The organism is Pseudomonas ficuserectae (assembly GCF_024584585.1).
GTDB lineage: Bacteria > Pseudomonadota > Gammaproteobacteria > Pseudomonadales > Pseudomonadaceae > Aquipseudomonas > Aquipseudomonas amygdali.
The window spans coordinates 2,358,382-2,473,724 of sequence record NZ_CP085684.1 but is presented as its reverse complement, the minus strand read 5'-3'; the positions used below and the strand labels follow the sequence as shown (position 1 = coordinate 2,473,724).

The 115,343-nt window shown below is 58.8% G+C and carries 90 protein-coding genes and 4 tRNA genes (2 of these 94 only partly in view); 39 read left to right on the top strand and 55 right to left on the bottom strand.

The genetic code is table 11. The features are described from left to right. Positions 1–954, bottom strand: the 5' end (the start) of a protein-coding gene (locus LJU29_RS10845; RefSeq protein WP_257112303.1) for a hypothetical protein. The gene continues 3,345 nt to the left of window position 1, outside the view; the window shows 954 of its 4,299 coding nt (coding positions 1–954); its start codon is at positions 952–954; the stop codon falls past the left edge of the window. Between the two features lie 281 nt (positions 955–1,235). On the opposite strand from LJU29_RS10845, the gene LJU29_RS10840 reads away from it, so the two are divergent. The 5 genes from LJU29_RS10840 (at position 1,236) to LJU29_RS10820 (ending at position 11,961) form a co-directional block, all read left to right on the top strand. After that, positions 1,236–6,479, top strand: coding sequence for an RHS repeat-associated core domain-containing protein (locus LJU29_RS10840; protein ID WP_257112302.1), 5,244 nt, complete (start codon positions 1,236–1,238; stop codon positions 6,477–6,479). 357 nt (positions 6,480–6,836) lie between these two features. Beyond that, positions 6,837–7,391, top strand: coding sequence for a fimbrial protein (locus tag LJU29_RS10835; protein ID WP_054996919.1), 555 nt, complete (start codon positions 6,837–6,839; stop codon positions 7,389–7,391). Between the two features lie 107 nt (positions 7,392–7,498). Continuing rightward, positions 7,499–8,245 (top strand): fimbrial biogenesis chaperone, encoded by a 747-nt coding sequence (locus LJU29_RS10830; protein WP_054996909.1) that lies wholly within the window; start codon positions 7,499–7,501, stop codon positions 8,243–8,245. A gap of 36 nt (positions 8,246–8,281) precedes the next feature. Beyond that, positions 8,282–10,798: a fimbria/pilus outer membrane usher protein gene (locus tag LJU29_RS10825; protein ID WP_257112297.1), complete on the top strand. Its 2,517-nt coding sequence runs from the start codon at positions 8,282–8,284 to the stop codon at positions 10,796–10,798. A gap of 47 nt (positions 10,799–10,845) precedes the next feature. Next, positions 10,846–11,961 (top strand): fimbrial protein, encoded by a 1,116-nt coding sequence (locus LJU29_RS10820; protein ID WP_016981028.1) that lies wholly within the window; start codon positions 10,846–10,848, stop codon positions 11,959–11,961. Positions 11,962–12,002: 41 nt separating this feature from the next. Here the strand turns inward: LJU29_RS10820 and LJU29_RS10815 are convergent, their stop codons facing one another. From LJU29_RS10815 to LJU29_RS10805, 3 genes are all read right to left on the bottom strand, one after another. Beyond that, positions 12,003–13,535 carry a hypothetical protein gene (locus tag LJU29_RS10815; protein ID WP_257112296.1) on the bottom strand — a complete coding sequence of 511 codons (1,533 nt, stop codon included), beginning with the start codon at positions 13,533–13,535 and terminating at the stop codon, positions 12,003–12,005. An 89-nt stretch (positions 13,536–13,624) separates the two neighbouring features. Then, positions 13,625–15,820 (bottom strand): autotransporter outer membrane beta-barrel domain-containing protein, encoded by a 2,196-nt coding sequence (locus tag LJU29_RS10810; RefSeq protein WP_257112295.1) that lies wholly within the window; start codon positions 15,818–15,820, stop codon positions 13,625–13,627. Positions 15,821–16,141: 321 nt separating this feature from the next. Next, entirely contained in the window at positions 16,142–18,190 is a 2,049-nt protein-coding gene (locus LJU29_RS10805) for a hypothetical protein (protein WP_005753376.1), read from the bottom strand. A 372-nt stretch (positions 18,191–18,562) separates the two neighbouring features. Between LJU29_RS10805 and LJU29_RS10800 the strand changes: the two genes are divergently transcribed. From LJU29_RS10800 to xopAW, 3 genes are all read left to right on the top strand, one after another. Then, a complete protein-coding gene (locus tag LJU29_RS10800) occupies positions 18,563–19,312 on the top strand; it encodes a response regulator (protein WP_004661894.1) in 750 nt (249 codons plus the stop codon). Next, positions 19,309–20,334 carry a sensor histidine kinase gene (locus LJU29_RS10795; protein WP_004664713.1) on the top strand — a complete coding sequence of 342 codons (1,026 nt, stop codon included), beginning with the start codon at positions 19,309–19,311 and terminating at the stop codon, positions 20,332–20,334. The genes LJU29_RS10800 and LJU29_RS10795 overlap by 4 nt, the downstream gene beginning before the upstream one ends. Before the next feature lie 115 nt (positions 20,335–20,449). Next, positions 20,450–21,208: a XopAW family type III secretion system calcium-binding effector gene (gene xopAW / locus LJU29_RS10790; protein ID WP_057424157.1), complete on the top strand. Its 759-nt coding sequence runs from the start codon at positions 20,450–20,452 to the stop codon at positions 21,206–21,208. 45 nt (positions 21,209–21,253) lie between these two features. On the opposite strand, the gene LJU29_RS10785 is transcribed toward xopAW, so the two are convergent. From LJU29_RS10785 to LJU29_RS10750, 8 genes are all read right to left on the bottom strand, one after another. After that, entirely contained in the window at positions 21,254–22,303 is a 1,050-nt protein-coding gene (locus tag LJU29_RS10785) for an AI-2E family transporter (RefSeq protein WP_257112293.1), read from the bottom strand. Positions 22,304–22,394: 91 nt separating this feature from the next. Next, entirely contained in the window at positions 22,395–23,213 is an 819-nt protein-coding gene (locus LJU29_RS10780; protein ID WP_257112292.1) for a DUF4892 domain-containing protein, read from the bottom strand. A 139-nt stretch (positions 23,214–23,352) separates the two neighbouring features. Further along, on the bottom strand, positions 23,353–24,207 hold the full coding sequence (locus LJU29_RS10775; protein ID WP_257112290.1) for an alpha/beta fold hydrolase: 855 nt from the start codon (positions 24,205–24,207) through the stop codon (positions 23,353–23,355). Further along, positions 24,204–25,013 (bottom strand): alpha/beta fold hydrolase, encoded by an 810-nt coding sequence (locus LJU29_RS10770; RefSeq protein ID WP_005753362.1) that lies wholly within the window; start codon positions 25,011–25,013, stop codon positions 24,204–24,206. Before LJU29_RS10770 ends, LJU29_RS10775 begins: the two co-directional genes overlap by 4 nt. A gap of 119 nt (positions 25,014–25,132) precedes the next feature. Further along, complete coding sequence (locus tag LJU29_RS10765; RefSeq protein ID WP_004664705.1) at positions 25,133–25,576, bottom strand: hotdog fold thioesterase; 444 nt, start codon at positions 25,574–25,576, stop codon at positions 25,133–25,135. Positions 25,577–25,636: 60 nt separating this feature from the next. After that, positions 25,637–26,092 (bottom strand): phosphohistidine phosphatase SixA, encoded by a 456-nt coding sequence (sixA, locus tag LJU29_RS10760; protein WP_004658919.1) that lies wholly within the window; start codon positions 26,090–26,092, stop codon positions 25,637–25,639. Beyond that, complete coding sequence (locus LJU29_RS10755) at positions 26,089–26,433, bottom strand: DUF4389 domain-containing protein (RefSeq protein WP_004658921.1); 345 nt, start codon at positions 26,431–26,433, stop codon at positions 26,089–26,091. Before LJU29_RS10755 ends, sixA begins: the two co-directional genes overlap by 4 nt. Before the next feature lie 25 nt (positions 26,434–26,458). Further along, positions 26,459–27,484 carry an NAD(P)H-dependent glycerol-3-phosphate dehydrogenase gene (locus LJU29_RS10750; RefSeq protein ID WP_002552991.1) on the bottom strand — a complete coding sequence of 342 codons (1,026 nt, stop codon included), beginning with the start codon at positions 27,482–27,484 and terminating at the stop codon, positions 26,459–26,461. 285 nt (positions 27,485–27,769) lie between these two features. Here LJU29_RS10750 and LJU29_RS10745 point away from each other — a divergent pair, with 285 nt between their 5' ends. From LJU29_RS10745 to fabB, 3 genes are all read left to right on the top strand, one after another. After that, positions 27,770–29,707: an ATP-binding protein gene (locus LJU29_RS10745; RefSeq protein WP_057452849.1), complete on the top strand. Its 1,938-nt coding sequence runs from the start codon at positions 27,770–27,772 to the stop codon at positions 29,705–29,707. A gap of 204 nt (positions 29,708–29,911) precedes the next feature. Then, a complete protein-coding gene (fabA, locus tag LJU29_RS10740) occupies positions 29,912–30,427 on the top strand; it encodes a 3-hydroxyacyl-[acyl-carrier-protein] dehydratase FabA (protein WP_002552989.1) in 516 nt (171 codons plus the stop codon). Positions 30,428–30,437: 10 nt separating this feature from the next. After that, entirely contained in the window at positions 30,438–31,661 is a 1,224-nt protein-coding gene (fabB, locus tag LJU29_RS10735; RefSeq protein ID WP_002552988.1) for a beta-ketoacyl-ACP synthase I, read from the top strand. Positions 31,662–32,861: 1,200 nt separating this feature from the next. On the opposite strand, the gene LJU29_RS10730 is transcribed toward fabB, so the two are convergent. Further along, entirely contained in the window at positions 32,862–33,590 is a 729-nt protein-coding gene (locus tag LJU29_RS10730) for a dienelactone hydrolase family protein (protein ID WP_004664702.1), read from the bottom strand. Between the two features lie 90 nt (positions 33,591–33,680). Beyond that, positions 33,681–35,588 carry a molecular chaperone HtpG gene (htpG, locus tag LJU29_RS10725; protein WP_054076485.1) on the bottom strand — a complete coding sequence of 636 codons (1,908 nt, stop codon included), beginning with the start codon at positions 35,586–35,588 and terminating at the stop codon, positions 33,681–33,683. A 313-nt stretch (positions 35,589–35,901) separates the two neighbouring features. On the opposite strand from htpG, the gene LJU29_RS10720 reads away from it, so the two are divergent. Continuing rightward, positions 35,902–36,162 (top strand): lipoprotein, encoded by a 261-nt coding sequence (locus LJU29_RS10720; protein ID WP_002552985.1) that lies wholly within the window; start codon positions 35,902–35,904, stop codon positions 36,160–36,162. Positions 36,163–36,269: 107 nt separating this feature from the next. On the opposite strand, the gene brnQ is transcribed toward LJU29_RS10720, so the two are convergent. The 10 genes from brnQ to sdhC all read right to left on the bottom strand — a co-directional run bounded on the left by brnQ (position 36,270) and on the right by sdhC (position 49,454). Beyond that, the gene (gene brnQ, locus LJU29_RS10715) at positions 36,270–37,583 is read right to left on the bottom strand and encodes a branched-chain amino acid transport system II carrier protein (protein ID WP_257112287.1); all 1,314 of its coding nucleotides are present in this window, start codon (positions 37,581–37,583) and stop codon (positions 36,270–36,272) included. A 371-nt stretch (positions 37,584–37,954) separates the two neighbouring features. After that, the gene (sucD, locus tag LJU29_RS10710; protein ID WP_004664700.1) at positions 37,955–38,836 is read right to left on the bottom strand and encodes a succinate--CoA ligase subunit alpha; all 882 of its coding nucleotides are present in this window, start codon (positions 38,834–38,836) and stop codon (positions 37,955–37,957) included. Then, a complete protein-coding gene (gene sucC, locus LJU29_RS10705) occupies positions 38,836–40,002 on the bottom strand; it encodes an ADP-forming succinate--CoA ligase subunit beta (RefSeq protein WP_257112286.1) in 1,167 nt (388 codons plus the stop codon). Before sucC ends, sucD begins: the two co-directional genes overlap by 1 nt. Before the next feature lie 208 nt (positions 40,003–40,210). Further along, positions 40,211–41,647 carry a dihydrolipoyl dehydrogenase gene (gene lpdA / locus LJU29_RS10700; protein ID WP_002552980.1) on the bottom strand — a complete coding sequence of 479 codons (1,437 nt, stop codon included), beginning with the start codon at positions 41,645–41,647 and terminating at the stop codon, positions 40,211–40,213. A gap of 170 nt (positions 41,648–41,817) precedes the next feature. Continuing rightward, positions 41,818–43,092 carry a 2-oxoglutarate dehydrogenase complex dihydrolipoyllysine-residue succinyltransferase gene (gene odhB / locus LJU29_RS10695; RefSeq protein WP_257112285.1) on the bottom strand — a complete coding sequence of 425 codons (1,275 nt, stop codon included), beginning with the start codon at positions 43,090–43,092 and terminating at the stop codon, positions 41,818–41,820. A gap of 41 nt (positions 43,093–43,133) precedes the next feature. After that, entirely contained in the window at positions 43,134–45,965 is a 2,832-nt protein-coding gene (locus LJU29_RS10690; protein WP_004658941.1) for a 2-oxoglutarate dehydrogenase E1 component, read from the bottom strand. Positions 45,966–46,224: 259 nt separating this feature from the next. Then, positions 46,225–46,929, bottom strand: a complete 705-nt coding sequence (locus LJU29_RS10685; RefSeq protein WP_004658943.1) for a succinate dehydrogenase iron-sulfur subunit — start codon at positions 46,927–46,929, stop codon at positions 46,225–46,227. A 12-nt stretch (positions 46,930–46,941) separates the two neighbouring features. Then, positions 46,942–48,714: a succinate dehydrogenase flavoprotein subunit gene (sdhA, locus tag LJU29_RS10680; RefSeq protein WP_002552976.1), complete on the bottom strand. Its 1,773-nt coding sequence runs from the start codon at positions 48,712–48,714 to the stop codon at positions 46,942–46,944. Between the two features lie 3 nt (positions 48,715–48,717). Then, positions 48,718–49,086: a succinate dehydrogenase, hydrophobic membrane anchor protein gene (sdhD, locus tag LJU29_RS10675; protein ID WP_003382006.1), complete on the bottom strand. Its 369-nt coding sequence runs from the start codon at positions 49,084–49,086 to the stop codon at positions 48,718–48,720. Then, positions 49,080–49,454 (bottom strand): succinate dehydrogenase, cytochrome b556 subunit, encoded by a 375-nt coding sequence (gene sdhC, locus LJU29_RS10670; protein WP_002552975.1) that lies wholly within the window; start codon positions 49,452–49,454, stop codon positions 49,080–49,082. Before sdhC ends, sdhD begins: the two co-directional genes overlap by 7 nt. 362 nt (positions 49,455–49,816) lie before the next feature. Between sdhC and gltA the strand changes: the two genes are divergently transcribed. After that, entirely contained in the window at positions 49,817–51,106 is a 1,290-nt protein-coding gene (gene gltA, locus LJU29_RS10665; RefSeq protein ID WP_002552974.1) for a citrate synthase, read from the top strand. 66 nt (positions 51,107–51,172) lie between these two features. Here the strand turns inward: gltA and LJU29_RS10660 are convergent, their stop codons facing one another. The 9 genes from LJU29_RS10660 to LJU29_RS10620 form a co-directional block, all read right to left on the bottom strand. Continuing rightward, complete coding sequence (locus LJU29_RS10660; protein ID WP_257112284.1) at positions 51,173–51,784, bottom strand: START domain-containing protein; 612 nt, start codon at positions 51,782–51,784, stop codon at positions 51,173–51,175. A gap of 57 nt (positions 51,785–51,841) precedes the next feature. After that, positions 51,842–52,099: a YkgJ family cysteine cluster protein gene (locus LJU29_RS10655; protein WP_004664678.1), complete on the bottom strand. Its 258-nt coding sequence runs from the start codon at positions 52,097–52,099 to the stop codon at positions 51,842–51,844. Between the two features lie 94 nt (positions 52,100–52,193). Further along, on the bottom strand, positions 52,194–52,835 hold the full coding sequence (locus tag LJU29_RS10650; RefSeq protein ID WP_306459398.1) for a translation initiation factor 2: 642 nt from the start codon (positions 52,833–52,835) through the stop codon (positions 52,194–52,196). Positions 52,836–52,951: 116 nt separating this feature from the next. Next, on the bottom strand, positions 52,952–54,391 hold the full coding sequence (locus LJU29_RS10645) for an aminotransferase-like domain-containing protein (protein ID WP_257112282.1): 1,440 nt from the start codon (positions 54,389–54,391) through the stop codon (positions 52,952–52,954). 217 nt (positions 54,392–54,608) lie between these two features. After that, a complete protein-coding gene (locus tag LJU29_RS10640) occupies positions 54,609–55,424 on the bottom strand; it encodes an OmpA family protein (protein ID WP_257112280.1) in 816 nt (271 codons plus the stop codon). Further along, positions 55,421–55,774 carry a DUF4398 domain-containing protein gene (locus LJU29_RS10635; protein WP_004658957.1) on the bottom strand — a complete coding sequence of 118 codons (354 nt, stop codon included), beginning with the start codon at positions 55,772–55,774 and terminating at the stop codon, positions 55,421–55,423. Before LJU29_RS10635 ends, LJU29_RS10640 begins: the two co-directional genes overlap by 4 nt. Before the next feature lie 10 nt (positions 55,775–55,784). Beyond that, positions 55,785–56,612, bottom strand: a complete 828-nt coding sequence (locus LJU29_RS10630; protein ID WP_005753329.1) for a substrate-binding periplasmic protein — start codon at positions 56,610–56,612, stop codon at positions 55,785–55,787. Positions 56,613–56,733: 121 nt separating this feature from the next. Beyond that, positions 56,734–57,663 (bottom strand): electron transfer flavoprotein subunit alpha/FixB family protein, encoded by a 930-nt coding sequence (locus LJU29_RS10625; RefSeq protein WP_005779946.1) that lies wholly within the window; start codon positions 57,661–57,663, stop codon positions 56,734–56,736. Then, entirely contained in the window at positions 57,664–58,413 is a 750-nt protein-coding gene (locus LJU29_RS10620; RefSeq protein WP_257112279.1) for an electron transfer flavoprotein subunit beta/FixA family protein, read from the bottom strand. A 519-nt stretch (positions 58,414–58,932) separates the two neighbouring features. On the opposite strand from LJU29_RS10620, the gene LJU29_RS10615 reads away from it, so the two are divergent. Beyond that, the gene (locus LJU29_RS10615) at positions 58,933–60,588 is read left to right on the top strand and encodes an electron transfer flavoprotein-ubiquinone oxidoreductase (RefSeq protein ID WP_257112278.1); all 1,656 of its coding nucleotides are present in this window, start codon (positions 58,933–58,935) and stop codon (positions 60,586–60,588) included. 47 nt (positions 60,589–60,635) lie between these two features. Here the strand turns inward: LJU29_RS10615 and LJU29_RS10610 are convergent, their stop codons facing one another. After that, a complete protein-coding gene (locus LJU29_RS10610; protein WP_054076477.1) occupies positions 60,636–61,529 on the bottom strand; it encodes an AraC family transcriptional regulator in 894 nt (297 codons plus the stop codon). Between the two features lie 179 nt (positions 61,530–61,708). Between LJU29_RS10610 and LJU29_RS10605 the strand changes: the two genes are divergently transcribed. Then, positions 61,709–62,761 (top strand): NAD(P)-dependent alcohol dehydrogenase, encoded by a 1,053-nt coding sequence (locus LJU29_RS10605; RefSeq protein ID WP_004664663.1) that lies wholly within the window; start codon positions 61,709–61,711, stop codon positions 62,759–62,761. Positions 62,762–62,772: 11 nt separating this feature from the next. On the opposite strand, the gene LJU29_RS10600 is transcribed toward LJU29_RS10605, so the two are convergent. The 9 genes from LJU29_RS10600 to leuC form a co-directional block, all read right to left on the bottom strand. Further along, positions 62,773–63,582 carry an IclR family transcriptional regulator gene (locus LJU29_RS10600; protein WP_005753322.1) on the bottom strand — a complete coding sequence of 270 codons (810 nt, stop codon included), beginning with the start codon at positions 63,580–63,582 and terminating at the stop codon, positions 62,773–62,775. Between the two features lie 76 nt (positions 63,583–63,658). Continuing rightward, positions 63,659–64,969 carry an MFS transporter gene (locus tag LJU29_RS10595; protein WP_002552961.1) on the bottom strand — a complete coding sequence of 437 codons (1,311 nt, stop codon included), beginning with the start codon at positions 64,967–64,969 and terminating at the stop codon, positions 63,659–63,661. A 300-nt stretch (positions 64,970–65,269) separates the two neighbouring features. Beyond that, positions 65,270–66,448 carry a galactonate dehydratase gene (dgoD, locus tag LJU29_RS10590; protein ID WP_255872618.1) on the bottom strand — a complete coding sequence of 393 codons (1,179 nt, stop codon included), beginning with the start codon at positions 66,446–66,448 and terminating at the stop codon, positions 65,270–65,272. A 23-nt stretch (positions 66,449–66,471) separates the two neighbouring features. Next, positions 66,472–67,107: a 2-dehydro-3-deoxy-6-phosphogalactonate aldolase gene (locus tag LJU29_RS10585; RefSeq protein ID WP_057453461.1), complete on the bottom strand. Its 636-nt coding sequence runs from the start codon at positions 67,105–67,107 to the stop codon at positions 66,472–66,474. Position 67,108: 1 nt separating this feature from the next. Next, positions 67,109–68,113 (bottom strand): 2-dehydro-3-deoxygalactonokinase, encoded by a 1,005-nt coding sequence (locus LJU29_RS10580; protein WP_257112275.1) that lies wholly within the window; start codon positions 68,111–68,113, stop codon positions 67,109–67,111. A gap of 180 nt (positions 68,114–68,293) precedes the next feature. Beyond that, complete coding sequence (gene asd, locus LJU29_RS10575; protein ID WP_257112274.1) at positions 68,294–69,406, bottom strand: aspartate-semialdehyde dehydrogenase; 1,113 nt, start codon at positions 69,404–69,406, stop codon at positions 68,294–68,296. Positions 69,407–69,476: 70 nt separating this feature from the next. Next, a complete protein-coding gene (leuB, locus tag LJU29_RS10570; RefSeq protein ID WP_005753313.1) occupies positions 69,477–70,559 on the bottom strand; it encodes a 3-isopropylmalate dehydrogenase in 1,083 nt (360 codons plus the stop codon). 147 nt (positions 70,560–70,706) lie between these two features. Continuing rightward, positions 70,707–71,348 (bottom strand): 3-isopropylmalate dehydratase small subunit, encoded by a 642-nt coding sequence (gene leuD / locus LJU29_RS10565; RefSeq protein ID WP_005753311.1) that lies wholly within the window; start codon positions 71,346–71,348, stop codon positions 70,707–70,709. A 10-nt stretch (positions 71,349–71,358) separates the two neighbouring features. Further along, positions 71,359–72,783: a 3-isopropylmalate dehydratase large subunit gene (gene leuC, locus LJU29_RS10560; protein ID WP_002552954.1), complete on the bottom strand. Its 1,425-nt coding sequence runs from the start codon at positions 72,781–72,783 to the stop codon at positions 71,359–71,361. 145 nt (positions 72,784–72,928) lie between these two features. Between leuC and LJU29_RS10555 the strand changes: the two genes are divergently transcribed. Then, complete coding sequence (locus LJU29_RS10555; RefSeq protein WP_002552953.1) at positions 72,929–73,798, top strand: LysR family transcriptional regulator; 870 nt, start codon at positions 72,929–72,931, stop codon at positions 73,796–73,798. 70 nt (positions 73,799–73,868) lie between these two features. Then, positions 73,869–76,058, top strand: coding sequence for a putative bifunctional diguanylate cyclase/phosphodiesterase (locus LJU29_RS10550; protein WP_004667509.1), 2,190 nt, complete (start codon positions 73,869–73,871; stop codon positions 76,056–76,058). Positions 76,059–76,103: 45 nt separating this feature from the next. On the opposite strand, the gene LJU29_RS10545 is transcribed toward LJU29_RS10550, so the two are convergent. From LJU29_RS10545 to LJU29_RS10535, 3 genes are all read right to left on the bottom strand, one after another. Next, entirely contained in the window at positions 76,104–76,547 is a 444-nt protein-coding gene (locus tag LJU29_RS10545; RefSeq protein WP_002552950.1) for an Hsp20 family protein, read from the bottom strand. Between the two features lie 129 nt (positions 76,548–76,676). Beyond that, positions 76,677–77,642, bottom strand: coding sequence for a tRNA dihydrouridine synthase (locus LJU29_RS10540; protein ID WP_257112273.1), 966 nt, complete (start codon positions 77,640–77,642; stop codon positions 76,677–76,679). Between the two features lie 29 nt (positions 77,643–77,671). Next, on the bottom strand, positions 77,672–78,133 hold the full coding sequence (locus tag LJU29_RS10535; RefSeq protein WP_004658990.1) for an acyl-CoA thioesterase: 462 nt from the start codon (positions 78,131–78,133) through the stop codon (positions 77,672–77,674). Between the two features lie 447 nt (positions 78,134–78,580). Between LJU29_RS10535 and LJU29_RS10530 the strand changes: the two genes are divergently transcribed. The 11 genes from LJU29_RS10530 to LJU29_RS10480 all read left to right on the top strand — a co-directional run bounded on the left by LJU29_RS10530 (position 78,581) and on the right by LJU29_RS10480 (position 85,853). Next, positions 78,581–79,993, top strand: coding sequence for a DUF6538 domain-containing protein (locus LJU29_RS10530; RefSeq protein WP_257112272.1), 1,413 nt, complete (start codon positions 78,581–78,583; stop codon positions 79,991–79,993). 277 nt (positions 79,994–80,270) lie between these two features. Further along, positions 80,271–81,071, top strand: a complete 801-nt coding sequence (locus LJU29_RS10525) for a helix-turn-helix domain-containing protein (RefSeq protein ID WP_257112271.1) — start codon at positions 80,271–80,273, stop codon at positions 81,069–81,071. A 105-nt stretch (positions 81,072–81,176) separates the two neighbouring features. Then, positions 81,177–81,422 carry a terminase gpP N-terminus-related DNA-binding protein gene (locus tag LJU29_RS10520; RefSeq protein WP_257112270.1) on the top strand — a complete coding sequence of 82 codons (246 nt, stop codon included), beginning with the start codon at positions 81,177–81,179 and terminating at the stop codon, positions 81,420–81,422. Positions 81,423–81,668: 246 nt separating this feature from the next. Then, positions 81,669–82,088, top strand: a complete 420-nt coding sequence (locus LJU29_RS10515; protein ID WP_005760419.1) for a hypothetical protein — start codon at positions 81,669–81,671, stop codon at positions 82,086–82,088. A 23-nt stretch (positions 82,089–82,111) separates the two neighbouring features. Further along, positions 82,112–82,366, top strand: a complete 255-nt coding sequence (locus LJU29_RS10510; RefSeq protein ID WP_257112268.1) for a hypothetical protein — start codon at positions 82,112–82,114, stop codon at positions 82,364–82,366. A 43-nt stretch (positions 82,367–82,409) separates the two neighbouring features. After that, a complete protein-coding gene (locus LJU29_RS10505; RefSeq protein ID WP_257112267.1) occupies positions 82,410–83,381 on the top strand; it encodes a hypothetical protein in 972 nt (323 codons plus the stop codon). A gap of 110 nt (positions 83,382–83,491) precedes the next feature. Continuing rightward, positions 83,492–84,004 (top strand): hypothetical protein, encoded by a 513-nt coding sequence (locus LJU29_RS10500; RefSeq protein ID WP_257112711.1) that lies wholly within the window; start codon positions 83,492–83,494, stop codon positions 84,002–84,004. A gap of 42 nt (positions 84,005–84,046) precedes the next feature. Beyond that, positions 84,047–84,301, top strand: a complete 255-nt coding sequence (locus LJU29_RS10495; protein ID WP_257112266.1) for a hypothetical protein — start codon at positions 84,047–84,049, stop codon at positions 84,299–84,301. Between the two features lie 182 nt (positions 84,302–84,483). Next, complete coding sequence (locus tag LJU29_RS10490) at positions 84,484–84,693, top strand: hypothetical protein (protein WP_257112265.1); 210 nt, start codon at positions 84,484–84,486, stop codon at positions 84,691–84,693. Between the two features lie 208 nt (positions 84,694–84,901). Then, on the top strand, positions 84,902–85,033 hold the full coding sequence (locus LJU29_RS10485; protein ID WP_257112264.1) for a hypothetical protein: 132 nt from the start codon (positions 84,902–84,904) through the stop codon (positions 85,031–85,033). Between the two features lie 193 nt (positions 85,034–85,226). Further along, positions 85,227–85,853 carry a recombinase family protein gene (locus LJU29_RS10480; protein ID WP_257112263.1) on the top strand — a complete coding sequence of 209 codons (627 nt, stop codon included), beginning with the start codon at positions 85,227–85,229 and terminating at the stop codon, positions 85,851–85,853. Positions 85,854–86,159: 306 nt separating this feature from the next. Here the strand turns inward: LJU29_RS10480 and LJU29_RS10475 are convergent. The 6 genes from LJU29_RS10475 to uvrB all read right to left on the bottom strand — a co-directional run bounded on the left by LJU29_RS10475 (position 86,160) and on the right by uvrB (position 90,849). Then, positions 86,160–86,235: transfer RNA gene (locus LJU29_RS10475), tRNA-Glu, on the bottom strand. Positions 86,236–86,281: 46 nt separating this feature from the next. Further along, positions 86,282–86,357: transfer RNA gene (locus LJU29_RS10470), tRNA-Ala, on the bottom strand. Positions 86,358–86,409: 52 nt separating this feature from the next. Further along, positions 86,410–86,485, bottom strand: a tRNA-Glu gene (locus LJU29_RS10465). 88 nt (positions 86,486–86,573) lie between these two features. Then, a tRNA-Ala gene (locus LJU29_RS10460) sits at positions 86,574–86,649 on the bottom strand. Positions 86,650–86,797: 148 nt separating this feature from the next. Then, positions 86,798–88,279, bottom strand: coding sequence for a glutamate--tRNA ligase (gltX, locus tag LJU29_RS10455; RefSeq protein ID WP_005734390.1), 1,482 nt, complete (start codon positions 88,277–88,279; stop codon positions 86,798–86,800). Between the two features lie 554 nt (positions 88,280–88,833). Next, a complete protein-coding gene (gene uvrB, locus LJU29_RS10450) occupies positions 88,834–90,849 on the bottom strand; it encodes an excinuclease ABC subunit UvrB (protein ID WP_002552947.1) in 2,016 nt (671 codons plus the stop codon). Positions 90,850–91,227: 378 nt separating this feature from the next. Here uvrB and LJU29_RS10445 point away from each other — a divergent pair, with 378 nt between their 5' ends. Together LJU29_RS10445 and LJU29_RS10440 are read left to right on the top strand one after the other, a co-directional pair. After that, positions 91,228–92,424, top strand: coding sequence for an amino acid aminotransferase (locus LJU29_RS10445; protein WP_016982553.1), 1,197 nt, complete (start codon positions 91,228–91,230; stop codon positions 92,422–92,424). Positions 92,425–92,659: 235 nt separating this feature from the next. Further along, positions 92,660–93,007, top strand: a complete 348-nt coding sequence (locus LJU29_RS10440; RefSeq protein WP_257112262.1) for a hypothetical protein — start codon at positions 92,660–92,662, stop codon at positions 93,005–93,007. Positions 93,008–93,062: 55 nt separating this feature from the next. On the opposite strand, the gene pvdQ is transcribed toward LJU29_RS10440, so the two are convergent. Continuing rightward, complete coding sequence (pvdQ, locus tag LJU29_RS10435; RefSeq protein WP_257112261.1) at positions 93,063–95,402, bottom strand: bifunctional acylase PvdQ; 2,340 nt, start codon at positions 95,400–95,402, stop codon at positions 93,063–93,065. 203 nt (positions 95,403–95,605) lie between these two features. On the opposite strand from pvdQ, the gene LJU29_RS10430 reads away from it, so the two are divergent. Genes LJU29_RS10430 through LJU29_RS10420 form a run of 3 tightly spaced genes read left to right on the top strand, consistent with a single transcriptional unit; the run spans position 95,606 to position 100,145 of the window. Continuing rightward, a complete protein-coding gene (locus LJU29_RS10430; RefSeq protein WP_004664641.1) occupies positions 95,606–96,778 on the top strand; it encodes an efflux RND transporter periplasmic adaptor subunit in 1,173 nt (390 codons plus the stop codon). After that, positions 96,779–98,749 carry a MacB family efflux pump subunit gene (locus LJU29_RS10425; protein WP_257112260.1) on the top strand — a complete coding sequence of 657 codons (1,971 nt, stop codon included), beginning with the start codon at positions 96,779–96,781 and terminating at the stop codon, positions 98,747–98,749. 7 nt (positions 98,750–98,756) lie between these two features. Continuing rightward, positions 98,757–100,145: an efflux transporter outer membrane subunit gene (locus LJU29_RS10420; protein WP_005753288.1), complete on the top strand. Its 1,389-nt coding sequence runs from the start codon at positions 98,757–98,759 to the stop codon at positions 100,143–100,145. Between the two features lie 396 nt (positions 100,146–100,541). Here LJU29_RS10420 and pvdP read toward each other — a convergent pair whose 3' ends face one another. Continuing rightward, the gene (pvdP, locus tag LJU29_RS10415; RefSeq protein WP_054994771.1) at positions 100,542–102,176 is read right to left on the bottom strand and encodes a pyoverdine maturation tyrosinase PvdP; all 1,635 of its coding nucleotides are present in this window, start codon (positions 102,174–102,176) and stop codon (positions 100,542–100,544) included. A gap of 183 nt (positions 102,177–102,359) precedes the next feature. On the opposite strand from pvdP, the gene pvdM reads away from it, so the two are divergent. The 6 genes from pvdM to LJU29_RS10385 all read left to right on the top strand — a co-directional run bounded on the left by pvdM (position 102,360) and on the right by LJU29_RS10385 (position 112,822). Next, entirely contained in the window at positions 102,360–103,754 is a 1,395-nt protein-coding gene (pvdM, locus tag LJU29_RS10410) for a pyoverdine-tailoring dipeptidase-like protein PvdM (RefSeq protein ID WP_257112258.1), read from the top strand. After that, entirely contained in the window at positions 103,747–105,027 is a 1,281-nt protein-coding gene (gene pvdN / locus LJU29_RS10405) for a pyoverdine-tailoring periplasmic protein PvdN (protein ID WP_122322303.1), read from the top strand. The genes pvdM and pvdN overlap by 8 nt, the downstream gene beginning before the upstream one ends. Before the next feature lie 48 nt (positions 105,028–105,075). Further along, on the top strand, positions 105,076–105,942 hold the full coding sequence (gene pvdO / locus LJU29_RS10400; RefSeq protein WP_057453282.1) for a dihydropyoverdine dehydrogenase: 867 nt from the start codon (positions 105,076–105,078) through the stop codon (positions 105,940–105,942). Positions 105,943–106,011: 69 nt separating this feature from the next. Then, a complete protein-coding gene (locus LJU29_RS10395; RefSeq protein ID WP_257112256.1) occupies positions 106,012–107,688 on the top strand; it encodes a cyclic peptide export ABC transporter in 1,677 nt (558 codons plus the stop codon). 307 nt (positions 107,689–107,995) lie between these two features. Then, positions 107,996–110,227 (top strand): TonB-dependent siderophore receptor, encoded by a 2,232-nt coding sequence (locus tag LJU29_RS10390; protein ID WP_257112254.1) that lies wholly within the window; start codon positions 107,996–107,998, stop codon positions 110,225–110,227. A gap of 189 nt (positions 110,228–110,416) precedes the next feature. Next, positions 110,417–112,822 (top strand): TonB-dependent siderophore receptor, encoded by a 2,406-nt coding sequence (locus tag LJU29_RS10385; RefSeq protein ID WP_005753272.1) that lies wholly within the window; start codon positions 110,417–110,419, stop codon positions 112,820–112,822. A gap of 145 nt (positions 112,823–112,967) precedes the next feature. On the opposite strand, the gene LJU29_RS10380 is transcribed toward LJU29_RS10385, so the two are convergent. Next, on the bottom strand, positions 112,968–115,343 hold the end of the coding sequence (locus tag LJU29_RS10380; protein ID WP_257112252.1) for a non-ribosomal peptide synthetase. It continues 6,252 nt past the right edge of the window; 2,376 of the gene's 8,628 nt are visible here — the last part of the coding sequence; its start codon lies beyond the right edge, outside the window; the stop codon is at positions 112,968–112,970.

Sequence of the window (115,343 nt, the reverse complement as noted above, 5' to 3'; positions counted from 1 at the left end):
GGCGCAAAGCCAGGCATTCGCCAGCGAGAACTGCAGTACGCCACTGTCGAGATTGGATATGTCGGCCCTCAGGGTCTGCACCAGCATATTGCCGCTGGAAACGTAAACCACGACATCGTCATCGATCTGCATGCCCGAAGGATCGATCAGCAGGGTGATGCCGCCAGGAAAGGCTTCCGGATCCAGTGAGCCACCGTTGAAATCCTTGATCCTCAATGCCGGCAATAACGCCGCTGACGGTGCGACGATGGCCAGTGACTGGGTGACTGAATCCGTTATCAATGTGGAATCGGCATACTCGATGCGGTAGCTCATCAGCGCGACGCCATTTGCAATTGGAAAAAATACGCTAGTGGTTATCGACCACCGCAAAGGCTGGCCCACCTCGTCCCCAGTCAATAACCGGGACTCGACCCAAGGGTCCGAGGGGCAGCCGTCGTCGAAATAAAGATCCAGTGTGAGGATCACTTTGTCGCCCTCGCGCATGGCCAGATACGGCGGCGTCACGATCGACACCTGATTGACGCCCCACAGCAGGTCGGGATCAAGCTTCAGATCGTGAGACTCCTTGCATTGCGGCACCCCCAGCCCGGCAGCCGTTGGTGGACGTTTGCCAACATAGAAAAACAGGCGCTGGGATTCCTCGATGCTGCCTTCGACTATGTACGAGTAAAACACCCAGCCATTGCCAAGCCTCGTCAGCAACGGGTTATTGATCTTCAGCAGCATGCCTTCAGGCTCCAGGTCCCCGACCTCGACAAGTTCGCCGACATAGTCCTCCACTGCGCCCAAGGCGCTGCAACCTCGCCAGTTGGGCATGAACCAATCACCTTTTTCGATACCTGGATAGTTGATCCAGGTGAGCAGGTCGGCGCCGCCCAACTGATCCAGGTCGAGGTAATTCCCGGGCTGCTGCAGGTCGGGCACCTTGGGGGCGGGAAAATCCAGCGCCATGAGTGAGACTCCTTTCTCGTTTCCGCCTGAATGGGTGTATCGCAAGGGTTGACCTTGCAAATGCGGATAGGACTTTTTTACGCCGGTGCCCACCAGTTGCCCACTAGCACTACTGCTAGGTTGTTGCCCGGGTTCGGACTGTTAGGGTTAGGCAAGACCTCCAGCCACACGGACGCCTCAGGGAGTTCAGGCTTGGGGGGCGTCAATGAACAGAGCGCAAGGACTGCACAATCGTCAGACACCGCAGCGCTTGTCCCGCATCAATCAGCGAGGTCCGCTCCATGGCTGCTTCTACTTCCGTGCACTCCAACGCGTTCAATTTCATGAGTTGTCTGAAAAGCGGCGTTGACCCGCGCACCGGGCTGTACAACATATCGATCAGCATGCCCGAACTGCAAAGCAATGACCTGCGCGGACCAGGGTTCCGACTCGACCTGTCCTACAGTCAGCTAAATACGCTGGACAGCGGCTATGGCATGGGCTGGAATCTACAGGTTTCACAATACAACCCTGCCACTCAGATCCTGTCCCTCAGCACAGGCGAGACCTTCCTGGTCGACGGCACCGGCAGCAACGGCCTACGGACGATGACCGAGAAGAAAATTGACACCTTCCACTTCTACAAGCAGGACGATACGTCCTACCGGGTGGTGCACAAATCAGGTCTGGTGGAAATCCTCGAGTTGCACATCAGCGGCAATAAAAGAATGGCCTGGGCGGTGAAAATCATCGCGCCGTCCGGGCACAGCATCACGCTCAAGCACAAGCTGTTCAAAAGCAGCACCTACATGCTTGCTTCGATCACTGACGACCTGGGTCAGACGCTGTTGGAAATTGCACGCAGCGACGATTTCGTCGAGCTGAAACTGCATCCGTATGAGGGCATTGGCGGTGCTCCACTGGCGCGCTTTTTGATGACCCTCGTCGGCACCGACAGACGCGTATCGCGCATCACCCTGCCCACCGAGAATAATGCGTCATGGCGCTTTGAATATACCCTGGAGAACGACCATCAATGGTGCGTGAACCATGTAGAGACACCGTCTGGAAGCAGCGAAGATGTTTACTACGAGGATGAAGGCCATGCGTTTCCATACAGCGCCGATCGCCCGCCCCTACCCAGAGTGACCAAGCACGTCATCGATCCCGGCCTCGGTCAGGCAAAGGTCGATGTGCGATATACCTACAAGGACGGCCAGCAACACTCACGAAATTTTCTCGGTGCAGAGCTGCGCATCGTCTGGGAAGACGACGGCCTGGACAACCTTTACAAAACCTTGCAGGACTACAACTATGTCTGTACCGAAAGCCTGTGGGTCGACAGCAAGGCCGTGCGCAGCATAGAGCGGACCTTCAACCGCTTTCACTTGCAGACCCTTGAAGTCACCACCCAAAACAACAACCAGCAAACGGTCACGACCGCCTATAACATTCGGCCGGGCGAGCGTTACTCCATGCAGCCCAACAATTGTCAGCTACCCAGCGAAGTCACCACCCGTTGGCAACGGCTGGACGAGCCTGAGCGGACGCGCACAGAAACCGTCACCTATACCTATGACCTTTACGGCAATCCGCTGGTGCATACACGCGCCGACGGGATCCAAGAAGTCAGCAGCTGGTACCCGGCCGGCGGTGGCGACGGTTGCCCGGCCGATGCGGAAGGGTTTGTCTCCCGACTGAAAGAAAAAGTGGTCGAACCCGCGCCATCGTCGCAGTCCGGGGCCCCTACCCTGTCCACACGTTATCGCTACAGTACGCTGCCTGCACTGACCGGCAGCGAGTTACCCGACTGGATCGTGCCGGAAACCGAAACACTGCTGCAGCTTGAAAGCGGTGGAACCTCTGTGGAGTTGCAAAAGATCCTGCTGGAGCACATCAACCAGCCGGACGCGCCTTTCCAGCATGGTCGGATCGCGAAAAATATCGAGTCCGTGAACGGAAAGGACACCGTTACCGTCTACGAGTACAGCCACGCCAGCATCAGTCACAGCAACAGCAACAGCAACAGCAACAGCAACAGCACCAATAGCAGCAGCCGCAAGAAAAAGGGTAAGGGCAAGATCAGGATCAAGATCAAAGGCAAGGGCAAAGACCGGATCAAGATCAAGGGCAAGGGCAAGGGCAAGGGCAAGGGCAAGGGCAACAACAAGGGCAACAGCAAACACTTGCAGGTCCCGGTACAGCTGATAGAGATCACCACTATCGGCTTCGACAACACTCGCATAAGCAAGCAGCAACAGCAGTCGTTGTTGACCGGCCAGGTGCTGCTGATCCTGGAAGAAGGCGTGGAGATCCGCTATGTCTATGACGCGCTCAACCGGCTGACCAAAGAAACGATCGCACCGAATTCAAGTGCTGGCTATGAAGCCAGTCGCGAGTACGAGTACACCCTGTGTTCCGATACGGGACAGTGGGCAGAACAAGTGCTGACCGACGCCCGCAAGGTCAAGACCCGCTCTGTCATGGACGGCCTGGGCCGGGCAATACTCGAGGAACGGGACCACATCGACAGCAATGATCTGCAAGCAATGTGCATGATCCATAAAACGCAATACAACGCTTGGAACAATGTGCAATACGAAACGGATTACGACTGGTTCGACAACCAGCAACTGTTCGCTATGCGAAACACCTACACCTACGACGACTGGAACCAGCAATCTGTCATTGCCTCGGATCACGGCATGCAGACTCACCAGTACCACGACCCCATCGGCAGTAAAGAACATAACGGTCCTGTTCAGAAGACCTGGGTGCAAAGCGGTGACGCAGAACCTCTGATCAGTGGTCGTAGCGAGACCTGGCTGAACATGTTCGGCAAACCGGACAAGATCAAGAGCCAGGACGCAGCAGGAAGAGATCTGGGCTCACAAACCTTTCTCTACGACGGAATTGGACGCTGCACGGAACAGACCGATGCGTCAGACCACAAAACGCAGTTCAGTTATGACGCCTGGTCGCGCATGGTCAGCACACGCTTGCCCGATAGCAGCGAGGCACATCGTGAGTATGAACCGTTCAGCACCACCGAGCTGCCGACCAGCCTGAACGTGATTCATCCGGACGGTATTACCAAAACCGCGGCAGGCAAACAGACGTTCGACGGGCTCGGGCGTCTGACACTGGCCCAGGCAGGGCAACGTATCGAGCATTACGAGTATGAGGACGGTCACCGGCAGATCAAAACCCGCAAAACGGCCAAGGGTGATGACATTAGCTACACCTACAACCTGGCACTCACCGATCAGATCGTCTCCAGTGTCTCCAGTACTGCACCGGATGACGCTGCCCGTTTCGAGTATGACAACGTCAGTGCCCGCCTGATCTCTGCCACCAATAAGCAGGGCAAGCGCACTTACGCTTATGACGCGCATAACCAGCTGACCAAAGAGACCTGGGAAGATCTGCAAGGCCGGACCTGGCAAACCCTTCATCGGACATCCTTGCAGGGCCGTGCGATGTATCGCACCGATGTCGAACAAAAAGACGTCAAAAACCCGGTTAAAGGTGTAGTCAAAGGCCGGAGCAAAGGCGGCGTCAAAAACAGTGTCAAAGGCGTTGAAACGATTTACCGGTATGACACGTTCGGCCGACTCGAAAGTGCCGTTCAGGGCAACGTGAAGGTGACCACGCGTTATGACACACTGGGTCAGCCCTGCGAGATGACGACCCATGACACAGTAGCCGGAACCAGCCTGGTAAACCGTATTGAATATGACGACCAGGGACAGGAAGTTCTCAGAACGCAGAATGCCGGCAATCACCCTGTACGTACGCTGACACAGCAATGGCAACCCGACGGGCTCATGCAAAGCCGTCATTTGCAGGAAGCGGGCAACCCGCTGCTGCTGGAAGAGTTCCAGTATGACGCTCGAGGTCGTCTGAGCGGCGTCGCCTATTCAGGCAGTAACCGGCCAGTGCACGCATCCGGCAAAGCGATCATCAACCAGAGGTTCATCTTCGACGAGCTGGACAACATGACCCTGACCACTACCAGATTTGACAACGTCAGCAATGAGGCCTGCTTCAGCACTGAGACGGCCATTTTCCGCTATGGCAAAGAAGGGGACCCCGATTCCAGGGACCGATGCCAGTTACTCGGCATCACCTACCTGCCTCCACGGGACACACCGCCCCCGACGTTCAGCTATGACGCCAACGGCAATCAGTCCGCTGACGAGCATGGCAACCTGTTGTACTACGACAGTGAAAGCCGCCTTGTACGGACGGACAAACCGACAGGTGAGCCGATCAACACATACGCTTACGACAGCAATGATCATCTGGCCACCACCCGCAATGGCAGTGACAGCGAAATACTGCGTTTTTATCAGGGCCAGCAGTTGAGCAGCACGGTGCAGGACGACCGACGAACTCAGTTTCTGCACATTGACGAGCAACCCATAGGCCAGCAGACCATCGGAGAACCTGCCGAAACCCTGCTGTTGCTGACGGATGCGAACCAGAGCGTTATTGGTGAGTTCCAGCAGGACACGTTGCGAACAGCTGTCTACAGCGCCTACGGAGAACGCCACAGCGATGACGCGCTGCTCAGCGTCGCTGGGTTCAACGGCGAGGTATGCGAAAAAGACACGGGCTGGTATCTGCTGGGCAATGGCTACAGAGCCTACAACCCCGGCATGATGCGTTTTCACAGCCCCGATTCCTTGAGCCCCTTTGGCGCAGGTGGGGTCAACCCCTATACCTATTGCCTGGGCAACCCCATTGCCTGGCGCGACCCCACCGGGCATGACGCCAGCTCCCAGAGCGGCAGGCTGCGACGGCCCGATGAGGATGCGATACCGGCAGAGATGCGGGGTGACCTGGGCCTATGGACCTGGGTCTCGCTCGCGGCTGGCGTAGTGTTCACGCTACTCAGTTACTACGCGACAGTTACCACGTTTGGAATAGCCACCCCCGTCACGGGCCCTATAGCATTTCTAGGCTTATCGATGACCTCATACGCGGGCGCCAGCATTACAACCGCAGTGTTGGCGACAGGAACCTTTATCAGTGCTGCATCAACGGCTGCCAGTACTTATGGTGCGGTGACGGGAAACACCAAAGCCATGCAAGCAGGGCAATACCTCGGCTATATCGGGGCCGCTGTAGAGATCAGTGGGGGGATATTGAGACATACGCTTAAAAGAGCGGTCCATGCTGCGGTCCACGTTGGGGACGATGTAACTAAGCCGGTATTGACGGGCAGACTATTCAGGTTTTTGAACAGGTCGAAGTCCACGTCTGAGGATGGGGCTGCTCCAACGAATCCAGCGAATTCAGGCGCAGGTAACTTAGCAGAGAATACGTTGATTCCAAGAGCGGTCGGGAAGTCAAAGCCTGTGCCACCGCGACCCAACCCGCGGCCAATGACAGGCCCTTACGCCAGGCGCGACCAGCAATTGATAACTAATGAAGCATCACCCAGCAGCCCTTCATGGCTGGCACGAAGGACAGCTTTTACAAAACAGCTTGGCAAATTAGGACAGAACGTATACATGCTTATATACGAGATTCGCAGGTGAGAGAACCGAACTTCCCGCCGCCGATAAAAAGCCCATCGCTGTCGGCGGCATTTCAGTCAACGCCTCTATTTCCATACCGTTACATTTGCCCCTTCGGATTCTCTGCCCGAACAGACAAGCACAGACCCATGAAAAACCCGGAACAACGTAAAAACTCAAGATTTTAAATGTATGACACTAATTTAGGAAATATCCTACACCTCCCGCCACTAACCAAAGCCCGCCAGAGACTTCGCAACTAACGCACCTGCTGTAAACTCCCGCCCCGTCATGACGCACAACACAAACCGTCTCTCAAGACACCATAAATAGTTACATTTCCACTCTTGTAACGTTAATACTTATAAGGTTTTTATCTTGAATAAAATGCTATCCGTACTGGGCCTTGCTCTGGCAACCACACTGACCGGCACTGTCGCATCCGCCAACTCCGGCACCATCCGTTTCGAAGGCAAGATAACCTCCACCACCTGCCCTATCGAAGTGGTCAATCCGGGCGATGGCTCTACCGGCAACCTGGTTAACATGGGCTCTATCGAGGCCAGCCGCTTCACCGGCATCGGTGACGAACTGTCTGGCAAGAGCTTTGCCCTGCGCGTCAATGACAACGGCAACTGCGGCCTGGCGAGTGGTAACTTGAATGCGGCCAAAGTCACCTTCACCGGTGACGCGGACAGCAGCGGCGACTACTTCGGCGTCACCCCTACTGCCGACGGGGCAAAGGGCGTTGCGATTGTCATCAAGGACCAGACCGGGGTCTCGATCAAACCAGGCGACACGTCGGCGCCTTACACACTGGTCGAAGGTGGTGTCACCGACATGGTGTTCAACGCCTACTACCGTTCGACAGCAACTAACGTTGAAGCCGGTGCTGCCTCGGCGGATGTCCAGTTTGTTGTCGCGATTAACTGATACATCGACCCACTCGCTCACTGTGTAAGGATCGATAGTCTTTTCACGTGAAGCATCTTCAATACGTTCAGGTCTGTTTCGGATCTGAACGTACAAGGTAACTTTTCATGATGTGCCAACAGTCTTTTAAAAGACCTGCCCTCGCGGGGTGCACGATGTTATTCATGTGCGCAGCCTATATACCTGCCAGCCAGGCAGCACTGACCGTCAACGCAACGCGCATAGTATTCGATGGCGACAAGCGCAGTACGTCGGTGGTCATATCCAATCCAAGTGATCGGCCGTTCGCGGTACAGACCTGGGTAAATACGGAGGCAGACGACACTGTCACCGTCGTTCCATTCGCACCTTCGCCGCCACTTTTTCGCCTTAATCCGGGCAAGGAACAACACGTACAGATCAATGGCCTGCCCCAAGACCTGCCCTCCGATCGTGAATCATTGTTCTACTTCAACGTGCAGGAAATACCTCAGGCCAACTCTTCGCAAGGCAATGTACTGAATATTGCCCTGCGTACCCGTATCAAACTGTTTTATCGCCCGGCTCTGCTGACTGACAACCCCACTGCCCGCCTCAAGGACCTGCAATGGTCGGTCCGGCAGATTGCCGGCAAGGCAGAGCTGACCGCCATGAATCCGACGCCCTTTCATGTGTCGTTCATTCGCCTCGACGTCTCCGGCGGTGGCAGGACTGAAAAGGTCAGTGAAGTCGCCATGCTTGGCCCGTTCAGCTCTCGCCATTACAAGCTCAACGAAACGAAAGCGGTACCGGGCCTTCAGGTGGTATTTGCCGCGATCAACGATTACGGCGGCTACAGCCAGCCGCTGACAGCTACGGCCACGCTGACTGACTGAAACAGCGCAGGCCCGCTTCATCCCAGGACATTGAACATGACCCTATTACCCGATTCCGGGTTCATACCAGTGCGCCTGCGCTTTATGCAGGTGCTGATTGTGTGCGGCAGCGTTACCGTTGTGCTGGAGCCGACCAAAGCGGCAACCGCCGTCAATTTCCAGCCCGGCTTCCTGCGTCAGGGCCAGGACTATGACAGTGCGGCCGCAGCCAGCGTGCTGAACCAGTTGTCAGCTGTCGAGAGCCTCGGGCCAGGCGAGCATTGGGTAGAAATCCACGTCAATATGCGCTATTTCGGCCAACGTCAGATCCGTTTCGATGCCGACCCACAAGGCAACGGCCTGCTACCCTGCCTGTCGCCGGAGTTGCTGGAGCAGATCGGCGTACGTCTCGGCAGTCTGGCCGACCCGGCCTTGTTGCAAGTCGCCTGTGTCGCGCTGGGGCAACTGATTCCGGACGACAGGGTCGTACTGGACGGGGGCAGACTGCAACTGTCGATCTCGATACCGCAGATCGCCATGCGCCGCGATGCCAACGGGCGAGTGGACCCGGCGCTTTGGGATTACGGCATCAACGCCGCCTTCATCAATTACCAGACCTCGGCGCAACAGACGACCCACAGGGAGACAGGCACCAGCAGCAGCGCAGACCTGTACCTCAACACCGGTATCAACCTGGGATCATGGCGATTGCGCAGCAATCAAAGCGTGCGTCAGGATGCACAGGGACATCGCGAGTGGACCAGAGCCTATGCCTATGCACAGCGCGACCTGCCCGGCACGCACGCTAACCTGACCCTGGGTGAAACCTACACCGGCGGCGATGTCTTCCGGAGCGTGCCGATCAAGGGCGGGTTGATCAAAACCGATCAGGAGATGCTCCCCGATTCCCAGCAGGGTTACGCACCGGTGATTCGTGGCGTTGCGCAAAGCAGGGCCAAACTGGAAGTACTGCGCAACGGATACCCGATCTACTCCACATATGTCAGTGCCGGCCCCTATGAAATAAATGACCTGAACACGGCGGGCAGCGGCGAACTGGAGATCGTGCTGACCGAGGCCGATGGTCAGGTACGGCGCTTTACCCAACCTTACTCGACCATGAGTAACCTGTTGCGCGAAGGCTCCTGGAAATACAGCGCCGCCCTGGGCCGCTTCAACGGTGCCTACGCCACCGAGCATCCCTGGCTGTGGCAAGGCACGCTGGCCGTTGGAACAGGCTGGAACTCGACACTTTATGGCGGACTTATAACCAGCGACTTCTACCACGCCGCTGCACTGGGCGTGTCACGGGACATGGGCACGCTGGGGGCGATGGCATTCGATGTGACCCGGTCAAGCGCCAGCATCGACCAACCCGGTCAGTCCAGCGCGCAAGGCATGAGTTACGCCATCAAGTATGGCAAGGCGTTCACTACCCAGACCAATCTGCGCTTCGCAGGTTATCGCTATTCCACCGAAGGCTATCGGGATTTCGACGAAGCCGTCAGTCAGCGCAGCAACGACGCTACGTTCACAGGCAGCCGCCGAAGCCGCCTGGAAGCTTCGGTTCATCAGAGAATCGGCTTACGCAGCAACGTTGGTCTGACGCTGTCGCAACAGGATTACTGGGGCAGCGATATCGAACAGCGACAATTTCAATTCAATTTCAACACCCATCGTGCCGGGATCACCTATAACTTCTACGCCTCACAGTCACTGAGCGCAGCCAGTAGTAGCCGCGGCAACGACCGGCAGTTCGGCCTGAGCATCTCGATGCCCCTCGACACCGGCCATTCGAGCAATGCCACATTCGACCTGCAAAGCAGCGCCAATCGCCACAGTCAACGGGGCAGCCTGAGCGGCAGCCTCTATGAAAACCGCGTCAACTATCACGCCAGTCTGAGCAACGATGACGGCAAGCAGCAAAGTGCAGGCCTTGCGGCCGGCTATCAGGCGCCCTTCGCCAGCCTCGGCGCCGGTGTGACCCAAGGCAATGATTATCGAAGTGCATCAGTCAACGTCAGTGGTGCCTTGTTGCTGCATGCGGACGGCATCGAGTTCGGCCCGAATCTGGGCGACACCATCGCCCTGATCGAAGTACCCGATACACCCGGCGTTGGCATACAGAACGCTACCGGTGTCAGGACCAATAGTCGCGGCTACGCATTGATGCCCTATCTGCGTCCCTACCGCCATAACCCGATCACCTTGCAAACCGACCGACTGGGGCCCGAGGTGGAAATCGATAACGCCAGTACTCAAGTAGTACCTGCCAGGGGTGCCGTGATCAAGACCACTTTCGCTGCGCGCACGGTGACACGCCTGATCATCAATGCAACCACTGACGGTGGCAAACCGTTGCCATTCGGTGCCCAGGTGAGCGATGCGCAGGGCAACATTCTGGGCATCGCAGGTCAGGGCGGGCAGATTTTGCTGTCCACCGGCATGCAGGCACAAACCCTCGATGTCCGTTGGGGTGAGAAAAGCGACCCTCAGTGTCATCTGCACATAGACCCCGCCGGCATGACTCTGGCCAAGGGCTACCGAATGCAAGACATGACGTGTGCCCAGTGACATCAGGTCTGAGCCATCCGCGACATTGTTATTTCAGGAATCCCCCCATGAACTCTGCATTGAACGCCCTGCTCCCCAGTCTGATCCTGTTGGGGACCAGCTATAGTGCTGCGGCTTATTCCGACGTACCGGATGACATACCGAGCAACGATTGCTATTGGATTTCCCCACCGGGAATAAAAGATTACCGGCGCGACATCGGCACGCTCTACGTCCCGAAAGACGCCCCAGTGGGCACCTTTATCGGTAGCATCGATATGCTTCAAGCCACGCCAGACAAGGCAGGTCTGGAGGCGGCCTGCAGAAATGACGGCACGGCTCTTCTGGAATTCAATGCAACGGCTACGGTTCCGATATTTCCTGGCACGCTGGAGCCGATAAACGGGGAAGACCTCACAGGCAAGATACTGCAAACCAATATTCCGGGCGTCGGAGTGCGGATAAGACTGGGGTATCCGTATGACAGGAACTGCAGCAATTGCTTCACGCCTGTAGGAGGAAGCGCCTCCGTTCCGTTCATCGGCCTCAACGACCACCAGAAAATGCTCACGAGCCTGCCTTTGGTTCATTTGCACAACTATGTAACGCTGGTCAAGACCGGACCGATCCCCTCCGGCCCCAATGTGCTCAATGGCAGCGAACTGTTCTCCGGAAGCGTGACAACGCTTGGCAGGATCATGAAGTACGGGCTAACCGGCACGATACTTCAGGCACAGTGCAGCGTTGGTGCAGATCCGGTCAGTGCCGACCCGGTGCAGTTGGGTGAGTGGGACAGCGCGGACTTCACCGGTCCCGGCTTCACCACACCGGCGGTGCCCTTCAGTATTGCGTTGAGTAACTGCGAGACCTACATGGACGCAGGCTTCGTGGCAACGGCGCATATCCAGCTCGATGGTGTCGAAGGCTCTGTTCCCGAGGGCCCTGTCGGCAGCGGGGTTTTTACCCTGACCAGCGACTCGGACGCCAAGGGCATGGGGATTCAGATTCTCAAAGGTGATGGAGTCACGCCCATGGAGCTGCAGACCGAAGTGCCAATGATGGTGATCACACCCGGTAACGTTGTGCTGAACTTTTACGCCCGCTTCTACCAGACACAGGCCAGCAGCGCGATCCGGCCGGGCAAGGCCAAAGGGGCCCTCAGCTTCACGATGACCTACAAGTAGCAATGCGCCGTGGACTGCCAACCTGGCGGTCCATGACCTCCTCAGGGGTACAACATTAGTCTGAGCGAAGGGAAAGACTGCCAGGAGAGCTTCTGGTCGAAACTCACACGCACCCGGACATCCAGCTGAGTGTCGATATTAAATGCCTTCAAATCCGTTTTGCTGATAACACCGGCGTCGATTCTATCGGCCACCAGCGGCACCGGGTATTCATCCAGAACGTTAACGATCAACAACTCATCATTAGCACCGCTGACACCACGCACATCAATGGTGATGAACTGATCAGTGCCCATGAATGACCAACTGTCGAGCTTGAACTGTGCGTAGCCTCCGTCGGGAATGTCCTGCAGGCTCAGAATCGCTCCGGAGACCTTGTCACACTGCACGACTGGAAAGCCTGTCATCCCCAGAATAGTCAGAGTATGCCGGTCCGAAAGATAAGGTGGGTCGGCGCTATTTTCGAACACCTCGTAGTACACCGGGATCGACTTGCCGAAATGCTGGGCAATCTGAGTGGAAGGCACGTTGAACAGCCTCGAGTCTGCTACCTCCGTAAGAAAGGAACCCACACTACCGGGCTCGGCCCACTGAACGCGGACGGTGTCACCGGGAGCAATCACGGCATCCTCAGGTATCGATACCACTGCGCCCCGATAAGCATTTACCGGATCGAGCGTACTGGCGCTTGGCCGGCCTGTGGTCTTCTGAACCTGAGGGGGTGGCAGCACACGGGGTACTGGCCGAGCGCACACCAGCAGCGAAACAGCCAGCGCACGGGGCCCGGCATTCCCCGAGCGATCCTTCAACTTGTAGGACACATAACGAATGCCATCGCCACTCTCTAGAACCATTTGCTTGTCGAAGGCAATACTAATCGTGCTACCGATATCGGACTCTTCAAGCGGCAGGGTTCCGGTGTGCTCCGATCCCGTCGGCGTACTGCTCCAGTACCAGATAACGAGATCCCCGGGGCTCGGCGAAAAATACGCGGGCACTTCGGCCAGCACGGTGTCGTCATGAGTGTTCAGCCAGGCGGCGGTAAGACCGTCGCTGACGATTTCCTGCGGAAAAATCAGCGCCTCTTCGTCTGCGAATACCGGTGCCGTTTTATCAATGACAAAGGCCAGTGTTTCGGATTCAGTCAGCATCTGGTTCGCGGTCTGGACGCTATAACGGAGTCGATGCCGGCCTTCGCCAAGGTGTTGCTGCGCGATCATGATGAACAGATCGTCAGGCTGTACAGGTCCGGTCCAGACCTTCTCGTCCAGCAGCACGTCATTCCAGTACACGCGCAGATACTCAGGGTAGTCCAGGCTGGGCCCGGAGTTTTGCCACATGGGAAAATCGACCCGCAACGGCACGAGCCAGGCACTGCTGGGAAGCAGATTGGGTTCGCCGCCGGGTACGTCAGGGAGGAGTTCGGCGATCAAGGGCGGCGCAAGCAGCACGCTCTTGCGCCATGAAGCCGGCCAGAAAAGGATTCTGATCCGTTCGATCCACTTTGAAATGACAGACATGAGCCGGGCCTCCAGCACGAGAAAGCGGTGGCCGACCCGTTTGCCGACCGCCATGCCTGTCAGTTAACACCCTGTTTTTTTTTGCGGATACTGGCACAAGTGATAGGACCGTTGGCGCATCAGCGCCAGTCGCTTCACTGTCACTACCAGCTGTAACGCAAGCCTGCACTGGCACCCCACGGCTGTTCGATGGCATCGCTGTTGCTGTAATCGAAATCAGCATGCAGCTGCAGGTTGTCAGATAGCGACACCGAAACGCCCGCACCCAATTCGCCACGGGAACCAGAGAGGTCGTTATTGAACATGTTGTCGTTGACCTTGACCTCGTTCCTGTTGACGAATTCGTGAGCCACGGCAACCCGCACGTAAGGTTGTAGCGTACGCCCCTTGCCCACATCAAAACTGCGCCCCGCCGTCGTACCGACCTTGCCGAGCAGCGACCGGCTGCGGTCACCTTCAGCATGCATACCGTTATCCAGTGCATAGTCCTTGCCCTGAACGACCAGGCCCGCCAGTTGGGTATAGGGTTCGAGAAAATAACCGTTGTCCAGTTTGATGTGCCGCCCCAGCTCCAGTGACGCGCCAACCCCCAGATTGTCGTAGTTGCCGCGCGTGCGGGAACCATCGCTGAGATTGACTCTGGCCTTGTTTTTGAACTGATTGAGTTTGATCACGCCATCGACGTAGTAGCCGCTCTCGCTGTCCAGCCAAGTGCTGTAAGCGCCCAGCGAGTAGCTGTCGACCTTGCCACTGGCACCGTGATCCAGGCTGAGGTCGGACGTGCTCTGTCCGATCATGACACCCGCCAGCCATTGCCCCGACCCCACAGGCAGCTTGCCATCTGCGCCAAGAGCAACACCGCTCTGAACCTGCTGATATCCGAAGCCCGAGGCGTCGGCGACATTGAATTTGTTGCCGTAGGTACGCATCCAGCCACCGGAACGGGCCTGGTCCATGCGCAACTCACCCATGCGCGAACGTAACGTGCTCAACTCTCCGTACCAGACAGTCGGTGCGGTATTGAACAACGCCATGACAGTCTGTGCGCCCGGGCTGATGGTTCGGGTGGCGGTGTCCAGATACCAGTCGTTTGCGCCATGCTTGATCAGGTCATAGGACCATGCCCCCAGATCCACGGCGCCGCCTGCCAGGGAAAAACTGGCATCGCCGGCTGCGGCATGTACTACGTGCAGAGAGGTGTCACTGAGAGGATCGGTACCGGTGCTGCCGATAAGCAAGGAATGGCTGCCGGTTGCATTGCCGGTGATATCCAGAAAGTCTGTGGCCGCGCCGCCGAAATCCACGTCCATCATGAACGTGCCGCTCCCTGACAGGCTTGCAAGTGACAAGGTGTAAAACGAGGCCGCGTCACCAAACCTGACCGACCCGCCATTCATGGAAACGTTACCCACCTGGCTGTTTTCGACCATCGTCCACTGCCCCCCGCTGGCAAGCGAAAAACTGGCGACGTTCTGCAGACGTCCGGTCAGGGTTGCATTGTTTTGTAATACCAGGCCAGCAGTACTGCCTGCGTCAGCGAATATGTCGCCCAGCAATTGACTGTTGTCGACGGTCATATTGGCTGTAGAACCGTTGATCAGCTCCAGTATCTTGCCGTTGCCGCCGGTCAGCGTGGAGCCATTTTTGACGAAAATAGTGGCAGTGGCAGGCGCCCCGGTGGGCGTTCCGACAATCAGTGCCGAATCCGTGACACCTTCGACCCGGGTCCCTTCCAGGGTCAATAGATTGCTCGAGGGCACGCCGGGGTCGGCACGCATACGGATCCCATATTGCTGCCCGGTGATGGTGCTGTCGGACGCCTTCACAGTGGAGTCAAACATCTCCACGCCTCTGCCGTTGGTGCCCGTGGCCGTTACTGCGCTGTGCTCCAGTGTCAGATTGGCGAGCGAGCCGGCATTAACGCCACGATTGGTTGCCGTGATCGTGCTGCCGATAACCGTTGCCGTGGAGCCAACCAGTTGCGCAGTGTTATTGCCCATCCCCATACCATCCGCGCCACCCGTGAGCTGGCTTCCGGTAATCAAGGCATTTGCCCCGGTCAACGAGACTGCTGTGCCGGTAGCCGCGCTGACCTGACTGCCATTGAGTGTCAGCTGCGCACCGGTGACTGTAGATATTTGCAGGGTGGTCGCGCCATTGGAGGTCAGCACCCCATTGCTGCCCACCCGATAGCTGTCCAGCGGGGTCGTGGCATCAATGGTCACGGGGCCATTGACAGAGGTTTGCGCAAAGACAGAACTGTTGGACAGGAAGGGGGAGAGAAACGCCATGATCTTTAGTGTTCGTGAGAGCGGAAGCAGCGCGAATGGAGCATTCATTATGGTGTATTACCTGAATGAAACGGCGTTGAACCCCGTGGTCCTTGCCCGAACCTGGCCACGAGAAAGAGGCCGGAAGATTACGGGGATCAAACTGAATGCTCTGTAGGACGTTTCCTATGTAAATGTAGGGAGGTTCTGGTATTGAGGCTCTGACAGTCGTTAATTTACGGGGAGGTACCGGTAAGCGTAGGCAAAATGCCCCCATACGCACAGCTTCATTAAACTGTTTGGGAGCAACCTGGGCCGGCGCAATAACTGAAAACACGGCGCGCAGAGGATCGCAGGCACCTTCTGCCTGTGATCCGTCTTTAAAGCCCCCTACACGATAGGACACGCTCCATTTGCATCGTACATACCCACCTCGGCAGTGGTTTCCAGTGAGGTAATGGTGGAGCCCTTCAGACTGAACGAATACTTGATCTTCCCGCGCGCGTTTATGCCATGACCAGCAAGGTCATAAGTGGGCAGAAGGTGTGTCTCGTATGGCGTGACCAGCCAAGTAAAACCCGTGACTGGATAATCGTCCCCCAACACAATATGTTCGGTCTTTTCGACACCCGAGATAGGCGTATCGTCTTGTGGATCCGACGGAAAAGCGTTCCAGTACAGAGTGACGGTATCGCCTGCCGCCAGATAGTTCGATAGATCAGGAACGACTACCCGCACACCTGGCTCTCCTGAGGATGGATTGGCAGGATCCTTATAGAGCGAGGTGCAATTCAGCCATCCGCCTGGACTGGTACCTTGAAATTCCGGGGCATCGGGAGTGATGACCACAGCACTCACGTTGACCGGCGTATCCGGCGATTGTTGCGTATTCTCTGAGTCGGCGGCACGAATGCTGTAATGAACCGGCAAATCAGGGCGATTACCTTCAAATTCGATATAACGCCAGGGTATTTCGACCTCGCGCTCGTCTCCGGCCTTATCAGTGTCTACCACGGTGTATTGCACCTCAGGCACATGGCTTGCGCCCCAGTAGAAATCTACAACTTCGCCCGGTAGAAGCGGGTCATAAAGTTTGAATATGACACTGGCATTCGTCTTATCGTCCTCCGGCGTCAGGACATTCAGCTCGTTGGAAACTTCGCCGTAAACCTCGACCGGTAACAACTGATCGTTGACCGGATCAGGCCAGTCAGGATCGGGAACGGGATCAGGCCCGATAGTGGAGAAATTGACATTGACACTGATGCTTTTCACTGCGGACGGAACAACGCCACGCAGGACTTGATAACTCACTGTAGTAGGCTGATCACCGCCAGTCACTTGAGCGTACTGATCACGCAACACCGTGTCAGGAACCCTGACCGAAAACGGAAACTGCGGGACCTCTCCCATGTACTCAGGCCACAGTACTGCTGTACCCCAGGTAACCTCGATACGATCGGTAGGCTTCCAGTTATCGAACGACTCGATCAGCACCTCGACGCCCATTCGTGCGTCAGGCAGGTTGATCAGATTATCCGGAGGAAACGCCAGTGGCACCAGCGGGTCCTTCAGATTGTCGGGCAGCAGACCCAACGCTACGTCGATACGCGTATAAGCAGACAGACGGCTGCGGTTAGTGGCCTTGTCAAAGAGGAAATAGGCGACGTAATAGGCCTCGTCCTTTGACCCTTCGATTGCCGAGACGGGAAATGTCACCGTGTTATTCATCGCGTTGTCTACGCCGACAAATCCGATCGGGCTCGGAAGCTCAACCGGATCCACGGGTAAAACTCCGCTAACCCAATAAAAGGCTACCTTGTCGCCGGCCTGCCAGTCGCCATAGTCAGGCAGTGTGCCTACCAGACCGTCCAGGTTGTTGTCGAGGAATTCCTGTGTCAACTGGACAGTTGCCAGAGCCATCGAACCAGGCTCTGACTGCCCGCCGGGCGGCGTGGTATCGACTATCAGCTTGAGCAGCGGGCTGATAGTCTCCTGGTCGTTCGGCTGCCTGATCCGGTAGCGAAGACTGTAGACACCGTCTGCCGGTTTGGGGAATCCAGACGTAAGGGCGGTCAGCGGAATGTTGATCAGCTTCGGAAAGGTGCCAACGGCCACAGGTGCAGTGACCGTATCTGTAAACACTTCCAAGAATCCGTCGTCAGCCGGTACTTCACCCACTGCCCAATCGATGAAAAAGGTATCGGATTGGCCATCGTCAGTGACCAACTGCGCCCACTGGGCGAGAGTAACGTCAAGCGATGTACCGAGCAAAACGTCCTTGTTCAACGTCCCGTCCGTCGGGTCCACGATGTTGGCCACTTGCGCCACTGCGAGCACTGCCTTGAGGTCCATACCCCGCAGACTGCGCGCCAGCCGGTACGCGATGCGCGCCGCCTTGCTTTGTTCAGGTGTCAGTGTTGTTTTCGAATCGACCATAATCAGCACTCCTTTGCTACCGATTGCCGCCCCCCTCCCTTCACAGGAGCCCTGCGGCAGGTTGATGTGTGAAAAGCTCTCTCGATGAGCGCTTCTCTTTCAGCACACAGGTCATCCGGGCCTGTGCTCCATCTGATTAAACGGTAGTTACCTGAGACGGGATACTGTCAGAACTACCAGTAGCCAGTAGCAGGGGCGAGCCGGAAAGCACATTCGACAGTTTTTGTATCAGGCCGGATACATTTCTGAAATGCCCTCGACATTCGATCACGTCACCCTTCCGCCGCAACTCCCGGCGAAGTAGCATGAGGAGCAGCGTTGATCTTCAACAGCGGCCAGACAACGGCGGCACACGCAGGCGACAGACGCACTATGCAAGCACTTCCCGACACCCCCCTGGATGCCACATCGACCGAACAACGCTGGAGCGTTCGCGCGCTGATTGTCGATGACGATGTGGCCATTCGCGAACTGCTCTGCGATTACCTGACGCGCTTCAATATTAACGCTCGTGGCGTCACCGACGGCACGCAGATGCGTCAGGCATTGACCGATGAAACCTTCGACGTGGTGGTGCTCGACCTGATGCTGCCCGGTGAAGACGGCCTGTCGCTGTGCCGCTGGCTGCGCAGTACCTCGGACATACCGATCCTCATGCTGACCGCCCGCTGCGAACCGACTGACCGGATCATCGGCCTGGAACTGGGTGCCGACGATTACATGGCCAAGCCGTTCGAGCCGCGCGAGCTGGTCGCGCGTATTCAGACCATTCTGCGCCGGGTACGCGACGAACGCAGCGATCAGCGCACCACCATTCGCTTTGACGCCTGGCGGCTGAACAGCGTGCTGCGTCAATTGACAGCCGCCGACGGTCTGGTGGTGCCGTTGTCCAACGCCGAGTTCCGTCTGCTGCGCGTATTTCTCGAACGGCCGCACCGGGTGCTTAGCCGTGAACAGTTGCTGGACGCCGCCCGAGGCCGATCGATCGAGGCGTTCGACCGCAGCATCGATTTGCTCGTCTCGCGTTTGCGTCAGAAGCTCGGCGACGATCCGAAGAACCCGCAGTTGATCAAGACTGTGCGCGGTGAAGGCTATTTGTTCGATGCCAGGGAGCTGGGTTGATCCGCCGGTTCGACACGCTGTTTGCGCGCCTTTTCGGGGGCGCACTGCTGGCTATTCTGCTGGCGCATTTACTGGCTTTCATCTGGTTCACCCAATACGGCATGCGCCCTCCACCTGATGACCGCCCAGACGCGCAGCATTCGCAGGATGATCAAGGGCGACGTCATCGACCGCCACCGGGTGGCCCGCTGGTGCTGCTGTTCTTTCAGTTCGTCACGCTCATTGTTGCTGCATGGTATGGCGCCAAGGCACTGAGCCGCCCGGTACAGCGCCTGAGCGAGGCCGCCGAGCGCCTCAGTGAAGACCTGGACAGCCCGCCCCTTGAAATAAGCGGCCCGCAGGAAGCACGCCAGGCTGCGCAGACCTTCAACCTCATGCAGCGCAAGATCCGCGAACAGATGCAGCAGCGCGGGCGCATGCTGGCTGCGGTATCCCATGACCTGCGCACGCCCCTTTCGCGGCTCAAACTGCGTGTTGAACAGATCGAAGAGCCAAGGCTGCATGGCCAGATGACTCAGGACCTCAACGACATGATCAGCATGCTCGACGCCACGCTTGCCTACCTCAATGAACATCGGCGCAGCGAAGCGTTGCAGCAGTTCGACCTGCAGGCGCTGATCGAATCCCAGGCCGAGAATGCGCAGGACAATGGCGATGATGTGCAGTACCAAGGCCAGTGCAAGCCGCTCAGAACACAACCGATGGCACTGCGCTCGTGCCTGCAGAACCTGGTCGACAACGCGCTTCGCTATGCCGGTAGCGTCCATATCGTGATCGAGGACAGCGCCGAACGCGTACGCATATCGGTCGTTGATCACGGACCGGGCATTGCCCCTGAATTTCACGAAGCGGTGTTTGAGCCGTTCTATCGCCTGGAAGGTTCGCGCAACCGCAACTCGGGCGGTATCGGCATGGGCATGAGCATCGCCCGTGAGGCTGCGCGAAGAATCGGCGGCGAGCTGACGCTTGCGCAAACACCGGGTGGCGGCCTGACCGCGATACTGAATCTGCCGCGCCTCTGACACATTCTGTATCACACTGCGTACAAAGCTTAAATCTCCAGGACAACTGACGCCCCGAGCCTCCAAAGGCCGGTACACCGCTACCGGACACATTTATCTCAGGGGAGTGAGACTCATGATCAACGGGATCAGCAGCAGCTTTTCCAGCTACACCAGCTCGACCAGTGCCACCGCCAGCACCAACAGCAAGAAGTTTCAGGAAGAGTTGCTGGCAAAACTGGACACCGATGGCGACGGCAGCATCGGCAAGGATGGGCTGAGCTCGGCCTTGTCGTCGAACAGCAAGGACGGCATTACTGTCAGCCTGAGCAAGGCGTTCAGCGATCTGGACAGCAATGACGATGACAGCCTGGATGCCGATGAGCTGGCCGCCATGACACCGCCACCGCCGCCACCCATGCAGTCGGTCGATGAGCAGGCAGAAGACCTGTTCGGCTCGCTGGACAGCGATGGCGATGGCGCGATCAGCAGCGACGAGCTGACCACCGGCCTGAGCAATGCGGGCAGCACGGCGAACAGCAACCAGGTGTTCGATGCACTGGACACTGACGAAGACGGCACAGTCAGCCTTGAAGAGCTGGTCGCCGGTATGCAACCGCAACAGCCTCCTGCCGGTATGCCGCCTGCGCAAATGAGCACCTCCGGCAGCACTGACGGCGCCAGCCTGTTCAGTACCCTCGACAGCGATAGCAACGACAGTATCAGCGCCTCCGAGTTGTCGGCCGCGTTGAAACAGAGTGACAACACCATTGATCAGGGCAACACCAACCAGATTGCCACTCAGGCCTTGAACAAGATGATCGCCGCACTCAGCGAAAAATATGACACCCAGAGCAGTAAGCCAGTCGGTAAGTACCTGAACACCGCTGCGTAAAGTGACGCTCCGCCGCCCGTCCTGGTGCGGCGGAAACTTTCGCCGTCAGCGGCTGCTGCGGGCACGCTCGCTGCCGACCCAGTCGGTCAGCAGGCTATAGGCTACCGCCAGCAGGGTCGGGCCGATGAACAGGCCGATGAAGCCGAACGCCAGCAATCCGCCGAACACACCCAACAAGACAATCACCAGCGGCAGATTGCCGCCCCTGCTGATCAGGTATGGCTTAAGCACGTTGTCCACGCCACTGATGATGAATATCCCCCAGATGCCCAGAAATATCGCCATGCCGTACTCGCCCTGCCAGACCAGCCAGGCAGTGGCAGGCAGCCAGACCAGGGGCGGGCCCATCGGAATCAGACTGAACAGAAAAGTCAGAATACCCAGCACCAACGCGCCGGGAATGCCCGCGATCAGGAAGCCGATCAGCGCCAGTACCGCCTGGGCCGCTGCCGTGCCGATCACCCCGTTGACGACACGCTGTACCGTACCCGCGACCAGATCCAGATAATACTGGGCGCGATCACCGATCAGACGCTCCAGCAGGCTGAGCACGAATGCGGCCAAGCGCGGACCGTCCCTGTAAAAGAAGAAGGCAAAGACGATGCTCAGGGTCAGTTCCAGAATCCCGCTGCCAATCTGCGCACTGCGTGCCAGCACCCAGTTACCGACCTGACCCAGATACGGTTTGAGCGTCGCCATGAACGCCGCGCCTTGCTGATCGATGGTGGTCCACAGCGCTACCAGTCGTTCGCCCACCAGCGGAATACCCGCCAGCCACTGCGGTGGATCGGGCAAGCCGTCGACCTGAATATCCTTGATCAGGCCTGTAGCGTCACGCACATGGTCGGCGAGATTGAAACCCAGCCATACCAGCGGCGCCGCGACCAGCAGCATCCAGCACAGGCACATCACCAGCGCGGCCAACGACTCACGGCCCTTGAACCAACGAGTCAGCAAACGCATCAGCGGCCAGCTGGCAAACGCCAGCACCGCGCCCCAGATCAGTGCCGACCAGAAAGGTGCCATCACCCAGAGGCAGGCACCGAATAGCGCGAGCAGCAGAATCTGCACCAGTAAACGATCATTGTTGAACATGCGGCATCCACGAATAGGCTCGGAGGTCACGAGCATAAGGCTGAACAAGGCTGACGTCAGCCATTGTTCGCCATAACCTTACGCATCAGGGTTAGCGGATGACCTCGATCACCAGCCCCTGGCTATCGGCAGCGCCCGCTTCCAGACGCGCAGCGCGCACGCCCTTGGCCACCAGAGCGTCGCGCCATGCACTTGCACCCGGGCCGGAGACGGTTGCGCGCAGCGTGCTGTCCAGATTCAGACCGCGGGAAATCAGCGTGACCCAGGCTTCCTGTGGCTCGCCACCCAGCTTGGGCAGTTCCAGCTTGCCCGTGCTTTTCAGTTGGCGCAACAACGTGGCCGAGGTTGGCAGCAGTTCGCCCAGCGGCGCAGCCGATTCAAACTGCTCGACATGCAAGTAAGCCCTACGGTTGCCGCGGGTGATGCTGTATAGCGCGACGAGGGTTTCGCTCCGGGGCTCGGCCAGACGCAACAGCAGGTAGGCCTGCCGGTCGTCCGCGCCATACAGCTTGGCATTGCCGAACACCTCGTTGGCCCACAGACTGCTTTCTCCGCAATCACACGCCTGACACCAGAACAGCAATTCTGCACCCTGCTGCTGCAAGGCTTCACGAGCGGCGGTAAAGGCGTCGTCGGATGCATGTTCGGCAGGTAGTTGATAGGTAACCGACGTCAGAGTGCCGCGTGCACTGATCTGGCCGTCGAAACGCAACTGACCGCTGATCTTGCGGATCGAGCCCATCGGGTAGACACGCTCAAGCTCGGCGGCAGGACGATAGTCTACGATTTCGGTATCGGTCAGACGGGGCAAAATCTCCAGATCACGACTGCCCGGCGCATCGGCAGCGAAAAGGACAGCGCTGAACAGCGACATGCACAACGCCGCAACGGGAACACTTGATAAACGCATGAGTGCTCTCATCGGCAGGCAAGCAGGGGGCGAGAATAAAAAAGATCGCCGACAAGGCGGTCGCGAGAGGCTGCGGATTGATCCATCACGGTTGACTCCTGTTTCAACCCGCTCAGCGTCGGCAGTTGCCGGTCTCAAGTCAAGAAGCAGCGAAAAAGCGATTGATACAGTGTGCAACAGAACGTGCTCCCTGCTCATCGTTCGGGTGCAAATGATGCCCGCCGGCCAGCCGTTCGACGTCAAAGGGTAGCGCTGACAGCAGCTCCTGCCTTTGCGCCAGCATGCCATCGGAGGCAACCACCAATTGCGTCGGGCAACGAATGCCGTGAACGAATGCCATGGCCTGTTGATCCGTGAAGCGTATTGCGGAGGGTAAGGTCAGGCGGCTGTCGCTGCGCCAGGTGTAACCGCCCGGCACCGGCATCAAACCCCGCTGAGCCAGAAGCTCAGCCGCCTCGCGACTGACCGCCACCACGCCTTTCATTCGCGCCTGAATGGCTCGATCCTGATCCTGATAAACCGGTTTTTTCTTGTTCGCCAGTTCGAGTTGCGCCTGCATGGCGGCACCCATTCGCTCGGCGGCGGATTCGGCCTTGCCCGTCAATGGCAGCAGACCGTCGATCAGCGCCAGGCGCGTGACCCGCTCGGGTAGCGAGCTTGCCAGCAACACAGAGATGATCGCGCCCAGCGAGTGCCCCAACAGGGCAAAGCGCTGCCAGCCAAGTTGCTCGGCGACGCGCAGCACGTCGAATGCATAATCAGCCAGTGCATAGGACGAGCCTGCCGGTCGGTGATCAGAATGACCGTGCCCCGCCAGGTCCAGCGCCACGACCTGTAGCCCCTCAAGACGTGGTGCGAGCCGGGCGAAACTGTTGGCGTTGTCGAGCCAGCCGTGCAGCGCGATAACCGGCTGACCGTCCTTGGGGCCGTACAGATGAGCCGCCAGCTCGATATGCCCCAGGCTCAGGCGCACTTCCTCCACCGCAAGCGTCATGCACTGGCCCTGGAGGCGCTGCGGGCGTTCCAGCGAGCAAACAGCGTCTTGAGCAGCGACGCCGTTTCATACGGTCGTTCAAGTGGAAACATGTGCCCTCCGGGCATGGACAGGTATTCGCCTTCGCGCATGCGTCGGGCAAGGTAACCATGATGAGGCATGATCACCCGGCTGTGTTGGCCACGCACCATGGCCAGCGGTACCTTGAGCTGCCGCGATGGTATTGGGCTGGTGTGAGGAATGCTGCGGTAAATACTGATTTCCGTCGCCGGGTCAAAGCGCAGACGCAACTGCTCGCCATCCTGCTGCAGGCCGTGTTCAAGGTAAGCGGTCAGGCAGTCGGGATCGAAACGGCGAAACAGGGTCTTGCTGGCAAAATAGGTGCGGGCTGCGTCCAGATCGGCAAATGCCTCGCGACGGCCCAGTGTGCGGCCCGCTGGCGTGATGCGGTCAATGAAGCCCAGACGTTTGGCTGCGCGGATGAACAACTGATCAGCCAGACCCAGCACCGGCGAATCCAGCATCACCACGCCACGGTAAAGCTGCGGACAGCGCAGCGCGGCATGCAGGTGCAGAACCCCGCCCAGCGAGTGCCCCACACCCCATACCGGGCCGGGCTGCTCACGCAGATGATGGATCAGCTCATCGACCAGGTTCAGCCAGTTGTCATCCACCGGAAAGCGCGGGTCGTGAGCATGCTGATCAAGGTGCGTGACGGCATATTCCGGTGCCAGCGCGCAGAACAGCTTTCCATAGGTAGCCGATGGAAAACCGTTGGCGTGAGCGAAGAACACGGGCTGCGACATACCGATACTTCCAGAGGCCGTACGAGCCGCAATTGTGCGCAGCCGCTTCAAGCAACAGCAATGACTGGAACTGCCATCGCAGATGGCACTCCGGCCATCCACAAATCAGGCGCATGAACTCAGCGGGCAGGCGGCTCCTGGCCATGTGGCACAACCGCCACGGTCAGACGCGATATGCAGCTGAGCTTGCCTTCTTCGGTGCTGATGCGGATGTCCCATACATGGGTGGTGCGGCCGATGTGCACGGGACGTACAACACCGGTTACACGTCCGGTACGCACGCCGCGCAGATGGTTGGCGTTGACCTCGAGCCCGACGCAAAAATACTTGCTCGGGTCGACAATCAGGTAGCTGGCCATCGACCCTAGAGACTCGGCCAGCACCACGGATGCACCGCCATGCAGCAGCCCGAAAGGCTGATGGGTACGCTGATCGACGACCATGCTGGCCGTCAGGGAATCGTCCGTGAACGATTCGAAGCGGATATCCAGTACCTCGCCAATAGTGTTTTTCTGAGCCGCCATAAGGGCTTCGATATCAGGAGCCTGACGCCATACACTCATGTTAAATCCTTTTTCAAAGTGGGCCGCGTTCGCGGTAGTTCATTGCTCGAACAGACCGTTTCAAACGTGTCGAACGCTGTTGAGCTGCATTGCGCCAGCCAGCACGAACTCGCCTTCCAGCTCGGCCAGACTGGCGGTACTCATAGGCTCGGCCTGCTGCGGACTGCCGTGAGCCAGCACGCCGATCAATTCGCCCACCAAGGGTTGATGACTGACCAGCAGCACTTCATCGACGCCCAGCTTGTCCAGCTGGAGCAACACCTCACGCGGGCTGCTGTCCGGCGTCAGCCAGGGCACCGTCACGACCGGGTCATTGAACCCCAGCGACTGACGTACCAGCTCGGCAGTCTGCTGTGCACGAACATAGGGGCTGGCGATGATCCGCTGCACCGACTTGTCACTCAGATGCACTGCACTTTTGAGCACTTCTTCACGCCCGTGTGCCGTAAGCTCGCGTTCGGCATCACTGCGCGCCCGCGACTGCGCTTCGCCGTGACGCAATACCCAGACCTTCACAGTTTTGGCTCTTCGTCACGCACCGGATGCGGCGCTGGCGGAACATGATGAGCCGCCTCGCCTTCAGGGGCGCGCGGCGCTGGCCAGTCGGCGAAGGGCCAGGGCTTATGGTCGCTGTGAAACGTCCCGAAACGACCAATCTGGGCCAGGTACTGGCTGACACTGTCGCCGAAATTCATCAGGCCGCCATTCGGTGCGCCATAGATAAGGCGATAAACCAATTGCACCAGCACTACGCCCGCCAGAATGATCTGTGCAACGTGCCATACACCCAGAAACAGCAGCATCCACAGAATGCGCAGCAGGATCGATTCGTTATGCTGGATTTTCGACTCGTTCAAGACGTTCTCCCTGATCGGAATGAGTTCAATTAAAGCCGGTAATCGAAATGAAATCGACGTCCGTCTTGGGCTCGGCACGCATCAACGCCTCGATGACCTGACTGAGCGTACGGCCTTCAAAAAGAATCGCATGCAGCCCGGCGACCAACGGCATATAGACCTGAACCTCCTGCGCTTTGACCTTGAGCACCTTGAGCGTGTTCACGCCCTCGGCTACTTCGCCCAGACGAGTGACCGCCTCCTCCAGCGTCAGCCCCTGGCCCAGCGCAAACCCGACCTGATAATTGCGACTTTTGGGTGAGGAGCAGGTGACGATCAGATCGCCCACCCCGGCCAGGCCGAGAAAGGTCATCGGGTTGGCACCCTGACTGACCGCAAAACGGGTCATTTCGGCCAACGCCCGGGTGATCAGCATGCTCTTGGTGTTTTCGCCCATGTCCAGCGCTACGGCCATGCCAGCGATAATTGCGTAGACGTTCTTCAATGCCCCACCCAGCTCTACACCAAACCGGTCGTTGCTGGCATAGACCCGAAAAGTACGACCATGCAGCGCGGCCTGGACCTGCTGACACAGCGCCTCGTCTTCGCTGGCAACCACGGTGGCGGTCAACGCATGCTCGGCGATCTCCCGGGCCAGGTTGGGCCCGGACAATACGCCGATACGCGCCTGCGGAACGATCTCTTCGAGGATCTGGCTCATCAATTTGAAGCTCTGCGCTTCAATACCTTTGGTCAGGCTGACCAGCATCTTGCCGTTCAGGCGCTCGACATGGGGCGAGAGTACCGCGCGCAGTGCGCTTGAAGGCAGAGCGACGAAAATCAGCTCGCAGGCCTCAAGCGTGGCGGTGATGTCGGTTACCGGCTCGACTTCGGGCCGAACCTTGATGCCCTTGAGATAACGGGGGTTCTCACGGTTGACGCGAATCGCCTGCGCCTGCTCCGGATCACGCATCCACTGGAGAACCTGATGGCCGTTCTCGGCCAGCAGATTTGCAATGGCAGTGCCGAAGCTGCCACCACCAAGAACCGCGACTGGTTGCTGTGTGGTCATAAAACTATCCATCCAGAGCCATGCAAGTGGCGATGCCAGCATTATACGGAGCGCCGCGGTATCGGCCAGCAACAAAGCTGATCTGTCGAGCATGCAGGGCGGCATGCGACAACAAGTTCGCTGGAAACGCGCGCTATCTCGGTTAACATGCGTGCACAGCATGAATTATCGAGACACCCGGCACTGCGCTGCACAGCCGGACCGGGTCGCGACCAACGGGCGAACAGGCATGGACGCATCAATCGAGTCACCAGCGCAAAGCATTGCGCGCAAGGCACGCAGCCGATGAAATTTCGGCACTGGGATATCAATACCCGCACTCAGATCATCAGCCTGGGCCCTGCCCTGTTGTTGACGGCTCTGCTGATCAGTTTTTTCACCTTCGTGCGTATTCAGGACTTGCGTCAGGAGCTCAATCACACCGGGCAGCTCATCGCCAATCAATTGGCTATGGCCGTCGAACCGGGTGTGGCGACAGGCGATATCGACGGGTTGAAGGCGTTGATGCGCGCCACCCTGTCCATGCCCAGCGTTCGCTATGTAGAGATTCAGGACAGCTCCAATACGGCCATGATCTATATAGATCAGCCCCGCGAAAACGAGCAGTTGGTACGGCAGATGGAAATATTCCAGGCCTCTGTCTACCCACAGCGCGCAAAGGCTAACAGTCACCCCGCCACGTCGCCCAAAGGCAATCGCCAGGCACCTGAAAATACGTCGCAGAGCTATCTGGGACGAGTATTGGTCGGGATGTCCAATGAAGCCTTCAGTCGACGGCAACAGGAAATATTGCTCAAGGCCGGTGTTCTGGCGCTGGGCGCGTTGCTGTTCGCTTTTTTGCTGGCCCGCGGCCTGGCCTTGAGCCTGTCAAGACCCGTCAAGGAAATGGGCGAAGCCCTCAAGGCGATTCAGCAGGGCGACTACCATGTGCCCCTGCCGGTCAGCGACGATGCCGAGTTAGGCGCACTGGCGCGGCACATCAACAATCTGGCAGAGAACCTGCACCGCACCAGCCTTGAACAGCAGCGCTCGGTGGCGCAGTTGATCCAGACACGTGAGGAAGCCGAACAGGCCAACCGCGCCAAGTCGGATTTTCTGGCAATGATGAGTCACGAGTTGCGAACCCCCATGAACGGCGTACTGGGCATGCTGCAACTGATGGAAACCACGCGCATGACCGCTGAGCAAAGCGAGTATGCGACGCTGGCGACCGAGTCAACCGAGCATCTGCTACGGGTCATCAACGACATTCTCGATTTTTCCCGCATTGAACGCGATGCCCTGCAAATGGAAGGCATAGCGTTCAATCTGGCCGAACTGGTCAGTGCCTCGACCCACGCGTTCAACCACAGCGCGCTGCAACGCGAGCTGCTACTGGAACTGCATATTCAGCCTGGACTGGACACAGTGACCGTCACAGGCGACCCGACCCGGATCAGGCAGATCCTGGTGAATCTGATCGGCAACGCACTTAAATTTACCGAGCAAGGCAAGGTCAGCGTTGTCGCCCAATGGGCGATGCTCGACAATGACCAACTGCACTTTACCTGTGCAGTGCATGACAGCGGCATTGGTATCGACGCCGAGCGACTGGAGTCGATGTTCGATGCGTTCAAACAGGCCGACAGCTCGATTTCCAGGCGCTACGGCGGCACGGGGTTGGGACTGCCGATTGCCCGTACCCTTGCCGAACGCATGGGCGGCACATTGCGTGCCGAGAGCCAGGAGGGTTCAGGCTCTGTGTTCACGCTGCAAATCCCGCTGCCCGTTTCACGCGATGTTTCAGTGGATATCGCCAAGCCGCTGTCTGTACTCGATGCACATGGCAAGGAGCGCAGCATATTGCTGGTCGAGGACAACCCGGTGAATCGCACCGTGGTTCAGGCCATGTTGCGTAATCTGGGTTGCAAAGTCGACGTGGCGGTGGACGGCGCCGAAGCGGTGATGAAGGCAAGTGCGGGAAACCACGCACTGATTCTTATGGATTGCCGACTGCCGGTCATGGACGGCTATGAAGCCACGCGTCGAATCAGGCAACTTTCCGGCCTGGAACGAATCCCAATCATTGCCCTGACTGCCAATGCACTGCAGGGTGATCGGGACGCGTGTTTACAGGCAGGTATGGATGATTACCTGGCTAAACCTTTCAAACACGCTGATTTACAGCAGGTTTTACACCGCTGGCTGCCCTTTGACGCACCTGTGACTGGCGATAAATGTTAAATTGCGGCAGTCTTGGCACGCAAATCAGCCAGCAAAATCGGCTGAATGACAAAATTCAGTGAACAGGTGTACCTTGATTTCCACCTGAGCTGTGACTTTCATTACAACGCAACAGTCTATGAGTAGGCTGCCGGACAGGGTCCTGGCGAATTGGTACGACAGGACCAGCGTTCTAGCCAGTGACGCCACTATTGAGGAGCTCGCATGACCAAACAACACGCCTTTACCCGGGAAGACCTGCTGCGCTGCAGTCGTGGCGAGCTGTTCGGCCCAGGTAATGCGCAACTGCCCGCCCCCAACATGCTGATGGTCGATCGCATCACACACATCAGCGACGAAGGTGGCAAGTTCAGCAAGGGTGAATTGGTCGCCGAACTGGATATCAACCCGGACCTGTGGTTTTTTGCCTGCCACTTTGAAGGTGATCCGGTGATGCCTGGATGCCTGGGCCTTGACGCCATGTGGCAACTGGTTGGTTTCTATCTTGGCTGGCAGGGCAACCCCGGCCGTGGCCGCGCCCTGGGCTCGGGCGAGGTGAAGTTTTTCGGTCAGGTGCTGCCTACCGCCAAAAAAGTCACCTACAACATTCATATCAAACGCGTCCTGAAAGGCAAACTGAACCTGGCCATCGCCGACGGCTCAGTGAGTGTCGACGGTCGCGAAATCTATACCGCCGAAGGCCTTCGGGTCGGCGTGTTTACTTCCACTGAAAATTTCTAAGGGTACTCGCATGCGCCGCGTCGTTATCACTGGTCTGGGTATTGTTTCCTGCTTGGGCAATGACAAAGAGACCGTCACCGCTAACCTGCGTGCTAACCGCCCTGGCATCCGCTTCAACCCGGAATATGCCGAAATGGGTCTGCGCAGCCAGGTTTCCGGCTCCATCGACCTGAATCTGGAAGAACTGATCGATCGCAAGATCTTTCGCTTCGTCGGTCATGCGGCAGCTTATGCCTACCTGGCGATGAAAGACGCAATCACTGATTCGGGTCTTACCGAGGAACAGGTTTCCAACGTGCGTACCGGCCTGATCGCTGGCAGCGGCGGCGCATCGACCCTGAACCAGATGGAAGCGCTGGATACCCTGCGCGAAAAAGGCGTCAAGCGCGTCGGTCCTTACCGTGTCACGCGGACCATGGGCAGCACCGTTTCGGCCTGTCTGGCCACGCCGTTCAAGATCAAGGGCGTGAACTACTCCATTTCGTCCGCCTGCGCCACCAGTGCTCACTGCATCGGCAACGCTGTCGAGCAGATCCAGCTGGGCAAACAGGACATCGTCTTTGCCGGTGGCGGCGAAGAAGAGCACTGGAGCCAGTCGTTCCTGTTCGATGCAATGGGCGCACTGTCCACTCAGTACAACGAGACGCCGGAAAAAGCCTCCCGCGCTTACGACGCCAAGCGTGACGGTTTCGTCATTGCCGGTGGCGGCGGCATGGTCGTTGTCGAAGAGCTGGAACACGCTCTGGCACGCGGCGCTAAAATCTATGCCGAAATCGTCGGCTACGGTGCTACATCCGACGGCTATGACATGGTTGCGCCAAGCGGTGAAGGTGCAATTCGCTGCATGCAGATGGCCCTGGGTGATATCAACTCCGGCGACATTGACTACATCAACACCCACGGCACCTCGACTCCGGTCGGCGACGCCAAGGAAATGGAAGGCGTGCGCGAAGTATTCGGCGCCAAAGCTCCGGCGATCAGCTCCACCAAGAGCCTGTCGGGCCACTCCCTGGGTGCCGCCGGTGTTCACGAAGCGATCTATTGCCTGCTGATGATGGAAAACAACTTCATCGCAGGCTCGGCGAACATCGACGAACTGGACCCGGTAGTTGCCGACATGCCGATCCTGCTCAAGACGCGTGAAGATGCGAAGCTTGACCTGGTCATGAGCAACAGCTTCGGTTTCGGTGGCACCAACGCTACGCTGGTGTTGAAGCGCTGGGCAGGCAAGTAATACTGCTTTTGCGACAAACAAAAAAAGGCGCCTTTCGAGGCGCCTTTTTTATGAGTCGGGCAAAGTAGCTAGTGTTCTCCGGCATGCCCAGGCGGAGAATGGGCACGATGATGCTCTCCGGTGTACCTACAATCTTCAGAACACCTCTCGTTCCTCACGCTCCGGCGTGGGAATGCAGTTCACGACGCTCTGCGTCGAAAGAGGACGCAGAGCGTCCAGACCGGCATGCCCACGCGGAGCATGGGCACGATAGTGTTCTTCGGTACATCTGCAGGAACGATAAATCTTCAGAACACCGCTCGTTCCTCACGCTCCAGCGTGGGAATGCAGTTCACGACGCTCTGCGTCGCAAGAGGACGCAGAGCGTCCAGACCGGCATGCCCACGCGGAGCATGGGCACGATGATGCTCTGCGGTGTGCCTGCAGGAACGATAAATCTTCAGAACACCGCTCGTTCCTCACGCTCTGCGTGGGAATGCATTTCACGACGCTCTGCGTCGCAAGAGGACGCAGAGCGTCCAGACCGGCATGCCCACGCGGAGCATGGGCACGATAGTGTTCTTCGGTACATCTGCAGGAACGATAAATCTTCAGAACACCGCTCGTTCCTCACGCTCTGCGTGGGAATGCAGTTCACGACGCTCTGCGTCGCAAGAGGACGCAGAGCGTCCAGACCGGCATGCCCACGCGGAGCATGGGCACGATAGTGTTCTTCGGTACATCTGCAGGAACGATAAATCTTCAGAACACCGCTCGTTCCTCACGCTCCAGCGTGGGAATGCAGTTCACGACGCTCTGCGTCGCAAGAGGACGCAGAGCGTCCAGACCGGCATGCCCACGCGGAGCATGGGCACGATGATGCTCTGCGGTGTGCCTGCAGGAACGATAAATCTTCAGAACACCGCTCGTTCCTCACGCTCTGCGTGGGAATGCATTTCACGACGCTCTGCGTCGCAAGAGGACGCAGAGCGTCCAGACCGGCATGCCCACGCGGAGCATGGGCACGATGATGCTCTGCGGTGTGCCTGCAGGAACGATAAATCTTCAGAACACCGCTCGTCCCTCACGCTCCAGCGTGGGAATGCAGTTCACGACGCTCTGCGTCGAAAGAGGACGCAGAGCGTCCAGACCGGCATGCCCACGCGGAGCATGGGCACGATAGTGTTCCTCTGCACGCCCTAGGGGACGATAGGTGTTCCTTCAGCCGAACACTTCGCTCAACAAATCATGCATCGACTTGAACGCACGGCTCGACACTTTGGCGTCGTACATCATCATGCCGGGAACATTGGCGTGCGGGTCGGTGAAGGAATGGAATGCCCCACCGTAACTGTGCAACTGCCAGTCCACACCAGCGGCGTTCATTTCCTCTTCAAAAGCAGGTAACTGCTCTTTTGGCACCAGCGGGTCCGACGCGCCGTGGAGAACCAGCACCGAGCCCTTGATGTTCTTCGCATCAGCCGGGTTGGGCGTGTCCAGCGTGCCGTGGAACGAAATGGCAGCCTTCAGCTCGGCCCCGGTACGCGCGAGCTCCAGCGAGCAGCAGCCACCAAAGCAGAAACCGAATGTTGCGATCTTGCTTGAGTCCAGAGACACATCCGCCTGGCTCAACAACTGGTCGAGGCCTGCTTGCATACGCTTGCGCAACAACGCGCGATCGTCCTTGAGCGGCATCATGGCAGCGCCCGCCTCGTCATTGTTACTCGGGCGAATCTGCTGACCGTAAAGGTCAGCCAGCAGCACCACATAGCCCTTCGCAGCGACCGCTTTGGCGATATCTTCAGCGCCCTGACTGACACCCATCCAGTTAGGCGCCATCAGCAACCCTGGCTGTGCAGCGCTAGCTTTCGGGTCGTACGCAAGACGGCTTTCATAAGTCTGGCCATCGATCTGATAGACCACAGAACGAATTTCAATGTTGCTGCTCATTACTGACTCCTGATCGTTAGGGAGATGAAAAACGTGTCGCGGGAACTGAAACAAAAAACCCGCCGAGGCGGGTTTCTTGTCAACCGGCTATCAAACCGACAGTTCTACCAACAGCTTGTTCAGACGACGCACATACGCAGCTGGATCCTTGAGGCTGTCACCGGCGGCCAGCGCCGCCTGATCGAACAGGATGTGCGACAGATCGCCGAAGCGCTCTTCGCTCTGCTCGGCATCCAGTTTGCCGATCAACGGGTGAGCCGGGTTGAATTCGAAGATTGGCTTGGAGTCCGGAACCTTCTGACCGCTGGCTTCCAGAATCTGACGCATCTGCAGCCCCATGTCCTGCTCGCCAATGGCCAGAATCGCAGGCGAATCGGTCAGACGATGGGAAACACGCACTTCGCTTACAGACTCACCCAGCGCAGCTTTCAGACGCTCGATCAGGCCCTCTTTGTCCTTGGCGATCTCTTCCTGAGCCTTCTTGTCCTCTTCGGAGTCAAGATTGCCCAGATCAAGGTCGCCACGCGCCACATCCACAAAGCCCTTGCTGTCGAAATCGCTCAGGTAGCTCATCAGCCACTCGTCGATACGGTCGGTCAGCAGCAGCACTTCGATGCCTTTCTTGCGGAAGACTTCAAGGTGCGGGCTGTTCTTGACCTGTGCGTAGGATTCGCCAGTGAGGTAGTAAATCTTGTCCTGACCTTCCTTGGCACGCGCCAGGTACTCGGCCAGAGAAACGCTCTGTTCACCGCTGTCGTCGGACGTCGATGCGAAACGCAGCAGACCGGCGATTTTTTCCTTGTTGGCGAAGTCTTCTGCCGGACCTTCCTTGAGGACCTGGCCGAAGTTTTTCCAGAAACCCTTGTACTGCTCGGGTTCGTTTTTCGCCAGCTTCTCTAGCATGTCCAGCACGCGCTTGGTCAACGCCGACTTCATCGAGTCGATGATCGGGTCTTTCTGCAGGATTTCGCGGGAAACGTTCAGCGACAGGTCATTGGAGTCGACCACGCCCTTGACGAAGCGCATGTACAGCGGCAGGAACGACTCGGCCTGATCCATGACGAAGACGCGCTGCACATAGAGCTTCAGGCCGCGCGGTGCTTCGCGCTGATACAGATCGAACGGCGCACGCGCAGGCACGTACAGCAGCGACGTGTACTCTAGCTTGCCTTCGACCTTGTTATGGCTCCAGCTCAGCGGGTTCTCGTAATCGTGCGCGACGTGCTTGTAGAACTCCTGATATTCCTCATCCTTCACCTCGGTGCGCGGACGGGTCCAGAGGGCGCTGGCGCGGTTGACGGTTTCCCACTCCAGCGCCGGTGCCTCCTCGCCTTCGGCTGCCGGAGCCTGCTCTTTGGGCAGCTCGATCGGCAAGGCGATATGGTCGGAGTATTTCTTGATGATGTTACGCAGGCGGTAGCCGTCAGCGAATTCCTCTTCACCGTTTTTCAGGTGCAGAACAATACGGGTGCCACGATCAGCCTTGTCGACGGTGGCGACTTCGAACTCGCCTTCGCCCTTGGAGGACCAGTGCACGCCTTCATTCGCTGGCGTGCCGGCACGACGGCTGAACACTTCGACCTGATCGGCAACGATGAATGCCGAATAGAAACCCACGCCGAACTGACCGATCAGGTGCGAGTCCTTCTTCTGGTCGCCCGACAGGTTTTTCATGAAATCAGCGGTGCCGGACTTGGCGATCGTGCCCAGGTGGGTGATCACGTCTTCACGGCTCATACCGATGCCGTTGTCTTCAAGCGTAACGGTCTTCGCGTCCTTGTCGAAGCTCACACGAATTTTCAGCTCGGCGCCGCCTTCCAGCAACTCCGGCTTGGACAACGCTTCAAAACGCAATTTGTCGACCGCGTCAGACGCGTTCGAGATCAATTCGCGAAGGAAAATTTCCTTGTTGGAATACAGCGAATGGATCATGAGGTGCAGCAGTTGCTTTACCTCGGTCTGGAAGCCCAGGGTTTCCTTTTGAGTTTCCACACTCATAATCATCAAACTCCGATCTGGATGGTATAAGCCGTCACGATCAGGCATAAGCCCGTGTGACAGCGGGTAGTCATCAAGGTGGGGGCTGGGTCAGGGATTTCAAGAGCCAATGATGCGCGGAGCGTGTTTCATGCGCCGGATACCGCACGCATTGCGTTGGTGGGTGCTCGCCAGAACTGTCCGCAATCGGCACAGCGCTATCGGCCTGTAACGACCGCGAAACAACGGCCTCCGATATTGTCATCACGGGTGGAACTTAACTCATGACGGCAGGCTCTTAGCCTCGTGAACACTCAATAAGGAGAAACACCCCATGCGTAAATCTTTAGCCTATGCCTTGATGCTTTCTGCCACCCTGGGCCTTGCCGCCTGTGACAAAAAGTCCGAAAACACTCAGCAAGATGCCAACAAGGCAGCTCAGCAGTCCCAGGAGTCGATGGAAAAGGCTCAGGAAAAAGTGAATGACGCGGCGAAGGAAAGCCAGGAAGCCGCTCAGAAGAACGCTGAAGCCGCTCAGCAGCGTACCAATGAGAACGCCAACAAAGCGCCAGAAGCAGCGCCAGCCACCAAGTAAGGCTGAAACGCTTACAGAACTAAAAAAGCCCGCTTAAAGCGGGCTTTTTCATTTAACTCGTTTCACTTGGCACGTAACGTCAGTTCGACATTCATCGTGTACCGACTTCAAACCAGCGCCTCGCTGCGCTTGCCCATGAGCCTGTCAACGGCTACAGCGCCCGCCAGCGTGATTACCGAGGGCACCAGCCATGCCAGGCCTTGATCACTCAGCGGCAGACTGGTCAGCACACCCGGCAGATAGTCAGTAAAACCGGCACCCTTCAGCGCGTCGATCAGGCCAAAGATGAGCGATACCAGCATCACCGGTGCAACAACCCGTCCCTGGCTCTGCCAGAGGCCTTTGCAGAAGCTCAGCGCCACCAGCACGATGCACGGTGGATAGATAGCGGTGAGTACCGGAATCGAAAACTGGATCAGCTTGGTCAGCCCCAGATTGGATACCAGCAGCGAGAACACCGCCAGGATGATCACTAGCGTCCGGTAGGACAGCGGCAGCACCTTGGCAAAGTATTCAGCACAGGCACAGGTCAGGCCTACCGCAGTCACCAGACACGCCAATGAAATCAGCACGGCGAGAAAACCGCTGCCCAATGAACCGAAGGTGTGCTGCACGTAGGCATGCAGAACCGCCGCGCCGTTGCTTGCGCCTGCCGCGACCGCATGGCTGCCGGAACCCAGGCGAAACAGGCTGACATACACCAGCGCCAGCCCGACACCGGCAATGAGCCCGGCAATGATCGCGTAGCGCGTGATCAGACGTGGTGACTCGACACCACGAGAGCGAATGGCATTGACGATGACAATCCCGAAGACCAGCGCCCCAAGGGTGTCCATGGTCAGATATCCATTGATGAAACCCTGGGAAAACGGCGCAGTGGCATAGGCGGGCTCAGCCTCGCCTATTCCGCCTGCGGGTAATGCGAATGCCGCGATCCCCAATACTGCAAGGGCGATAATCTTGAGCGGTGCCAAAAAGCGCCCGACCGTGTCGAGCAAGCGCCCCGGATACAACGAAACCCAGAACACCACCAGAAAATACGCCAGGCTGTAGAGGAACAACGCGACTGGAGTGTCACCGGTCAGAGGTGCCAGGCCGACTTCAAACGAGACGGTCGCGGTACGCGGGGTCGCGAACAGCGGGCCGACCGCCAGATAGCAGACGGCTGCGAGCGCCCCGCCGGCAATCTTGCCGATCGGGCTGCTCAGGGCATCCATTGCCCCCCCTACCCTGGCCAGAGCAATCACCGTAACGACCGGCAGCCCGACCGCCGTGACCAGAAAGCCCAGCGCCGCCATCCAGACATGTGGTCCGGCCTGCAGGCCGACAATAGGAGGGAAGATAATGTTGCCAGCCCCGACAAACAGGGCAAATGTCATAAAACCGAGTGCCAGGATGTCCTGGCCTTTCAACACTTTCATTACGAGGGACCACACGGAATCGAAATAAGGGATGGGACGTCACCCATGAATGGGGCAGACGCAGCCCGTCGGCGTAAGACGTGGCAGTACCTTGCGAAACGCCCCTCGTGAGGGCAACGCAAAAACGGCGGACAGGGTAGCCAACTTCGACCGAAAATGCACTGTCTCAGGGCGCGCCAGCCGACGACGCACCGTTTGTTGGCGGATGGAAAGCCCCAGACAGTTGGAAATGCCGGCAATGAGAGGTCCTGGTGAACCAGACCGGGTAAGGCGAACCTTTTCAGGCGCCCAAACAAAAGCCACCCGAAGGTGGCTTTTGTCGATTGCTCGAATCAGGCAAGCGAGCTTACCTGATCAGCAAACAGTGAAGCTTACTTGGTTGGCCAGCCAGTCAGCTCGGCAAGGGCCTTGCCGATATCTGCCAGGGAGCGCACGGTTTTTACACCAGCGTCCTGCAGTGCAGCGAATTTCTCGTCTGCAGTACCTTTACCACCCGAGATGATTGCACCGGCATGGCCCATGCGCTTGCCCGGAGGAGCAGTCACACCAGCAATGTAGGAAACAACCGGCTTGGTCACGTGTGCCTTGATGTAGGCAGCCGCTTCTTCTTCAGCCGAACCGCCGATCTCGCCGATCATGACGATCGCTTCGGTCTTCGGGTCTTCCTGGAACAGCTTCAGGATGTCGATGAAGTTCGAACCAGGGATCGGGTCACCACCGATACCTACACAGGTGGACTGACCGAAACCGGCGTCAGTGGTCTGCTTCACTGCTTCGTAGGTCAGGGTGCCGGAACGCGACACGATGCCTACCTTGCCTGGCAAGTGAATGTGACCTGGCATGATGCCGATCTTGCACTCGCCCGGAGTGATGACGCCTGGGCAGTTAGGACCGATCAGGATCACACCCAGCTCGTCGCACTTGACCTTGGCTTCCAGCATGTCGATGGTCGGGATGCCTTCGGTGATGCAGACGATCAGCTTGATGCCGCCGAACGCTGCTTCAAGGATGGAATCCTTGCAGAAAGGAGCCGGAACATAGATGACGCTGGCAGTAGCGCCAGTGGTGTCTACGGCTTCTTTCACAGTGTTGAACACTGGCAGGTTCAGGTGCGTGGTGCCGCCCTTGCCTGGAGTCACGCCGCCAACCATTTTGGTGCCGTAGGCAATGGCTTGCTCGGAGTGGAAGGTACCTTGCGAACCAGTGAAACCCTGGCAGATAACCTTGGTGTCTTTATTGATCAGGACGCTCATTACTTGCCCTCCGCGGCTTTGACAACTTGTTGAGCAGCGTCGGTCAGGCTGGTCGCAGCGATGATGTTCAAACCGCTTTCTGCCAGTACTTTAGCGCCCAGTTCAGCGTTGTTACCTTCAAGGCGAACAACAACCGGGATTTTCACGCCGACTTCTTTCACTGCACCGATGATGCCTTCGGCAATCATGTCGCAACGAACGATGCCGCCGAAGATGTTGACCAGTACTGCGGCGACGTTGGTGTCGGACAGGATGATCTTGAACGCCTCGGTAACGCGCTCCTTGGTGGCACCACCGCCAACGTCAAGGAAGTTTGCAGGCTTGCCGCCATGCAGGTTGACGATGTCCATGGTACCCATGGCCAGGCCAGCACCGTTGACCATGCAGCCGATGTTGCCTTCCAGCGCTACGTAGTTCAGTTCGAACTTGGCAGCGTGAGCTTCGCGAGGATCGTCCTGCGAAGGATCGTGGAAGCCCTTCAGCTTTGGCTGACGGTACATGGCGTTGGCGTCGATGTTGATCTTCGCGTCCAGGCAGTGCAGATCGCCGTCAGCCTTGATCACCAGCGGGTTCACTTCCAGCAGGGCCAGGTCATGGTCCTGGAACAGCTTGGCCAGACCGGTGAAGATCTTGGCGAACTGAGTGACCTGCTTGCCCTCCAGACCCAGCTGGAATGCCAGATCGCGGCCCTGGAACGGCTGAGCGCCGACCAGTGGGTCGATCGTGGCCTTGAGAATCTTTTCAGGAGTGTCGTGAGCGATCTTCTCGATGTCCACGCCACCTTCGGTGGAAGCCATGAACACGATACGACGGCTGGAACGATCGACCACAGCGCCCAGATACAGCTCTTTGGCGATGTCGGTGCACGATTCGACCAGGATCTTGGTCACTGGCTGACCGTTGGCGTCAGTCTGGTAAGTCACCAGGCGCTTGCCCAACCACTGTTGAGCGAACGCTGCAGCGTCTTCCTTGCTGCGAACCAGCTTTACGCCGCCCGCTTTACCGCGACCACCTGCGTGAACCTGGGCTTTGACGACCCACTCGGTTCCGCAGATCTTGTCGCAGGCTTCTGCTGCTGCTTCCGGGGTGTCTACCGCGTAACCCTTGGATACTGGCAGGCCGTACTCAGCGAACAGCTGCTTACCCTGATACTCGTGAAGATTCATGCTTATTACCGTCTTCGTTTAGGTACTGCGCATTCGGTGCTGCACGTCAGCGTGCCGCACCACCTGTGACCGCTACTCCGGGTGGACTCCGCAAGTGCCGTGGGACACTCATGGAGCCGCCTGAGAGGTCGAGTCCGGCGCAGATTCCGCGGTAAGCCCTGCTTGCAAGGCCAACGACGGGCACTGCGCCGTGGTTTCTCTTGTTGTCTTAGCGTTTCTTGCGATTCTGGATATGGATGGCGCCGCCATTCACAGCCAGTGCAGCTTCATGCAGCGCTTCGGACAGGGTCGGGTGCGAGAAGACCATCATGCCGATGTCTTCTGCGCTGCTGCCGAATTCCATCGCGATTGCGCCCTGCTGTACCAGTTCGGCAGCACTTGGACCAATAACGTGAACACCCAGTACGCGGTCAGTCTTGGCGTCGGCAATGATCTTGACGAAGCCGCCGGTGTCATTGGCTGCCATGGCACGGCCACTGGCTGCGAACGGGAACGTACCGACATTGACTTCAACGCCCTCGGCCTTGAGCGTCTGCTCGGTCTTGCCGACCCAGGCGATTTCCGGGTGGGTGTAGATAACCGACGGGATCAGGTTGTAGTTCATCTGAGCCTTGTGGCCCTTGATGCGCTCGACAACCATGATGCCTTCTTCCGACGCCTTGTGTGCCAGCATCAGGCCACGCACCACGTCACCGATGGCGTATACGCCAGGAACGCTGGTGGTGCAGTAGTCGTCAACGTAGATGAAACCGCGCTCGTCCAGATCAACGCCGCTGTCCGATGCCAGCAGGTCAGTGGTCACTGGACGACGGCCAACGGCAACGATCAGACGATCAAAGGTAATCGACTGCTCGCCAGCGGCGTCGGTGTAGCTGACCACCACTTCTTCGCCATCGACCTTGGAACCGGTCACGCGAGCGCCCAGCTTGATGTCCAGACCTTGCTTGGTGAAGGTTTTCAGCGCTTCCTTGGAAACTGCTTCGTCGGCCGCCGGAATGAACTTGTCCAGTGCTTCCAGAACAGTGACCTGGGCGCCAAGGCGAGCCCATACAGAGCCCAGCTCCAGACCGATCACGCCAGCGCCGATGACGCCCAGACGCTGTGGAACCTGTTGGAATTCCAGAGCGCCGGTCGAATCGACGATGACTTTCTGGTCAACCGGAGCTGGCGGGATGTCGATAGGACGCGAGCCCGAAGCCAGAATCACATGGTCAGCTTCGATGATTTCAACGGTGCCGTCGGCAGCCGTCAGCTCGACCTTCTTGCCAGCCAGCAGTTTGCCGTGGCCTTGCAGAGTGGTCACGCCATTGGCTTTGAACAGGCTGGCAACGCCGCCGGTCAGGCCTTTGACGATAGTCGACTTGCGACCGATCATGGCCGGCACATCGATATTCACTTCAGATGTCGAGATGCCGTGCACGCTGAAGCCGTTCTTGGCTTCATAGAACTTCCAGGAGCTGTCGAGCAGCGCCTTGGAAGGAATGCAACCAACGTTGAGGCAGGTACCACCGAGGGCCAGTTTGCCCTCCTTGTCCTGGTACTTCTCGATGCAGGCAGTCTTGAGACCAAGTTGCGCAGCCTTGATGGCGGCAACATAACCGCCAGGGCCTGCGCCAATCACTACCACGTCGAATTTCTGGGACATAACAAAGAGTTCCTCTTTAGCTGCGAGCTTTTAGCTGCAAGCTGCAAGTCGATCCGCGATCAGGCAAAAACGACTTGCGACCTATTAATCAGGTGAAACACACCAGCCCCGGCTGCACGCCTTATCGCTTCTGACTTGAAGCTTGAAGCTTGCAACCACGGGCTGCCTCATCAGATATCCAGCAACAGACGAGCCGGATCTTCCAGCAGGTTCTTGATGGTCACGAGGAAGGTTACCGCTTCCTTGCCGTCAATCAAACGGTGATCGTACGACAATGCCAGATACATCATCGGACGAATCACTACCTGACCGTTGACTGCCATCGGGCGCTGAAGAATGTTGTGCATGCCCAGAATTGCAGCCTGTGGCGGGTTGACGATCGGCGTCGACATCATCGAACCGAAAGTACCACCATTAGTGATCGTGAAGGTGCCACCGGTCATCTCGTCGATGGACAGTTTGCCATCACGGGCCTTCTTGCCGAAGGTGGCAATGCCGCCTTCAATTTCAGCCAGGCTCATGTGCTCGGCGTTACGCAGAACCGGTACAACCAGACCACGGTCGCTGGATACTGCAACACCGACGTCGGCGTAACCGTGGTAGACGATGTCGGAGCCGTCGATCGACGCGTTGACAGCCGGGAAGCGTTTCAACGCCTCGGTAGCAGCCTTGACGAAGAACGACATGAAGCCCAGACGCACGCCGTTGTGCGACTTCTCGAACAGGTCCTTGTACTTCGAACGCAGTGCCATGACTTCGGTCATGTCGACTTCGTTGAACGTGGTCAGCATGGCCATGTTCGACTGGGCTTCGACCAGACGCTTGGCAACGGTTGCACGTACACGAGTCATCGGCACGCGCTTCTCGGTGCGGTCGCCAGCAGCGACAACCGGAGCGGCAGCGGCAGCAGGTTTGGCAGCAGGAGCAGCGGCTGGAGCGGATTTCTTCGCTTCAACGGCAGCGACCACGTCTTCCTTGGTGATACGGCCGTCTTTACCAGTGCCTTTGAGGCTGGCCAGGTTGATACCGTTTTCTTCAGCGAGTTGACGCGCAGCAGGCGCGGCAATCGGGTCTTCTTCGCCAGCGGCAGCCGGTGCAGCGGCGGGTGCCGAGGCAGGCGCAGCAGAGGCAGGCGCAGCGGCGGGTGCCGAGGCAGGCGCAGCAGAGGCAGGCGCAGCAGCAGGTGCTGGAGCAGCAGATGCCGTGGCACCATCATTCAAAGTGCCAAGCACTTCGTTGGAGAGGACGATAGCGCCCTCTTCCTTGGTGATCGAGCCCATCACGCCGTCAGCTTCGGCCAATACTTCCAGAACAACCTTGTCAGTCTCGATATCGACCAGCATCTCGTCCCGTTTTACCGCATCACCCTCTTTTTTGTACCACTTGGAAATGGTGCCATCGGCAACGGATTCCGGGAAAGAGGGGGCTTTGATCTCGATAGCCATTATCTGTAATTCCTTAATTCGGTTTCTAATGCTCGAAGGCGTTAAACAGTGAAGGCATCTTGCAACAGTTTTTCCTGCTGCTCGGCGTGCATCGAAGCGTAACCACAAGCTGGAGCGGCAGAGGCGTCACGACCGGCGTACTCAAGAACGAGTTCACGTTTGTGGTTGCCCATGCTGCGACGCAGATGGTGCTGACTGCTGTACCAGGCACCCTGGTTCATCGGTTCTTCCTGACACCAGACCACATGCTGCAGGTTGGTGTACGGCGCGATGGTTTCCATCAGGTCGTCTTCAGGGAACGGGTACAGCTGCTCGATACGAACGATGGCAATGTCTTCACGCCCTTCGGCACGGCGTTTTTCCAGCAGGTCGTAGTAAACCTTGCCGCTGCACAGCACCAGACGCGTGACCTTGGCCGGATCGAGGGCATCGATTTCCGGAATGACGGTCTGGAACGAGCCTTCGGCCAGATCTTCCAGGGTCGAAACAGCCAGTTTGTGACGCAGCAACGACTTGGGAGTCAGCACGATCAGCGGCTTGCGCAGCGGACGGATGACCTGACGACGCAGCAAATGGTAGATCTGCGCCGGAGTCGTTGGCACGCACACCTGAATGTTGTGCTCGGCACACAATTGCAGATAACGCTCAAGACGTGCCGACGAGTGCTCTGGCCCCTGCCCTTCGTAACCGTGAGGCAACAGCATGGTCAGACCGCACAGACGGCCCCACTTGTGTTCACCGCTGGTGATGAACTGGTCGACAACCACCTGGGCACCGTTGGCGAAGTCGCCGAACTGCGCTTCCCAGATAACCAGTGCATCCGGCTGGGTGGTCGAGTAACCGTATTCGAATGCCAGCACGGCCTCTTCCGAAAGGAACGAGTCGTACAGGTCGAAACGCGGCTGACCGGAGTACAGATTCTGCAGCGGGATATAGGTCCCGGCGTCTTTCTGGTTGTGCAGTACGGCGTGGCGGTGCGAGAACGTACCGCGACCGATGTCCTGCCCTGTCATACGGATCGGGTGACCTTCGAACGCCAGCGTGGCGTATGCCATGGTTTCGGCGTAACCCCAGTTGATCGGCAAGCCACCGGCCTGCATCTTCTGACGGTCTTCGTAGATCTTCTGAACCTGACGCTGCACGACGAAGCCTTCAGGCAGTTCCATCAGCTTGGCGGACAGTTCCTGCAGGGTCTTGAGGTCGAAGCGAGTGTCGTGACGCGCAGTCCAGGCGTGGCCCAGATAAGGACGCCAGTCGACGAACAACTCCTTGTTCGGCTCCTTGACCAGGCTTTTCACTACGTGCAGACCATTGTCCAGCGCGCTGCGGTAATCATCGACCTTGGCCTGAACACGGGCTTCATCGAGAATGCCGGTCTTGATCAGATGCTCGGCATACAGCTCACGGGTGGTGCGCTGCTTGGTGATCTGCTGATACATCAGAGGCTGAGTGCCACTCGGCTCGTCAGCTTCGTTGTGACCACGACGACGGTAGCAGACCAGATCGATCACGATATCGCGCTTGAACTGCATGCGGTAATCGATCGCCAGCTGGGTCACGAACATCACGGCTTCCGGATCATCACCATTTACATGGAGGATCGGCGCCTGGATCATCTTGGCAACGTCGGTGGCGTACTCGGTCGAACGCGAGTCCAGCGGGTTGCTGATGGTGAAGCCCACCTGGTTGTTGATGACGATGTGGATCGTGCCGCCCGTCTTGAAGCCGCGGGTCTGCGACATCTGGAAGGTTTCCATGACCACGCCCTGACCGGCAAAGGCCGCGTCGCCGTGGAGGGAAATCGGCAGAACCTTGTCACCGTTAGGATCGTTGCGACGATCCTGACGCGCACGCACCGACCCCTCGACCACCGGAGAAACGATCTCCAGGTGAGACGGGTTGAATGCCATGGCAAGGTGAACCTCACCGCCTGCGGTCATGACGTTGGAAGAGAAACCCTGGTGATATTTGACGTCACCGGAACCCAGTTCCACTTTTTTCTTGCCTTCGAACTCGTCGAACAGGTCGCGCGGGTTCTTGCCAAAGGTGTTGACCAGTACGTTCAGGCGGCCGCGGTGGGCCATACCGATCACGACTTCCTTGGTGCCATAGGACCCGGAACGCTGAATCAGCTCGTCGAGCATCGGGATCAGGCTTTCGCCACCTTCCAGACCGAAGCGCTTGGTACCCGGATATTTGGTACCCAGATACTTCTCGAGACCTTCGGCTGCGGTGACACGCTCGAGCAGGTGGCTCTGGATATCAGCCGAGAACGCTGGACGGCCGCGAACACTCTCAAGACGCTGCATGAACCAGTTGCGCTGCTCGGAATCCACGATGTGAGTGAACTCGGAGCCGATGGTGCGACAATATGTCTGCTGCAACGCTTCATGAATTTCGCGTAGGCTCGCTTCCTCTTTGCCGATGAACAGGTCGCCGGCACGAAAGGTCGTATCAAGATCGGCATTGGTCAAGCCGTAATGATTGATCGACAGATCCGCAGGCGCAGGGCGCTGCCAAAGGCCCAACGGATCGAGCTGAGCAGCCTGGTGGCCACGCATCCGATACGCCTGGATCAGTCGCAGCACTTCAACCTGCTTCTTCTCGTGCTCGCTGCTCACACTGCCGGCGGACACCGGTTGAGCGCGGCGCTGGTTTTTGGCCAGCAACACGAAATGATCGCGAATAGTCGAGTGCGATACATCAGTGGCAGAGCTGCCGTCTGCTGGCAACTTCTGAAAGTAGGTGCGCCATTCTTCTGGCACAGCGTTAGGGTCGTGCAGGTAAAGCTCATAGAGCTCTTCCACATAGGCAGCGTTACCACCGGATAGGTGGGCACTGTTCCACATGCGCTGCATCACGCTTTCTTGCATGCTTGGTCACCCTCGGTAAGGGGACACCACCGGCGAAGACACCAGAGCAATCCTGAAATAGTCGTGTGCAGCGACTGTATCAAGTCACCAGGGATCACGCAGATAGTCCGGGTACCAGCCCGGATGCCCCTGCTGGTCTCATTTCTTCAAAATAAGAGCGGCAGCTTTGCGAGCTACTGCTCAGGTTAAAACTACGGCGCCGGTTGAAGCCTGCGCCGCAGCCACTTCAGTGCAACGGTGTAACAGATAAAACGATGAATCAGACGCCGCTTTGCAACAACATGTTACGCACATGACCGATAGCCTTGGTTGGGTTAAGGCCTTTCGGGCACACGTTGACGCAGTTCATGATGCCGCGGCAGCGGAACACGCTGAACGGGTCATCAAGCGAAGCCAGACGTTCATTGGTGCGAGTGTCACGGCTGTCAGCCAGGAAACGGTAGGCTTGCAGCAGCGCAGCAGGACCCAGGAACTTGTCGGGGTTCCACCAGAAGGACGGGCAGGAAGTCGAGCAGCAAGCGCACAGAATGCACTCGTACAGACCATCGAGCTTTTCGCGCTCTTCCGGAGTTTGCAGACGTTCGATGGCCGGAGCCGGCGTGTCATTCTGCAGGAACGGCTTCACCTTCTCGTACTGCTTGTAGAAGATGCTCATATCGACGACCAGGTCACGAATGACCGGCAAACCAGGCAGCGGACGTACGATCAGCTTGTTCTTGGCGACAACGGCAGACAGCGGCGTGATGCAGGCCAGACCGTTCTTGCCATTGATGTTCATGCCATCGGAACCGCACACGCCTTCGCGGCACGAACGACGGTAAGAGAAGCCTTGATCCTGTTCTTTGACCAGGGCGAGCACGTCCAGCACCATCAGGTCCTTGCCACCGGTATCGACCTGAAACTCCTGCATGAACGGCGCGGCGTCCTGCTCAGGGTTGTAACGATAAACACTGACTTGCAACATATCGGTCACCCCTTAATAAGTCCGAATCTTAGGTTCAAAAGTCGGAACAGTCTTCGGCGAGAAGTTCACGGCACGCTTGGTCACGCGCTTGTCACCCGGGAAATACAGGGTGTGGCACAACCAGTTCTCGTCATCGCGATCTTCAAAGTCTTCACGGGCGTGAGCGCCGCGGGACTCTTTACGATGCTCTGCGGCGATCGCCGTGGCTTCGGCAACTTCCAGCAGGTTTTGCAGTTCAAGCGCTTCGATACGGGCGGTATTGAATGCCTGGCTCTTGTCATTGATCTTGACGTTGGCGATACGCACGCGCAGGTCAGCCAGCTGAGCAATACCCTTCTGCATGTATTCGCCGGTGCGGAACACACCGAAGTAGTTCTGCATGCAGCTTTGCAGCTCTTTACGCAGCGTGGCGACGTCTTCGCCGGTAGTGCGCTCGTTCAGGCCGGCAACGCGTGCCAGCGCAGCATCGATGTCGGACTCGGAAGCACGGGCGTAGTCGATACCTTCGCTCAGCGCTTTCTCCAGGTGGATACCCGCAGCGCGACCGAACACCACCAGATCGAGCAACGAGTTGCCGCCCAGACGGTTGGCACCGTGAACCGATACGCAAGCCACTTCACCTACCGCGAACAGACCCGGAATGATCTGATCGACACCGGCGGCGTCCTGAGTGATCGCCTGACCATGAATGTTGGTGGCAACGCCGCCCATCATGTAATGGCAGGTAGGAACTACCGGAATCGGCGCTGTTGCAGGGTCGACGTGAGCGAAGGTCTTGGACAACTCCATAATGCCTGGCAAACGGCTGTGCAACACTTCTTCGCCCAGGTGATCGAGCTTGAGCATTACATGGTCGCCATCCGGACCGCAGCCGTTACCGGCAATGATTTCCTTGACCATGGAGCGCGCAACCACGTCACGACCTGCAAGGTCCTTGGCGTTCGGAGCATAACGCTCCATGAAACGCTCGCCGTGCTTGTTGATCAGGTAACCGCCTTCACCGCGGCAGCCTTCGGTGACCAGTACACCTGCACCGGCAATGCCGGTCGGGTGAAACTGCCACATTTCGATGTCCTGAACCGGGACACCGGCACGCAGTGCCATACCGATACCGTCACCGGTATTGATCAGGGCATTGGTGGTCGAAGAGTAGATACGACCTGCACCGCCGGTTGCCAGCACGGTAGCGTTGGCACGGATGTAGGAAGTTTCGCCGGTTTCAATGCAGATGGCGATGATGCCGACAAAGGCACCGTCCTGATTCTTGACCAGATCCACGCCGTAGTATTCGTTGAGGAATACGGTGCCAGCCTTGAGGTTGGCCTGATACAGGGTGTGCAGCAGTGCGTGACCGGTACGGTCGGCAGCAGCACAGGTACGTGCAGCCTGACCGCCCTTGCCGAAGTCCTTGGACTGACCGCCAAACGGACGCTGGTAGATGCGACCCTGTTCGGTACGGGAGAACGGCAGACCCATGTGCTCGAGTTCGAAAACAGCTTCAGGGCCTACGGAACACATGTATTCGATAGCGTCCTGGTCACCGATGTAGTCGGAACCCTTGACGGTATCGTACATGTGCCAGCGCCAGTCATCGTTCGGATCCGCAGAGGCAATTGCGCAGGTGATGCCACCCTGGGCAGAAACGGTGTGCGAGCGTGTCGGGAACACCTTGGTGACCACGGCAGTCTTGTGACCGCCCTGAGCGAGCTGCAGAGCAGCGCGCATACCGGCACCGCCACCACCAATGATGATGGCGTCGAAGGAAAGCGAATTTATGTTAGCCATGAATCAGATACCCCAAAGAATCTGCACGCCCCAGACGAAGTAGGCGAACATCAGAACGCCGCATACCGCCTGAAACAGAAAACGTACTGCAGTGGCAGACTTGCCCAGCGCCATCGGCGTCAGGTAGTCGGTCGCGATGGTCCACATGCCGACCCAGGCGTGAGCGCCAAGGGCAACGAGGGCCAGCAGACTGAAGATACGCATTCCGTTGTGTGCGAACAGATCATGCCATTGGGCGTAACTCAGACCCGGATGAAAGACCATGTATCCGATCAGGAATATGAAATAAGCCGCGAGCACGACCGCAGAAACACGCTGAGCCATCCAGTCATAGAGGCCCGAACGCGAAAGGTTGGTGACGTTGGTTACCATATCCATACTCCCGCCAGAAGAATCAGTACCACGGAAACCGCGATAACGATTTTGGAGCCCAGCTTGCCGCCTTCGAGCGTCTCGCCTACCCCGGAGTCCATGATGAGGTGACGGATACCGGCCACCATGTGATACAGCAGGGCAGACAGAAGCCCCCAGATGATCAGCTTGGCCAGCGGGCTGGTCAGACACGCCTTGACTTCACCGAACCCTTCTTCGGACGCCAGCGACTTGTCCATTGCATACAGCATGATTGCAATACCGACAAAGAGGATGACACCGGAGATGCGGTGAAGGATGGACGTGTAAGCGGTGACTGGGAGCTTGATGGTCCTTAGGTCTAGATTTACAGGTCGTTGGCTATTCACGGCTTTTTTTCACACTGAAGAGCCCCTAACAATCAGGGCAAGTTGTTGGGAAGTGCACTGGTCAGGTACCCACCACCCAGGAAGTGACGACCCCCTTGAAACAGGCCAAAAAGCCTTTGGCGGTCGGACGCCGAGTATAGACAGTTAGGTTACTAATGACAACGCGCAGACTTACCGCCAATGGCGCATTGCGTTGCCGGGACAAAAGGCGTAAACGGCAGGAAACGGTCTGAAAAAATCCACGGCGGGCCCTTGCGGAACACGACTTCAGGCAAATTGACTTTAGAATTTATCTCACTATAGTGATGCGGGCCCTGCGTGGGGGGCCTGTCTGATGATTTGAAGCATAAATAGGAGGCCACATGGCTGACAAAAAAGCGCAGTTGATCATCGAGGGCGCAGCCCCCGTCGAGCTGCCAATTCTGACCGGTACAGTGGGTCCGGACGTGATCGACGTACGCGGCCTGACCGCCACCGGCCGCTTCACATTTGACCCTGGCTTCATGTCCACGGCCTCTTGCGATTCGAAGATCACCTACATTGATGGTGACAATGGCATTCTGCTGCACCGCGGCTACCCGATCGAACAACTGGCCGAGCAGTCCGATTACCTCGAAACCTGCTACCTGCTGCTCAACGGCGAACTGCCGACCGCCGAACAGAAAGCCCAGTTCGTGGCCGTGGTCAAGAACCACACGATGGTTCACGAGCAACTCAAGACCTTCTTCAACGGCTTTCGTCGCGACGCCCACCCGATGGCCGTCATGTGCGGCGTAGTCGGTGCCCTGTCAGCGTTCTACCACGACTCGCTGGACATCAATAACCCGCAGCACCGCGAGATTTCCGCTGTACGCCTGGTGGCCAAGATGCCGACCCTGGCAGCGATGGTCTACAAGTACTCCATGGGCCAGCCCATGATGTACCCGCGCAACGACCTCAGCTACGCCGAAAACTTCCTGCACATGATGTTCAACACCCCGTGCGAGATCAAACCCATCAGCCCGGTGCTGGCCAAGGCGATGGACAAGATCTTCATCCTTCACGCCGATCACGAGCAGAACGCCTCGACATCCACCGTCCGCATGGCAGGCTCTTCGGGCGCCAACCCGTTTGCCTGTATCGCTGCCGGCATCGCCGCGCTCTGGGGCCCGGCCCACGGCGGCGCCAACGAAGCGGTACTGACCATGCTGGATGAAATCGGTGACGTGTCGAACATCGACAAGTTCATCGCCAAGGCCAAGGACAAGAACGACCCGTTCAAGCTCATGGGCTTCGGCCACCGCGTCTACAAGAACCGTGACCCGCGCGCCACCGTGATGAAGCAGACCTGCGACGAAGTGCTCAAGGAACTGGGTATCACCAACGATCCTCAGCTCGAACTGGCCATGCGCCTCGAAGAGATCGCCCTGACCGACCCGTACTTCATCGAGCGCTCGCTGTACCCGAACGTCGACTTCTACTCGGGCATCATCCTCAAGGCCATCGGCATTCCGACCAGCATGTTCACCGTAATCTTCGCTCTGGCGCGGACCGTCGGCTGGATTTCGCACTGGAAAGAAATGCTCTCCAGCCCTTACAAGATCGGTCGCCCTCGCCAGCTCTACACCGGCAACGTGCAACGCGATATCGTCGCCCTGCAAGACCGCAAGTAAGCGTTACACGCAAAAACAAAGGGCTGCCACTGGCAGCCCTTTTTTGTGCGTACTGCATACTGCAGATTATTGCGTCTGCGCAGCCCGCTCTCTGAGCGCTTTCAGCGTATTGAACGGCGCGTCGACAACGAACTTGTTGGCCAGCATTGATGGCACACTACCACCCGGCTCGGTGTGAACCTGATAAGTCACCTCAGTCTGGTTCGACCCCTTGGGCACCATCTTCCAGAACCCCTTGACCTCGGTCACACGCACGAAACCCTTTTCCTCGGGAATGTACGTGGGCTGCTCTTCAAGATTCCGGGTAATACTGCCGTCAGCCCCCTCCTGAGTAGTGATCAACAGCACCGAGTCACGAGGCGTCACCGGCCAGGGCGTGTTGAACTGGCTGTAGGTCCAGGTCTTGTTACCTTCATGCTTGAGTATCTTCTGTAACTTGCACTCATGAATCCAGGCGCAGGCCCCCGCAACATCCTCTTGAAGCGCACGCAGCTTGCTCACGCTGGCATTGATCAGCGCAATGCCCTGATAGGCCTTGTAATCGGACCCAGGCACATCAATCAACGAAACCTTGATGCCATCCTCGTTCTTGACCACTTTCCAGTCGTCAGCCTGCGCCGTTCCGCCAAGCATTACAGTCAAACCACAAGCAACAGCGATGCGATACAGCGGACTCATTATTTTATTCCTTGTTTTGAAGTTCCGACAAAGCACTAGCGCCCAAAAACCGCCCTTTCATGCAACTGCTGTAGCTTTTTCCCACCAGCCAATAAGGCGAATTGCATCCGCCTGATCGACTCCGCAGACATCTTCCGCCGCCTTGAACTGACTGCATACCGCAGGGCGCTCGGGCCTGCCGAACAAGGCGCACAGAAGCTCGACCGACAAGTGCAGGCATCGCTCACCTGCCGGTTTTCCATCGGGCATGCCGGGTATGGGAGACGTGATGGAAGGCGCTATGCAGCACGCACCACAATCGGAACGGCAGTCCATGACCAGACACCCTTACTGAAAAATAGAAAAAGAGGAAGAATATTAACCGTCAAAACGTCTGTTTGAAAACGCCGTATCGGACGATAGGCAGGGCTTACTGCTTGAATTTGAAATCCAGCGCAGCACCTTCGACATCGCGACGGTTGTCGTTGCGCATCTGCAATTGCATTTCGTTGGTCAGCAATCGACCTTCAAGCTCAAAGGGGCCGGGGTTGGCCGAAGCCCCCTTGTCGCTGAACATCTGCGGCAATATCGGCTTGCGCTTGCTGGTGATCACATTGGCAGGCGGGTCCAGTTCCTTGACAAGCTCGGGCGGCAAACTCAGGTCCAGCTTTGGCGACTTGATTCGCACATCCTTGGCACTGGCTGTTTTGACATCTTTGGCGTTCTTGCGTTTGCTGACAGGCGCCTTGGCCGCCACTACTTTTGAAGACGACTTTTCAGAGGCTACCGCCTTGGTCACCGGAGGCGCTGAAGGTTGTGATTTTTCCTTGCCCACCACTACCGGAACCACCGGGACCCCTGGCATCAACTGATGCATGGTATCGGGCGCCTGTATCTGTTTTGCATCCGTCGCCACCGCCTCCACAGGAGCCTCGGTCTTCAAGTGCACTTCAGGCGAGACCGGAGCCGTAATAATCGTATCGGTTTTGGGCTTGGGCACAGACGGGTCCTGAGCATCACAACCACTCAGAAGCACAACGACAAGCAATCCCAGACAGCGAAAAACATTCATAGGCAAAAAGTCAGGCAAGACAGTGGCAAATAGCCGGAAAAGAAACACATGCTGTCCTTTTGAGGCCAACCTGACAAGCCAAGAGTTCAAAACAATTGACAAAAAATCTTTACAACTCAGTACACATGCACCGCTTCCTGACACAACTGCTTGGCCAGAATACCCAGCGTCATCAGTGCCCGCTCAGCCTCTTTGTTCCAAGGCATCCCGCAGTTGAGGCGGATGCAGTGATTGAACTGCTCGGTATTACTGAAGATCAACCCCGGCGCGATACTGATACCCTGCTCCAGCGCACGAACATGCAGCTCCTGAGTATTGACCCGGCCCGGCAGGCTGACCCACAGAATGAACCCACCCGCAGGGCGACTCATCTGCGTGCCCTCAGGGAAGAACTGCTGCACCGCCAATTGGAAGGCGCTGAGATTCTTGCGGTATTCCAGGCGAATGAAACGTAAGTGCCGATCGTAACCGCCGTTTTCGAGGTATGCGGCGACCGCCATCTGCGTAACACTGCATGCAGAATGCGTGCTGAAAGTCTGCAGACGTTGAATTTCTGCCTGGTATTTGCCAGCGATGATCCAGCCGATGCGCACACCGGGCGATAGCGTCTTGGAAAAGCTGGAACAGTAAATCACCCTCCCCAGCCGATCGAACGCCTTGAGCGCCTTGGTCCTCCCGACTTCGAACATCAACTCACCGTAGACATCGTCTTCAACCACTTGAATATCGAAGTCCGAGGCCAGACGCAGCAGGTTCTTCTGCCGCTCCTCCGGCATGGTGCCGCCCAGTGGGTTGCTCAGGCGTGAAGTCAGTACCAATGCTTTGATTGACCATTGATTGGCCGCCAGTTGCAGGGCCTCCAGACTGATGCCGGTGGCCGGGTCGCTGGGGATTTCGATGACTTTCAAGCCCAATAGGTCGGCAAGTTGCAACAACCCGTAATAAGCAGGCGACTCGGCAGCGATCAGGTCACCCGGCCGGGTCAGCACGCGTAGAGTCATCTGCAGTGCATCCACGCACCCGTGGGTGATCACCACCTCGGACGGATCGACCACCACGCCGGCGTCGCGCATACGGATGGCGACCTGCCTGCGCAGCGGCTCGAAACCCGGACTGAACATATAGCTGAAGGCCCGCGGGCTGTGAAAACGCGTCACTTTCGCTAATTGCTGATGCAGCGCGCGCACCGGCAGGTAGTCCACATGAGGCACAGCGGCGCCCAGAGCAAACACGCCCTCGCGTCGGGATTCCTCGAGCACTTGCTGGATGATACTGCTGCGCGTGACCAGACCAGGCCGCTCGACACGCGCGATATCCGGGGTCGAAGCCGTAAGTGCCGGGGTTTGATGAACATAGTAGCCGGACTGAGGACGCGCCCGGATCAACCCTTGATCTTCAAGGTTCGCATAAGCCTGCGATACCGTCGCATGGCTGACATTGAGCTGCGAACTCATCTTGCGAACCGAAGGCACACGCTCACCGGGTTGATACACCCCACGACGAATATCTTCGGCAAGCTGCTGGGCGATACGCTGATAGAGCAAAAGATTGGTCATGACACAGCCTCGAAAAGACCGGTGATTTATTGTTTTTAAAAATACAGATACGGAATAACCGGCACAGTCCAGAAGTGTACGGGAACAGTTTACGTTCAAGCCAGCGGTCACGACCGCTGCACGAAAATAAACGCGGCTGAAAACGCCATATGCAAAGCCTTTAAAGCCAAAAAAGCCCGAGACCGTTTCCGGCGTCGGGCTTTTTGAAAAGTTTTTATCAGCGCGCTGCGCCTAACTGACCTTTTTCATCAGAAAAAACAATTTCCACACGGCGATTTTGCGCGCGCCCTCGCTCGGAGGCGTTGGCGTTCACCGGGAACTGCTGACCATAACCCTCGACATGGATACGTTTTTCGTCGACACCCAGGTCCATCAGAACGTCTGCGACCGTTTGTGCACGATCCTTCGACAGCTTCAGATTCTCCTGACGGTCACCTGTGCTGTCGGTGTAGCCCTCGATCCGGACCACTCGACGCGGATTGATCTGCAAGAACTGCACAACCTTGAGAATGGTGCGACTGGCCGAGCTTTTCAGCTCGGCGTGCCCGGCGTCGAACAGCACATCTCCCAACGTCATGACCAGCCCGCGATCGGTCTCGGTGGTGGCCAGACTGAGGATCTGATCTTCCAGCCAGCGCCCCTGCTGCTGGGCACTGGCCAGCTTGGCCTCACGCAGCGCCAATTGCAGACGCTGGCGCTCCATGTCCATTTTCGCCAGGCGCTCCTGGCTCAGCATCAGATTGCTGTGCTCACGTGCGATCTCGCTGTAGCGGCTGCTGAGGTAGGCGTAATGACTGACGTCGGCACCGCTTCCCAGATAGCTGGACAGACGCTCGGCGCGAGCCAGAGATTCGCCAGCGCGAATGACATCCTTGGGCGCGCTGCGCAACACATCGGTATCTTCCTTGACCTTCTGGAAGTCGGCACTGGCCTGCTGCAAGGCCTTCCCGCTGTCCTGATGACCGGCACACCCGTAAAGGCCAGCCGAACCCAGCAACAGGCACACACTCAGTACACGCGGAAGACGGTTCATTGCGCCTCTCCCAGTTGCTTGCGTAACCGATTGAGGCGGGTATTCAACTGATTGACCTGCTCCTGACTCTTGAGGGTGAGCACTCGGGCCTCTGCCAGCCGGGCATCCAGCTCGGCCTGCTCGGCTTTCATGCGCGCGTCCTTGTAGGCGTGGGTCGCCATGGAGGCGCGAGCTTCGGCAAAGCGGGCCAGAGCGACTTCCATCTCGGGCTGATCATCGCCCGCGCCAACGGCTTTGGCCTGCTCCAGCGCCTGCTCGGTCAGCTTGAACTGCTCGGTCGGTAGCGGGTCGCTGGCACAGCCAGCCAGCGTGGCGATGGCCATGACGGCGATTGAAAAACGAATACTCACAAAAACATCCCTACTTGTCTGGTGCGCTGGCGCTGGCAGGTTGCAACAGCTGGGCTTTCCACAACTCCAGGTTGTGCCTGATGACATCACCCGCAAGGCCGGAGGCGGCCGATTCTGTCATCTTTTTCGCCAGTTGTCCGCGCAACCATGGTTCGTTGCAGGCCGAATTGAACGACAACGCCAGATAAAACCCGGGTGTATCGACCGGCAAGGGTTGCGCAGCCAGGTCTGCAGAAAGACCCAGCGTCTGCACCATGACCATCCCGGCGTAACGACCGGCAAGCACGTAATCCACCTCACCCAGCGCCAGCTTCTGAAAAGCCGGGGTCAGGCCTGGCAGGCGTGTCAGGGTCAGATGCTGCTTGGCCGCAGCCTCGAATGAAGGCGTCAATCGGGTCTTTTCCGACATGGCGCCAGGACGGTCGTGCAGCTCGGCCAGGGTATTGAACGGTACGCTGTGATCGTGGCGCGTCCAGACCATGATGTCGTTCTGCACAATTGGCGGATGGATGTAATCAAGCGACTCTAGTTGCGCTGCATTGAACGGCGCGTCGGCCAGCAAGTCCATGCGCCCGGTGCGCACCTCCTCAAGTGCCTGACTGCGTTTGCCGCCGTACAGGAACTCGACCTTGATACCCAGCTCACCTGCCGCCTGCGTCAGCAGATCGGCATTGGCGCCCATCAGATGACGTGGGTCCTGAGGATCACGCCACAGATAAGGCGGCGCGTCCGGACTGCCGGTCACAATCAGACGCTCGCACTTGCCGGCAGCAAATGACAGCGTCGGCAGCATGATCAGCCCGAGAAAAAGCGAAGACAGCAGCCGGAGGTGCACCATGAAAAGCCCTTCTGATACCCGATAAAAAAACCCGCTCGATCCGGGTCTATGTACCGCAAGCAATCTGCCGGCACACAACCCCCGAACGGAACGGGTTCTCTTTATAATGGAAGCGCGTGGCTTAAACCAGCTTCTCCAGCTCGGGAATGGCTTCGAACAAATCAGCCACCAGCCCGTAATCGGCCACCTGGAAGATCGGAGCTTCCTCATCCTTGTTGATCGCAACGATCACCTTGGAGTCTTTCATGCCGGCCAGATGCTGAATGGCACCGGAAATACCGACAGCAATATACAGCTGAGGCGCGACGATCTTGCCGGTCTGGCCGACCTGCATGTCGTTGGGCACAAAACCGGCATCGACCGCAGCACGGGAAGCACCCACTGCAGCACCGAGCTTGTCGGCCAGCGTGTACAGGTGCTTGAAGTTGTCGCCGTTCTGCATGCCACGACCGCCGGATACGACGATCTTGGCCGCTGTCAGTTCTGGACGATCGGATTTGGCCAGTTCTTCGCCAACGAAGCTGGACTTGCCCGCATCGTGAGCAGCCGAAACCGCTTCGATAGAAGCCGAACCACCCTCGGCAGCGACCGGATCGAAACCGGTGGCACGCACGGTGATGACCTTGATCGCGGCAGTGGACTGCACGGTAGCAATGGCGTTACCGGCGTAGATCGGGCGGGTGAAGGTGTCGGCCGAGACCACCGAAACGATCTCGGATATCTGGTCGACATCCAGCTGCGCAGCAACGCGAGGCAGGATGTTCTTGCCGTTGGAGGTTGCAGCGGCCAGAACGTGACTATGGCCCGCAGCCAGCTCTACGACCAGTGGCGCAACGTTTTCAGGCAATTGATGTGCATAGGCAGCGTTGTCGGCCACCAGCACTTTCGCCACGCCAGCAATTTTGGCGGCGGCGTCGGCAACGGCACTTACGCCTGAACCGGCAACCAGCAAGTGGATGTCACCGCCGATCTTCTGCGCGGCAGCCAGGGTATTGAGCGTAGCCGGGGCTACGGTCGCATTGTCGTGTTCAGCGATAACCAGGATCGTCATTTAGATTACCTTCGCTTCGTTTTTCAGTTTCTCGACCAGTTCAGCCACCGATTTGACTTTGATGCCCGCGCTGCGTGCAGCCGGTGCTTCAACCTTGAGGGTCTTGTTGGTCGAGGCCGTGGAAACGCCCAGTGCATCCGGGGTCAGCACTTCAAGCGGCTTCTTCTTGGCTTTCATGATGTTGGGCAGCGAAGCGTAGCGTGGCTCGTTCAGACGCAGGTCCGTGGTCACGATGGCTGGCAGGCTCAGGGAAACAGTCTGCAGACCGCCGTCGATCTCACGGGTCACGGCAACCTTGTCACCGGAGACTTCAACCTTCGAGGCGAACGTACCTTGCGGGTAGCCGCTCAGTGCGGCCAGCATCTGGCCGGTCTGGTTGTTGTCACTGTCGATAGCCTGTTTACCAAGGATAACCAGTTGTGGCTGCTCCTTGTCGACCACTGCCTTGAGCAGCTTGGCCACGGCCAGAGAGGTCAGTTCTTCGGCAGACTCGACCAGCACGGCACGGTCTGCACCCAGCGCCAGCGCAGTACGCAGTTGCTCCTGAGCAGTGGTAGGACCAATGGTGACGACCACGATTTCCGTTGCCATGCCCTTCTCTTTCAAGCGCACCGCTTCTTCAACAGCGATTTCGCAGAACGGGTTCATGGACATTTTGACGTTGGCAAGATCGACGCCGGAGTTGTCCGCCTTGACGCGAACCTTGACGTTGTAGTCGACCACTCGTTTGACAGCTACAAGAACCTTCATGGATTCCTCACTCTCCGGTGAAAAGAAGTCGCCTGGCGATACCAGGCGATCGATATGTGTCCTCAACAAGCAATCGCAATGCGTGCAGGCCGTCCGGACGACTTCAAAAAGCCATATAAAAGCCGGGAGTCACCCATCAAGCTGCGGCAGGGTGTGTAAAATGCGCCGTGCGACGTTGACCTGTTGCCTGCACCGCGTCCGCCTGATGCCTTTTGAGAGACTTCCTGCAACGCAGGTGCCTCGTTTCAGCCTACGGCAAACGCAAAACCGCCCGTATATTGACCGCAACGCCTTTTCCGGTCAATACGCCAAATCGGCCAGTTCCGAGTCTGGTGTCTTTGATTTATCTGGGCTGCGGGCAATTCAAACAAACGTTTGTATTGGACCCATGCAGTGGTGTAGATATAATGCGTGCCATTAAAAGACGGGTGGTGCCCAACACCTCCTGTGTCGGCCTGCAGCGACTCATAAAGCAGCGCCCATAAAAATACCGTGAGCCTTGAAAGTAGGAGATAGCCTGTGGAACGCGAATACATGGAATTCGACGTCGTCATCGTCGGAGCCGGCCCTTCCGGGCTTTCTGCCGCTTGCCGCCTTAAACAGAAGGCCGCTGAAGCCGGGCAGGAAATCAGCGTCTGCGTGGTGGAAAAAGGCTCCGAAGTCGGCGCACACATCCTGTCCGGTGCCGTGTTTGAACCGCGCGCACTGAACGAGCTGTTTCCAAACTGGCAGGAATTGGGCGCTCCGCTCAATACACCCGTCAAGCGTGATGATATCTACGTCCTGCGCGACGCCGAAAAGGCGCAGAAAATTCCGGACTTTTTCGTCCCCAAGACCATGCACAACCAGGGCAACTACATCATATCCCTGGGCAATCTGTGCCGCTGGCTCGCCCAGCAGGCTGAAAACCTTGGTGTGGAAATCTACCCGGGCTTTGCCGCTCAGGAAGCACTATTCGACGAAAACGGCGTGGTACGCGGTATCGTCACCGGCGATCTGGGTGTCGACCGCGAAGGCAACCCCAAGGAAGGCCTGTACACCCCCGGCATGGAACTGCGCGCCAAGTACACGCTGTTCGCCGAAGGCTGCCGCGGTCACATCGGCAAGCAATTGCTCAAGCGCTTCAATCTCGATTACGAAGCCGATGTACAGCATTACGCCATCGGCCTGAAGGAAATCTGGGAAGTCGACCCGGCCAAACATGAACAGGGCCTGGTGGTGCACACCGCAGGCTGGCCGCTGGACGATGCCAATCCGGGCGGCTCGTTCCTGTACCACCTGGAGAACAATCAGGTGGTAGTCGGCCTGATCGTCGACCTGTCATACAGCAACCCGTACCTGTCGCCCTTCGACGAATTCCAGCGCTACAAGCACCACCCGGTCATCAAGCAGTACCTTGAAGGCGGCAAACGCATCAGCTACGGCGCACGCGCCATTGCCAAGGGCGGCCTGAACTCGCTGCCGAAGATGGTATTCCCTGGCGGCGCGTTGATCGGTTGCGACCTGGGCACCCTGAACTTCGCCAAGATCAAGGGCAGCCACACGGCAATGAAGTCCGGCATGCTCGCAGCCGATTCGGTGGCAGATGCCCTGTTCGCCGGCAAGGAAGGCGGCGACGTGCTGACCTCCTACGTCGATGCCTTCAAGGCCAGCTGGCTGCATGCAGAGCTGTTCGCCAGCCGCAACTTTGGCGTGGCGATCCACAAATACGGCGCGATCAAGGGTGGTGCCTTCAACTTCATCGATCAGAACATTTTCGGTGGCAAGCTGCCGTTCACGCTGCACGACACCACGCCGGACTACGCCTGCCTCAAGCTGGCAGCGGACTCAAAGAAAATCGATTACCCGAAACCCGACGGCAAGCTCAGCTTCGACAAGCTCAGCTCGGTATTCCTCTCCAGTACCAACCATGAAGAGGAGCAACCTTGCCACCTGAAGCTGACCGACCCGAGCATCCCGATCAGCAAGAACCTGCCGCTGTACGACGAACCGGCACAGCGCTATTGCCCGGCTGGCGTGTATGAAGTCATCACTAAAGAAGATGGCGAAAAGCGCTTTCAGATCAACGCGCAGAACTGCGTGCACTGCAAGACCTGCGACATCAAGGACCCTTCGCAGAACATTACCTGGGTTGCACCGGAAGGCGCTGGCGGGCCGACGTACCCGAACATGTAAGGCGGCGGCAAGCTACAGGCTTTGATCTTGCCGCTTGTAGCTTGCCGCTAAACCCTACAGCTCTCTTCTCCCGGACTGCGTTCAAAGTAGCGCTTGTATTCACGGCTGAACTGCGACGCACTTTGATAGCCGACCCTGAGCGCGACCTGCGACACATTCAGCCCGTCGGCCACCAGCAGTTGCTGAGCCTTGAGCAGGCGCAGACGTTTCAGGTACTGCACCGGTGACAACAGGGTGCTGCGTTTGAAGTGCTCGTGAAAGGTCGAGGTACTCATGTTTGCGCAACTGGCCAGCGTGTCGACATTCAGCGCGTGATTATAGTGCTCATGCAGATAGGTCACCGCCGAGGCAATCCGTGCGAATTGCCCCTGCTGCTCGACCAGCGCACGCAATACACCTGATTGCGGTCCACGCAGCGCGGTGTATAACACCTCGCGAATCCTTGATTGCCCCATCGCCTGACACTCCAGCGGATCGTGCAGACAACGCAGCAGGCGTTCGACGCTGTCACGCATCGCAGAGTCGATGCGTACCGAGGTCATCGACTCCGGGGTCTGCATCTGGCTTTCCTGGCCGCTGGCCGGTCCCATTGCTTGCACCAACTCGCCAAGCAGCACACGGTCAATGGCTACCGACACACCATACAGCGGCTTGTCCGGGGTGGCGAAGGTCTCGCATTTGAACGGCACAGAAAGCGCCTGAATCAGGTAATGCCCGGTGCCATACTCAAACGTACGCGGCCCCAGGCAGGCGACCTTGCTGCCTTGCACGACAATCATCAGGCTCGGCTCGTAAATCTGCGGGCTGCTGGCGACATAGCCGAACGCCGAAAGCACGCGAACCTCGGGCAAATGCGTCGCCACAAAGCCGGGGCGCACTGCCAGCGGCTGGATCAAGGAGACAAGCGTGGCATTGCCATCGATAACAACAGGTAACGTCATGGGAGCAGCCTGACAGAGAAACAGACAGCTCTATCATCGCAGATTTGCGCTTCATAGCCGACCCTGAAACGCCAGGTCGGAGGAATAGGCATGAAACACGTAGGATTCACCATAGCCGTGAGGGACGCATATCAGGACAATTGACTGCCTCTATTCCGTAACACCTTGCGAGGTCAAACATGTACACAGCTATCGGTTATGCCGCACAGTCCGCTACCGCCCCCCTCGCCCCGATGACCTTCGAACGTCGCGCTCCGCGTGCCGACGACGTTGCCATCGAAATCCTCTACTGCGGCGTCTGCCACTCTGACATTCACCAGGCGCGCAACGAATGGGGCATCGCCGTCTACCCGCTGATGCCTGGCCATGAAATTGTCGGTCGCGTCACCGCCACTGGCACCAACGCCAGCAAATACAAGGTTGGCGATCTGGTCGGTGTTGGCTGCATGGTCGATTCGTGCCGCGAATGCTCGGCCTGTAAATCGGATCTCGAACAGTATTGCCTGGAAGGTCCGACCATGACCTACGCCACGCCTGACCGCGTAGACGGCAGCAACACCATGGGCGGCTACTCCAACAGCATCGTGGTCGCCGAGCATTTCGTTGTGCGCATTCCAGAGAAACTCGACCCGGCTGCTGCTGCGCCAATCCTTTGCGCAGGCATCACCACTTATTCGCCACTCAAGCACTACGGTGTGAAGGCTGGCGACAAGGTCGGTATTCTGGGCATGGGTGGTCTGGGCCACATGGGCATCAAGTTCGCCAAGGCAATGGGCGCTGAAGTGACCCTGTTCACTCGCTCCGCAGCCAAGGCTCAGGAAGCACGTCGTCAGGGTGCAGATCATGTGATCGTGTCCACCGACGCTGAACAGATGAAAGCCGCTGCCGGTCATTTCGACTTCCTGCTCGACACCATTCCGGTCCAGCATGACCTGAACCCCTACCTGGAAACACTGCGCTTTGACGGCGTGCACATTCTGGTCGGTCTGATCGAACCGGTCGAGCCGCCAGTCCATGCAGCCCACCTGGTGATGAGCCGTCGCGTATTGGCCGGATCGCTGATCGGCGGCATCGCTGAAACCCAGGAAGTACTGGATTTCTGCGCCGAGAACGACATCACCTGCGACATCGAAATGCTCGATATCCGCAATATCAACGAAGCCTACGAGCGCATGCTGGCCGGTGACGTGAAATACCGCTTCGTGATCGACATGGCCACGCTGCAGGCCTGATTCACTACGAATCAGCCGCCGAGATCGGCCGAGAGTTCCGCTGCTATCTGCTTGATCAGCGGGACCAGCTCGGCCATCTTCTCCAGCGGCATGTAGGGCACGGTACTGGCGACACTGATGCCGGCAACGATCTGTTTGCTGGCATCACGTACCGGCGCTGCAACGCAACGGATCGACGGTTCGTTGTCCTCCAGATCGAACGCATACCCTCCCTGCACGTATTCTTCCCTTCGCGCCTGCAACTGCTCCCAGGTTTGCTGCTCATGAGCAGGCCACAGCGCATTCCTGCCACTGCTCGGCATGCTGGCGTCATACAAGCGCTGCCACTCCGGCAACCCGCTGTCCAGCAGCAACGCCTTGCCGATACCGGTTCGCACCAGCGGCATGCGATGCCCGACCCGTGAGCGCATTTCCGGGCCATTGCGACCAGGGTTCTTGTGCAGATAAAGCACGTCGTCCCCTTCCCGCACCGCCAGATGCACCGTATCGCCCGTCAGCTCCGACAGCCGATCCAGATACGGCCGGGCGAGAATTGCCAGTGGCACTTCTTCGCGCGCCTGAAACCCCAGCTCAATCAGTTTCGGCCCAAGCAGATAACCCACTTGAGGCACCACCCGAAGATAGCGCTCCTCGACCAGGCAACTGGCCAGCCGGTGCGTGGTACTGCGTGTGGTGCCGATCAGCCGGGCGATTTCCTTCAGGTCGCGTGCGCCACCGGCCACCGCCTGCACAACGCCAAGCCCGCGCGACAGAGTCTGGGTCCCTGTCGGCGCCGGTTCTTTGCCGGTAATTTTTTCAGGGATGATCGAATCGTTGTGCATGACAGGCCATTTTCATAAAAGGGGCGGATCGAAAAGCTGACGGCATTATCGCCGCCAGCGTCCAGATACGTCGACATCAGAGCTCGATACGCTCTACTTTGCCTACCAGCAGGATGTACGACAGCGCGCCCAGCAATGCCAGCACTGAAATGTAAGTGATGGCAGGCGCAAACGAGTCACCGGTTGCCAGAAAGCCGATCACGATCGGCGTGGCGATGGCGGCGAGGTTGCCGATGAAGTTGAACGTGCCGCCAGTCAGGCCCAGCAAGCGCGCCGGGGCCAGGGTCGACACCAGCGACCAGGTGATCGACGCCAGACCGTTGCCGAAGAATGCCAGCGCCAGAAAGGTGATAACCAATGGTGTGGAGTCAACGAAGTTGGCACCGATGATCGAGGTCGAGATCAGCAGCCCGGCAATGATTGGCAACTTGCGCGCAAAGCCCACGCTATGCCCGCGACGGATCAGCCAGTCGGAGAAGAACCCCGAACACAGCACGCCGACAAACGCCGCGAGAAACGGCAATGACGCCAGTAGCCCGGACTTGATGAAATCCATGCCGCGGTATTTCACCAGATAGGTCGGGAACCAGGTCAGGAAGAACCACAGCGTGGAGTTCAGGCAGAACTGGCCCAGATAGATCCCCCACAGCTTGCGCTTGCTCAACACAATGCCCAGGTCCAGCCAGCTGAAACCCTGCTTCTGTTTTTCGACATCCTTCTGGATGTCTACCAGACCGCCGCCCTCTTTGATCAGGTCGATTTCCTGCTGATTGACGCCTTTGAAGTCACGCGGCTCGCGATAGACCGTATACCAGATCAACGCCCACAGCACACCGACACCACCTGTAGCGACAAACACCATGTGCCAGCCATAGTGCGCCTGTAACCAGGCCAGCACCGGCGTCAGAAACGCCAGGCCGACGAACTGCCCCGAGGTATAGACGCCAATGGCGGTAGCCCGCTCGCGCTCGGGAAACCAGGTGGTCACGACACGGCTGTTGATCGGATAGGCAGGTGCTTCCAGCGCACCGACCGCCATGCGCAGTACGAACAGCGCAATAAAGCTGGCCGCAAAACCAAGCATGATGGTCGCAATGGACCACAGCAGCAGCGCCGCGGTGTAAAGGATACGCGGCGGCACACGGTCCACCAGCCAGCCACCAGGCAATTGCATGGCGGCATAGGTCCAGCCGAACGCGGAGAAGATCAGCCCGATGTGAACCGTATCAAGGCCCAGCTCGGCGGTCAGCGCCGGAGCGGCAATCGACAGGTTGCTGCGGTCCAGGTAGTTGATCACCACCGTAATGAACAGCAGCACCATGATGAAGAAACGTTTGCGGGACGGCGTCACCAGGGATGCCGCACCCTCAAGAGTTCGAGTGCGCATGGAATGTAGCCTCTTGTTGGATTTATTGAGGTCTGTGTTTCAGATGGGCTCTTGTTCTCACGCTCCCGCGCTCAGTGCTATACAAATCCGCTTTTGATTCTGGCTGATGGCCGTGGGAGCGAACTTGTTCGCGAAAGGGCCAGTGCATTCCCCAAAAACGCATCGGCTGAACTACCTTCTTCGCGAACAGGTTCGCTCCCACGCCCTCCGGGCAGAAGCCCGATCTACGGGCTTCTCAGGACTTATGTATAACGCTGAGTGCAGAGCGCGGGAACGATAGTTATGGGGATTTACTGTGCTCTACCACTCGGCAAAACTGCCATCGGCATGGCGCCAGATCGGGTTGCGCCAGCGGTGGCCGATGGCCGCGCGTTCGATGACATATTCTTCGTTGATCTCGATGCCCAGGCCCGGCCCGTTGGGAATCTTGACCATGCCCTTGTCGTAGTCGAAGACTTCCGGGTGCTTCACGTAATCGAGCAGATCGTTGCTTTCGTTGTAGTGAATGCCCAGGCTCTGTTCCTGAATGAAGGCGTTGTAACAAACCGCGTCCAGTTGCAGGCATGCCGCCAGCGCGATAGGCCCGAGCGGACAATGCAGCGCCAGCGCGACGTCATACGCTTCGGCCATATTGGCGATCTTGCGGGTTTCAGTGATGCCACCGGCGTGGGACGCATCAGGCTGGATAATGTCGACATAACCTTCGCTCAACACGCGCTTGAAGTCCCAGCGTGAGAACAGCCGTTCACCCAGGGCAATCGGCGTGCTGGTCAGCGGTGCCAGTTCCTTCAGTGCTTCATAGTTCTCGCTGAGCACCGGCTCCTCGATGAACATCAGCTTGTAGGCGTCCAGCTCTTTCATCAGCACCTTGGCCATGGGCTTGTGCACCCGGCCATGGAAGTCCACACCGATGCCGACATTCGGCCCGACGGCATCGCGCACGGCAGCCACGTTGGCCAGCGCCAGGTCGACCTTGTCGAAGGTATCGAGAAATTGCAGCTCTTCGGTGCCATTCATTTTCACCGCAGTAAAACCACGTCCGACCGCTTCTTTCGCAGCCCGCGCCGTGTCTGCAGGGCGGTCACCACCGATCCACGAATAGACGCGAATCTTGTCACGCACCTGACCACCGAGCAGGTCGCTGACGGAAACGCCCAGGGCCTTGCCCTTGATGTCCCACAACGCCTGATCGATGCCGGCCAGAGCGCTCATGTGGATCGCCCCACCCCGATAGAAGCCGCCGCGGTACAGCACCGTCCAGATGTCTTCGATATTGCGTGGGTCCTTGCCGATCAGGTAATCGGAGAGCTCTTCCACTGCAGCGGCCACGGTGTGCGCACGGCCTTCGACCACTGGCTCGCCCCAGCCGACAACGCCCTCGTCGGTCTCGACCTTGAGGAAGCACCAGCGTGGCGGAACGATGAACGTGGTGAGTTTGGTGATTTTCATGGGTGCGGTTTCTCTTGTTGATTCTCTTATTGGATAGCGACTACCGGCGCCGGTCAGCCTGCAAGCGTTGCGCTGTGCTGCTTCCAGGCAGCCACATAGGCCTGGGCGCGCTCAGTAACGTCGGCGACGCTCATGCCTGGCTTGAATAGCCCGGAGCCCAGGCCAAAGCCTTTAACGCCGGCATCAAGGAACACCTTCATGTTGTCCGGCGAGATCCCCCCGACCGGCAACAGAATCGTGCCCTTGGGCAATACCGCCAGCCACGCCTTGACCACTGCGGGCGACATCTGCTCGGCAGGAAACAGCTTCAGTACATCAGCTCCTTCGGCCAGCGCGGCAAAGGCTTCGGTCGGCGTCGCCACGCCCGGTGAGAGGAACAGCCCGGCAGCCTTGGCGGCACGCAACACCTTGGCGTCGCTGTGCGGCATGACAATCACCTGCCCCCCGGCATCCTTGACCTGAGTCACCTGCTCCGGGGTCAGCACCGTTCCCGCACCGATCAGGCAATCGGCCGGCAGTTGCTGGCGCAACAAGCGGATGCTGTCGAACGGCTGTGGAGAGTTGAGCGGCACCTCGATGACTCGAAACCCGGCCTCGTACAACACATCGCCAATCGCAGGCGCTTCCTCGGGACGCAGGCCGCGCAGGATTGCGACCAGACCGTTTTCCTTCAATGCTTGCTTGAGCATGTCAAACCTCTCGAATGTGTTGGGACGAGCGGCGCGCGATCAGACCGGCTTGAACGGCGACCTGCCAGAGGCCGCGCTCGGTCGCCTGCTCGGCCAATGTCACGCCGGGAAAGCCACAAACGGCCAGCCCGCGTGCATAGCGCGTGCACAGCGAATCGCTGCCGATGAGGATCACCGCAGGCAATTGTTCGTGGTTGTGCAGATGCAGCCTGGCGATGGCGCCCAGTTCATGGCCAATCAACAGGCCGGAAAGATAGTCAGGTTGCGCACTGGCAGCCAATTGCCCGGTAAGGCCGAGCGTTCGTGTGCTGAAAATCGTCGACAGCGGCCCTGCAGAGCCCGCGTCGGACAGGGCAATCGACAAGCCGCGGTCAAACGCCTGCTCGTCGAACGCCTCCGAAGGCTGCATGGTGCGTCCCAGAATAGTGTGCGCGCAGAGCGCGGCGTAGAGCTCGCCGGTCATGAAGGTGTCGAAGTGAACAATGCGACCCCGTTCTACCTGCACCCATTTGGAGTGGCTGCCGGGCAGACCGATCAGCAGCTGCTGGCTACTCTGCCCGGCGTCCAGGCCGGCCAGCACACCCAGCACCTGGGTTTCTTCGCCACGCATGACGTTGGGCAGGGTCGAGCGTTGCAGGACGCCGGGGATGATGTGCACCGTCACGCCGCGCACGCTGCGCACCGTCTGCAGCGCTGCGCTCAGCTCATTGACGCTGGCCGGCGTTTCCCGGTAAGCCGCCTCGCGCCAGCCCTGTGCGCTGCCGACCATGCCACAGGCAATCACCGGCAGGTCCGGTTGGGCATCGAGCCAGTCGCCGCACGCCTGGTCAAAGGCCAGTTCGAAACCGTCACTGCAGAACTGCCCCGCGATCAGCCGCGGCGTGGTCGGCAACTGCATGATGCCCGCGCTCAATGCGCGCTGTTCCAGTACCTGGCCATGTTCGCCAAGTCGATAAGCACGAAGTGAGGTTGTCCCCCAATCGAGCGCGATCAATTGCGCCTGCATTGCGTCACCTGTTGTTTTTTTGGAAGTGAGTGCAGGACGACTATAAACCCGTTGTTACACTTATCTCAATATGTAAATTTCAATCCCATATATAGGGAAAAAAGACAGTCAATCAAAAGTATCAGGCACTAAAAAACCCGCCTTCCTTTCGGAAAGCGGGTTTGCTGTAAAACCGAAGCCTCAACGCTCCAGCAGGATTCTCAGCATGCGGCGCAGCGGCTCTGCCGCGCCCCACAACAGCTGGTCACCCACGGTAAAGGCACCCAGGTACTGCGAACCCATGTTCAGTTTACGCAAACGGCCCACCGGAATACTCATGGTGCCGGTTACGGCAGTCGGGCTCAGCTCGTGCATGCTGGCTTCACGGTTGTTCGGCACCAGCTTGACCCAAGGGTTGTGCTGGCTGATCAAGCCTTCGATGTCCGCAATCGGCACATCCTTGTTCAGCTTGATGGTCAGCGCCTGGCTGTGGCAACGCATGGCACCGATGCGTACGCAAATGCCGTCGACCGGGATCGGGCTCTTGAAGCGACCGAGAATCTTGTTGGTCTCGGCCTGGCCTTTCCACTCTTCGCGGCTCTGGCCGTTCGGCAGCGCCTTGTCGATCCACGGGATCAGACTGCCCGCCAGTGGCACGCCGAAATTCTCGGTCGGGAACGACTCGCTGCGCATGGCTTCAGCCACCTCGCGGTCGATATCCAGAATGGCGCTGGCCGGGTTGGCCAGATCATCGGCCACCGAGGCATGCACGGCGCCCATCTGCCTGATCAGCTCACGCATGTTCTGCGCGCCGGCTCCGGAGGCCGCCTGATAGGTCATGACGTTCATCCACTCGACCAGCCCGGCGTCGAACAGACCGCCCAGGCCCATCAGCATCAGGCTGACCGTGCAGTTGCCGCCGATATAGTTTTTGGTGCCCGCATCCAGCTGCTGATCGATGACCTTGCGGTTCACAGGGTCGAGCACGATAACGGCGTCATCCTGCATGCGCAGACTGGAGGCGGCATCGATCCAGTAACCCTGCCAGCCGGCTTCGCGCAGCTTGGGGAACACCTCATTGGTGTAGTCGCCACCCTGACAGGTCAGCACTACGTCCAGGGTTTTCAGCTCGTCGATGCTGTAGGCGTCTTTCAGTGGCGCAACATCCTTGCCCACCGAAGGCGCCTGGCCACCGACATTGGAAGTAGTGAAAAACACCGGCTCAATGAGATCGAAGTCCTGCTCTTCCCGCATCCGCTGCATGAGCACGGAACCGACCATGCCGCGCCAACCGATCAGACCTACACGTTTCATCGCAACTACACCTTGAATAAAAGTGGGACCACCGCTCTGCGCATGCACAGCAGGCGGCGGGCCAGAGAGATTACAGATTCCGCAGCGCGGCGACTACTGCATCGCCCATTTCCTGCGTACCAACTTTGACTTTGCCTTCCGACCAGATGTCGCCGGTGCGAATGCCCTGATCCAGTACCACGCTGACCGCCTTCTCGATGGCGTCAGCAGCATCGGTCAGGTTGAAGCTGTAACGCAGCATCATCGATACCGACAGAATGGTCGCCAGCGGGTTGGCAATGCCTTTGCCGGCGATGTCCGGCGCCGAACCATGACAAGGCTCGTACATGCCCTTGTTGGCGGTGTCCAGCGAAGCCGACGGCAGCATGCCGATGGAACCGGTGAGCATCGACGCCTGATCGGACAGAATGTCGCCGAACAGGTTGTCGGTCACGATTACATCGAACTGCTTGGGCGCACGAACCAGCTGCATGGCGGCGTTATCGACATACATGTGGCTGAGTTCGACTTCAGGGTAATCCTTGGCCACCTGCTCGACGATTTCGCGCCACAGCTGGCTGGACGCCAGCACGTTGGCCTTGTCTACCGAGCAGAGCTTTTTGCCACGCACCATGGCCATGTCGAAACCGACCTTGGCAATGCGGCGGATCTCGCTTTCGCTGTACGGCAGCGTGTCATAGGCCTGACGCTCGCCATTATTCAGCACGCGAGTGCCGCGTGGCGCGCCGAAGTAGATGCCACCGGTCAGTTCGCGGACGATCAGGATGTCCAGACCGACAACGATTTCCGGCTTGAGGCTCGACGCATCCGCCAGTTGCGGGTAAAGGATCGCCGGACGCAGATTGCCAAACAGGCCCAGTTGCGAACGAATTTTCAGCAGACCGCGTTCAGGACGGATGTCGCGCTCGATGGTGTCCCATTTCGGGCCGCCGACTGCGCCCAGCAGTACGGCATCGGCCGCACGGGCGCGATCCAGGGTCTCGTCTGCCAGCGGCACGCCGTGTTTGTCGATGGCTGCGCCGCCGATCACGTCGTGGGTCAATTCAAAGCCCAGCTGATACTTTTCGTTGGCCAGTTCCAGCACCTTGACCGCTTCGGTCATGATTTCCGGACCAATACCATCACCTGGGAGAATCAGAATCTGCTTGCTCATAACATCCTCGATTTTGTGCATCGGCGTCGTGAACAACGCCTGTTTATAACGCTCGCAGCGGCGAAAAATTTATCACCTGTCTTAAACACTTTTGCCAGCAAGGCGCAGGGCCCCTTGCTGGCAAACAGACAGGTTGCGATGAATCAATCAGTCGCGGAACAGCCACGGCTGACCGGCGCGATGCCTGCTTTCGAAACTGGCAATGGCGTCAGCGTCCATCAGCGTCAGGCCGATGTCGTCCAGGCCGTTGAGCAGGCAATGTTTGCGGAACGCATCGATTTCAAAGCTCAGCACCTTGCCGTCGGGACGGGTCACGGTCTGTGCCTGCAGATCAATGCTCAACTGGTAGCCGGGGCTGGCCTCGACCTGCTTGAACAGCTCGTCGACCTCGGCTTCAGACAGAATGATCGGCAACAGGCCGTTCTTGAAGCTGTTGTTGAAGAAAATGTCCGCGTAGCTCGGCGCAATAATCGCGCAGAAACCATACTCTTCCAGTGCCCACGGCGCATGCTCGCGGCTGGAGCCACAACCGAAGTTTTCCCGGGCCAGCAGCACGCTTGCACCCTGATAACGCTCGTGGTTGAGCACGAAGTCATGGTTCAGCGGACGCTTGGAGTTGTCCTGATACGGCTGCCCCACATCCAGATAACGCCACTCATCGAACAGGTTCGGGCCAAAACCCGTGCGCTTTATCGACTTGAGAAACTGCTTGGGGATGATCTGGTCGGTGTCGACATTGGCACGATCCAGAGGAGCGACCAGGCCATTGTGCTGGGTAAAGGCTTTCATGCTGGATTCCTCAGAGCTGGATCAAGTCGCGAACGTCAATGAAACGGCCATTGACCGCCGCCGCGGCAGCCATCGCAGGGCTTACCAGATGCGTGCGGCCGCCAGCGCCCTGACGGCCTTCGAAGTTGCGGTTGGACGTGGATGCACAATGCTCGCCGGAACCCAGGCGGTCCGGGTTCATCGCCAGGCACATCGAGCAGCCCGGCTCACGCCATTCAAAACCGGCTTCGATGAACACTTTGTCCAGCCCTTCCTTCTCGGCTTGTTCCTTGATCAGGCCCGAACCCGGCACCACGATGGCCTGCTTGATGGTCGCAGCCACCTTGCGGCCCTTGGCGACGTCGGCAGCCGCGCGCAGGTCTTCGATCCGCGAGTTGGTGCAGGAACCGATGAACACCCGGTCCAGCTGGATATCGGTGATCGGCTGATTGGCCTTCAGGCCCATGTACTTCAAGGCGCGCTCGATGGAGCCACGCTTGACCAGATCCGGCTCTTGCGCAGGGTCCGGCACGTTCTGATCGACGGCAAGCACCATTTCCGGCGAAGTGCCCCAGCTGACCTGTGGCTTGATCTGCGCGGCGTCCAGCCTGACCACGGTGTCGAATACAGCGTCAGCGTCGGAAACCAGATCCTTCCAGGCCTCGACTGCCAGGTCCCATTCCGCACCTTTAGGGGCAAACGGACGACCCTTGACGTACTCGACGGTCTTTTCGTCGGTGGCAACCATGCCGACCCGGGCACCGGCTTCGATGGACATGTTGCAGATGGTCATGCGGCCTTCGATCGACAGGTCGCGAATTGCGCTGCCAGCGAACTCGATGGCGTAACCGTTACCGCCTGCCGTACCAATCTTGCCAATCACGGCCAGCACGATGTCTTTAGCCGTCACGCCGAACGGCAGTTGCCCTTCGACCGAGACCAGCATGTTCTTCATTTTCTTGGCAACCAGGCACTGAGTCGCAAGCACGTGCTCGACCTCGGAAGTGCCGATACCGTGCGCCAGCGCACCAAATGCGCCGTGGGTCGAGGTGTGCGAGTCGCCGCAGACCACGCTCATGCCTGGCAGGGTTGCGCCCTGCTCCGGGCCGATCACATGAACGATACCCTGACGCGGATCGTTCATCTTGAATTCGGTAATGCCGTACTCGTCGCAGTTGTCGTCGAGAGTCTGCACCTGCAGGCGCGACACCTGATCTTCAATGGCGTCGATACCCCCCTTGCGTTCCGACGTGGTCGGCACGTTATGGTCAGGCGTGGCGATGATCGAGTCGATCCGCCATGGCTTGCGCTTCGCCAGCCGCAGGCCTTCGAACGCTTGCGGCGAGGTCACTTCATGGATGATATGGCGGTCAATGTAGATCAGCGCCGAACCGTCGTCGCGCTGCTTGACCAAATGCGAATCCCAGAGCTTGTCGTAGAGCGTTTTCCCGGCCATCGGACGTACTTCCTCATCAGCTTGTTTCTATGCCTTGGGCAATCGTGACGATGACCCCTTGGCTTATGCGGTCATCGTATGGAATATGCTTAAATAACTCAAATTCATAATTTTCATACTTTGGATAACCAAATGGAATCCGACCATGGATCTCGCCAACCTTAATGCTTTTATTGCCATCGCCGAGACCGGCAGCTTTTCCGGGGCAGGCGAACGCCTGTACCTGACTCAACCGGCCATCAGCAAGCGCATTGCCGGTCTGGAGCAGCAATTGAATGTGCGCCTGTTCGACCGCCTGGGCCGGGAAGTCAGCCTCACCGAGGCCGGACGCGCCCTGCTGCCACGTGCCTATCAGATTCTGAACGTTCTGGATGACACTCGCCGCGCGCTGACCAACCTGACCGGCGAAGTCACCGGGCGGCTGACTCTGGCGACCAGTCACCACATTGGCCTGCATCGCCTGCCCCCGGTATTACGGGCATTTACCCGGACCTATCCAAAGGTCGCACTGGACATTCAGTTCCTGGACTCGGAAATTGCCTATGAGGAAATTCTTCACGGGCGCGCCGAACTGGCAGTCATTACACTCGCACCCGAACCGCATACGCTGATCCGCGCCGTGCCCGTGTGGGACGACCCGCTGGACTTCGTCGCGGCACCGGAACATCCGCTGGCCAACAGCGGCCCCATGAAACTGGAGGATGTCGTGCGCTATCCGGCAGTATTTCCGGGCGGTAACACGTTTACCCATCACATTGTCAGCGGCTTGTGCGAAGCCCAGGGCCTCAAGCCCAACATCGCGATGAGTACCAACTATATGGAGACCATCAAGATGATGGTCTCCATTGGCCTTGCCTGGAGCGTTCTGCCACGCACCATGCTCGACGAACAAGTGGCGCGCATTCCATTGCCGGGCGTGCAACTCAATCGCCAGCTAGGCTACATCCTGCATACCGAACGCACGCTATCGAATGCAGCAAGAGCATTCATGAAACTGCTCGATGCGCAGACATAGTAGGTAGACCATGCTGCAAACTGCAGACTGATCGCCCTATCGGTTCTTTCGATTAAAGGCTCGTGATCACATGTCCAACCCACCGGATAACTCCGTGCTGAAAGTCCCTGCACAGGCAGCCACCCCCAGCCTGCCGCCGACAGGCGCGGAGCGCGTCCTCCAGCAAACCCGGGACCGTCTGGAACTGGCGCTGGAACTGGCGCATATGGGCACCTGGGATCTGGACATTACCGGCAACCGGCTGCAAGCCTCGGCGCGTGCGTCTGCGCTGCACGGCATGGCGGCACTGCCCTTCGACGAGGATGGCCGACAGTTCTTCGGCAGCCTGCCCGCTGAAGAGCGACGACGCATGCGCGCAGTTTATGCTGCGGCACTGGAAAACCAGCAGGATTGCCTGCAGGTGACCTACCGTTTTCAGTTGCAAAACGGCACATCGCGCTTGCTTGAAAGCCGTGCACGAATCTATCGCAATGAACATGGCCAGGCCGTGAAGCTGTCGGGAACCGTGCTGGACATCACCCAACAGTGCGTCCAGTCAGCGCTGGAGGCCAGCGAGGAGAAGTTTGCCAAAGCATTTCACTCAAGCCCGGACTCGATCACCATCACTGAAATCGAGTCCGGCCGCTATGTAGAGGTCAATGACGGCTTCTGTCGCCTGACCGGCTTCAGCGCTCAGGAAGTCCTGGGCCGCACAGCCCACGAAATCGGTATCTGGTCCGACACTGTGCAGCGCGAATACATGATTGACGAACTACGCCAGAAAGGCCGCGTGCATCATCGGGAAATGAATGGTCAGGACAAGCACGGCGCGCCCCTGGTGCTGGACATATCGGTCGAGTTCATCACCCTGAACAACACCGCCTGCCTGCTGATGAACGCCCGAGACATCGGCCAGCTGAAAACCGCCCAGGCACAGGTTCAGCATCTGGCTTATCACGACCCGCTCACCGGGCTGCCCAACCGCGCGCTGCTGATGGACCGCCTCAGCCAGCAAGTCTCGCTGCTCCAGCACCAGAACCTGCGCGGTGCCCTGCTGTTTCTCGACCTGGACCATTTCAAGCACATCAATGACTCACTTGGCCACCCGGTGGGCGACAGCGTGCTGAGCATCATCGCCGCGCGCCTGGAGGCCAGCGTACGTCAGGAGGACACAGTGGCCCGCCTGGGCGGTGACGAGTTCGTGGTGCTGATCTGCGGGCTGGACGGCACCCGTGATGAAGTCACTCAGCAGGTCCGCGTGCTGGCCGACAACCTTCGCGAGCTGCTGGCCGAACCGATGTTCCTCGACGGTCATCGCCTGCAGGTTACGCCGAGCATCGGCATCGTTCTGATTCCGGACGATGGCCTGGCCCCTGCCGATTTGCTCAAACGGGCCGATATTGCGCTGTATCGCGCCAAGGATTCCGGACGCAATGCGTCACAGTTTTTCCATGTATCCATGCAGCAGGCCGTCAGCCAGCGCCTGCGTCTTGAAAACGACTTGCGGCTGGCGCTGACCCGCAACGAATTCCAGCTGCACTTCCAGGCCCAGATCGATTGCCGGGACCAGTACATTACCGGTGCAGAGGCACTGCTGCGCTGGGAGCACCCTGAATACGGGTTGCTGTCACCTGATCAGTTTGTCCAGATACTTGAAGAAAGCGGGATGATTCTGGAGGTCGGCAGCCATATTCTGGACGAGGCCTGCAAAACCGGAGGCCTGCTTTTAAAGCAGGGGCTGATCTCGAAAAACAAATTCCTGATGGGCGTCAATATAAGTCCGCGTCAGTTCCGCCAGAACGACTTTATCGAGCGCGTGCAACACAGCCTCAAGCAGCATCAATTACCTGCCTCCATGCTCAAGCTGGAAATCACTGAAGGCATCGTCATCCAGAACCTTGACGACACCATCCTCAAAATGCTCAGCCTGAAGGAATTGGGCGTGAGTTTTGCGATGGATGACTTCGGCACCGGCTATTCCTCACTGACTTACCTCAAGCGCTTGCCGGTGGATACGCTGAAGATTGACCAGTCCTTCGTTCAGGACGCCACCAGCGACCCCAACGACGCAGAAATCATCCGCGCCATCGTGGCCATGGCTCAGAGCCTGAACCTTAACGTCATCGCTGAAGGCGTCGAAACGCCGGAGCAACTGGCGTTCCTGGAAAGAGTGGGCTGTTACAACTATCAAGGCTACCTGTTCAGCGAACCACTGCCGGGTCCGCAGTTCGAGAACCTGCTGCTAAAACGGCAGTTTCAGGAAACTGCGTCTCTGGAATGAAGACAGAAAAGGCGCCCGAAGGCGCCTCTTCTATAGAACAACTGATTAGCTGCCCAGTACTTTCTGGGTATTGAGCGGAATGCGCTTTGGTTTTGCCTCTTCCGGCACGTTGCGCACCAGGTCGATGCTCAACAGACCGTGAGACAGGTCGGCACCCTTTACCTCGATATTGTCGGCCAGCCTGAACGACAGCTTGAATTCACGCCGGGCAATACCCTGATGCAGATAGGTCACGTTGTCGGCTTCCTGCTCGCGCTTGTTGCCGATCACGGTCAATACGCCCTTCTCGACCTGTAGCTCAAGGTCCTGCTCTTGCATGCCTGCTGCAGCGATCACGATCCGGTAATGATCATCGGTATGCCGCTCCACGTTGTAGGGAGGGTAGCCGCTGGTTGTCTCATTTCGTGCCGCCGACTCGAACAGGTCGTTGAAGCGGTCGAAACCCACTGAGTTGCGAAACAGTGGAGCCAGAGAAAATGCAGTAGCCATAACAATTCTCCTGTTTATCAGCGAGTGGTGTACGCGACCCGTTTTCGGCATCGCTTGATCAGCAAAATAGGGATACCCATTCACTTTTCAAGAGACTTTTTTCAGGTTTTTTTCGACCGTTCGTCGGGGTTAGCTTTCGGGTGAGCAGCCAGGCAGACAGCCCAGCATCACGCCGATTCGATCACAGTCGGTTTCGCGGCGTAGCGCATTGAACATCAGGGTCGCCTCAGGGTAGCTCTTGGTCAGCAGCACCAACCATTGCTTGAGACGACCCGGCGCCTGAATGAGCGTCATCTTGATCAGACAGGCCTGCCAGAAAGCGCGCAGCATGGGCTGCAACTCATCCCAGGTCATCGGCACGACCTCTTCACCCTTCTGTGCCGCAGCTATCTGCCGGGCCAGATCAGGGCGCGCCACCAGCCCGCGACCAATCATGATGTCGCGTGCGCCGCAGATTTCCCGGCAACGACGCCAATCGTCAACGGTCCAGATTTCACCGTTGGCCACCACTGGGACCTTGACCACCTCCTGAATGCGTGCAATCCACTCCCAGTGCGCGGGCGGCTTGTAACCGTCGACCTTGGTGCGCGCGTGAACGACTATTTGCTCAGCCCCGCCGTCAGCCAGTGCCCGGGCACAGTCCAGCGCGCCATCGGTGTTTTCGTAACCCAGACGCATCTTGGCGGTCACTGGAATATGCCTGGGCACCGCACGGCGTACCTGGCTGAAGATGGAATGCAGCAGTTCCGGCTCTTTGAGCAGGATTGCGCCACCACGGGAGCGATTGACAGTCTTGGCCGGACAACCGAAGTTCAGGTCCAGTACCGGTGCGCCCAACTCACAGGCGAACGCGGCGTTCTCGGCCAGACACACTGGGTCGGAGCCCAACAGCTGGAGCCACAAAGGCGTACCTGCGTCGGTCTTCGCGCCTTTGTGGAATTCCGAAGCGTATTTGTAAAAGTAGTGCGCAGGCATCAAACGCTCGGACACCCGGATGAATTCGGTCACACACCAGTCGATACCACCTACTTTCGTCAGGGCATCGCGCAGGATGTCGTCGACCAACCCCTCCATGGGCGCCAGAGCAATTTGCATGGGTCACACTCGAAAAAAAGTCCGGCAGTTTACTGCCCGGCGTGCGGATTGGGAACGGTGCCGTCAGGGATGGCTGCGCCATAGCCCTCGATGAACTCGGCGGGCATGCGCTTGGGCCGACCGCTGGACAGTTCGATGCAGACAAAGGTGGTTTGCGCGCGCAGCAACGTCAGGTTGTCGGCGGGTCGCTTGAGCTGAAAGCAACGGGTCATTTTCAGGCGGCGATCCCAATCGACGATCCAGGTCGCCAGTTGCAGTTCATCGTTCTCATAGGCACTGGCCAGATAGTCGATCTCGTGTCTGACCACCGCCATGGCCCGGTCCAGACGCCGGTATTCGGTCAGGTCCAGGCCCAGATACTGCGAATGCCGCCAGGCACAGCGCTCCAGCCAGGAGACGTACACGGCATTATTGGCATGCCCCAGCCCGTCGATGTCTTCAGCGCCGACGTTCAGATCAATGACGAAAGGCGTTGCCCGATCCCAGACCATGCGTGCTCCTGCTTGAGTGAATGTGATTGGCGGGAGTGTAGCGAAGTCAGGATAGTGGCGCGTCTGCTTTTGATTCTGGCCGAAGGCCGTGGGAGCGAACTTGTTCGCGAAAGGACCTGTACATTCCTCACGCTCCAGCGCTCAAAGTCATACACAAGTCTGAATAAGCCCGGATAAAAGGGCTGAAACCGCAATTGCAGGCTGAACACATACCTGTGGGAATAAATAGAAGCAGGAAGGGCGATTTTTCAAACCCTGAAAAAACAAAAGGGCCATTCAATAATCCGACGGCTGTTACACACACGATTAGTAAAGCTCGCTGTAAGCCCCTATATTCATGGGCTAGAGCGGGGTTCACATTGGTACACACAGCTTATTCAGGACGACCATTCTGGGGCATGTGCACGTTCCCTGCGTCCGATACACGTGCAGCATTGGAGTTTCTGAATGTCCTACCTCACCCGCCGCGACGGTCGATACAGCTACCGTCGTCGATTCCCTGCTGACGTTGCCGAGGTAGTCGGACGTACTGAGTACCGTAGGGCCTTGGGTACTGCTGATCGATCCGAGGCACTGAGGCTGGCGCACGTCGTATCGGTGGAGTTCGACCGCATTTGTGATACCGCCCTGTCCGCCCCTGAGAACGTGCCCGAGGCTGTACCGACGCCGAGTGCAGCCGATGTACTGGGCAACCTTGATGCCGTCGTGCGCAGCATCACGCTTGACGTGGTAGACCGGATGCAACGCCCCGGCTGGCAGGCAGAGATTGAGTGGAAGAAGCAGGCGCTTGAGGCGCACGCTCAGGGGCAGATGCCGCCCGGTGTGCAGATGCATCCTGTCACTGCTAGAGCGGCGCTCCGGGCGCTAGACAGCGTGCTAGACGGCAATCCTGTACCAGTTCACACCGACGACACAGCTACATCTGTGCGTGCCAGTACTGCGCCTGACGCACCTGCCGGAACCTGCACCGCGAAGGTGTACGAGCATGTGCTAGATGAGTACTGCGAAGGCGTGAGCAAGGGCCGTGCAGACAAAGTACGAAGCCTGAGCAGGAAGGTACTGAAATGGCCTAGCACTCAGGAACAGCAAGTACAGAGCCTGATGCAGTACTGCACTGAGAAGCTGGCCGGGGGCGGTAAACCTACGTCTGTGCATTCCGATGCTTACAGCCTGCTAGCGGTACTAAAACGGATACCGGGATGGGCTGGCATGGTATTGCCGAAAGCCGGGGCAGTAGCCAAGGCCGTCCGCTCAGGCGCTGGTATGAGCAAGGACCAACGCCAACCGATCCCACTTAAAGAGATGCTGGCGCTGCACTCACAAATCAAAGCCAGTACTCCCGTGCACTACCCCGCCGTTGTTCTGCTGGCACGGTACGCCCTGCGCCCGAGTGAGCTACTGCAAGAAGGCCCGGACGCGCTGGGACACCGTGTTGACGTGCTGGGCAAGCGTGAATTGGTGTTCAAGGCTGCGCTAAGCGGGGGTAAGAACGCGGCAAGCCGTCGTGACTTACCGGTACATCCTGATGATGAATCCTTGTTCCGTGCCGTGCTGTTGGGATTGAACATGCCTGCTGGGGCCACTCCCGCCGAGCGTGATAAACGGGTGCGCCAACGAGTAAAGAGCCTGTCCCGTGTATTCACCCGCTCCCTAGGCGAAGACTCTGGCTTGAGCCTGTACAGCCAGAGGCATACCTGCGCTGACCTGCTGCGCGCAGTTGGGGCTACGACAGATGAGGTGGGCGGCATCCTAGGGCACACGCCAGCCGGGGCTAAGGCTACTAGCATCTACGGCGGCACTCAGCCGTTAGACCGACCGCGTGAGCTACTGGCGAAGGTCCGAGAGCATATTCCCGACTGATCCTGGCCTTTGCTGTGACGGATTCCGTTGCGTGCTTAAATCTCGTCAGACCCTTTAAAACCGGGGTGTTCTGGACTCGGAATTCTTCATGTGTTGAATAGATAACCACTCTGCACACCAGAGAGAGTGACTGTACTTGCTGCGACTCTCTCTGGCTGTAGTGCCATGTACTACTGAGGTGAAACACGACATGTCTTCTGATCAGAAGCGTTGCGGCACTTCCCTTTCTAAACTCCCACCACCAACTAAAGGCATCGCCTATGAAATGAGGACTTGAATGAACGCTTTAAAGGACATGCTGGACGGATTGCCTGTGCAGTTCTTAGACCCAACAGATGGATTCAACCGTGTACAAACGATGTTCTGGGAAGCGCTGGAATCATCTCACGGTGTGCCTATCAAAGAACTGCTGAACGATGCCAATTACAAAGTAGTTCTGGCGCTGTACCGCGACTACACCGGCCAAGGTCGAAGTGAGTCCCGTGACAAGTTCCTCGCTCTGAAACGTGCAGAGCAGGAATTCTACCGCGCCTGCGCCACTGAACACGCTGGCCGGTACAGGACGAGCCAACAGACTGTTGATGATGCTGTGCTGCTGGTGATTGACGCTGAGGGCAATACCGCGCCCCGTGCTGCCCTGCTTGATGCCGGTGTGCCTGCTGAGGAAGTCGCCCGTATCGCTGGAAAGACTGGCTCGCGACGTAAGGTCAAGAAGTCGTTACAGAAGCACGCCCAGCACCCGAACGCCCAACGAATGATCCTGAATGAAGGTAGGCGCGAGTACATGCGTTTGGCCGCTGACACGCTATCGGGAAGCCTTGAGGGAATTGCCGTGAACATGAGAACACAAGCCCGCCTTGCTCGCCTTGAGCAAAGCGAGGCCGAGCATGCCCGTCGTATCGCGGAGCTGGAAGCACGCCTAGCTGTCATGGATGCCCGACACGCTGTAGATGATGCCGGTGTTGATCCAAGGGCCGAGGCACTGCGCCTGCACTCGGACGGACTAGGCTACAAGGCAATTGCTGGCCGCATCGGTCGCAGTCAATCCACTGTGCGCAACTGGGTTAAAGCCTTGTGATTAATTGGGTGTCAGGTTTGGCACCCTTTGGCACCCCTGAAATTGACCCAAACCTTAAGAGTACTACGTACTCATTATTCATAACCTTCCACGGGAGCACCGACCTTGGCCCACATTAACCTCCCAGACGGCACCGTAATTATCGACGACTCCGAATTGATGCCGTACCACCAAGCCCGGCGCATGGCACACGATGGGCAGACGCCAGCAGAGATAGCCGATGAGCTAGGCGAAAGCGTAAGCACCGTTCAGGAGTGGATCGACGAAGTACCGTACGAATCACCCGAAGATTACTGGATGCGCCGCTACAACGCGGGCACCCACCTCGACCATGACTACGAAGACGCTTAACTATTTCCCGCTGAGCCGATTGGTCGTCGGAGCAGCCGCCAGCGACGTTTACTCCTTTCGGACGCTGGCACCTATCCCGAGGCAGTGCAGCCGCATTGCTTCTCGACCACGCGCACATCAATCAATAGCAGTCTAAATCCCCGAGTTTCCGGGTGAATTCCTGCGCTAACTCAAAAGACATACCAACACCAAGACTCTGACCAATCGTGCGTTTCACGCTCGGTAATCCGGGGTAATGGCGAAGCTATGTCAATCCCCTTTGGAGGTTTCATGCAATCGCAATCCGTAAACACCGTCAACACCACCCGCGCATTCGTGCCAGGCCCTTGGCAGAGTCAGCAAGCTAATGCGGCCACTGCTGCGCGTGAGGCTGCGCAGCAATACGCACGCCAGAACCTGCGCCTCGATTTCGCTGATACCGAGCACTGGCGAACGCTCGCCGCTGCAACTGGAATTCGTCTGCCAGCGTGGTACGTCCGCTGTACAGCCGGTGGCCTGCGCAAATACAGCGCCCGCCTTGGCCTTGACTTGACCGCAATCGAAGACGCCACGGGGTGTAGTTCGTACAAGCAGCTTGTAGCTCTGAATCCCACTTGGCCCCTATTCGCTGTGGTTGGCCTCTTGCTTGAGCTTGCCGCCGAGCGCACCGCTGTAACCACCCACTGACCCACCATCGAAGGAGAACACGAATGACCAAGAAAACCGCACTGAGCTACACCGAGCGTCAACGCATCGAGTTCCTGACCAGCCACCTGCGCAGTCTGTCCCGGCCTTCGACAAAGGCCCGGTACGAGGACGAGCTAGCTCAAATCCTTGAGGGTAAAGAGTTGACCCGTGGCGACTTGGCACTGACCGCGTACTACCTGAGCAACACCAGTCAATCCGCTGAGGACACTGCCGCTGCTCAAGACTTCGCCGCCGCGTATCGCAACTCTGCCGAGTAACCCCTCGGGCAATCCTGCCCACCACCTGTAAGGAGATTGACCAATGACCGATTTCAACCCATCCGCCGCTCACCTCGCTGTACTGGCGAACCTGACTGATGCTGACCTGCTGGCACCTTTGAGCTTCGACGATGCTGTACCAGCAGCATCCGTTACCCTGGCCCCTGCTGTGACGAACGTCCTGCACTTTGGCGGTGAGCAGGAACTACCGGACCTTGACGAGCTGCTGGCTAAGGCTGATGCAATCGCCGCCGCTGATTCCGTTGCCGACCTGCCATCCCGTGCTCCACGCATTGTGGGTGTACCAGCATCGGAGAACGTATCCAGTAACCTGCGTGCGAACGGCGCACAGCTCAGCGATGCATTGCGCCTCGCCGTGCGTGCTGGAGTGGGAGAACCCATTAAGACGCCTGAGGATCTGCGGTACGCCCTGCGTGTGTTCGCTGCGTACGCGGTTAACTCTCTGATCGGAAACCGCTGGGATGTACTGGCCGAACGTGAGCGCAATGCTGCTGTAAGCGCCCACGACACATGGAAGGATCGAGTTCTATCCGCCCTGCGAGGCGAGGTAGCCGCTATCAAGGCCGCTGAGCATCTGACTCAAGAGGAATTCAAATTCCTGCTGGAGCTGGTCGATTCCGACCGCGCCGGTATGGCGCAGAACCTTGCGGGGCCAAAGGTGGATGTACCGGCCTTGGTCGCTGGTCGTGCTCAGAACTGGCGTGCGTTCGCTGATGCATGGGCCGAGGCTTGCACCTCCCGTGGCGCTGTAACGCTTGATACCGGTGTGGACGCTGCTGGCTCTCGCTCGTACTCCCTTACCGTTCAACCGGGCGAGGGTTGGGTGCTGAGCGTTCACACGGATCAGCAATGGATTCCGTTGGAGGCGTCCGCCGCTGGTACTGCCCGTGCCCTTGCTGAGCGTGAACAGGTAATGCTGACTCGCTCTCAAGCTGCGAAGCCTGCGCCGTACTTGGGTGCTGTGTTTCCTGACAAACTCCGTGCGCTGCTGTGAGCGGGGTTTGGGATTCGAGACCTGCGCTACGGCGCGGGCAGCACCCGACAGCAGACGACCTGATCCGTATGCGACTAGGTTATCCGGGGTATGAGAACCGCTTGAACAGCATGCGCCAACTAGCCCCGGCCCGATACGCCGCTGTCATGTCCGGGGCTAAGACCTTCGACGATCCGAACTGGAACTGTGCGGAGTGTAGTGGCTGCGAACGCCACACCCGGAACCTGACGTGTCGCGCATGTAATGGTGCCCGCGTACTGCAAGTGTTCAAGGAGCTGCCAGACGGCGGCACTGTGTACACCGCAACGGATGATCAAGCATCGGAGAACTGGCAGCAACGCCACCAGCGTACACAGCGCTTGATGGATCAGCGGAGCATCTTAGGTCGGCTGGGGCCTGTGGTCGTCGGTCGGTACAGTCTTGAAGGTGGGCGGGTGATCCGCGCCGGGTCCGTTGTCCTCGACACTGAACCGCTAATGCTTGCTGTCGATGCCCTGCTGTCTGGTGATTCTGAACTGATCCGGGGAGTTCTCACCCCTTTTCTTAAGCAAAGCCGCGAACTGGTCCAACTGGTCCGGCTGATCGCTACCGCCGTTTCTACAACACAAAACTCACGCAAATAACCTGCCCTCTGGGGCGGGCCGCATCCCCTTGGAGGAACATATATGAAAGCTCGCATTACTAAACAAGTCTTGAACGCGCTTCAAGATGTAATCAGCGCCGACCTGAGTAGCCCTAGCGGTTTACGCTGGAAGCGCTGGAACGGCAGCACCGGCTCCCGTAGCCGGGACATTGGGGAGGTGGCTGGTAGCTGCACCAATAATGGCACTTGGGTCGTGGGGCTAAATAGCGAGCGATATCTTGCCGCTGATGTACTGGTGGCCCTGCACCGCGCTGAACACCGCACCGCCGTGGTGTAGGCATGAGCCGGGGACGCGGTGTAGCCGCTAGAAGGAACCAGAGGCCTGTTATCAAACCTTGGCATGAGGAATACGCCCTGTCGGATACCTCGCCCAGTGGCATGGTGTACATGGTATGTGGCTCGCCTACCAAGACCGTGGCGGGCTGCCCTAAGGAACCAACATGGCCGTATGACAAGAGCATGACCCATCACTGTATCTGGCCCCGGAATTACACCCTTTCTGTGATCGTCGATTGGGAAGGGGAAGACCTTGGCGGATTAATGAAGTGGGATATGGTTCTGGAGACAGTACCGGCGTGGACTGTCCGTGAAATCCTGATTGAGCATGCCGAGCGTGAACGACAGATTCATTTGTTGGAGCAACACCTAGAAGTACTGGAGGCGGCCTAAGGGCTGCTTCCCTTTTTCGTCCTGCGTCGGGCCTGCGTCTGGTCTGCACTCGCAGCTTAAAAATGTTGTGCTCAAGCGAGGGTGTCCCTGAACTAAAGGCAAGGCCATTGCCCCCGTGGGCCTCGCACCATGAACAGTTGCAAAGCTGAGGCTGTGAGCTAGCTTTGACGTGTCGCTATGTGGCGACGAGCTATCAAGGAGCAGAGCTATGGCGAACAAACGCGGCAGGGATTCAGGTTCGGGTCAGTTCATCCCGGTTGAGGAAGCTAAACGGCGTCCTAAGACAACCACAGTAGAAACAATCCCACCACCGGGCAAGGGAGATAAGAAGAAGAAATAACATAGTCCTCGGGAGAGTCCTTGGCTTTCCCGTGGATCTATAAGGCACTCGATATGTAGTGATACGGGTATACCTCAGAAGTCTCAGCCTTGCGTGCTGATACAGACCCTTATTCGTGATGATATGAATCGCTTGACAACTCAAATCACCACAATCATTATCACTACACCCAAATCAACACGAGCGCTTCGCCATGATGATCCGCGCATACCTCCGAGCATCCACTATCGAGCAGGACGCTACCCGAGCTAGGGAGCAGCTACGTTCCTTCGCTCTTGAGCATGGGCAGCGTGTGGCGAGCTGGTACACAGAGAATGAATCAGGGGCCACACTTGAGCGCCCTGAGCTGTTCCGCCTGCTGTCTGACTGCGAGCCGGGAGACGTGCTGCTGGTTGAGCAGGTAGACCGACTGGCACGCCTGAACGAATCTGACTGGCTGAAACTCCGGGGGGAACTGCAATCCAAAGGCGTGCTGGTTGTTGCCTTGGACCTACCTACCTCACATCAAGCTATGCAGCCTGCCCGCAAGGGTGACGACTTCACAGGCCGGATGCTGGGCGCAATCAATACGATGCTGCTGGATATGCTCGCTGCTGTAGCCCGTAAGGACTATGAGGACCGCCGCCGCCGTCAAGCTCAAGGCATTGAGAAAGCAAAGGCTGAGGGCGCATACAAGGGCAGACAGATAGACGAGAGCCTGCACCAGCGTGTGCGTGAGCTGCTGACCGATGGCAAGAGCATCCGTAAAGTGGCTGAGCTGGTTGGATGCAGCACACAGACCGTACAGCGCGTTAAGCGTGAGCTGGACGTACCGGCGTGAGAGCGCCCGAAACCCCTACCCCTGTGCACCGCCTGAAACAACGACAACACCGAGCGGTGCAAGAGTAATCCCTGTGAACACTGGGGAACGCTCGGACCCCTGTGCACCGCTCGCAAGCAATGTTCAGTTCAGGTCAAAGGAGGGAATTTCTAGCTGTTCTGAGTGTGACACACGGTACGGACGCACGTTGCCGACGAACGGTACGGAGATAGCTGAAAGCCTTATAAACCGGGGCTTTCATAGCCAAAAAAACAAAAGGGCCATTCAATAATCGAATGACCCTTGGTCCCGCAGAGCGGGAAATCGTGGCGTCCCCTAGGGGACTCGAACCCCTGTTACCGCCGTGAAAGGGCGGTGTCCTAGGCCACTAGACGAAGGGGACGCAAAACCTTCAGTCAGGTTCATCGAACGATGAACCCTGGCGAATTTGGTGGAGCTTAGCGGGATCGAACCGCTGACCTCCTGCATGCCATGCAGGCGCTCTCCCAGCTGAGCTAAAGCCCCGGATTTATCGCCTCGCGGCGGAGATCAACGTTGAAGTATCACTCGGTGAAACTGGCGTCCCCTAGGGGACTCGAACCCCTGTTACCGCCGTGAAAGGGCGGTGTCCTAGGCCACTAGACGAAGGGGACAAAACCTTCTTACAAAACAAACGATTGCTGGATCCGCTTGTTTCACATCGTTTCAGAGCAGTGTAGCAGCGCTCTGAAACGCTAAATTTGGTGGAGCTTAGCGGGATCGAACCGCTGACCTCCTGCATGCCATGCAGGCGCTCTCCCAGCTGAGCTAAAGCCCCACATCAGTGGACGGGGCGCATATTAAGCGTGAGTGACAGGGCTGTCAAATTTATTTTTTACATTTTCCAAACTTTTTTGTCGGTAATACAACCACTTACCTTTAAACCCCCGGAAAACCGGGGGCGACTGACAGGAACAGGGAACGCCTCAGGCAATGGAGCCCAGCAGCTTTTCCCATTCCTTGTTTTCTTTCTTCGAAACGCCACCCAGCAAATCCAGGGCCTGACGCAGGCGGAAGCGGGTCAGGTCCGGACCGAGGATTTCCATCGCATCGGTCACCGAGACCGAATTGGCCTGGCCGGTAATCGCCGCAAACATAAGGGGCATGGCGTCACGCAGCTTGAGCTCGAGGTGCTCAACGACGGCCTGGATGCAACCCATGATCCGGTCTTTCTCCCACTGACGCAGCGACTCCAGCTTCCACAGGATCAACTGCATCACCTGACGGACCTGCTCCGGGGACAGCTTCTTGTGCTCGAACAGCTTCACATCGGGCGTAACGCCACCGGCGAAGAAGAACCCGGCCAGCGGAGCGACCTGACTGAAGGTCTCTACCCTGCCCTGCACGTGCGGTGCGATCTTCATCATGTAGTCTGGGTTCAGTGCCCACGTTTTCAACCGGCTGGCAAACTCCTCGACCGGCAGATCACGCAGCCACTGACCATTGAGCCAGGACAGTTTTTCGATATCGAAGATCGGCCCGCCCAGCGAGACACGCGACAGGTCGAAGTTGTCGACCATTTCCTGCAACGAGAACTTCTCGCGCTCGTCCGGCATCGACCAGCCCATGCGCCCCAGGTAATTGAGCATGGCTTCAGGCATGAAGCCCATGCGCTCGTAGAAGGTCACCGAGGTCGGGTTCTTGCGCTTGGACAACTTGCTCTTGTCCGGGTTACGCAGCAGCGGCATGTAGCACAGCTGTGGCTTGTCCCAGCCAAAGTACTCGTAAAGCAGGATCAGTTTGGGTGCCGATGGCAGCCATTCTTCGCCGCGCAGTACGTGGGTGATGCCCATCAGGTGGTCATCGACCACGTTGGCGAGAAAGTAGGTCGGCAGACCGTCGGTCTTCATCAGGACCTGCATGTCCATGCGGTCCCACGGGATTTCGACTTCGCCGCGCAGCATGTCCGGCACGACGCAGACGCCTTCGGTCGGCACTTTCATGCGAATCACGTGGGGCTCGCCAGCGTCCAGGCGGCGCTGCACTTCTTCCTTGGAGAGCAGCAAGGCGCGGCCGTCATAGCGCGGGGTTTCACCCTTGGCCTGTTGCTCGGCGCGCATCTCGTCCAGCTCTTCGGCGGTGCAGAAACACGGGAAGGCGTGACCCAGCTCGACCAGTTGCTGCGCGTATTTCTGGTAGATATCGCCCCGCTCGCTTTGACGGTACGGGCCGTGTGGACCACCGACATCCGGCCCTTCGCTCCACTCGATACCCAGCCAGCGCAGTGCGTCGAAGATCTGCTGTTCGGACTCGCGGGTCGAGCGCAGTTGATCGGTGTCTTCAATGCGCAGAATGAACTCGCCGCCATGCTGTTTGGCAAAGCAGTAGTTGAACAGCGCAATGTAGGCCGTGCCGACGTGAGGGTCGCCCGTGGGCGATGGCGCGATGCGGGTACGAACGGTGGTCATGGAAAATCCCGAAATAGGTCAATCAAGCGCGGAATGTTAACAGGCTGGGGGCATGCGGCTCCAGCGTGAAAGGTAATCGCCGGAACACCTATCGTTCCGCACGCTCCGCGTGGGAATGCAGTTCGTGACGCTCTGCGTCACACGGCGGTTCTGTGGTTTCAGGTAGATTAGGGTTCGACTCAGGTCACTTTTTCGCCCCTCGGCGACTCACTTTGAGGGACCAAAGTGAGAAAAGTCCTTCGCTCCTGTTTCCGGCCCGACTTCGTCGGGTTCCTTCGCCCTGGCACTGATCCGGGGGTCGCCGCAACGGACCATCCATGGTCCGGTGCGGCTAGCCTGGCGTCCTGCCAGGCTACCCCCGGATCAGCGCCAGGACTCAGCCGTCACTAAGGTCGCACTCTGCGTCGTCAGTGCCACCGTGATCGAAAAGCGCGTATGGCGGCATCATGCAGGCGCAGCATGACATTGTGCGGCACTAAAGACTCGTGGCGCAGAGCGTCACGAACTGCATGCAGACGTGGCCCATCGGCATAAGAGGTGACGTGCCCAATGCTTCAAACCGCCAGCAACCGCTCCCGCAACTTGCCGATCTCGTCGCGCATCTGCGCGGCGGCTTCGAACTCCAGGTCGCGGGCCAACTGGTACATTTTTTCTTCCAGTTGACGAATGCGCTTGTTGATCTCGCTCGGCGAGCGCAGTTCGTTTTCGTAGCGAGCGTTTTCTTCGGCGGCCTTGGCCATGCCCTTGCGCTTCTTGCTGCGCGAGCCGGGCACCGTGGCACCTTCCATGATGTCGGCAACGTCCTTGAACACGCCTTTTGGGGTAATGCCGTGCTCAAGGTTGAAGGCGAGCTGTTTATCGCGGCGCCGTTCGGTTTCGCCAATGGCGCGCTCCATGGAACCGGTGATGCGGTCGGCGTACAGGATCGCCCGGCCATTGAGGTTACGCGCAGCCCGACCGATGGTCTGAATCAGCGAACGGTCGGAACGCAGGAAACCTTCCTTGTCGGCATCGAGAATCGCCACCAGCGACACTTCCGGCATGTCCAGGCCCTCGCGCAGCAGGTTGATCCCCACCAACACATCGAAGGTACCCAGACGCAGGTCGCGGATAATCTCGACACGTTCAACTGTATCGATGTCCGAGTGCAGGTAACGCACTCGCACCCCGTGGTCGCTGAGGTAATCGGTCAAATCCTCTGACATGCGCTTGGTCAGCGTGGTGACCAGCACCCGCTCTTCCAGCGCCGTACGTTTGTGGATTTCCGACAACAGGTCGTCGACCTGGGTCAGCGCCGGGCGAATCTCGATCTGTGGGTCCACCAGACCAGTCGGGCGTACTACCTGCTCGACGACACGTCCCGCGTGCTCCGCTTCATAGTTGCCCGGCGTCGCCGAGACAAAAATGGTCTGCGGGCTGATCGCTTCCCACTCGTCAAAGCGCATGGGCCGGTTATCCAGCGCCGATGGCAAACGAAACCCGTACTCAACCAGGGTTTCCTTGCGTGAGCGGTCACCTTTATACATAGCGCCGACCTGCGGCACGCTGACGTGAGACTCGTCGATCACCAGCAAGGCATCGGCAGGCAGGTAGTCGAACAGGGTCGGAGGCGGCGCACCGGACGGACGGCCCGACAGGTAGCGCGAGTAGTTTTCGATACCGTTGCAGTAGCCCAGCTCCAGCATCATCTCCAAATCGAAGCGGGTCCGTTGCTCCAGACGCTGGGCTTCCACGAGCTTGTTCTGAGTGCGCAGGTATTCAAGACGCTCCTGCAACTCGACCTTGATCCCTTCCATTGCCTCGATCAGCGTCTCGCGCGGGGTAACGTAATGGCTCTTGGGGTAGAACGTGAAGCGCGGCAGCTTGCGGATCACCTCACCGGTCAGCGGATCGAACGCCGACAGGCTTTCGACCTCATCATCGAACAGCTCGACGCGGATCGCTTCCAGATCGGATTCGGCCGGGTAGATGTCGATGACATCGCCACGCACCCTGAACGTCGCACGGGCGAAGTCCATGTCGTTGCGGGTGTATTGCAGGTCGGCCAGTCGTCGCAACAGGGCGCGCTGGTCCAGTTTGTCGCCACGGTCGATGTGCATGACCATGCGCAGATAGGTTTCCGGGCTGCCCAGGCCGTAGATGCACGACACCGTGGTGACGATGATCGCGTCCTTGCGCTCCAGCAGCGCCTTGGTTGCAGACAGGCGCATCTGCTCGATGTGGTCGTTGATCGACGCATCCTTCTCGATGAAGGTGTCAGACGACGGCACATAGGCCTCGGGCTGGTAGTAGTCGTAATAGGAAACGAAATATTCCACGGCGTTGTTCGGGAAGAACGCCTTGAATTCGCCATACAACTGCGCGGCCAGGGTCTTGTTCGGTGCCAGGACCAGCGTCGGGCGCTTCACCTGAGAGATCACGTTGGCGATGCTGAACGTCTTGCCCGAGCCGGTCACCCCCAGCAAGGTCTGGTGCGCGAGCCCTGCGTCGATCCCTTCGACCAGTTGGCGAATGGCCTCGGGCTGATCGCCGGCTGGCTCAAAACGGGTAACGAGCTGGAACTCGGACATATCCTACCTCTTGGTTCATACGCGACTTGATTCGTACGCGACGGGATCGCGCAAAGGGCTCGCCTCACCTGAATGGACTGACAGGCCATGACGAAATGATCGCCAACGCCCGGTCCCGCCGGGAAAAGGCGTGCGATGTCTTGAAATGATGCTTACTAGATGGAGCCATATGCTGGCCTTTCAAGTCACGCACTTAAAGCATTGAGGCTCGAACGGGACGAACGTTCTGAAAATATGCACATAACCTCGAAAAAAGCCGCCTCGACCTGTCGCCCGGCGAGGGGATGCTCTCTATACTAAGCCCTGTTTGTGCACCGCTTTGGCGCATTCAGCCGCAGCGTGCATCCCTACCCACTCTTCATCAAGAGCCGCCGCACAATGAGCCTGTTCTCCGCTGTCGAAATGGCACCCCGCGATCCGATCCTGGGTATCAACGAAGCCTTCAACGCTGACACCCGCACCACCAAGGTCAACCTTGGCGTAGGCGTCTACTGTGATGAAGAGGGGCGCATTCCTCTGCTGCGTGCCGTGGCTGAAGCTGAAAAGATCCGTGTCGCCCAGCACGCGCCGCGCGGTTACCTGCCGATCGACGGCATTGCCGCTTATGACCAGGCCGTGCAAAAACTGCTGCTGGGAGCTGATTCACCGCTGATCGCTTCAGGCCGTGTGCTGACCACTCAATCGGTCGGCGGCACAGGTGCCTTGAAGATCGGTGCCGACTTCCTCAAGCAACTGCTGCCCAACGCAGTGGTAGCGATCAGCGACCCAAGCTGGGAAAACCACCGCGCACTGTTCGAAACCGCAGGTTTCCCGGTGCAGAATTACCGTTATTACGACGCAGCCACCCACGACGTGAACCGCGCCGGCATGCTTGAAGACCTGCAGAACCTGCCAGACAACTCTGTGGTTGTGCTGCACGCCTGCTGCCACAACCCGACTGGCGTCGATCTGAGCCTGGATGACTGGAAAAAAGTGCTGGAAGTGGTCAAGGCCAAGGGTCATGTACCGTTTCTGGACATGGCGTACCAGGGCTTCGGTCAAGGCATTCAGGAAGATGCACTGGCTGTGCGCCTGTTCGCCGAGTCGGGCCTGACTTTCTTCGCCTCCAGCTCGTTTTCCAAGTCGCTGTCGCTGTATGGCGAACGTGTGGGCGCGCTGTCGATCATTACCGAATCGAAAGAAGAAACTGCCCGCGTTCTGTCGCAGGTCAAGCGCGTGATCCGCACCAACTACTCCAACCCGCCGACCCACGGCGCGATCATTTCCGCTGCGGTGCTCAACGACCCGGCACTGCGCGCTCTGTGGGAAGAAGAACTCGGCGAGATGCGCGTGCGCATTCAAGGCATGCGCAAAGCCATGGTCGAGCGCCTGGCGGATAACCCGGCCGGTCAGGACTTCAGCTTTGTCGGCCGTCAGTGCGGCATGTTCTCCTATTCCGGCCTGACCGCCGCACAGGCACAACGCCTGCGCAGCGAATTCGGCATCTACGCGCTGGATACCGGGCGTATCTGCGTGGCGGCGCTGAACCAGAAGAATATTGATGCCGTGTGCGACGCAATCAAGAAAGTGCTGTAACCGCGCTGCCTATATCTTCTGTAGCGAACCTGTTCGCGAAGGCTATATTCCGTTCAATGCATCTCATGCAACTGTACGGCCCCCTTCGCGAACATCGCACCTCCCGTAGCCTCACACAACACCCAATCCTGCATCACCCTCCTTCAGCACCGTTCGGCAACTGAATCGAACGATCCATATGGCTACCTTTCGAAACCCTGTCAGACCATTTTCTGAAACAGATATCGAGGTACTCATGTCCATCGAACCGCAACGTCAGAAAGAACAGCCACCGGGCCAGCATACGCCCGCTGACCAAGGCGCAGACCGCAACGACCCGGCCATCGAGCCACAGGTTGCGGACGTAGAACCGGAGACGGAAAAAGGTGTAGGCCAGAATCAGGGCCAAAGCCCTGCTCCCAGCCAGTCTCAGTCTCAGTCTCAGTCTCAGTCTCAGTCTCAGTCTCAAGGCCAAAGCCAAAGCCAGTCATCCGGCGACAGCGCTTACGTGCCTGACCATGAGCCTGAGGAAAAAACCGAGGATCTGCGCAATCATCAGCCTACCCAGGGTGTTGACGCCGATATCGATACGCCCGGCGGCTGATCCCGACAGGCAAGCGCATTTGGGCCGCCCGGCCCAAACGCTTCTCCTGCCATGTTCAGCGGCTGCCCTCCTCGCTGATCACCTGCACCTGATACGCTGGATCAGCCTTGATTTGCTGTTCGGTGAACGGCAACTCACTCCACTGCTTTTTCGAAAACGCCTCGGTCTGGTCACTTGAGTGGGCCGACTGCGGGTTGCTCGATTCAGAAAATGCCAGCAGGCCTTGCGCTCTGGGCCCCTGCTCATCAAACGTCACTACCTGCAGATAGCTGGTGCCGCTCACCACCTCACGCTTGCCGTCCTTGCCAGCGATGGTCTGCATGGCGTTGTAGACGCCGAGCCCGGCCGGGCCACCGTGAATCGGAATGGGTTTGCCGCTGAGGCTGGAGACCTGAATGTCGCCCCATTTACTCTCGGGCGAAAGACCGGCCTTGGCCACCTCATCAACCGCCGCAAGCATGGCGGCGCGCAGTGCGCTGGCAACCTGAGGGTTTTCAATGGCCAGCCCGCTTGGCGTATGGATCGGGTTCTGCGGGTCGAACACCACACGCCAGCGCGAGGCAACGCCTTGCATGGATGTCATGATCCGCTGGAAGTACACGAACCCGATGCCACTGTTCAGATCTGCGCGTCCGTCCCAGGCTTTCAAGGCGGCGCACAACGGCGTCAGACGCGCTACATCATCACCCAGCTCCGAAGCACAGAACTTCAACAGATCCGGCAGCACTTGCCCGGCCTGATACACCTCGTTGTCCATGACCATCGCTTGCAGATTCTCGGCGCTGACCTTGCCAGCCTGTTGCAGGCTGCCCAGCCGATCCAGCGCAAAGCGCGCACGCTGACCGAGTGGCTGACCGTCCTGGCTGATCAACGGCGAAAATCCCTTCAGTGGTGCCGCGGGATTGACCATCCAGGCAGAATCATTGGAATGCTGCACAAAGTCGCTACGCAACAGTTGCGGCTGGCGTGAGGACGGATAAATACCCGCCTGAGCCGCCTCCGCGGATATGTCCCAGTTACATTCACTGCGCGAGCCGTCGAGCACGATCAGCTCGGTGCCTATACGCGGGTCACTGCACTTGGCGAGCTTGGCGGCGTCCACGTTCGGTACTACCGAGAGGTTCATGTACAGCGCCTGCCCCTTGGCATCGACCGCCAGGGTATTGACCCACGGAATGCCCTGAATCTTGTGCACCGAATCCTGAAACGCCTTGAGGCTGTCAGCCTTGTCCATCGAATACCACTGCTGTAACACACGGTCGTTTTCCAGGTTGGCGTCACGCAGGCTGAAGGCGAACTTGTCATCCCAGTCCAGCTTGCCCGGCCACTGCACCACCGGGCCGAACTTCGAGGAATAAATGATGCGCGGCACAGCCTTGAGGCTACCGTCCGGCTGCTTCACCTCGACGCTGACTTGCTGCTGGCCCATAGCGATGGATTTTCCATCCAGCAGGTAACGGGTCGAGTCTTTCGGGTCGAGCTGCAAGCGATGCAAGGTGAAGTGTTTCGACGTGTCGACGGTATGGCTCCAGGCCAGATGCCGGTTGAAACCGATATTGATCAGCGGCAGGCCCGGCAATGCGGCGCCCATCACGTCGAGCTTGCCAGGAATGGTCAGGTGCATTTGATAGAAACGCATGCCGCCGCCCCATGGAAAGTGCGGGTTGGCCAACAGCATGCCACGCCCATTGGCGGACAGCTCGTGCCCTACTGCCACGGCATTGCTGCCACGCTCCAGGGCAAAGCGCTGGTTGCGCGCAGCGGCCAATTGCAGCGCCTGAACCTGCTGGCTATCAACCTGCAATGGCTTTTGCGCAGAAGGCGGTTTGGCTCCCGCCAGTGCCTCAGTGAACTGCCCTACGCCGCCCTCGACCAGCAAGCGGCGAGTCAGGCGCAGCAAATCATCGGTACTGATCGGTCGTACCCAATCGGCTGCGCAAGGCTGCGGCAGACCCTTGGCCTTCTGCTCACCCAGCGAGCGGTTGTAGCCGGCGACATAGCCCTGCATCAACTGGCGAATCTCGGGCGGCTGGGCTTTCCAGAAATCAGCCAGTGCCTCAGGCGTGTTGAGCCACTTGAACAGCAGGTCGCTGGCCATGTTGCTGCGTTGCTCAAGGGTCGCCTTGTCCGGCCCGAAATAGCGTGAGCGCTCGCCGTTTACGGTGACGATTTCGTTGGCCAGCAGGCACAGGTTGTCCTGCGCATACGCATAACCGATGCCGTAACCCAGACCGAGCTCATTGGCGGCGACGATATGCGGAACGCCAAAACCGGTACGCCGGATTTCGGCACGGGCGGCCTGATGATCCGCGGCAACCAGGGCCTGGGCAGGCAATATCACCGCGAAAGAAAGACCTGCAAACACAAAACCGCACAGGGGTCTGGAAATAATCACGCTGACTCCAACTCGACAAGACGACCCGAATTAGCCGCTCCCCTTAAACGAAGCGCAGACGCAAAATTTACTCGCGCAATGCAACCCGCAGCCGACGCTAAATTCCCGTCCTCATCCCTCGTTTAAAGGGCAGCTCTATATAAAGGCCCGCTCTGCAGCCGGCGTCCGTCGATCGGTTGATTTTTCCCACCCCAGGAACCTGCATGAAACGCTCTCGCCCTCCTCGACGCGCCCTTCTCGTGGCGCTGTGCCTGTTCCCAGTCATCGCCGTGTGTGCCTGGCAGATCATGCCCGACAGCAAAGGTCATGCAGCGACCGTGACGGTGACCCGCAGCAACATCGAAAACAGCGTGACCGCACTGGGCACCTTGCAGCCGCGCAGCTATGTGGACGTTGGCTCGCAGGCCACCGGGCAGATCATGAAAATCCACGCGCAGGTCGGCGATCAGGTCAAGGAAGGCGACTTGCTGGTCGAAATCGATCCGTCGACACAAAAAGCCAGGCTGGACGCCGCGCGTTACGCCATCGAAAACCTCAAGGCCCAGCTTCAGGAACAGCGTGCGCTGCACGAACTGGCCGAACAGAAGCAACAACGTCAGAAACGCCTTGCGGCGGGCGGTGCCACGCGTGCCGAAGACGTGCAGGCTGCGGAATCGGAATTTCGTGCCACACAGGCACGGGTCGACATGTTCAAGGCACAGATCCTGGAAGCTCAGGCGGCGCTGCGCAGTGACGAGGCGGCGCTGGGCTACACGCGCATCTACGCCCCCATGAGCGGCACGGTGGTCGCACTGGATGCGCGAGAAGGTCAGACCCTGAACGCGCAACAGCAGACGCCGCTGATTCTGCGCATCGCCCGCTTGTCGCCCATGACCGTCTGGGCCGAAGTCTCGGAAGCTGATATTGGCCATGTCAAACCCGGCATGACGGCCTACTTCACCACTCTCAGCGGTGGCAATCGGCGCTGGAGCAGCACTGTGCGGCAAATTCTGCCAGTGCCGCCCAGACCGCTTGATCAAGCCAATCAGGGCGGCGGCAGTCCGAGCAGTGCGCGCAAGAGCGGCGGCGGTCGGGTTGTGCTGTACACCGTGCTGCTGGACGTTGATAACAGCGACCAGGCGCTGATGGCAGAAATGACTGCACAGATATTCTTCGTCGCCGGCAGCGCGCAGAACACCCTGACCGCCCCGCTCGCAGCCTTGCAGAACGGTCCTCAGGCCGATGTGCAGATCGCGCAGGTGCTGTCCGCCAATGGCGAAGTGCAAAACCGTCAGGTACGCACCGGCATCAGCGACCGCCTGCGCGTGCAGGTGCTCGACGGCCTGAATGAAGGTGATCGCCTGCTGGTGCCGGCTTCTGTCGGCAGCGGGGGCTGAATGCAAACGCCGCTGATCGACCTGCGCGCCATCCGCAAATCCTACGGCGGTGGCGACAGCCCGCTGGTCAACGTTCTGCGTGGCATCGATTTATCGATCCATGCCGGGGAATTCGTAGCGATTGTCGGCGCCTCCGGTTCCGGCAAGTCGACACTGATGAACATCCTCGGCTGCCTCGATCGCCCGACCTCGGGTGAATACCTGTTCGCCGGGGAAAACGTTGCAGAGCTGGGCAGCGACGAACTCGCCTGGCTGCGCCGCGAGGCATTCGGTTTTGTGTTTCAGGGCTACCACCTGATCCCTTCCGGCTCGGCACAGGAAAACGTTGAAATGCCAGCCATCTACGCTGGCACACCCGCCGCAGAGCGCCACGCCCGAGCTGCCGCACTGCTCGACCGGCTGGGCCTGGGGTCGCGCACCGGCAACCGGCCACACCAGCTGTCTGGTGGCCAGCAGCAACGGGTGTCCATTGCCCGCGCCTTGATGAATGGCGGGCATATCATCCTCGCCGACGAACCCACAGGTGCGCTGGACAGCCACAGCGGTGCCGAGGTCATGGCGCTGCTGGACGAACTGGCCAGCCAGGGCCATGTGGTGATCCTGATCACCCATGACCGGGAAGTCGCAGCCCGCGCCAAACGGGTCATCGAGATCAGTGACGGCCTGGTGGTCAGCGATACCGCATGCGATCTGTCTGCGCCACGTTCAGCCAACCCCGCTGCGCTACAGGCCGTCGACCTGCGCAAGCGTCTGAGCGACGGCAGCGGCAGTCGCGGGGCGTGGAAAGGCGAACTGCTCGACGCGGTTCAGGCCGCGTGGCGGGTGATGTGGATCAACCGCTTTCGTACCGCGCTGACGCTGCTGGGTATCGTCATCGGCGTTGCATCGGTGGTGGTCATGCTGGCGGTCGGTGAAGGCAGCAAGCGCCAGGTCATGGCACAGATGTCCTCGTTCGGCTCCAACATCATTTACCTCAACGGCAAGGCCCCCAACCCGCGTGCACCCAAGGGCATCATCACGCTTGAAGAGGTCGCGGCGCTGGGCGAGCTGCCCGAGGTAAAAATGATCATGCCGGTCAACGGCGGACAGGCCGGCGTGCGCTACGGCAACGTCGATCATTCCAGTTATGTCGGCGGCAACGACACGCACTTTCCGGCGATCTTCAACTGGCCGGTAGTGGAAGGCAGTTATTTCAGCGAAGCGGATGAGCAAAGTGCTGCCGCCGTGGCAGTGATTGGTTACAAAGTTCGCCAGAAACTGTTCGGCGAGCATACCGACCCTATTGGCCAGTACATCCTGATCGAAAACGTACCGTTTCAGGTGGTCGGCGTGCTTGAAGAAAAAGGCGCCACTTCCGGTGACCTGGACAGCGACAACCGCATCGCCATTCCCTACTCGGCGGCCAGTATCCGCCTTTTCGGCACGCAGGACCCCGAGTACATCACCATCGCCACCCGTGACGCCAACAACGTCAAACAGGCCGAAACAGCGATCCGCGAGCTGCTGCAACAACTGCATCACGGCAAACAGGATTACGAACTGACCAACAACGCCGCGATGATCCAGGCCGAAGCACGCACCCAGAACACCCTGTCGCTGATGCTCGGCTCGATTGCCGCCATTTCGTTGCTGGTCGGTGGTATCGGCGTGATGAACATCATGCTGATGACAGTGCGCGAACGCACCCGTGAAATCGGCATCCGCATGGCCACCGGTGCGCGACAGAGCGACATCCTGCGGCAGTTTCTTACCGAGGCTGTGATGCTTTCCGTGGTCGGCGGGCTGGCCGGTGTCGTGCTGGCGCTGGGCATGGGCGCAGCCTTGTTGCTGAGCAAGGTGGCGGTTGCGTTCACCGTGCCGGCAGTGGCCGGAGCGTTTGCCTGCGCACTGGTCACCGGCGTGATCTTCGGCTTCATGCCTGCCCGCAAAGCTGCCCGGCTCGACCCGGTTGCGGCCCTTACCAGTGAATGAACAATCAATGAAGCCGAGCCTTTCCCTTTTGACCGTCTGCCTGTTACTGACCGCCTGCAATGCCCCGGCTCCGTGCCTGGACAGCGGCATTCAGCCACCTGCACGCTGGGCGTTTGCCCAGAGCGCTGCCGCCCAGCGCAGCGACGCCCGCTGGTGGCAGCAGTTCGGCAGCCCGCAATTGAATCGCCTGATCGAACAGGCCAGTCGCGACAGCCACGAAGTCGCTGCAGCAATGGCTCGAGTGCGCCAGGCGCAGGCCAGCGCCATCATTGGCGGCGCACCTTTGCTCCCGGAGCTGGCCTTTGACCTGCGCGGCGAACGCAACAAGTTCGTGCGCAACAGCGACCGCAAGGCCAACCCTTCCGACGACAACAACACCAACAACTTCACCAGCGACCTGAGCGCCAGCTATGAAGTGGATTTCTGGGGCGGTATCGCCGCCGGACGCAACAGTGCGCTACAAAGCCTGCGGGCCAGCGAATTCGATCAGGCGACAGTGGAACTGACCCTGCTCGGCAACGTCGCTGACCGCTATGCGCAAACCCTCGCGGCGCGCGAGCAAGGCCGGATTGCCGAGCTGAACCTTGCCAACGCGCAAAGCGTTTTGAGGCTGGTGCAGACCCGTTACGACTCGGGTTCGGCCACTGCACTGGAACTGGCGCAGCAGAAAAACCTGGTCGCGACCCAGCAGCGCGAACTGCCACGCGTTCAGCAACTGGCCAACGAGCAGTTGATCAGCCTGGCAGCGTTGCTCGGCCAGCCGGTACAGAATCTGAACCTCGGTGATCAGGCATTCGCCACCCTGAACTGGCCGGACATCGGCCCCGGTCTGCCCAGCGAACTGCTGACCCGCCGCCCGGATCTGGCCAAAGCCGAAGCTGAACTGGCCGCGGCGCAAGCCAATGTCACGGTGGCGCGCGCTGCCATGCTGCCAAAGCTGACCCTGAGCACCAGGCTCGGCACCGAAGCCACCCGCGCCGAAGACTGGTTGCGCGCACCGTTCAGCAGCCTGGCTGCCGGTCTGGTCGGGCCGATCTTCAATAATGGGCGTCTGGCTGCCGAGCGCGACAGGGCCACAGCTCGTCAGGAAGAGCTGCTGGAAACCTATCGCGGAGCGATCATCAACAGCTTCGCCGACGTCGAAAAAGCCCTGAACAGCATTCAAGGCCTGGACCAGCAACGCTACTGGCACGAAGAAGAACTCAAACAGGCGCAAACCGCTTTCAACATCGCCCAGAGCCGCTATGAAGAAGGTGCCGAGGACTTACTGACGGTACTGGAAACCCAACGCACGCTGTATCAGGCGCAGGACGTGAGCGTGCAGTTACGGCTGGCACGCTTGCAGGCGAGCATCGCGCTGTACAAGGCGCTGGGCGGCGGCTGGCAGGTGCGCTGAGCGCACGATCCACTATCGTGCAACGCTCTGCGTCCTCTTGCGACGCAGAGCGTCGAGAACTGCATTCCCACGCTGGAGCGTAGGGAACGATAATCCCAACTATCGTACTGAAGCTCTGCGTCGGTCTGCGCAGATAACTCAATTATCGTGCGACGCTCTACGTCCTCTTGCGACGCAGAGCGTCGAGAACTGCATTCCCACGCTGGAGCGTAGGGAACGATAATCCCAACTATCGTACTGAAGCTCTGCGTCAGTATGCGCAGATAACTCAATTATCGTGCGACGCTCTGCGTCGCATGCCGTTCGGGACGCTCCGCGTCCTCTTTGCGACGCAGAGCGTCATGACCTGCATTCTCATGCTGGAGCGTGCGGAACGATCATCTCAACGACCGTTCGCTAAAACCAACTGTCCGGCAACAGATTGCGCGCATACCACGGCCTGCGTGGCACGCGGCGTAGCAGGCTGCTCAATTTGTCATCCGCCGCAAAGGTAATACGCAGCGCAAGCTTCATGACTTCCGGGTCCACTTCCATGGTCGTGCCTGCCGCCTGCCCGGGCACGGTGCTGCAGCCGTGGGTTTCCGGCCCCAGCCACGGGTCGCTGACTTCAACCCAGCGGCCCGCCGCGAACCACGGCACGCCATTGACTTCCAGGCGCTTCACTTCACCCGGATGAAAGCGCTCGTGGGCGCGGAACCAGTCGTCGATGCGGTCGTCGATCCAGCCGTGAAACATCCAGAACACCGGGTTCACATGCGATGAAAACGGATCGGCGAGAAAGTCGTTTTCCGGCTCGAACCAGCGCTCGGCGAAGTCGTCCGAACGACGCGCCATGGGCACCGGCTGGCCGTTGGCGGGGTCGCGAGCGACGGAGGCCCAACGCATGTGCAACCAGTCGTGCAGTTCCAGCTCGACCTGCGAACCAAACTGCCCCAACGTCAGCTTCGACAGAAAGCGCGGGTCGCGGTACTGCGACTCCCAGACCTGAAAGTGCGTGTGAAACGTCTCGTGGCTTTTGATATCGCTGACCAGTTGCGTGTATTCCTCATCGCCCTGGGCCAGCCAGTTGGGCGGCAGCGAACAACCGTCGTGATTATCGAAATAACGTGCGAAACCCAACCGGTCGCGCTCCAGCTCAGGCTGAGGCAACGGAAACCGCGGCCACGACGGCAGGTCCTGAATCTTGCGCGCCTGAATCAGCATGTGCCGGTGCATGTAAAAGAAGTCTTCACCTGAACCATTGCGGTCCTTGTGCGGGCCACGCGCATCACGCTCTTTCTCGCGCGGCCCCGGCTGCCAGCCGATACCACGCAGGGCGTTGCGCTTGTCTTCGGGCAGCTTGTGCCATTTGTCCCGAGAGGCATGCCATAACTGGTGAAACAAGCGATGCTCCTTGGAAACCAGCCAGGCCAGAAACGGCGGACTCAGGCCGACCCGCTCGCGCGCCTCAGGGAACACCTGCTTGATGGCAATCAGGCGGTTTTCCAGCTCCGGCAGGGCCAACGGCCGGTCCAGACGTTCGATACGTCCGCTCAACGTGCCGCTGCCCGCATTGCCGAACGCGCCCCAGACTTCATCAAGGGTCAGGCTGAATTCGTAATCCGCAGTGTCGCTGTGCGGATCATTGCCAGCATGGCCATCCATGATCCGCAGATACAGCTTTGCCGCGTTGGCCGGTTGCAGGTCGCCAATCACCCGGAAGCGTGGCTGTGCGTCGCTGCGCAATTGCTCCGGCGTATCGATATAACCGCGCAGGCCGCGACCGCGCGGGGCAATGTCGAGAAACATTTCCAGACCTTCAAGCGGCGCATCGGCCAATCCGGCATCGCGCCCCTCGAAACGCAGCGTCCATACCCCGCGCAGCTTGTCGGCCAGGCGCTGGGTAGACGTATCTGCGGGCCCGGCCGTGGCCTCGCCCGGTGTCACGGGTTCCTCGACACGGGTGAATTCCCGATGCGCATAATAGGCAGCCGGAACTGCCGCGCCGGTCAGCGCCAGCCCTGCTATGAACCCTCGTCGAGAAATCGTCATTACCCTACCTGTTCCAGCACCGAGACAGCCGTTATCCAAGCTAGAACGTAAACCCGGCAGACAAATTTAGCTCAGCGTCTGAATCCAGGATACGGCGCTAAATTTTTCGCCCATCCGCTCGTTCTCCACCAGATAGCAACAGCCCTTGCAGGCTGCGCAACGGTTAATCTGAACGAGACGGAAATGACAAGACCGCGTTGGAAAAAGGCTCTCTTCATCGGCCTGCCACTGGCCCTGGCAATCAGTGCAGGCGCGGGTTTTCTGGCCTGGAATTACTGGTCGCCTGCCGGTTACCCGGTCAAGGTCATGAAGCAGGCCGACGACCTGCAAGAGCGGATCATTTCCTTCGACAGCCACATCACCGTGCCGATGAAATTCGGCAGCGAGGGCAATGAAGCCGACAAGGACGGTTCGGGCCAGTTCGACTTGGTGAAAACCGCACGCGGGCGCTTGTCCGGCGCAGCACTGACGGTATTCGGCTGGCCGGAAATCTGGAACGGCGACAATGCCCCGCATCGCCCGACACCCGGCTTTGTCGACGAAGCGCGCCACCAGCAGGAAGTGCGCTACAAGATCATCACCGGCATGGTTCGGGATTTCCCCAATCAGGTCGGCATCGCCTATACCCCCGACGACATGCGCCGCCTGCACGGCGAGGGCAAGTTTGCGATTTTTATCAGCATGCTCAACGCCTACCCGCTGGGCAATGACCTGAGCCTGCTGGACCACTGGACAGCGCGCGGCATGCGCATGTTCGGTTTCAGTTACGTCGGTAATAACAGCTGGGCCGACTCTTCACGCCCCCTGCCCTTTCTAAACGACACGCCCGACGCGCTGGGTGGCCTGTCGGAGATCGGCAAGCAGGCAGTGCAACGCCTCAACGACCTGGGCGTGATCATTGATGTCTCGCAAATGTCTAGCAAGGCGCTGGAGCAGGTCAGCCAGTTGAGCCGTACGCCAATGGTCGCCTCACACTCGGCCCCGCGTGCGCTGGTGGACATTCCGCGCAACCTCAGCGACGAGGAAATGCAGCTCATCAAGCACAGTGGTGGCGTGGTGCAGATCGTGGCTTTCCCGGCCTATTTGAAGCCGCTGACCCAGAAGACCCAGGACAAGCTCAACGCCCTGCGCAAGGACTTCGACCTGCCGCCACTGCCCAACCTGGCCATGGCACTGATGCCCGGCGACGCGATTATCACGGTCTGGCCGGAACAGCGCTTCGGTGCCTACGCCAGCAAGCTGTACGCGATCCTTGAAGAAGAGCCCAAGGCCACGGTCAAGGATTTCGTCGACGCCATCGATTACACGGTCAGAAAGATCGGTATCGACCATGTCGGCATCAGCTCCGATTTCAATGATGGCGGTGGCGTAAAAGGCTTCAACGATGTCAGCGAGGTTCGCAACGTGACCGCCGAGCTGATCGAGCGCGGTTACGCCGAAGCGGATATCACCAAGCTCTGGGGCGGCAATTTTCTGCGCGTCTGGGAGCAGGTGCAGGCTTCGGCGCGTCCGGATGCGAAACAAACCAACCTTTCGAATGCCGCTAGCCGAACATCAGGCGCTACCGCTCATGACTGACCGCAGAACCTTCCTCAAACAGGCCGGAGTGCTGGCCGCAGCCTTGCCACTGGGCTCCGGTCTTGCGTCAACGGCACTGGCGTCCGCACCTGCACCGACATCCACAGACAAATGGGCGCGCTTGAAACAGCTGTTCAATCAGGACCCGGATTACGTCCACCTTTCCAACTTTCTGGTCACCTCGCACCCCACTCCGGTTCGCGAGGCCATCGAACAGCATCGCGCGCGCATCGACCGCAACCCCGGACTGGCGATGGACTGGGACCTGGGGGAAACCGAGCGCCGCGAACATGAAGTTCGCGTCTGGGCGGGCAAGTACCTGAATGCCCAGCCTGGCCAGATCGCCCTCACCGGCAGCACCACCGAAGGGCTGGCGATCATCTACGGCGGTCTGCATGTGCGCCCGGATCAGGAGATTCTGACCACCGAGCACGAGCATTCCTGCACCCGCGACATTCTCAAATTCCGCCAGCAGCGCGAAGGCACTCAGGTGCGCAAGATTCGCCTGTTCAAAGACCCGGCGACCGTGTCGGCAGACGAAATCATCGGCTCCATTGCGCGCAGTATTCAGCCGAAGACGCGAGTGCTGGGCATGACCTGGGTGCAGTCCGGCAGTGGTGTGAAATTGCCTATCGGGGCCATCGGCGATCTGGTCGAGGAACACAACCGCAACCGTGACGACAAAGACCGCATTCTGTATGTGGTCGACGGCGTACACGGGTTTGGCGTCGAGAACCTGGATTTCCCGGACATGAAGTGCGACTTCTATGTCGCCGGCACTCACAAGTGGATGTTCGGCCCGCGCGGTACAGGCATTGTCTGCGCCCGCTCGGAGCAGGTCAAAGACCTCACCCCACTGATCCCGACGTTCTCGGAAGCCACCGGTTTCAGCACGATCATGACGCCCGGCGGCTATCACTCGTTCGAACACCGCTGGGCACTGAACGAGGCGTTCAAGCTGCACCTGCAACTGGGCAAAGCCGACGTGCAGGCGCGTATTCACGAGCTTAACAGCTACCTCAAGCAGCGCCTCAAGGCGCAGCCCAACGTCGAACTGGTGACACCGATGGACCCGGCACTGTCGGCGGGCTTCAGTTTCTTCCGGCTCAAGGGCCAGGAAAGTGACGAGGTGGCCGCCTGGCTGATGAAACAACGCATGGTCGTGGACGCCGTGAGCCGCGATGTCGGCCCGGTGGTGCGCACCGCGCCGGGATTGCTGAACAACGAGGCCGAAATCGATCGATTCATGGCCCTGCTCAGCCAGCGCAGCTGACGTACACGCACTGAATCCACTGTTTTCCGTTTTCCATCGAGACCCGTCATGAAAAAAACACTGCTGTCCCTTTCCGCCCTGCTCGGCCTGTTGCTCTGCGGCACCACCCTCGCCGCCACGCCCGCGCCAGTACCCGCGCCCGGAAAAGTGTTCAAGGACTGCAAGGATTGCCCGGAAATGGTCGTGCTGCCTGCAGGCACTTTCACCATGGGCGCACCCGAGGAAGAAATGGGTCGCCAGCCGGACGAAGGCCCTCTGCATGACGTGACCTTCTCCAAACCGTTCGCCATCAGCCGCTTTCAGGTACTGAGTGGCGAATGGAACGCCTACATCAAGAGCTCCGGTTACAAGATGCCAGACGGCGATACCCGCCCTGGCCGCGAGTGCAAGGCCGGCAAGCCACGCTACCCGCTGACGGCACGCCAGCCCGCCGTGTGCATGGACTGGAACGAAGCCAGGGCCTATGTCGAATGGCTGTCGAAGAAGACCGGCAAGTCCTATCACATGGTCAGCGAAGCGCAGCGCGAATACGCGGCACGTGGCGGCAGCAAGGGCTCTTTCCCGTTCCCGATGGATGAAGGCAAGCCCTACAGCATCGCCAAACACGCCAACACCTACGGCCCGGAAGACGGCTTCAGCTACACCGCGCCCGCTGGCAGCTACAGCCCCAACGATTTCGGCATTTACGACGCCCACGGCAATGTCTACGAATGGACCGCCGATTGCGAGACCAGCAACTACAACGGCGCACCCACTGACGGCAGCGCTTGGCTGGCCGGCGATTGCACCTGGAAAATGATTCGCGGCAATGACTGGACCGAAGCGCCGATCTTCTCCCGCTCCGGCAACCGCAACAGCCGTCAGCCGGATGTACGCGGCGACTGGCTGGGTTTCCGGGTCGCCCGCGACCTGTAACGGACTTCATGCGCGCCTGCGGCCTGCGACAGACGCGGGCCGCACTCACGGACACTGACGAGACACACCATGACCCGCAAAACTGAAAGCCTCGCCCGGGAAACCCTGAGAATCCTCAAGCCCTTCTGGTGGCTGGTGGCGCTGTCGACCGTGCTGGGTATTGTCAGCGGTCTGAGCGTCACCGGCCTGCTGGCCACCATCAACAATGCGATGAACATGCCCGGCGGCCCGGACACGCAGACCGCGCTGCTGTTCGCCGGGTTGTGTGTGCTGACCCTGGCCTGCTCGACACTGTCCAACCTGTCGACCAACTACGTTGGCCAGCGCGTGGTCGCCAACCTGCGCCGCGAGCTGGCTGCCAAGGTGCTGGTGGCACCCATCGAGCAACTGGAGCGTTATCGCTCGCACCGTCTAATTCCGGTGCTGCTCAACGACGTCAACACCATCAGCACCTTCGCCCTGTCGGTCGCACCGATGGTCATCTCGTTCACCGTCACCCTGGGCTGCCTGACCTATCTGGCACTGCTGTCCTGGCAGATTCTGGCGCTGACCGTGCTCACCGTGGTGCTCGGCACCGGCGCGCAGTACCTGGCCCATGCGTACGGCATGCGCAGCATTCTGGCGGCGCGCCACAGCGAAGACGAATTGCAGAAGCACTATCAGGCGCTGTCTGCGGGTGCCAAGGAGCTGCGCATTCAGCGCAAGCGTCGTCAGCACATGCTCGACGAGAAGATTCACGGTGCCACCGAGCACATCTGCCGCTCGAACATTCGCGCCGCCAACATTTTCGTCAGCGCGGAAACCTTCGGTTCGATGCTGTTCTTTGCCGTGATCGGCATCGCCATCGCCTTCCAGGCCATGTGGCCGACCACTGAAAAAACCGTGCTGGGCGGCTTCGTGCTGGTGATGCTGTACATGAAAGGCCCGCTGGAACGCCTGATTACCGCCCTGCCCGGCATCAGCCGCGCGCAGATCGCCATGCGCCGTATCGCCGAACTGTCGTGGAAGTTTTCCAACCCCGAACCCCACTTGCTGGTCAGCGACCGCCCCAATTCGCTGGCCAATATGCAAACCCTGGAACTGCACAACCTGCGCTATGACTACCCTCCGGTCGAGGGCAGCGACGCCTTTCATCTCGGCCCGGTCGATTTGAGCATCAAACAGGGCGATATCGTGTTCATCGTCGGCGAAAACGGCTGTGGCAAGACCACGTTGATCAAGCTGCTGCTGGGTCTGTACACGCCGCAACAGGGCGAAATCCGCCTCAATGGGCAGACCGTCACCCCGGAAAACCTGGATGACTACCGCCAGTTATTCACTACGATCTTTGCCGATTACTACCTGTTTGATGAGCCGTTGCAGGGGCAGGCCGCACTGCCGCAAGACGCCGGCAAATACCTGGAGCGGCTGGACATCGCGCACAAGGTCAGCATAAAGGATGGTGCCTTCACCACCACCGACCTGTCGACCGGTCAGCGCAAGCGTCTGGCACTGATCAACGCGTGGCTGGACGAGCGTCAGGTGCTGGTCTTCGACGAGTGGGCCGCTGATCAGGACCCGGCGTTCCGGCGCGTGTTCTACACCGAACTGCTGCCGGAGCTGAAGCAGCAAGGCAAGACCATCATCGTCATCTCCCATGACGACCGCTATTTCTACATCGCCGACCAACTGGTGCGCATGCAGACCGGGCAGATTCAGGTCGAGCAGGTGCAAAACGACACTTACGACAAAACCATTCCGGCCTGATTCATCCACGCCTCGAAAGCCCCGCCCGGCCAGTCCGCGAGCGGGGCTTTTTGTTACCCGGCGAAGCCATACCCGCCCCAGCCAGATAGCCAAGCGCCATCTTTTTTCCGGAATTGTGAAAAATTCATTAAATAAACGTTATTCGCTTTCGTTCTCATTAACAGCGAATTGCGTGCACAGCCATCTCCCGCGCAGCGCCTTATAAAAAAGTTGCTCACGCCTGCCCCGTCGACGGCTGAACCCGACTGCGCAGACCTGAACAACGCTCTCAATCTCCTTGCCGATACCCACTGGAAAGAGCCAATTCATGCACAACCCGTCACGACTTACCCCGCTCAGCAAAGCGTTGATGCTCAGTCAGATGTTCCGCTCCCGGCCATCCATGGCGGCCATGGGCCTTGCGCTCTGTATGCCGGTGGCCAGCCAGGCACAGGAAACCGCCGCAGACGGTTCGACCACCACGGGCACGGTCAACCTGGCCCCGACCGCGATCGACTCGCAGTACCTGGGCACCACCACTGACGGCACTGGCTCTTACACCACCGGCGCGGTAAGTATCGGCAAGGGCGCGCCACAGTCGCTGCGTGAAACACCGCAGTCTGTGAGCGTGGTGACTCGGCAAGTCATGGATGACAACAACCTCAACAGCCTGAGCAAGGTTCTGGAAGACACTCCGGGGATCACCTTCCAGTACCGTAACTTCGGCGGTCACGTGTATACCTCGCGCGGCTTCTCGCTGCTGGCGGAGAGCTTTCTGGTCGACGGCATTGGCGGCCAGGGCTATCAGATCACCGGCTGGATGCAGCCGGACATGGCCATCTATGACCGTGTGGAGGTATTGCGCGGCGCGTCTGGCCTGCTGGTAGGTGCCGGTCAGCCCGGTGGCGCGGTCAATCTGGTGCGCAAACGCCCGACCGCCGACAACAAATTTTCGATCACCACTCGCGCAGGTTCGTGGGATCAGTACCGCGTCGATCTGGATGGCAGCGGCAAGCTCAACGATTCGGGTACGCTGCGCGGGCGCATGGTCGCGGCTTACGATGACAGCGGTTCGTACCTGGATGGGCGCGACAGCCGCACCCCGCTGCTGTACGGCATCGTCGAAGCCGACCTGAGCGATGACACCACGCTGACCATGAGCCTGCGTCGCCAGGAACAGGTCATCAATGGATACTCGATCTACGGCCTGCCGCGCTACAGCAACGGCCAGTCGCTGGGCCTGTCGCGCTCGACCAATCTGGCGCAGAAGTGGAACCGTCTTGAAAGCGACATGACCGAGGTCTTTACCGAAGTCGCGCATCGCTTCAATGAGGACTGGACCAGCCGCACGTCGCTTACTTACTCGCAGGGCGGTTTTGATCAGAACATTGCCTACGCACGAGGCGCAGTAAACCCAACGACGCTGACGGGCTCCAATTTTCAGGGCACACTGTTTCGCAAGGACGAGGTCGACAGCGTCGGTCTGAACAGTCAACTGGAAGGTAACTTCAACGCGTTCGGCCTTGATCATCAGGTAACCCTGGGGGCTGACTGGTCAAAACAGGACGCCAACACGCATCAGGCGACCGTGACGAGACGCACCGCAGTCAACGTCTTTGATGTCGACCAGAGCGCTTTCGCCAAACCGGTTCGTCCGGCCTGGACCACCGACATCGACGCCACCGAAGAACGCGCAGGCCTGTACGCCAACACGCGTATTCACCTGAGCGAGCCGTTGAGCGTGGTTCTGGGCAGCCGCCTGAGCTGGTATGACTACAAGTACGACGTCAAAACCGGTGCGGCCAACAGTTACGAATCCAAGCAGACTCAGGAATTCACCCCGTTCGCCGGCCTGATCTACGACATCAACGACAACTGGTCGTGGTACGCCAGCTATGCCGACATCTTCACACCACAAGCCAACTACGTAACCGCAGGCGGCTCGCCGCTGGACCCGGCCATTGGTTCCAACTACGAAACGGGCTTCAAGGGTGAACTGTTCGACAAGCGCATGAACCTGTCGATGGCGCTGTTCTACATCAAACAGAAAGATGTCGCCGCGCTGGACGTGAACACTACTCAGACCTGCCCGACCAGCTCCGACGGCTCCTGCTACCTGCAAGACGGCATCAGCCTCAGCAAGGGTGTCGACGTCGAAGCCAGCGGTGAAGTGTTGCCAGGCCTGCAGGTATTCGGCGGCTATACCTTCAACATGCTGCGTAACAATGGCGATGCAGATGTAGCCTACGAAACACCGAAACACATGCTGCGCCTCAACACCAGCTACAACCTGCCGGGCGCATGGAACCGCCTGACCCTGGGCACCGGCGTGTCGGCAGATTCGGGCTATGAAGTGCCGTCCAACAAACAGCTGGGCGTTTCTGGCAAGGCCATCTGGGATGCGCGAGCCTCGTGGAAACTGGACGAGAACTGGAAGGTGTCGCTCAACGCCGAAAACCTTTTCGACCGCAAGTATTACAGCACCTCGATCGCCACCGACCGCTCCAACGTCTACGGCGAACCGCGCAGCTATGTCCTGACCTTGCGGGGGGATTTCTGATCTGAGTCCAGGCTTTTGATTCTGGCCGAAGGCCGTGGGAGCGAGCCGGGCGACGCTTCGTTTGTTCGCGAAGAAGTCAGTATGTTCTCCGAAAATGCATTGTCTGAACGACCGTCTTCGCGAACAAGTTCGCCCCCACAGGGATTTGCATTTATCCTGCACCCTCGATTTCAATGAGCCATCCTTCCCATGCCAACACCCTTCAGCCGTCTGCGCACAGGCCGCGTGAAAACGCTTGGCTTGCGTCTGGGCGGGCTGGTGCTGGCATTGGCTTTTCAGGGCGAGGCACTGGCTGAAGAGTTCGACTTCGATATCCCCGCACAATCCTTGAACAGCGCCCTTAAAGAGCTGGGGCGCCAGGGCGACCTGCAAATTCTTTACAACCCCGATGATGTGAACGGCAAATTCAGCAGCCCGGTGCAGGGCAGGTTGACGCCTGAACAGGCGGTCGCGGATCTGCTGAAACAGGCTGGCGTAACGCACAACCTCGAAGCCGATACGCTGACCCTCGGCAGCGCGGCGTCCGCGCAACCCATGAACCTTGGGCCGGTGGCGATCAAGGGCGACCCGTTCGGTATCACCACCGAGGGCAGCGGCTCGTATGCGGCGACCGGCGTGAGCATCAACAAGACGTCACAATCGCTGCGCGAAACCCCGCAATCGGTCACGGTCATGACCCGTCAGTTGATGAGCGACAAAAACCTCAACGGCCTCGACGAGGTGATGGCGCAGACGCCTGGCATCACCTTTTCGCAACGCAACTTTGGCTCTCATGTGTTCAGCTCGCGGGGCTTCGCGCTGGAAGACGAGAGCTACACCATCGATGGCGTGGCCGGTCAGGGTTACAGCGTGACCGGCTGGATGACCCCGGACATGGAGATCTACGACCGTGTCGAAGTGCTGCGCGGTGCGGCTGGGCTGCTGATCGGCGCGGGCAATCCCGGTGGCGCGGTCAATCTGGTGCGCAAGCGGCCGACCGCCTTACCGCAGTTCTCGATCACCACCCACGCCGGCAGTTGGGACCAGTACCGGGTCGATCTGGATGGCAGCAGCAAGCTCAACGACTCGGGCAGCGTGCGCGGGCGTTTTGTCACGTCTTACGAAGACCGTGGATACTTCATCGACGGCCTGAAGAAGACTGCGCCGCTGTTGTACGGCATTCTGGAAACCGACCTGAGCGAAGACACCACGCTCACGCTGGGCCTGCGCCATCAGAGCGCGGATACCCACGGCTATTCGATTTTCGGCCTGCCCCGCTACAGCAACGGCAAAGCGATTGATCTGCCGCGTTCCACCTCCTTGGCCCAGGACTGGAACCGTCATCAGACCCGCACCGACGAAGTGTTCAGCGAACTGGAAACCCGCTTTGACGAAAACTGGAGCGGCACACTGTCTGCCACTCACTCCGATGGGGCTTTCGATCAGAAAGTCGCCTACGCACAAGGCGCCATAGACCCTGCGACCCAGAGCGGTTCACGACTGGTCAGAACCCTGTTTCGCTCGGACACGCTGCAAAGCGACGGTTTCGACAGCCATCTGGACGGTCGTTTCGACGCCTTTGGCCTGACCCACCAGTTGACCATCGGCGGCAACTGGTCTGAGCAAAAACGTGATTCGCGCTATGCCACCGTCAACAGCAATCGGTCGCTGGACATCTTCAATCCCGATCACGACGCGATTGCTGAACCTGCGCGTCCGGCCTGGCGCAGCACCGACTACAGCGATAAGCGTTATGGCGTTTACAGCAACCTGCGCCTGAGCCTGACCCAGTCGTTGAGCCTGGTCATGGGCGGCCGGGTCAGCTGGTATGACTATCAGAGCCAGTCCGCAGGCGTGACTACTCGCGCTCAAGAGGAAAACCAGGTCACGCCGTTCGTTGGCGTGATCTACGACCTGAACCGAGACTGGTCGTGGTACGCCAGCTACACCGATATCTTCCTGCCGCAAAGCGGTTATAGAACGGCATCCGGCGCATTTCTTGACCCGGCCATCGGTGCCAGCCATGAAACCGGCATCAAGGGCGAGTTGTTCGACAAGCGTCTGAACGTGTCTTTTGCGCTGTTCTATGTGAAACAGAAAGACGTAGCGGTCGAGGACGATGCCAATGCGGGCCAGTGCCTGAGCAACGACGCTTACGGCACCTGCTATGTGAATGGCGACATCCGGCGCAGCAAGGGTATCGACATGGAGATCAGCGGTGAACCGTTACCGGGCTTGCAGACCCTGGCCGGTTACACCTTCAACCTCACGCGCGGCAGCGACGGGAAATCGATTTCAGCAGAAACACCCCGGCACATGCTGCGCTTGTCCAGCAGCTACAACCTGCCCGGCACCTGGCGTCGACTGACCGTCGGCGGCGGTGTGTCGGCGCAAAGCGGCTACTCGGAGCACGAGTCGACCCAGCCCATCGACAACCCTGGCAGCGCCATCTGGGACGCACGCGCCTCATGGAAGATCGACGAACACTGGTCGGTGGCCCTCAACGGCAACAACCTGCTGGATCGCAAATACTACAAGGCAACCGGCGACATCGACCGCGGCAACTACTACGGCGACCCGCGCAACTACGTCCTGACGTTGCGCGGCGATTTTTAGAAGCCCGGGCTCGCGCCTTACAATCAAGACCGGACGCAGAGCGTCCAGAACTGCATGCGACGCAGAGCGCCGCACGATAGTCGCCGGACCAGACACCTATCGTTCCGCAAGCTCCGCGTGGGAATGCCGTTCGTGACGCTCTGCGTCACACAAGCCGCTCGGCAAGCCCCTGCAGAAACACTTCCGCGAGCACCACGTTGTCATGCCGCTGATCAACCGTTGTCGAGCTGCGCAGCCCGTTGACCGAGCACTGTTCGAGCAGCACCGCTTCAGCCCGGGCAATCTGCCCTGGCGCACGGCTCTGCCCGGCCCACCAGCAATCGGCCTGTACGTTAAGCGTTTTCAGGGTAAATGCCTGGCTCAGTTGTGCGTTGGCTTCCAGTAGTTTGTAACCGGTTTCGATCTCGTCCTGCACGGCGATGTCCTGGAATATGCTGCGCAGGTTGTCGGCGTTCATGCCGGCCTCCAGCGCGACATGGTCGACCACCCAGTCAATCACCTCGCCCTCGCTGGACAGCGACTGCCGGGCGGTTTCGATAAGCCCCACAATCGACGCTTCCTGCAAGCCCGGCACAAACGCCTGCAAGCTTTTGATCAGGCTGCGGTAGTAGTTTTCGCCCTGTTTTTGCGTGGTGACTTCCGGCGCTTCTTCGACCCACTCCATCCCGACCGAGGCAGGCAACTGGGTGTCCACCAGCCCGAGAAAGCTCACCGTGTCGCCCTCACGCTCAAGTACATGCGCCACCTCGATGGCCAACGCGCCGCCCATCGACCAGCCCAGCAGGTTGTAAGGCCCGTGCGATTGAGTCATACGGATTTGCTTGACGTAGTAATCGACCATTTCCTGCCACGACGTATCAAACCAGCCCGGCACCACGTAAGCCTTGTTGACCAGCCCGTAAACCGGTCGGCTGTCGCTCAATTGGCCAGCCAGCGGGTAATACGAGTAGGTGCCGCCACCGCCCGGTGGCAGGCAGAACAACGGCGCATTGTCCGATCGATTGGCGTTCATGACGATGACCGCCGATTTGACCTTAGCCTCATTGGTACGCATGAAATCGGCCAGCTCACCGAGGGTCTGCATCAACAGGAAATCATGCAGTTTGATGGAGACATCAAACGTCTCGCGAATCCTGCCTGCCAGCGAAACCGCCAGCAGCGAGTGGCCGCCCAAGGCGAAGAAGTTGTCGTTGAGCCCTACCCGTTCGACCTGCAGCACCTGCTCCCACAACGCGGCAAGACGTTGCTCGAATTCCGTACGTGGTGCGACGTGGCCTTGCTGTGAACGAGCCACGTCCGGTTTGGGCAGTGCCCGGCGATCCAGCTTACCGTTGGCGGTCAGCGGCATCACATCAATGAAGACAAAGTATGTCGGCACCATGTAATCCGGGACGTGAGCCTTAAGGTGCGTTTTCAGGGTTTCGCGCAGAGCGTCCGAGTCCTGAGCAGCATCAGTGCGCACCAGATACGCCACCAGCTGCTTGCCGGAAGGCCCGTCAATATCGATTACATTGGCTTCTCGCACACCGGCATGCTCATGCAGACGCGCTTCGATCTCGCCCAGCTCGATACGCAGCCCGCGAATCTTCACCTGATGGTCGATACGCCCGGCGTATTCGATAACGCCTTCATCGCGATAACGCGCCAGATCCCCGGTCCGGTAAAGACGCCCGCCCTGCTCGTCGAAGGGGTCCGGCACAAAGCGTTCAGCCGTCAGCGCTGCACGGTTGTGATAACCCCGCGCCAGACCAACGCCACCCAGATACAGCTCTGCCGCAACGCCTTGCGCGGCAGGCAGCAAGCCGTCATCCAGAATGTGAATTTTCAGGTTATCGATGGGTCGACCAATCGGCACGCTGAGCGCGTCGTCCGGGGTGCAGGTCCAGTGGGTGACGTCGATAGCCGCTTCGGTCGGGCCGTACAGGTTGAACAAACCCGTCTGCGGCAGACGCTTGAGCACCTGACCGGCCAGTTCGGCAGGCAGTGCTTCGCCGCTGCACACCACACGACGCAAGCTGTTACAGCTTTCCACCTGAGGATGGGTGAGAAACGCCTGGAGCATCGACGGGACAAAGTGCAGTGTCGTGACCTGATGTTCGCGGATGGTCTGCACCAGCCGCTCAGGGTCGCGATGATCGCCCGGCAACGACACGGCCAAACGTGCTCCGGTCATGAGCGGCCAGAAGAATTCCCAGACCGACACGTCGAAGCTGAACGGGGTTTTCTGCAATACCGTATCGCTGCCATCCAGCCCGTAGGCCTTCTGCATCCAGTGCAAACGGTTGACCAGGGCGCGATGGCTGTTGCCGGCGCCCTTGGGCTTGCCGGTCGAGCCGGAGGTGTAAATCACATACGCAAGATTCAGCGGATGGCTGAGGTTGATCGGGTTCGCAGTGCTGTATCCGGCCAGCCAGTCGCCGTCCTGATCCAGGCATAGACTTTGTACTTTCGCAGGAACCGGCAGGCGCTGTAACAGCGCGCTCTGGGTCAGCAGCAAACCGATACCGCTGTCCTGCATCAT

Bases quoted from the DNA above. Each gene is read 5' to 3' on its own strand.
- uvrB (WP_002552947.1), bottom strand. From the start codon at position 90,849: ATGTCCGAGTTCCAGCTCGTTACCCGTTTTGAGCCAGCCGGCGATCAG.
- xopAW (WP_057424157.1), top strand. From the start codon at position 20,450: ATGATCAACGGGATCAGCAGCAGCTTTTCCAGCTACACCAGCTCGACC.
- LJU29_RS10690 (WP_004658941.1), bottom strand. From the start codon at position 45,965: ATGCAAGAAAGCGTGATGCAGCGCATGTGGAACAGTGCCCACCTATCC.
- LJU29_RS10495 (WP_257112266.1), top strand. From the start codon at position 84,047: ATGAAAGCTCGCATTACTAAACAAGTCTTGAACGCGCTTCAAGATGTA.
- LJU29_RS10600 (WP_005753322.1), bottom strand. From the start codon at position 63,582: ATGCACAACGATTCGATCATCCCTGAAAAAATTACCGGCAAAGAACCG.
- LJU29_RS10445 (WP_016982553.1), top strand. From the start codon at position 91,228: ATGAGCCTGTTCTCCGCTGTCGAAATGGCACCCCGCGATCCGATCCTG.
- LJU29_RS10555 (WP_002552953.1), top strand. From the start codon at position 72,929: ATGGATCTCGCCAACCTTAATGCTTTTATTGCCATCGCCGAGACCGGC.
- sucD (WP_004664700.1), bottom strand. From the start codon at position 38,836: ATGAGCGTCCTGATCAATAAAGACACCAAGGTTATCTGCCAGGGTTTC.
- sdhA (WP_002552976.1), bottom strand. From the start codon at position 48,714: ATGGCTAACATAAATTCGCTTTCCTTCGACGCCATCATCATTGGTGGT.
- LJU29_RS10545 (WP_002552950.1), bottom strand. From the start codon at position 76,547: ATGGCTACTGCATTTTCTCTGGCTCCACTGTTTCGCAACTCAGTGGGT.
- LJU29_RS10525 (WP_257112271.1), top strand. From the start codon at position 80,271: ATGAACGCTTTAAAGGACATGCTGGACGGATTGCCTGTGCAGTTCTTA.
- LJU29_RS10585 (WP_057453461.1), bottom strand. From the start codon at position 67,107: ATGCTCAAGCAAGCATTGAAGGAAAACGGTCTGGTCGCAATCCTGCGC.
- LJU29_RS10815 (WP_257112296.1), bottom strand. From the start codon at position 13,535: ATGGCGGTCGGCAAACGGGTCGGCCACCGCTTTCTCGTGCTGGAGGCC.
- LJU29_RS10515 (WP_005760419.1), top strand. From the start codon at position 81,669: ATGTCAATCCCCTTTGGAGGTTTCATGCAATCGCAATCCGTAAACACC.
- LJU29_RS10745 (WP_057452849.1), top strand. From the start codon at position 27,770: ATGAAATTTCGGCACTGGGATATCAATACCCGCACTCAGATCATCAGC.
- pvdM (WP_257112258.1), top strand. From the start codon at position 102,360: ATGACAAGACCGCGTTGGAAAAAGGCTCTCTTCATCGGCCTGCCACTG.
- LJU29_RS10625 (WP_005779946.1), bottom strand. From the start codon at position 57,663: ATGACGATCCTGGTTATCGCTGAACACGACAATGCGACCGTAGCCCCG.
- sdhD (WP_003382006.1), bottom strand. From the start codon at position 49,086: ATGGTAACCAACGTCACCAACCTTTCGCGTTCGGGCCTCTATGACTGG.
- LJU29_RS10720 (WP_002552985.1), top strand. From the start codon at position 35,902: ATGCGTAAATCTTTAGCCTATGCCTTGATGCTTTCTGCCACCCTGGGC.
- LJU29_RS10640 (WP_257112280.1), bottom strand. From the start codon at position 55,424: ATGAACCGTCTTCCGCGTGTACTGAGTGTGTGCCTGTTGCTGGGTTCG.
- LJU29_RS10430 (WP_004664641.1), top strand. From the start codon at position 95,606: ATGAAACGCTCTCGCCCTCCTCGACGCGCCCTTCTCGTGGCGCTGTGC.
- LJU29_RS10620 (WP_257112279.1), bottom strand. From the start codon at position 58,413: ATGAAGGTTCTTGTAGCTGTCAAACGAGTGGTCGACTACAACGTCAAG.
- LJU29_RS10650 (WP_306459398.1), bottom strand. From the start codon at position 52,835: ATGAATGTTTTTCGCTGTCTGGGATTGCTTGTCGTTGTGCTTCTGAGT.
- LJU29_RS10830 (WP_054996909.1), top strand. From the start codon at position 7,499: ATGATGTGCCAACAGTCTTTTAAAAGACCTGCCCTCGCGGGGTGCACG.
- fabA (WP_002552989.1), top strand. From the start codon at position 29,912: ATGACCAAACAACACGCCTTTACCCGGGAAGACCTGCTGCGCTGCAGT.
- LJU29_RS10610 (WP_054076477.1), bottom strand. From the start codon at position 61,529: ATGACGTTACCTGTTGTTATCGATGGCAATGCCACGCTTGTCTCCTTG.
- LJU29_RS10730 (WP_004664702.1), bottom strand. From the start codon at position 33,590: ATGAGCAGCAACATTGAAATTCGTTCTGTGGTCTATCAGATCGATGGC.
- LJU29_RS10420 (WP_005753288.1), top strand. From the start codon at position 98,757: ATGAAGCCGAGCCTTTCCCTTTTGACCGTCTGCCTGTTACTGACCGCC.
- brnQ (WP_257112287.1), bottom strand. From the start codon at position 37,583: ATGAAAGTGTTGAAAGGCCAGGACATCCTGGCACTCGGTTTTATGACA.
- LJU29_RS10485 (WP_257112264.1), top strand. From the start codon at position 84,902: ATGGCGAACAAACGCGGCAGGGATTCAGGTTCGGGTCAGTTCATCCCG.
- LJU29_RS10630 (WP_005753329.1), bottom strand. From the start codon at position 56,612: ATGGTGCACCTCCGGCTGCTGTCTTCGCTTTTTCTCGGGCTGATCATG.
- lpdA (WP_002552980.1), bottom strand. From the start codon at position 41,647: ATGTCCCAGAAATTCGACGTGGTAGTGATTGGCGCAGGCCCTGGCGGT.
- LJU29_RS10765 (WP_004664705.1), bottom strand. From the start codon at position 25,576: ATGAGTGTATGGCGTCAGGCTCCTGATATCGAAGCCCTTATGGCGGCT.
- LJU29_RS10530 (WP_257112272.1), top strand. From the start codon at position 78,581: ATGTCCTACCTCACCCGCCGCGACGGTCGATACAGCTACCGTCGTCGA.
- LJU29_RS10660 (WP_257112284.1), bottom strand. From the start codon at position 51,784: ATGAGTCCGCTGTATCGCATCGCTGTTGCTTGTGGTTTGACTGTAATG.
- pvdP (WP_054994771.1), bottom strand. From the start codon at position 102,176: ATGACGATTTCTCGACGAGGGTTCATAGCAGGGCTGGCGCTGACCGGC.
- LJU29_RS10505 (WP_257112267.1), top strand. From the start codon at position 82,410: ATGACCGATTTCAACCCATCCGCCGCTCACCTCGCTGTACTGGCGAAC.
- gltX (WP_005734390.1), bottom strand. From the start codon at position 88,279: ATGACCACCGTTCGTACCCGCATCGCGCCATCGCCCACGGGCGACCCT.
- LJU29_RS10685 (WP_004658943.1), bottom strand. From the start codon at position 46,929: ATGTTGCAAGTCAGTGTTTATCGTTACAACCCTGAGCAGGACGCCGCG.
- LJU29_RS10785 (WP_257112293.1), bottom strand. From the start codon at position 22,303: ATGTTCAACAATGATCGTTTACTGGTGCAGATTCTGCTGCTCGCGCTA.
- gltA (WP_002552974.1), top strand. From the start codon at position 49,817: ATGGCTGACAAAAAAGCGCAGTTGATCATCGAGGGCGCAGCCCCCGTC.
- LJU29_RS10840 (WP_257112302.1), top strand. From the start codon at position 1,236: ATGGCTGCTTCTACTTCCGTGCACTCCAACGCGTTCAATTTCATGAGT.
- LJU29_RS10805 (WP_005753376.1), bottom strand. From the start codon at position 18,190: ATGGTCGATTCGAAAACAACACTGACACCTGAACAAAGCAAGGCGGCG.
- LJU29_RS10655 (WP_004664678.1), bottom strand. From the start codon at position 52,099: ATGGACTGCCGTTCCGATTGTGGTGCGTGCTGCATAGCGCCTTCCATC.
- LJU29_RS10810 (WP_257112295.1), bottom strand. From the start codon at position 15,820: ATGAATGCTCCATTCGCGCTGCTTCCGCTCTCACGAACACTAAAGATC.
- sucC (WP_257112286.1), bottom strand. From the start codon at position 40,002: ATGAATCTTCACGAGTATCAGGGTAAGCAGCTGTTCGCTGAGTACGGC.
- leuB (WP_005753313.1), bottom strand. From the start codon at position 70,559: ATGAGCAAGCAGATTCTGATTCTCCCAGGTGATGGTATTGGTCCGGAA.
- htpG (WP_054076485.1), bottom strand. From the start codon at position 35,588: ATGAGTGTGGAAACTCAAAAGGAAACCCTGGGCTTCCAGACCGAGGTA.
- LJU29_RS10390 (WP_257112254.1), top strand. From the start codon at position 107,996: ATGCACAACCCGTCACGACTTACCCCGCTCAGCAAAGCGTTGATGCTC.
- LJU29_RS10480 (WP_257112263.1), top strand. From the start codon at position 85,227: ATGATGATCCGCGCATACCTCCGAGCATCCACTATCGAGCAGGACGCT.
- LJU29_RS10580 (WP_257112275.1), bottom strand. From the start codon at position 68,113: ATGCAGGCGCAATTGATCGCGCTCGATTGGGGGACAACCTCACTTCGT.
- LJU29_RS10440 (WP_257112262.1), top strand. From the start codon at position 92,660: ATGTCCATCGAACCGCAACGTCAGAAAGAACAGCCACCGGGCCAGCAT.
- leuC (WP_002552954.1), bottom strand. From the start codon at position 72,783: ATGGCCGGGAAAACGCTCTACGACAAGCTCTGGGATTCGCATTTGGTC.
- LJU29_RS10535 (WP_004658990.1), bottom strand. From the start codon at position 78,133: ATGGTCTGGGATCGGGCAACGCCTTTCGTCATTGATCTGAACGTCGGC.
- LJU29_RS10595 (WP_002552961.1), bottom strand. From the start codon at position 64,969: ATGCGCACTCGAACTCTTGAGGGTGCGGCATCCCTGGTGACGCCGTCC.
- pvdO (WP_057453282.1), top strand. From the start codon at position 105,076: ATGAAAAAAACACTGCTGTCCCTTTCCGCCCTGCTCGGCCTGTTGCTC.
- LJU29_RS10780 (WP_257112292.1), bottom strand. From the start codon at position 23,213: ATGCGTTTATCAAGTGTTCCCGTTGCGGCGTTGTGCATGTCGCTGTTC.
- leuD (WP_005753311.1), bottom strand. From the start codon at position 71,348: ATGAAAGCCTTTACCCAGCACAATGGCCTGGTCGCTCCTCTGGATCGT.
- LJU29_RS10800 (WP_004661894.1), top strand. From the start codon at position 18,563: ATGCAAGCACTTCCCGACACCCCCCTGGATGCCACATCGACCGAACAA.
- fabB (WP_002552988.1), top strand. From the start codon at position 30,438: ATGCGCCGCGTCGTTATCACTGGTCTGGGTATTGTTTCCTGCTTGGGC.
- LJU29_RS10425 (WP_257112260.1), top strand. From the start codon at position 96,779: ATGCAAACGCCGCTGATCGACCTGCGCGCCATCCGCAAATCCTACGGC.
- asd (WP_257112274.1), bottom strand. From the start codon at position 69,406: ATGAAACGTGTAGGTCTGATCGGTTGGCGCGGCATGGTCGGTTCCGTG.
- LJU29_RS10820 (WP_016981028.1), top strand. From the start codon at position 10,846: ATGAACTCTGCATTGAACGCCCTGCTCCCCAGTCTGATCCTGTTGGGG.
- pvdN (WP_122322303.1), top strand. From the start codon at position 103,747: ATGACTGACCGCAGAACCTTCCTCAAACAGGCCGGAGTGCTGGCCGCA.
- LJU29_RS10385 (WP_005753272.1), top strand. From the start codon at position 110,417: ATGCCAACACCCTTCAGCCGTCTGCGCACAGGCCGCGTGAAAACGCTT.
- LJU29_RS10775 (WP_257112290.1), bottom strand. From the start codon at position 24,207: ATGACGCTTGCGGTGGAGGAAGTGCGCCTGAGCCTGGGGCATATCGAG.
- LJU29_RS10395 (WP_257112256.1), top strand. From the start codon at position 106,012: ATGACCCGCAAAACTGAAAGCCTCGCCCGGGAAACCCTGAGAATCCTC.
- LJU29_RS10540 (WP_257112273.1), bottom strand. From the start codon at position 77,642: ATGCAAATTGCTCTGGCGCCCATGGAGGGGTTGGTCGACGACATCCTG.
- LJU29_RS10770 (WP_005753362.1), bottom strand. From the start codon at position 25,013: ATGTCGCAGCCCGTGTTCTTCGCTCACGCCAACGGTTTTCCATCGGCT.
- LJU29_RS10550 (WP_004667509.1), top strand. From the start codon at position 73,869: ATGTCCAACCCACCGGATAACTCCGTGCTGAAAGTCCCTGCACAGGCA.
- odhB (WP_257112285.1), bottom strand. From the start codon at position 43,092: ATGGCTATCGAGATCAAAGCCCCCTCTTTCCCGGAATCCGTTGCCGAT.
- LJU29_RS10510 (WP_257112268.1), top strand. From the start codon at position 82,112: ATGACCAAGAAAACCGCACTGAGCTACACCGAGCGTCAACGCATCGAG.
- LJU29_RS10750 (WP_002552991.1), bottom strand. From the start codon at position 27,484: ATGACCACACAGCAACCAGTCGCGGTTCTTGGTGGTGGCAGCTTCGGC.
- LJU29_RS10825 (WP_257112297.1), top strand. From the start codon at position 8,282: ATGACCCTATTACCCGATTCCGGGTTCATACCAGTGCGCCTGCGCTTT.
- LJU29_RS10500 (WP_257112711.1), top strand. From the start codon at position 83,492: ATGCGCCAACTAGCCCCGGCCCGATACGCCGCTGTCATGTCCGGGGCT.
- LJU29_RS10490 (WP_257112265.1), top strand. From the start codon at position 84,484: ATGACCCATCACTGTATCTGGCCCCGGAATTACACCCTTTCTGTGATC.
- LJU29_RS10645 (WP_257112282.1), bottom strand. From the start codon at position 54,391: ATGACCAATCTTTTGCTCTATCAGCGTATCGCCCAGCAGCTTGCCGAA.
- LJU29_RS10605 (WP_004664663.1), top strand. From the start codon at position 61,709: ATGTACACAGCTATCGGTTATGCCGCACAGTCCGCTACCGCCCCCCTC.